Raw genomic sequence first — 115,343 nt, forward strand, 5'->3', positions numbered from 1 at the left:
GTGGTAGCTTATTCAGTGCAATGCACGGTTCTCTAGTGACCTCTTCCTTGGTTCGTGAAACAACCGAAACCGAATCTCAGAACTACGGTTACAAGTTCGGACAAGAAGAAGAGACCTACAACATCGTCGCTGCACACGGCTATTTCGGAAGGCTTATCTTCCAATACGCAAGCTTCAACAACAGCCGTTCCTTACACTTCTTCTTGGCAGCATGGCCAGTAGTCGGCATCTGGTTCACCGCACTGGGTATCAGCACCATGGCGTTCAACCTCAACGGCTTCAACTTCAACCAATCTGTAATTGACTCACAAGGTCGTGCGATTGGCACCTGGGCAGACATCCTCAACCGCGCTAACCTGGGTATGGAAGTCATGCACGAGCGCAACGCTCACAACTTCCCCCTCGACTTAGCTTCTGCTGAAGTTGCGCCTGTTGCTCTCAGCGCTCCTGCTATCAATGGCTAAGGTTAACGGAATGTAAGTTTTTCTTTCAATGTTATGAGTTCTTAACTAAGGATATGGACAGCGCTTCTGAGATGAAGCGCTGTTTTTGTTTGATTTTGGGAATACTGAGAAAAAAAGAATTTCATAAATCTGAAAATCATTTAAAGCATGAAAATCTTGTATTTTCTCGGTATTGCTGGACTGTTCATCAGTTGGTATCTAACAAATCCTTGTGTCGGCTACGCCCAGGTTGCAGCCGATGGCACTCTTCCTACAAATGTTGTCTCTCCTGATGGTCTCCAATTCACAATAACGGGTGGCAGTCAAGTCGGAAATAACCTTTTTCATAGCTTCAGCCAATTGTCATTACCAACAGGTGCTTCTGCCATCTTTAATAATGCTTTAGATGTCCAAAATATCATTAGTCGTGTCACTGGTGGCTTTCCTTCTAATATTGATGGAATGATTCAGGCTAATGGCAGTGCTAACCTGTTCTTAATAAATCCAAATGGAATTATATTTGGTCCCAATGCTCAACTGAATATTGGTGGTTCATTTTTTGCCACTACCGCCAACAGTCTCAAGTTTGCGGATGGGACGGAGTTAAACACGTCCTCGTCTCAAACTCCGCCTTTACTAACTGTCAGTGTTCCTGTAGGATTACAGTACGGTCAACCAGGAGCGATCGCAGTACAAGGATCACATCTCTCGGTACAGCCATCTCAAACCCTAGCGCTGATAGGAGGTGAGGTAGCTCTGAGCGGTGGTACACTCAGTGCTGAAAGCGGTCGTGTTGAATTGGGTGGAGTCGCAGGTGCTGGTACAGTTGGTCTAACAGCAACAGGTAGCCAGTATCAATTCATTTTTCCTAAGGATTTGGCTAAGGCTAATGTACTACTGACTAACAACGCTCTAGTCACCACAAGCGGTGATGGAGGCGGTAATATTCAACTTACGGGTCAGCAACTCACAATTCAAGACTCGCGTGTGGAAGCAAACACCCTTGGCTCTATTTCTGGAGCCAACCTGATTTTACACGCTTCAAATTCAGTCGTTATATCCAGCGCTAGCACGACTGGTACATTTGAGAGTGGTTTGTTTGCGGAAAACAGTGGTAATGGAGCTAGCGAGGGAATTGCGATCGCAACCAATAAACTCTTGGTTGAGGGTGAGGCTCGAATATCAACCGCAACTTCAGTAAATTCATCAGGAGCAGGGGGAAACATAACTGTTAATGCTTCTGATGCTACTGAACTATTTGGTGTTGATTCTCCAGATTTTTCTTTATTTACTGGCTTATTGACAGATACACAAGGTAGCGGCGTTGGTGGAGACTTAACTGTCAATACGGGACAACTAATTATCCACAATGGAGCGCAGTTAACCACTGCAACCTCCGGAAATGCACAAGGTGGCAATTTAATAGTTAATGCTCGGGACACTGTAGAACTCATTGGAGTCTCACCTTCCGATCTTCTAGCCAGTGGTTTGTTTAGCGCCGTTCAAACAGGTAGCGGAAATGCTGGAACCTTAACAGTGAATACAGGACGATTAATTATTCGCGAGGGCGCACAAATTTTTGCTGGTACTATTACTACATCAGAGGGCAATGGTGGCAATATTGTTATAAATGCTAGTGATTTTGTCAATATCGGTGGGGTTTCACCTATTTATAAAATCCCAAGTGGTGTGTTCAGCAATACCAATCCGGACACTTTAGGGAATGCTGGAAATTTAACAATTAATACCAAGCAGTTAATTATTAAAGATGGAGCAAATATTGCTGTTGACACCTTTGGTTTTGGTAAGGGAGGAGTTTTAGCAATCAATGCTACCGATTCTGTTCAATTATTGGGACAGGGTCCTCTGAGCGAGAATCCATTAGACCCAAACGAACTTATTCCAACATTTAGCAGTCTATCGGCAAGCGTGCTTAACCCCGATAATACTCAAGATGCCACAAGCATATCTATTAATACTGAAAAATTGTTAGTTCAGGAAGGAGCTAGAATCAGCGTTGACAATAGGGGATTAGGTAAAGGAGGAAACATTAATATTCAGGCACGCTCAATACTACTAAATAACGCAGGAAACTCTCAAGAGAATGCAGGTGGGATTCAAGCCACAACAGGATCGGGTGAGGGAGGAAATATTACATTACAAGTAAAAGACCTTTTACTCATGCTGAACGGCAGTAAAATTTCAACTGACGCGACAGGTGGTAGTAGTAATGGCGGTAATATAACTATCACAAGCAGTATATTAGGCGCTTTTAACAACAGCGATATTACTGCAAATGCCATTCTTGGGCGCGGTGGTAATGTTCAGATCGTCACTCAAGGAATCTTTGGAACTCAATTCCGGCCTGCATTAACTCCAGAAAGCGATATCACTGCAACTTCCGGATTTGGACTCAGTGGGGTTGTAGATATAAAAACTCCAAATATCGATCCCACAAAAGGGATTATTAACTTACCAGAGCAACTCACAGATGTATCTACATTAATTTCTCAAAGTTGTGGAGGGCGTGGAAAATCTGGCAGTTTTACTATTACTGGACGTGGTGGATTACGACAAAGTCCTGAAGGAGCGCTAAGTAGTGACATAGTCTTGCAAGATATTGACACAATGCCAGTTCAGCTAAGTAGCAGCCCAAAAATAACTTTGGCTTCTACAAAGATAGCACAATCTGCTCCCAATGAGATAATAGAAGCCCAAGGGCTTGCAGTCAATTCGCGAGGAGAGGTCTTTCTAATAGCACAAGCACCAGATATAACTCCACACAGTCGTTGGCTAACCTCTCCTAGCTGTCATTCACACTCTCGATAAAACCAAATAAAAAATTTTGATTTTAAAGATTCAATATACCTCTCATTGTCATTGCTCACTCTATCTAGAGATTTTTACGGAGATAACATAGAAATCATAAATCAATTGTGAAAAGATCTAGGCGTAGGGGCGCAAGGCATTGCGCCCCTACAAAATCTATATGTCGCACCATTATTTCACAATGAAATTATTTTAATTTCTGATGCTTTTATAAAAAATTAAAAAGATTAAACGGAAATTTGTAGAGCTTAAATAAAGAGACTAGATATAAAATCCCGTAGTACTGCTATTAATTCATGAAGATTTGATTAAATGGGTTAATTTACATGAAGACAAGTTTCAGGAGAAGATTTAAGCAACATTCTTCTGTTCTCTATTTAAAAGAAAAATGCAACACCAACCAGAAAATACCAACAAAAAACTTCTGAATTTTCTGCAAGTCAATCATTTTGAATCAATCAATCCTAACTCTCAAAACCTCATTGAAGATCTCACCGATGAAGAGCTAGCAGCTTGTGTTGGTGGTTGCGATCTTTCCGTAACGGCTGGTTCGCAAGAGGTTATAAATGTTCCACTAGTTGAAGGAATTCCTGTTCTTGGAGAATGCTCCGTTAGAATTAATAGTCTTGGCGTTGAATACGATCCTAATGGTTCACAACGCTCTGTAAGAAGCGATCGCAATATCAAAGAAGCGATCGCTGAAGTCAATCCCCAAGAAATTCTCAAAGGTATTGCCAATTTGCCCATTACCAGCTGGCAATATAAAAATGAGAATACCTCAATTCGCCATATTGGTCCAATGGCACAAGACTTTGCAGCAACCTTTCAAGTAGGAGAAAGCGATCGCACAATTAATATTGTAGATGGCATGGGAGTTTCACTAGCAGCAATCCAGGCACTTTACCAATTAATGCAACAAAAAGACTCGCAAATTAATGAATTGCGATCGGAATTACACCAACTCAAGCAACAAATGCATTAGGAATACAATAAGATAGTAATTCACTTCGTGTTCTTTGCGTCTTTGTGGTTAAAAAATATTTTTGAACCGCAAAGACACGAAGAGCGCAAAGGTAAAGATGTCGAAGATTGGGCATAATTTTTCTGATTTTTTCTTTTTACTGTAGCTCATAAAATTTTTATATATGTCTTAAAAACAATATAAATATGTTAATTCAACCTAAATTTAAAGAACACTTCCATGTTGAATTATCTCCGCCTAAGAATGTATACCTCTTAAGCGAGAAGGGACATTTTGTCTTAAGTGGACGCCTGTACTATTTGTTAGCACCTTTGTTAAACGGATATTACACAGTTGAAGAAATCAACAAACAGCTGCGAGGACAAGCATCTGTTGACGAGATTCTCTTTGGTTTAGAACAACTAGAAAAGAAAGGATACATTACCAGCGCAAGTAGTACACCGCCTCCCGAAGCCGCATTCTGGAATCTGCTCAATAGAGATGCAGACCTGACCACTCAACGCCTCCAAGAAGTTAAAATTGCGATCGCAACTTTTGGTAATGTCATAGCCGATCCGTTAAAAACTATTTTGGAATCCCTGAATATTCCTGTCAGTGATTCAGGTGAATTGACTGTTGTTCTCACAGATGATTATCTCCAACCGAGTTTAGCAGCTTTTAACCAAGAAGCTTTGCAAAGTCAACGCCCTTGGCTCCTCGTTAAGCCAGTTGGTGGTACAATTTGGATTGGACCAGTTTTTCAACCCGGTCATACGGGATGTTGGGAATGTCTAGCTCAACGGTTGCGGTTAAATCGGGAAATAGAATCTTTTCTTCAAGAACAAAAGCAAACTTTTGAGCCGTTTCCGATTTCTCGTGCTGCTTTGCCTTCAACTTTACAAACAGGGCTGAATCTTACAGCAACGGAAATTGCGAAATGGGTTAGCAATTCAGAAAAGCACTCTTTAGAAAATACTCTTCTCACCTTCGATCTCGTTAGCCTGAATTTAGAACGCCACATTTTAGTTCGTCGTCCTCAATGTCATTGTTGTGGCGAACCTGATTATTTTGTCAAAAAAGGGCTTCAACCATTGGAATTAACCAGCCATAACAAAAAGTTTACTGATGATGGCGGTTTTCGCAACTGTTTACCTGAAGAAGCTTTTCGATATTACGAACATCACATCAGCCCGATTACTGGGGTCATCAGAAGTCTATTTCAACCCTTTGAGACCAATCATCTCATTCATGCTTACGTTGTAGACCACAGTTTTCCCAGGGAAGGTAAGGAGTTAGAGCATATCAGGAATGCTGTTCGCCCGAAAAGCTTTGGTAAAGGAAAAACTGCAGCACAAGCAAAAATGAGCGCTTTGGGAGAAGCTATTGAGCGATACTCAGGAACTTATACGGGAGATGAATTAAGGGTGAAAGCCACTTATGCTGAATTGGGAGAATTGGCAATTCATCCTTATGAATGTATGCAATATAGCACAACTCAGTACCGCGATCGCCAAGTATGGAACCAGCAGCACCACATCAACCAATGGATACCCGAACCATTTGATGAAAGCCGAGAAATTGAATGGACTCCCATCTGGTCAATCACCCATCAAAAATTCAAGTATTTACCTACCGCCTACTGTTACTACGGCTATCCCCTACCTGAAGACTACAACTTTTGCTATGCAGATACAAATGGCACATCTGCTGGAAATTGTCAAGAAGAAGCTATCCTTCAGGGATTTCTGGAGTTAGTAGAACGCGATGCGGTAGCAATATGGTGGTACAACCGTTTAAATAGACCTGGGGTTGATATAAATAGCTTTGAAGATTCTTATCTGTGTAACCTGAAAACGTGTTATGCGTCTATAAAGCGAGAGTTTTGGGTTTTAGATCTGACAACCGATTTGAACATTCCCACCTTTGCAGCCATTTCCCGACGCATCAATCAACAATCAGAAGATATTTTATTCGGGTTTGGAACTCACTTTGACGCAAAACTTGCTCTACTACGCGCTGTTACGGAAATGAATCAGATGGTCTTTCTTTCCGGTGGTGCTAATCCTGATGCTCCAGCCAAATTCTCTCGTCAGGATATGCAGACTTGGTGCAGAACCGCAACTATAGAAAATCAACTCTACCTAGCTCCGAATGGCAATTTGTCTCCGAAGGTGCATGCAGATTATGCTCAATATACTAGTGATGACTTACGAGAGGATATTCTTGCGTGTATTGATTTAGCTGGTAAGCATGGACTAGAAGTGCTTGTGCTGAATCAAACACGTCCAGATATTGGTATGCATGTAGCTAAAGTGGTTGTTCTCGGTCTGCGTCACTTTTGGGCGCAGTTTGGTTCGGGTCGGCTTTATGATGTACCTCTCAAGTTGGGTTGGTTAAATGAAGCATTAACGGAGGGGGAGTTAAATCCAATTCCCATGTTTCTTTGAAATCTCCTGGCTTAATACGACTCGGTTTTGTTTATTCTCACCCGTAAAATATTGCGAATTAGATATTAACATTATCAGTCAAAGCAGTATTTTTCCGAGCAGTGTTAGCAATCAAGTCTTGGATTTCAACTTTTCCAGTGCTAGTATCTTTAACTTTCACGTACATTTTTTCGTCGCAGTATCCGCCAAAAGTCACGACGGGCTGCTATGAACGATCTCTACATGGTTTTCCAGTCAATTCGCAGACTATATGAAATTTTCTGACTTTGATTTAATGACACCCAAATGCTATTAAAATTGCACTTTTGAGCAATGGGCTTACCTCTTGTCTTCAAGCGATCGCTCACTCCAAGCTATAGATAGTCAAGCAACTTTCTTATAGAATATTAAATTTTAGATATAAATTATTACCAATATTGTACGAAATAGCGTGAATTTTTGGGATTAGATGCAAAATTTCAGGTTATGCGCGACTTGGTGCTTGAGGCTAAAACCCTTACCCCAAGGTCGCTTTTGTCTTTTGAAGTTAAGTATTGTTGCATCAGTAAATAATAGTAATGTACTATTGAACAATGTCAATCAATTCATAACAATGCGATCGTTAAAATGTGGAATCATACTTATAATGCAGCTTAGAAAACGGAATGTCACAGTCTGGACTACTTGAACTGGCACATGAAAAGCTTCACTGGCCGACTCCACAACAAATTTTGGAGCCATCTGGTGCTGGGCCTAGCGTTTATGCACGAATCGCTAGGGAAAAATTAGGCAGGACTATCAGCAAGCTGCCAGATGGTTATGGTGTGCGAATAGGAGTGCTGGCTGCAAATCCTCAAGGTGACTCAACAGAAGCACCCATTGCTCTGGTGTGCGACTTTCAAAAAGAAGTATCAGACGACACATTAAGAAAAACTTATAGACTTGCTTGGAGTTTTTCTCGTACACCATCATTAATTACAACAGAACCTAACCGATTAAGAATTTGGACGTGTTACGAAGAACCACCAACAGCAGAAGATATTATCAATCCGGTAATTGAAGTTACTAGACAGGAACTTCAATTATTCAATCAGCCTTCTCTTTCAGTACAAGCTGCTAAAACTCTGCGTTTACACTGGGCTGATTTGGTATCAGGCCAATTTTTCCAAGAACATAGCCAGCGATTTCAACGAAGTCAGGCCGCTGACCAGGTGCTATTGAGAAACCTGAAAACTGTTCGGCAGAAACTTCAACAAAATAAACTTGATGATGATACTATTCATGATTTATTAGCAAGAATTATTTTTATTCAATTCCTTTTTGATCGCCAATATTCTGAAGGAAATCCTGGTCTAAATACAAACTTACTTGCTCATTTACATAGAATTGGAGAATTATCAGCTAAATACTCTAATTTGCATGAGATCTTAAGAAATCATAGAGATATTTATAAATTTTTTCGTTGGCTCAATGGTAAGTTCAATGGTGATTTATTTCCAGGTAAAGGAGATACCAAAAAAAAACGTGAAGCTGAATGGCAGACAGAAGAAAACAAAGTTACACAGACTCACCTAAATATACTTGCTGATTTCGTCAGAGGTTATGTAGAGATGGAAAGTGGACAACTAAGTCTTTGGCCATACTATCACTTCGACGTTATACCTTTAGATTTTATTAGCAGTATATATGAAGAATTTGTGAGTAAAGAATCTGGTACAGGAATTCATTACACACCAGAACACATAGTTGATTTTGTATTAGATGGTGTTTTACCTTGGGATAGTCAAGAATGGGATATTAAGATTCTTGATCCTGCTTGTGGTTCAGGAATTTTTCTGGTAAAAGCATTCCAGCGGTTAATTTATAGATGGGAAAAAGCTCATCTTAATAGAACAATTCAGCCTAGTGATTTAAAGTCTTTACTAGAAAATAATTTATTTGGTGTTGATGTAGATACTCAAGCAGTAAGAGTAGCTTCTTTCAGCCTCTATTTAACTATGCTTGATAAAGTTAAACCTCAAGACTATTGGGAGAATGAGTTTTGCTTTCCAAGATTGCGTGAACACCAATTAGTAGCTGCTGATTTTTTTCAAGAAGACAAAAAAGGATTTAATTCTATTCAAGACGCAAAGAAATACGATTTAGTTGTTGGCAATGCACCGTGGGGAAAAAACACCGTCACTTCAGCAGCTAAATCTTGGGCTAGAGATGATTGGAAGATAACCTACGGTAATATTGGACCACTTTTTCTGCCAAAAGCTGTTGCTTTGACTAAGGAAGGTGGACAAGTAGCAATGATGCAGCCTGCACTTGCTTTAATTTTTAATCAGGTTAGTACTGCTCAAGAATTCCGAGTCAAGCTTTTTTCAGAGTTCAAAATTGATGAAATAGTTAACTTATCTGCATTGCGTTTTGGACTTTTTAAAGATGCTATTTCTCCAGCTTGTATTATCACAATTTCAGCAACACCTCCTGATGGGAAACCCTTGACATACATTTGTCCCAAGCCAGTGATGACTAATGAGGATGACTATCACATAGTCATAGAGCCACATGATATTAATAATATCTACCCACAAGAAGCAATAGCAGATCCTTTAATTTGGACAGCATTAATGTGGGGAGGTAGACGCGATCTGTCTTTAGTTCGTAGGTTGAGTAACTATAATAGCCTTGCAGAACTGGAGCTGTTAAATATTGTTGTATCGTCTCAAGGAATTATCCGAGGTAGCAGGAAAATATATCATAAAGGAATTTTAAGGAGACGTATTTTAGAGGCCAAACAATTTACTCAACTATTTCCTGAAGAAACTTGTACTCACTTTGTAGCAAAGCAGCTACCTATTAATGAAGATCCATATACACACCGTTTTACTAATTTGGCTGCATTTAAATTACCACAACTAATAATTAAACTTAGTTGGCCGAAAAAATCAAGTCGTTTCCAGGTTGCTATCACTGAACCAGATAATTTGAATAATCAAGGTATTATATGTTCTGGTAGCTATCTCAGTGTACATACTTCTGAAGAAAACAGTTTAATTTTAGAAGCAGCTTGTCTTGGCTATAAAAGTAAGTTAGCTGTGTATTATCTGCTTCTTTCAAATGGTCGTTTTGCGTCATATATTCCTGAAATAAAACCAAGCGATTTATTGCGTGTGCCAATACCTGAAGCCCAGGTTGGAGTATTGGAAAATATAAAAACAATTGATGATGTAGATGAGCGCATACGCCAAGCTTTTGAATTCAAAGATAGTGAATGGGTACTAATTAATGATCTCTTTAATTACACCCTACCAGATTTTAAAGGAGATAGTGCTTCCTCAGGAAGAAAAAGAACTCACCGTAGAGATAATGATTATTTAGAAGATAATAGTGAACCAGAAATTACCGCATATTGCGAGTATTTCTTGCGAGTTCTTAAGGCAGGATTTGGACAAGACAAACAAGTTTGCGCCACTATATTTCAGGAGCCAACTAACACTAAACTTCCTGTCCGCCTAGTTGCAATTTATCTCAACAGAGCCGACTATCAAGGCGTTCATATTGAGTCTATCGACTCCCCTGATTTACTAGAACTCTTGGAAAACTTAAATGATTTGTGTTTGAAAAAAGGGCAGACAGAAGATGGTGGAATATTTTATCAACGTGTTGCAAGGGTTTATGATTCTGTTCAATTGAATGGGTTAAAAATTCCTACTATTTATTTGATAAAACCGGACAAAATTCGTTACTGGACTCGCTCTATAGCTTTAAGAGATGCTGATGAAGTAGCCGCAGATATTATGATGTGGCGGACATCATTTGATAATAAATCAGCGGTTATACAGGAGTCATACAGTGGGTAGAAGAGGTAAAACAATTCCAGAATTGCGCTGGAAAGATACACCGGAGTTTGTTGAAGTAGCAAAAGCTTGGAACAATGATGCAATAACAATTCTCGTAAAACTTGTCTGGGAAGGATATGATTTGCTGGTTGCCGAGATTCTATCGCAAATTAATTGCGATGAAGCAGAGGAGCAGATAGAAAGGAGCATCACTCAATCTCTTGAGCGTAGAATTCGCAGAAATATGACGGGAAATGAGCCATTTGATGTTCAACATGAAGTCTACGAAATAGAAAGTAGTCAATCAGCACAAGCACAACCACCACAATATGATATTGCATTTTATCTAAGATCTAATGAGAGGATTATCTGGCCTTTAGAAGCTAAGGTTTTGAAATCAGATGGGGCGGTAGGTGAATATATAAAAGAGATAAATGAAAACTTTATAACTTGCCGATATGCGCCCTTTTCTAGTCAAGGAGGAATGCTAGGTTATCTTTTTTCTGGTGATTCAAACAAAGCCTTTACTAATATTGCAATAAAAGTACCATGTACATTAAGCGATCATCCATATTTTAAAGATCGCGATCACAAAACCTCGAAACACCAACGGGAAGTTCCATCAGGAAAATCATATCCTACTGAATTTATTTGTCACCATTTACTATTAAAAATAATTGCTTCAATTCCTACTAGTACATCTTCAGTATAAATCTAAAACTCGCAATGGCTTAATCAGCATCTGTCATTGGACAGTTTAGCAAATTTTTCTAATACTTAATAGCGTTTCATAGCAAAACAATCATTTTATAATTATTAAAAATTGGTAAAACTTGAGATAAAGCTAATATCTGGTCATCAAAATTACTACTCCCCATTTTTGGTAGCAAAGTAAAATAGATCGGAAATGCTCTTTTATCCCACACAACACTAACCATAAACAAATTTATACAAGCCCAATTAGTCCGATCAATTACCACATAAATTATATTTTCCGAAGGAAAATATGTTTCTAGCCAGAGCGTAATTATCGGAAACAAAATTTTTTCAATTGTTAGATTTGGTAATGACAAAAATATCTGTATTTTCTTTCTTCTACTTTCAAATGTAATGGGAAGTGGTAGATTAACTTAAATTTTTCTTGTGCAGCACTCACCCGATCGCTCTGCATTCACTTGAGGATGGGGGTTGATTGCGAGTTAGACCAATTTTCTAAAATTTTCACAATAATTTCAAATCTAAAATCATGGACAAGTTTCTGTAAAGCAGAAGTAATAGTCACAAATTGCTCTGGGATTTGTGCGAGCAGTCGCTCACTTTCTTTGTCGTCACACAACTGCGCTGCTTGATACAATTGAGTCACCCAACTCGACGGCATTTGAGATAACAAAGACTGAAGCTCGCTATCTGATAAAGACTTTTGTGAGATTTCTTTCTTTTGTTGTTCGTAGATATATTGCAACCCCAAGTAATCAGCCATCTTTGCATACAAAAATTCTTCCCGAACAGGCTTGGTGATATAATCATTACAACCCACGGCAATTGCTAGAGAGCGATCGCTCTGTGAAGCATGGGCTGAAAGCGCAATAATGATAGTTCTGTCACCTTCATTTTCTGCACGGATTTTTTGTGCTGTTTCGTAACCGTCCATCACTGGCATTTGAATGTCCATCCAGATAAGATGAGGTTGCCACTCTTGCCACAGCTTGAAAGCTTCTTGTCCATTACTGGCTTCGCGCACCTCTAAACCCAAATGAGTCATCAATTCTACCAAAAGTAACCGATTTTCTGGTTGGTCATCCACAACAAGAATGCGGTATTCTGATTTAGATATTAGCCCTATCACCTGACGGTGCGTTGACTCTTGTTGCACCAAAGCTGCTGGGACAATGCTGACTGGAATCTCAAATGTAAATGTGCTTCCCTCACCTAAAGTACTGTGAACAGAAATATCACCACCCATTAACTGTACAAATTTACGACTAATTGAAAGCCCCAAACCAGTGCCTTCTTTAGAGATTTTTCCCGATTGGGTTTGCATAAAAGCATCAAAAATTGTATCGAGTTCATCAGAAGCTATACCGACTCCAGTATCTTTTATCTCAAAACATAGAGATTGGGAAGGCTTTTCTCCACTGGCTTGTCCCCACTCCACCTTGACTCCCAACATTACACCACCCTCATTTGTAAACTTGATAGCGTTACCTAAAAGGTTGAGGAGTACTTGACGCAGTTTTTTGCCATCTGTAATAACATATTGAGGTACATCTGGGGCAATTTCTAAGCTGAAGGATAAGCCTTTGACCTCTGTTCGCTGTTTTAGCATTGCTGCTACAGATTCTACCAAATCAATCAAGTCAAAACTGCTTTCATCTAATGTAATGCGGTCTGCTTCTATTTTGGAAAAGTCCAGCACATCGTTAATGAGATTGAGTAAGTGATCCCCACTACGGCTGATAATTTTCAAATGTTCTTGCTGCTGCAAACTCAGGGATTTGTCGTGGCTCATGACTTGGGCAAATCCCAAAATCACATTCATAGGAGTACGCAATTCATGACTCATGGAAGCCAAAAAAGCACTTTTGGCTCGATTTGCCACTTCTGCAGCTTCTTTTGCTTGTTTGAGTTCCCTATCGGCTTGTTTGCGTTCAGTTATATTACGAGCAATTTTAGAAGCTCCAACTATTTTGCCCGTTGCATCCAGTACTGGAGAGATAGTGAGAGCTATATCTACTAGCTTTCCGTCCTTACGTTTTCTTATGGTTTCGTAATTTTCAACTGTTTCCCCACACCGAATTTTCTCGATATTTTGCAGTGCCTCGTCAGTGCGATCGCAAGGGAATAACAGGGAAATGGATTGCCCAATCGCTTCTGTTGCAGTGTAACCAAACAGTTTTTGAGCACCATCATTCCAACTCATAATTGTACCATCTAAGGTGTTACTGATAATGGCATCTTCACTAGACTTTACAATCGCTGCCAGTTGAAACAAATTTACTTCTGCTTGCTTGCGTACAGTAATATCACGCACAATAGCAGTAAAAATTTTTTCGTTATCAATTTCTAATTTCGAGATTGAAGCTTCTGCAGAAAACTCAGTACCATCTTTGCGGCGACCAAAAATTTCGCCACGTTCGCCCATGCGTCTTGCTTTACCATCAGATTGACTGAAGGAATTTACGTGGTGATGGTGAACTTTTGCATATCGAGAAGGCAATAGTAGCAAGAGATTTTGCCCTATTACTTCCCCTGCGGCATAACCAAAAATCTTTTCAGCACCTTGATTAAATAAAGTTATTTGTTGGTTACCATCAACCGCAATAATAGCATCGCTAGCAATATCCAAAATACTTGCAAACCGCGCTTGTTCGGCTTGCAGTGCTTCTTCGGCCCGTTGTCGCTCTTCTAATTCTAGTTGCAAACGCTGATTTGTACTGGTTAATTGCTTTTCTGCTTGAAGGCGATGATAGTCAGTTTTGTTAAGGGCATAAGTATTCCAAAGCACTCCCCCTGATAGCAAGAAAGTATCTAATATCTCTATCAAAGCCCTTTCCGTTTCTTTGGTGTATAAGAAAAAGTGAGAGCCTATGGCACACAAGCTCGCTACCATTGGGTAGATGACAAATACAAAAGGTAGTAACCTCCGCGCCGTTTGGCAACCCATCCCTTTCCCAGCCAACAAAGGCATTATTCCTTTATCTGGCAAAGCACATAGAATACTTGATGAAAGTAGCAAGAAAGAGAATGCTGTGTGTATAGCCATTCCCATTTCTCTAGGAATGCCAGCTGCATATAGATGAAAAATATTATACACGTAGCCCATTAACCCTAAGTAACTCATCAGCCATGCCAAGCCTGCAAAACCTTGTATTGCTCTATAGTTCGGACAACGTGTGTTTAATAGCACCAAGGCAGTTCCTGTATTGAAAAAATTTATTGCTGTGTTCGGAGACATACGTCCCGGAATTGCTTTGCTCAATAATGGTTCTGGTTGCTGCAATAACAATTCATCAATTCCCAAATTGACATGAAAGCTGTATTGAATTAAGGTCAGCAGACTGATAAGAATTGCGATCGCCGCTACCACCTGTGCGACTACTCCAATGTGGAATTTGCGAACTAACGAAGCCCCATGGTTTTGAGCCTGATGCCACAACCATAAAGATGCTCCTGTTAATATGAAGCAAACAGCAGTATTCACCTTCATGCTAGGCATTCCGGGCAAAATACTTTTGAGTAATGAGATGTTCAGCAACCAACCCAGAAAAACAATTCCACCTATGAAAATGACAGCAAGACTAATTCGCTTGGAAAACAACTGCAGCGATATTGCCATGCTTTGGGATAACAAATGATAATTTTTTTTACTTTTAATAACATTCATAATGTTTTCCTGTAATATTTTAAGTTGATGTCGTTAAGCCTAAATTTAAATGGGGCTTCTTGCTTATTAGTCAAAGTTTTTGTTAGTATATATAATGACAAAATACTATCCATATTAATATCGTAAAATTGCGGAAAATCTATATTGACATATTAGCTCTCTGATATCAATTTCTCATAACTCACGCAAAGACGCAAAGACGCACCAGATAGCTTTGCGTCTTTGCGTCTTTGCGTGAAATTTAAATAACACGAGATCTATAGTGTCCAAGGTTTGAAATTATGACTGACTCTCAATTTCCTCTTCCACAACCGCAATTAATACCTGGTGGTATCACTCGCGAACAATACGAACATTACATTCCAGAAAAATTAGAATTAAAAAATGGGTACTTGGGTGATGAAGAACAAGACCAGATAGGATTTCAGTTAGCGGTTCTGACTAATATGGGATTACTGAAAGCAATCTATAGTATAGAAACGTTACTGTGGATAGAAGCATTGGAACTTTATTTAAGGAAAAAGTTAGAAATCGTTGAGGCCGATCCAGATGTGTATGAGGTACTGCTCGAACGCCTGAATCGGGCAATTGAAGATTTGACTGTGGTAGCTCAATATCTAGAGGATTAATTTCAAGTGTGCTCTGGGACAATTGGGTGCCTTTTACCTAATCAGTCATTTGTCATTGTAAGCGTTATAACTATCTTTGATATTTCTTCACATATAGCAATGCTAAATCATTTGTAAAAGGAGAGAAACCCGGTATCTTTGAGATACCGGGTTTCTGGGGTTTCGTAATTTTTACAAATCTGTGGAGGATTGCTATAGTACCGTAGGTAGGGCTAAAGCCCACTAACTAAAGCTTGCGGTGGGCTTTAGCCCTACCTACTTTTCATGAATAATTTATGATTTCTAATATTCCTTGTTAATATCAACAAGGATTAAAAATTTAGTGACCTGAGTCAGGCAAATTTTTTATGAGCCAGGAAGATGCTATCCATCCGCGTCCGCAACCCCAACCAAAAAAAGAGTCAGAAGATTTTACTCGACCTCGTCCACGTCCCCGGTCAGAACGACCAGATTTTGATGAGCCAGAACTGGAACCTGTCTTTGGACAACACATCCGCCTATTAGATGTTGAGAAATCGGAAGGGCGTGTCATTTGCGAGTGCTGGTACTGCAAAGAAGGGGTGTTGATTCAGCATCAACGAGAACCACAACAGGAAGAAATCAGGGTCACTTGTCCCCATTGCGGTAGGGTAGCAATTAAGTTACAGATCGCCAAAATTATGTCGGTGATTGCTATTCCGTCACCGTGGAGTAGAAACCAGTGACCAGTGACCAGTGACCAGTGACAGGATGCTTGTACCATAAAATGGAAAAATAAGCGGGCAAGATGCCCGCACCACAAGATGGATGAAAAGACAAAAATTTTACGCAATTCTACGGTACATTCTTAGAGTAGAAATGTGAGACCTTATATTTGAGCAAGTTTTAACATAAATTGGAACTATTTTTCTTTTCAAGAACTAAATCAAAATATATTAAAAATTATTAAAAAACCTTGTATTGAGAAAAATATTATGCTAAAGAGCCAAGAAATTAATTCAGGTCATATTTTGCTAGTCGATGATACACCAGATAACTTACGCCTTCTATCTAAAATTTTAGAAACGCATGGGTTTAAGGTCAGAAAAACTATCAGTGGAAAAATGGCACTTCAATCAGCACAGATAGAACCGCCTGAACTGATTTTGCTAGATATTAATATGCCGGATTTAAATGGCTATGAAGTGTGTCAGCAATTAAAATCTAACGAACTAACTGCTAATATTCCTATTATTTTTATTAGCGCTTTAGACCAAACCACAGATAAAATTAAGGCATTTGAAAATGGAGGGATAGACTATATTACTAAACCTTTTCAAGAGTTAGAAGTTTTGGCGCGTGTCAAAAATCAATTTATTATCCATCATCAGCAGCAGCAACTGCTTGCTAAAAATCAGGAATTAGAGAAAGAAATCATAGAACGCCAACAGATAGAAGCAAGATTGCAACAGCTAAATAGTATTTTTGAAGAGCAAGTGGTAGAACGGACATTTCAACTTCAACGCTCGCTAGAGTTTGAAGAAAGGCTCAAACGCATCACCGATAAAGTTCGCGATCGCTTTGATGAGGAACAAATTTGGCAAGCATCTGTTAGGGAATTAGCAGTCGGTTTAGAACTTGAATTGTGCTGTTCTGCTATTGGCGATCGCGAGTTAAAAACTTATACTATTACCCACGAATATACTAGCGCTACTTCAACTCCTTTAGATAAGGATAGCATTATAAAATTAGTTCGTTTGCAGGAACTACATCAACAATTGCTTCAGGGTTTAAACGTTCAATTTTGTTGGTGTCAACCTAGTTCAATTTCACAGGAATATTGTAGATACACAATTTTAGCTTGCCCTATTTTCGATGATCAAAGTTTTTTAGGGAGTTTGTGGTTGTTCAAACCAGAGGACAAAAGTTTCGAGCAACTTGAAGTTCGATTGGTTCTACAGGTGACAAATCAATGTGCAATTGCTATCCGTCAGGCTAGACTTTATCAAGCTGCACTTGTGCAGCTTGAAGAATTACAAAGGCTCAATCAACTCAAAGACGATTTTTTGCGTACCATTTCTATTGAGTTACGATCTCCTATTGCTGATATCAAATCACTAAGCCAAGTTCTAGCAGTAGAAATTTCCAATAATGAAGCCCAAAGTAGCAAAGTGTCAGAGTACTTAATAAATTTGCAGCAGGAGTGCGATCGCCAACTTTACTTTATTGAGAATTTGCTAGACTTGCAATATTTAGAAGCTGGTATATGTCCCCTGGAACTGACAAGTATCGATCTACATAATTGGATTCCCTATATATTAGAAGCCTTTGTTGCACAAAACCAAGAACAACCGCCAACCTTAAAAGTTCAACTTGACCCCGAACTACCACTTTTAACAACGGATATATCCTGTTTTGAACGCGTCCTCCACGAGCTACTGCAAAATGCTTATAGGTATGCCTCTAATGGTGACATTACTGTTGCTGCTTGCTCAATCTCTGAAAAAATCCACTTGAGTGTGACTTACTCTGGGGCAGAAGTTTCGGAATCAGAACTGTCTCAAATATTTGACAAGTTCTACCGCATTCCCAATGATAAATCCTCAATACCAAGTAATAGTGGTTTGGAATTAGCAATAGTCAGAAAATTGGTGGAGTATTTGAGAGGTTCCATTCATGTAGAATCGCAAGCAGGACAAGTTTGCTTTACAGTTATATTCCATGTTTCTTAAACCATGCTTGAAGGCGTTGCCATCCGTCTTTTGCCTCTTTCTCTCGGTAAGAAGGACGATAATCGGCAAAAAAGGCATGTGGCGCATTAGGGTAAATGACAATTTCAGATTTGCTGCTGCTAGCTTTCAGTTGCTCGCGCATCTGATCTACTGTAGCCAGGGGAATACCCGTATCTTCTCCACCATAAAGTCCGAGTACGGGGACTTTCAGAGTTGATGCAACATCAACAGGATGCTTTGGTGTTAATTCGCTAGCATCGCCGACTAACCGCCCGTACCACGCCACACTTGCTTTGACTTTGGGATTGTGTGCTGCGTACAGCCAGGTAATACGACCCCCCCAGCAAAAACCTGTAATTCCCAGTTGCTCGGCATTGCCTTTAGCTGATTTTACAGCCCATTCTGCCGTGGCATCAAGATCGGAAATCACTTGAGCATCTGGCACTTTGACAACTATCTTACGAATTTCATCTATATCACTTAACTTTGAGACATCCCCCTGACGCACAAACAATTCAGGTGCAATTGCCAAGTACCCCAGCTTGGCAAAACGACGGCAAACATCCTGAATATGCTCGTGTACGCCAAAAATTTCCTGAATCACCAAAACAATTGGGAAATTTTTGCCAGTGGTAGGCATTGCTCTGTAGGCAGGAATTGTTCCATCTTTAACAGGAATTTTCACTGCACCAGCAACCAATCCTTGGGCATTGGTGGTGATGACTTTGGCTGAAATAGGTTGCACTGCAAGGGCAAAACCCGTCGCTAGGGAAGCAGTGACAATAAATTCGCGGCGCGTTATTTCGTTCATCCTCATGACCTTAACCTATCAAATCACGATCTTATTTTTACAAGAAAGTAGCATAAAGTATCAAGAATTCAGTAGATTTACACTTATATTCTCTCACTTTGGTTAAATAAAGGGAGTGGGGACTCAATACTACAAGGATAGAGTTGTTCGCGCTGTGAGAAACCCGGTTTTTTTGACAATACCTTTTATCACGTCGTAATCGTCGTGGTGAAGCATTGTTAAACTAAGTTTAATAGCAAACACACTATGCAGGTTCCCCAATTATGCTTAATCAAGCGCCAGTGATAGATACTGTTCCTACAGATACCTGGGTAGAGGCAGCCTGGGAAGATTTTCTGACCTTTGCAGATGACCCCACCTTGGAACGTGCTAGATTTTACTATGATGACGGTTACATGAACTGAAGATGATGGAGCTATTACTCGTTGGTTACTAGCAAAGTTTAATTAATGATAGCCTCATACTATAGGACTCCTATTTGATTTTTGAACTGTACGTAGGGTGGGCAATGCCCACCACATGATATTTTTGGTGGGCATTGCCCACCCTACAGTACTTAAAATTTTTCATAAATCATTTATGATTCATATAGCTCAATTTTTATCATTAATTATTTATTCTTCCAATTGCTTCTTTAATATCACCAACTAATTCATCCATTCTTGCTTGAGTTGTATTCCAAGAACACATAAATCGCACTCCTCCAACACCAATAAACGTGTAAAACTGCCAGTTCTTTTCTCGTAATTGTGCGATCGCTAGTTCGGGCAATTTGACAAAAACACTATTAGCTTCCCTGGGAAACATAATCTCAACGCCTTCTAGCTGTAGCAATTGGTTCTCTAAATATTCAGCACACTGATTTGCGTGAAGTGCATTCTTGAGCCAAGCACCCGTTTCTAACAAACCAAGCCAAGGTGCAGCAATAAAACGCATTTTTGATGCAAGTTGCCCTGCTTGTTTGCAACGATAGGCAAAATCTTCCGCTAAAGCTTGATTAAAAAAAATAATTGCTTCTCCCATCGCCATCCCATTCTTTGTGCCGCAAAAACACAAAACATCTACCCCACTTTTCCATGTCAATTCGGCAGGGCTTTTATTTATTGAAACCACAGCATTAGCGAAACGTGCTCCATCCATATGAATTTTTAAATTGCATTTTTTAGCCATAGACTTAATAGCAATTAATTCATCTATAGAATAGATCGTACCTAATTCTGTCGCTTGAGTTAAACTAATCACTTTCGGTTTTGGATAGTGTATGTCGGCTCGCTTGTTGATAATTTCTTCTATTGCATCTGGAGTTAACTTACCATTTTGTCCTTTTGCTAGTAACAGTTTAGAGCCATTAGAAGCAAATTCAGGAGCACCACATTCATCAGTTTCAATATGTGCAGTTTCGTGGCAGATAACGCTGTGGTAAGACTGGCATAATGAAGCCAATGCTAATGAATTAGCAGCAGTGCCATTAAAAACAAAAAATATCTCACAATCAATTTCAAACAACTCTCGAAAACTGTCTGTAGCTTTCTGAGTCCATATATCATTTCCATAAGCAGGAACGCTACCCTGGTTTGCTTTAATTGTGTATTCCAATGCTTCCGGACAAATACCGGAGGAATTATCACTGGCAAATTGCTCTAAATTAGAATCCATAAGCTATTTACTTTTTTACTTTTAGTCTAGAAAATACTCTATATTATCAAATCAGCTAGTTAATCACGGCAAAATCCCACAACGAGGTAATGAAAATTTCTTACACCCTACTTCCTACTCCCTACTCCCTATTTTAAATTGCCTCAAATACCATCTCCGGGATGAGCAACGGATTGTCAGTGGAATCCTGCACTTGACCAATTCCCAAAAAGCGTCCATCTTCATGATAAACCCTTACCATTCCTGAAATTTTTTGAATGACACCCATGCGCTGTCCCTGACACCATTTTTGGGCAAAAGTTGCTGCTAAAGTTACAGATGCAAGATGCTGTAATGGTGTATCAGAAGGAATGGGTTGAAAAGTCCCAGCTTGTAGTTGTGCTTCCAAATCGCTCAAGGTTACACTCTCGGCTAAATGGAACCCACTACTTGCAATACGTTCCAAAGCAGCAAGAGTGCCACCAGTTTGTAAAGCGGTTCCCAAATCTCTAGCTATTGACCGAATATAAGTACCAGCACCACAATGAATGGAGACATCTAATTCTGGAAATTCTCCTTCCCTCCAATCCAAAATTTCCAGATGGAAAATTTCGACTATACGAATGGGTACTTCGACAGTTTCGCCTTTGCGTGCTAAATCGTACAAGCGTTTTCCTTGAACTTGAATAGCGCTGTACATTGGCGGGATTTGTTCTATTTTGCCTACAAATTGTTGCAGTACAGGTTTCACTGTCTCCAAACGCAAATCCTGACAAGGTTGTGAGGTAACAATTTCGCCCTGCAAGTCATCAGTTGTAGTATGCAAACCCAAGCGAATTGTCGCTTTATATGCTTTTTCCCCAGGAAGGTATTGCAATAACCGAGTTGCTTTACCCAATGCCATAGGTAGCACCCCTGTTGCTGCTGGATCTAGAGTTCCACCGTGTCCTATACGTTTGAGATGTAAAAGTTTTCGTGTCTTCGCCACACAATCGTGGGAAGTCCAGCCAAATGGTTTGTTGAGATTGAGAAAGCCTTGCACGGTAGGTTTTTATAGTTTTTATTTGTTTGAATCCGATTTATTATAGCAATCTATCTAATTTGTAAGAATTGAAATCCTCAGATCCCCGACTTCTTAAAGAAGTCGGGGATCTTGTTTCTCACAAATGATTTAGGACTGCTATAACAATCCTATTTGATTTTTTTAAAATCTAAGTAGGTAGGGCTAAAGCCCACCAAAAGCTTTATGTGGTGGGCATTGCTGGCTTCCGACGGCAAGCGCATTCTAACCTTGAACAACGGACACCTGGCTAGAACAAAGCAGGGGAGACTAAATCACTTCTTAAACCCTCGTGCCAATTCATTTGTTGTCAAAGACTGTACAAAACTCAAACTGACAGATTGACCAGATATTGCTTTGGCATAAGCAGCATTGAGAAAGGTGGTATATTCTGGCATTCCTGCAACATAAGTTGCAAAGAATGGCAAACTCAAAACATTTAAATACCGACGTGCAAGGCTTGGATCTTCTCCAACAAGTTCTGATGGTAATGAAAATTGATTTGCACTTCTTTTACCTTCTCCAATTGCTGAAAAATGGCTTGTCTTTGAAATGACTGCTAGGTACTTTTGTGAATTTTCAATCCAAGAAAAAGGTAATATTTGTTCGTATAAAGCTGGAGCGATGGTATCATCACTACTAGCAGCAATCATGACTGGAGTTTGAATTTGGCTTAATCCTGCTTCTCCAAAAATACTACTGGTAATTGGATTGACTGCCATCACGGCTTTGACTCTTTTGTCTCGAAAATCATAGACTTTGCGTTCGCGAAGCGGCTGCCTTGCAGCATCGCTCCGGTGCCATTCGAGTGCATTACACTGAAGTAGTAGGGATAAATTCCAAGTATCTTTAATGGCATTTTCTCGACAATCTTTTGCAAGTTGCTCAAAATTAATCTTTGCACCTGCTAGGGCTAAAGCCGTGTAGCCTCCATAAGAGTGACCAAAAACTCCTACTTGTTGCAGATTGAGCCGCCCTTTATAACGAGAGTCAAATTTATTACGATCTTCTAGCTGATCTAATATATATTTGATATCCACAGGTCGGTTTAGAAACTCATCTGGTGGTGCAACCTCATTTGTTTTGCCGTTGAGAAGCGATCGCAATTGCTTGGTATCACTACCGGGATGATTGGGAACAACAACAGCAAAGCCGTGAGAAGCAAGGTGAGTTCCTACATAAGTAAAGTTACTACTGTCCGAACCCAACCCGTGAGAAACAACGATAATAGGAACCCGATTTTGAACGTTAGGAAGATAAATATCAGTCAGCAAAAATCGGTTGCGGGTAGCGTCGAAAAACTTTAGGGTTTGTTTTTGCCATCTATATTGTCCTCTTCTCCTTAAATCTTGCTTGAGAGAAAGGCCGAACGGTAGTTTGCTGGAAGCTGCTTCTATGCTTGACTTTTCTTCGACTGCGGCGACTGCGCGTTTGGTTTCATTGACGAGTTTTTCTAACTCCGATGCTATGCCCATAGTACGTGCCAAGTCAATATGCATACTACGGCTGGGATATTTACGCAATATGTTTAGTAAAGTTAAACCTTCCGGTTCAGTCGCCGCTAGAATCAGCGCCGAACGTAAAGCGTGTAACCCTGCTTTTGGTTGGCGAGATTCCGTTCTAATCACTTCTCCCAAACGATTGAGTAAAAATTCTCCTTGTGGAGTATAGAGAAATTGGGAAATGGCGACATGGCTAACTTTGATGGGGGTAAGTAATACTCGCCGCAACTGCTGGAGTTGCCCTTTTTTGAGATACTGCTTGTAAACGTCCAAATCATTATCAACAGCACCTGTTTTGGCGTAATCTTCTAACGCCTTAATGGAAATGGAACGCTCAAAAGCTGAATACGACCCATAAATTCGCTCGGCGGCAAAGGCAGAATTACCTATTCCAAATGTTGGCAGCAAAGCAGAGAGAACCAGCGGTAGGGAATTTCTTCTCAGGGCGCTAGTCCAATGACCAAATAAGTTGTTCATCGGTTTAACTGTGCAATCCGGTGATGTTTGAGGAGGCTTTATTGCGTGGTAGTTATGCACTCACCCTGGAAGTGATGGTTAGTTTTATGTGCCTCAAAATAACAAACTTAACAGGTAGCAGTTACTAAAGACTAGTATCTACAGGGGGTAATCTTTGTGAACAGTGACCAGTAAGCAGTGACCAGTGACTAGTGACCAATGAACAGGGACTAGAACACCAATTCAGTATTTAAAATGGAGGCGACAAAACTTAGTGTCTCGTAGAGACGCGCTGTTAGAAGCGTCTCTACAGGTAACAAAATTTATTTAACAAATAAAAAATAGCATACTTTTTTGATAAGTGATAACTATTTACTGATGGTCGATTGTCGAGAAATATTCACTTTGTAGTGGATTTCCCTAGAGCAATTGTAACTGAACCTAACACGACTAAACCCGCTCCTACTATTCCTAGTAAAGTCAAATATTCTGGTGTTATCAAGTTTGGTGATAGGACTGATACAACCCAAACTGCAATTAAAGTTACAATGGGTGCTAAAGCCAATACTGCACTGACACGTGATGCTTCCCAGTGTTCTAAAGACTCCGCGAAAGCACCATAAGCAATCAGAGTATTGAAGGCACAAAAAAGTAGAATGGTAAAATGCCAAAAACTCAGTGTAAAAATTGTTTTTGGGTTGGCAAATGGAGTGAAAAATAAACTACATCCTCCGTAAATAATGAGCATGATACTGGGAGAGGATAAAGATTGTAGCAACTGTTTTTGTGCTAAGGCATAAATTGACCAAGTTATGGCTCCTACAACAATCAAGCCGCTACCTACAAGGTAATTTCCCTGAGTGGTAATTAAGTTCTTCAATTGTTCGTGAAAAAATAAGATTAGCCCTACAATCAGAATACTTATGCCAATCCACTGAAGTAATTTATACCTTTCTTTGAAAAGCATTAAACCTCCAACACCCATAAGTAGAGGTGCTAACTGAATTATGACTTCAGCATTGGCTGGTGAAGTCATTGCTAAACCTTGCATGAAAAAAAGGTAATTCGCTGCTAGGAAAAGAGTTGCGATCGCTAATAGTACCCAAGAAGTTGAACGCAGGCGAGTTCGAGTAGGTAATTTCCCTCGCCATCCCAGATAAATAGCTAACAATACAAAGGACACCAAAAAGCGAAACCAAATTACCGTATAAACATCAAGAACTTGTAGAGCGATCGCTAAAGCAATAGGTAAAATTCCCCACAAGAGAACGGTCAGCAGTGATAATGCTAGCCCTAAACGCCAGTGACCAGAGGTAGTATGCATTTTGGTTGTTGGTTAGTGGTTAGTGGTTAGTGGTTAGTGGTTAATGGTTAGTGGTTATTAGTACCTCAACCACCAACGACTAACAACCAACTACTAACTACTAACTCTTTAAAAGTAATCAGACATACTTGGGGATGCACCAGCAAAGATTTGAGTTGCTGCTAAAAGGGCTGTTGCTGTTGCATCTAGATGTCCGGCTTGTTGCAATACAGGCCCGTGTAGAGGGGTGATAATCCTCTAATGTCTAGCTTCATCTCTCCTTTCCCACCAGTTCTGACTTCACCACGTCCGTTGGCGACAGATAGGGTAAATTTACCATTATTTTCTGGAAGCAGGTCATCTTTAATGTCTAGGTGCAGTTCTGCTTGAATTGCACTTAAGTAACCTCGCTTTTCGAGCGCCTTAGCAACATCTACTATACGTAACATCCAACGTGAGGTAGATTTTTGCTGGGCTGTTTGTTCTGGTAAAAGTAAAGTGAGGGAGTCAATCGCAGCCCCTTTCCAGCGCACAGACTCAATTTGAGAGCGATGATTGGCAAGAAAACTCCAAACAGTTTGTGCAGCTTCAGGTGTAAGAACTACCCAATCTCTAATTCTGATAAAAGAGCCATCCCGATCTTGGTGCTGACTGAAGATGATGTAACCTTGGGGTTGGTCTATCGTACCCATAAGATAGGCGTAAACGTCTTCTTTATCATCAGGTTTAATAATTTGCTGCCATATGGCTTGATGTCTGTCTAGGTATCCGTTGTTAAGTTTTGCTTTTTGTTGATAAAGGTTATGAAATGCTTCTTCTTCTGGAGAAACCGATCGCAAGGGAAGGGGCTGTTCTTTAATTTGAATACTATTGGTAGATATTTCCCAAGAACAAAAAAATCCTCCCTGTTCGTAGCCTACTTTTCGATAAAGACGCTGAGTCGCAGGATAAAGGCTGGAGATGGGAACTCCGTTGGTATGGCATTCTTTTAGGGTGTGCTGTAGTAATGCGATCGCAGATCCATCTCCGCGATGTTCTGGTGCAATACCCACAGCCGCGAGTCCGATCGTGGGGACACGGGAACTACCCCACCACTGATTCATGGGAATAGTTGCAAGCCCACCTGCAATCTGGCGATCGCGACGAATGAGACGAAAGTTTTCTAAGCCGATACGATTAAAATAGACATCAGTGTTTTCCTGAGGACTGATAAAACACTGGGCAATGATATTTCCTAGTTTTTGAGCGTCCTCTTGACCTGTCACTTGGCTAAATTCAAATTTTACTGTCATGAGTATGCGTCACCTAGCAGGACTAAATTACAAGCATACTACAATAATTGATGAGACTAGCACGTGAAAATTCACTGTGTCCAGATCCCCGACTTCTCAAAGAAGTCGGGGATCTAACTGTTCGCGAATAATTTAGGATTGTTATACTAGAAGTTAGAGGGATCGTAGCGAAACAGATTCAAGAGCTTGTGTTGCTTGAGAAGATTTACTATGGCAAAAACCAGAGGTAAAGAGTATGAACCGAACAACTCTATTCAAAATTAGCTTATCTTTAATAGTCGCTCCTTTGCTTTCTATTTTTACGGCTCCTGTCGCTATTGCATCACTGTCTAACACACAAACGGTTGGGTTAGAACAGGAAATTGTTGGTACTAGGAGTAACTCAATACTTATAGCAGATAGGGATGATGACTACCGAGACCGTCGCCGAGAAATTCGCGAACGCCGCCGAGAAATTCACCGAGAAATGCGCCGCTTAAGGAGAGAAGAAAGACAATTCAACCGCAGATACCCACGCGATCGCTATTATCGAGTTAGGGATTACGATCGCTATCGCGGTGGTAGGAATTACGATCGGCGCTACCGCGATCGAGACTATTACCGCTCTCCTTGGAGATAATAAGTTTAGTCACAGATTGCAGCCTTGCAATCTGTGACTTGATTTGTCGTAAAACATAGCAAAGGTTGGGCAGAGTTGGTGTTTCACCACTCTTCAAGTTAACCTTAGAGGATGTTTTAAAAGTCCTGGCCTCATATAATTCGCTACTATACAAACGCTCGTCCGCCTACGCGGACTAGTATTTTGAAACCCACGTAGGTGGGTTTTGCCTGTATAGACGCGAATTCCATTCGCCAAGACAATCATGAATTGAGACTTTACAAACATCCTCTAAGACCAGCAAGTATACTTTATAAGTGATGTCAAGCGCTTGTGTTGCTTTAACCATATTTTGCAAGCTTCTGTAGTCAGTTGTATCTCCTCACCAGTTAAAAGCTCATCTGGTTTTTCAGATGCTAAAATCTTAGCAACTCGTGCAGCGTCAGAGTAGCTTACTCCGTGTTTGACAAGCTCTGTGTGAAATAATCGTTCTTTCTCTTCAACTGAGATGGATAAGACTCGTTGCATGAACCTTCTCAAATATGGAATGGGTAAGACTATACTTTGAGGTTACTCGATTATCGGGAAACACTGGTACCTGTTTTAAGATACAAAAATATCTTTCTCACCTTACTACTTTAGATGAATTACAATCCTTCTCATGAAAGCCAAAATCGACAGCGGAGTTCTTTTGATTCACCATGAAGACGTGCCAGAGTATAAGAAGGGCGGGTCTGTAGTGAGGAATAGTTATTTCTGGGCATTGCGTTCTATTGCTGGTAAAGCTTCACGTTATCGAGATTGGGAATACGAGTCTGAAGTTTGGTTTGCACTGACGCGGATGCTGTTATCTTTTGCTGAATCCAGGTACTTAGGGTTGAGAGAAACTATTCTGGAATTTCCCGTGTCTCAAGGGGAAATTCCTGAGGTGCTACGTCCTGTCTCTACTTGGGAATAAAATTTGGGAAGATAGGCATTGGGTTCTTCCCTGACCCCGATTTTTTCCTACCTCTATCTACTCCTAATTCTCAACCTTAGAGGTATTCTTGGCATAGCAAAGGAAGAGGTTTGACGAAATTGCAGCCCTAAGTTGACGTGTTGCTTGTAAATATACCAAATTTCCTGCCTACCTTCATTTTGGCGATCGCGACACTTAACAGGCGGTTCTTGAAGAGTCACTTCCCAGTAATCTTCAGGTCGTTCAACATTACCTAAATAAGTAGAGTCTGCATTCGTAATTTTAACAGGGGTTAAATCATAAGGCTCTCTATAAGATAAAGCAATCAGTCTTTCATTGTAGCTAGCGTGGCACTTGGCACTCTGTGCGTAGATTTCAGGAGATTGCTTGTACCAATCCCTTCGCCTTTTTAAATAAGTCCCTTGATATGAAGTGACCCTAAAAGACGTTGAAGAGTTCCTTGGAGTCGTTTGAGATGACACACTGGTAGGGATTACAGCACCCATTACACCACATACTGCAATTAGACAAAAAAGCAATCTTTTAGGGTATAGCTTTGTATTTTTTATACTCATAAACGTATTTATTAAATATGTAAATTCTTTACTTACCAATCTTGTTTAGAATTGGTTATTACATTACTACAAACCCAAGCAATATCTTTTCGGAAAATGACCGAATCAGTAACCAGGTAACCTGTCACTGGTCACTGGTCACTGGGTACTGTTAAGAATCTTTACATATCCGATTGGGTAACATTTGGCTATAGCGGCGGAACTCTGCAAGATACTGCTCTAAAACGACAAATTGAGGTAGATTCAGACTGTAGTAAATCCAACGTCCTTCTTGACGCGAGCGAACTAAACCCGCTTCCCTAAGATTTTTCAGGTGAAAAGATAGTTTTGACTGGGTGACTCCCAATGTATCGCACAAGTCACATACACAAAGTTCTTTGTCTCGCAAGAGTTCCACTACATTAATCCGTAGTGGATCGGAAAGCGCATGGAAACCAGCGACAACAAGATCGGAAATAGCAACTGAGGAGCTTTGCATCAATTTATTTTGATAGAGATACCTGTTTCTATTGTGAACTAGAAATCGCGATCGCTTTCGCTTAATTGTTTGGCAATTCTACTTACAGTTTGAGTCCAAGGATGTTGTGGGTAGCACTAGCAAAAAATGTCACGATCGCTAAATGAAACATTTCTTCACAAACAGAGAGTATTCCTGCAACAGGGGCGTTGTAAGTTCTCTGAATCTGTTGCCGCAATCCCTCGGTATTGAGCGCAGGCAGTACCTTATCTGTCATTTACTTGACTTTCTTGCTTTTATGACTTTTCCTACTTTTTTTTAAATAACTATAGGAATACACAATCATTCATGAAAAATTTGAAGTCTTTTTACGGGATGTAGAAAAGTCAGGAAATCTGACATATTAGGATGATATTTCATAGATTCTTCATTAATAGTTTATCGTTCTTAAGTATGAACTCTGTTATAAATTATATGGCAGGCAACCTTCAGTTTGTTAAATCGTTACCGTAGATACAGTAACTGATGGAGTCAACTATCCAACTTTTCTTCGATACATTGGTTTCAGGGTGAAATTTAGAAACTACCTATATGGGGCAGAGAATTTGTCTACCCCACAAATTTATATTGAATGCAAGTGACGACCGCTATATCATCCCTCCTTGCCTAATGATGCAAAAATATTTTCTGTTAAGATTTATGCCCTTGAATATATCCATGCATATTCTTTTGGGCTTTAGTTTTGCTACTTGTGCTCAGGCAAAATTAGAACTTCAAAACAATAATTTGCAAAAGCATATCGTGTTTCAAGAGAGTTTTGAACCTCCTGGAGAGGGAGAACCAAGAGAGACCTCTGGTGCTGGTTCCCGCAAACTGCCTATGAAAGCGTTGATGTTTAAATGCTAATAGCTAATAGCAATTTTACAAATTCCGAAGAACTTTCTCAATCAGCGCTTGATTTTCTTTACTTTCTGCTCGCTTGAGATACTCCATAGCAATTTGTCCTTCGGCGGGTTGCTCCCTGGAGATCGCAACTAATAGCTTTACAGTTTCACGCAGTTGTATTTTCTCCAAGTACCTGCTAACACAAATCTGTACCGCAATGGCTGCAACAACAACTCCAATCAGTGGAGGGATAACAGGAATCCACCAACCTTTTAAAAAGGCGAGGAAACTTACTGCTATTATTCCTCCACCTGCGATCGCAAGGAAAAATATCATATTTCTAAGTCTTTTAACTTGCCAACTCAATACTGCTCCTATTCCAGACCACAAAAGAATCCAAAGCCACTCGATCGGTTCAGGCCAAACTGTTAGCATTGGTCGCCCATCCAAAGCAGCGCTCAGAATTTGACTGGCAACATTTGCGTGCAATGTAACTCCTGCCATAGGAGATGGGTAATCAAATATGCGACTGCTGTAAGGTGTTTGAAACATATCATTGATGCTTTCCGCTATTGAGCCAATAAGCACAACCCGATTGTAAATTTTATCTTGTGGAATACGCTTAGCTAATAAATCAGTCAAGGAAAAAATCTGAAACTGTTTTTCAGTTCCATGAAAGTTAAGTAAGATTTGATAGCCGCCTGCATCACTGCGGACGTAGCTACCATAATTTGGTCTAAAGGGAGCAAGCACAGTTTTTCCCAAGTGGATGTGATGGGATGATGTGGGAAGAGGTTTGGGCTCGATCCCTTCAGCTTCTAAATAGAGTAATGCCAGTCGCAAGCCCAGATTGAAGCGCAACTCAAATTCTTGAGAGCGAACTGAAAGTAAGGCGCGGCGCACTTTACCATCTCCATCCAACACTTGATCTGCCATTCCCACCTGACCTAACTTAGACAAAACAGTAGGTGGGGCAACTTTACTTCCTACGACTTTCTCAACACCAATTAGATTTGGAGTCGTTTTATACAGTTCTACTAATTCTTGATGACCCGGTTCCACGGGTAAATCTCTATACAAATCCAGTCCGATGGCTCTGGGTTTATAGCTTTTTAAAGTCTGGAGTGCTTGAGCGAGTATCCGATCTGAAATTGGATAATGACCCACTTTCTTGATATCTGACTCATCAATTGCGATAATCGCAATCCGGGGATCGATTGCTGCAGGAGAACGTGCTTGGAAAAAGTTATCTAGTGTTGCCCATTCCATACCCTGTAACAACCCAGTCAAACGCAAAACAATGAGTAAGCCTGCAACACCTGCGGCAATTCTTGTAATCCATGCTTTCCGTAAATTTATATTTTGGGCGGACTGTCTGGCAACTTTCCGCACATCAGCCAAGATATGATATGCTCGTCTTGCTGCTTGTAGTGCAAATTGCGCCTTTTCTCGCTCAATTTGTCTTGCGCGTTTCTCTAAAGCCAGAGATTTTTCAAGTTCTTGTTTTGCTAATTCTTGACTGGCGGCCAAAAAACGGTAGTCTATATCGCTGAGCTTTTTATCTTCAGACCAAGCCAGGGCTTTTTGTAATGCCTGACCTCGGAGAAGTTGCGACTCGTCTTGCTGTTCGGAAGCAATCCAAGCTTTCATATTTTGTGCGTAAGGACGCATACTCTCCAGTTGTTTGGCAACCCATTCTTCACTAAAAACAGCTTTGTAAATGGGATTTTTTACCTCTAGTTTTCCCTGTTTGCGGCTAACCAAACCCGACAGATGTAGTTCTACGTGTTCTCGGCTGTCCTCGATTGATACATTTTCTCCCGCAAGTATTTGTTGATATATACTCAACACGCGTCCTGCTGTTTTTTCATTAGTTAAGAGGCGATCGCGAATAGTCCTTAAATGCTGAGGTTCATCTTGAGATTCCCACTTGTCAATGAGACGCGACTTGACAATACTTTCTACCCAAAAAGCTTCTGTACCTCGCGGAATCGTTAAACCACCACTCACTGGCTCTTGGCTGGAAATTTGTATTAAATGACACAATTTTTGTGTAAGAAAGGGCTGTCCTCCTGTCCAAGCTAAAATTTCTTTCAGAATGACAGGCACTTGTGCAGACGCGCTAGATGTTGTCTCTACCAGCAATCCCTCTGCTAAAGGTTGAACTTGCTCTAGAGAAAGATCTTGCAGTTCTACAGCTTTACCAAGATTAAACGGAGTGCGCTTTTTATCTTGAATCAAATCCGAAGGTGTCGTCACTCCGAACAGAGCAAACGTAATGCGTTGATATTCTGGATCGATAGCTCGTTGGTTGTAGCAAAACCGAATCAGGGCAAAAAAGTCATCTACTGGAAAATCAAGACTAAGAATGCTATCCACTTCATCAATAAAGACAACAAGCCTTTCTGGTATATTGACAAGCAGAACATCAGAAATAAATTTACTCAGCCTTTGGGGTAAAGAAACACTTTCGTGCTCTTGCCACCAGGTCTTCAAATTGAGTTTTTTTGACAGTTTAAACCCAGACCATAACTCGGCGACAACTCCCTTGTACCATTGAGCAGGGGTCACTGTTTCGCTGCCAATATTTGTCATGTCAAGACTTGCACATTGGAACCCTTGTTGCTGCAAACGATGCTTGGTTCTTACTAATAGGGAAGACTTGCCCATTTGCCTCGTGTTGAGGACATAGCAAAATTCACCATTTCCGAGTGCTTCATAGAGTTCCTCATCAGCCGATCGCTCCACATAACTTGGAGCATCACTCCTCAGACTACCACCTACTTGATATACATAGACACTCATTACACAACTTAAGTAATATCAAATTTCCACTGTTTCACACCCAAGCCTACTGAGTCTCATTCCTCCTTTTCTAGATTAAAGAGTTCATTTCATTGTAGAAACTTTTTACAAAAAATAGAGATTTTATCAGTTGGCGATAAGCTGGGTACAGCTTGCGCTTCGCGATCGCATTCTTCGTCTTAGACTAAACCCTTCAATGGTAATAACCTAAGGGTTTAACTTACTCGAATGGACGCATACTTCCTTGAAAAAGGGAAAATGTCTTCTTTATATTTTATCATTTGATAACAACACCTTAATATCAAGCTACCAATCGAGTTAGAGCTTGACCTCACATTCCTACCAGCTTAGAAGAACCACTGTAAAAGCGTGGCTACTAAGACTGACACTTTAGGAGAAATGCAGCATACAACTAAAAAAAGAAGTTTATCTGAAATTATTGCAGGAGATGTTTAAAGCATCAGCATGACTCTACCTAGTATGACTGGGCTGTGAGTTGATAGTGTTATCTCTATTTATTAATATCATTTACAGTGAAATTAGTATACACTTTATAAAGTAGATTTAGTAAGGAATTTGATTGTAAGAAAAGAAGGAAAAGGCAGGAAACAAATAGAGCAAAGTTTGAAGAAAATAAATCTTGAAAGTAGTAATCGTTAGAAATGTGGTTAGTGGTGAGAGATACACTTGGCATTTTTGAGTAAAACGTGGTATTATATAACACAAATACTGTTTAGACACAATGACCCTCTACCAATACCAGATTGGTGGTAGCCTCACTACTGATGCACCGAGTTACGTAGAAAGAAAAGCAGATTCGGAATTGTACAACGCCTTGAAAGAGGGAGAGTTTTGTTACATTCTCAACTCAAGGCAGATGGGCAAATCCTCTTTGATGGTTAAAACGCGTCAGCGATTGCAGGAGCAAGGCTTTAAATGCGCCACGATAGATATGACCAATATCGGTAGTGAAAACATCACTCCATTACAGTGGTACAAGGGAGTTGTGGCTGAATTATGTTCTGGTTTCAAGCTGTATAAGAAAATCAACTTCAAGGCTTGGTGGAGCGAGCAGGAAGGCATCTCTCTACTGCAGAAATTGAGCCGCTTTATCTCTGAAGTTCTGTTAGTAGAATTTCCTAATGAAAGACTTTTTATCTTTATAGACGAGATTGATAGTATTCTCAGCCTAGACTTTTCAGTAGACGATTTCTTTGCCTTAATCCGCTACTGTTACAATCAACGGGCTACCAATCCTAACTATAATCGTGTTACTTTTGCAATTTTTGGAGTAGCAACCCCATCAGATTTAATTCAAGATAGAACTTGTACACCATTTAATATTGGAAAAGCTATAGAAATTCACGGGTTTCAATTAAAGGAAGCACAGCCATTAGTCAAAGGATTGGCAGATATACCAGTGAATCCACCCCAAGCAATTTTGAAAGAAATATTGGATTGGACTGGTGGACAGCCCTTTCTCACCCAAAAATTGTGTCAGCTAATTGTCACTTTTATTCAGAAATCCAAAACAACAGGTGTATCGATATTTCCTGGGACAGAAGCATTTTGGGTAGAAAGGGTTGTCAGAGAAAGGCTGATCGATCAATGGGAATCTCAAGACGATCCAGAACATTTGCGAACAATCCGCGATCGCATCCTAGCAAATTCGCACCGTGCAGGAAGACTGCTTGGCGTATATCAAAAAATTTTGCAGGGAGAGAAAGTTCCAACTGATGACAGTCGAGAGCAAATCGAATTGCTGTTATCAGGTTTGGTTGTCAGACAACAAGGTTATCTTCAAGTGAAGAACCGGATTTATCAAGAAGTTTTCAACTTAGCGTGGATAGAAAAGCAATTAGGATTTCTGCGTCCCTATTCTCAAGCTTTCGATGCTTGGATTGCGTCAAAGCAAACAGATTCTTCAAGGTTATTGCGCGGAAAAGCATTAATTGATGCTCAAATTTGGTCGCAAGGCAAAAGCTTAACCGACTTAGATTATCAGTTTTTAGCTGTTTCTAACGAATTAGATCGGCGAGAGATGCAACAAGTATTAGAAGCACAACGACTTAAAGAAGTTGAAGCTCGCCTTACAGAGGAGAGAAGAAGGTTAGCACAAGAAAAGAAAACTGCTAGAGCACAACGGTTACTGATTATGACTTTAAGCATCGCTTTTTTGAAAACTCTCATGTTGGGAGGAGTCATTGTCCATCAATATCAGCAAAAAGTGGTTAACAATCAAAAACAGACTACCAGTATAATCAGTGACCAGTGACCAGTGACCAGTGACCAGTAACCACGGGGCAAAAAACCCGGTTTCTCTCTGTGGTCAAGCTTGATATATCGTATGCTCAACGATAAAGTTACCGGGTTTTTGGGATTACGTGACCACTAACCACCAACCACTTGTTTAATAATAATTGAGTAATGATGATTATTGATTGAGAAATTCTACAATACCTAGAACCAACTCTATTGAGATTAGGAGGGTTTTATCGGATGCTAAGTACTCCGACTCTAATTGGGCTGATAATTGCAATAATTGGTGTAGTTGCTTGGATTGGTGGTAGTCTGAGAGTTGCTAACCTCGAACTAAATCTTAAAACAACAAAGGGGCGTATCACATTTATCTTTGCTGTGTTACACGTTTTGGGAGGATTGGCAATTATCATTATTGATTTGTTGCTCTAGTGACAATTGAGGGGGTCAGTGGTTAAAATACTACACACTTCATGCCTCCTTGGATGCTTCAGCCCTATGTTCCGGAAGAGAAAAGCACTTGCTACCATAGCCATTGGCTTTCCCGTTGCTCCTTTAATCGCATTAGTACCCGTGCAACAAGTGGCACAAAATCAACTGAGTCCACCGGAATGTAGGGTGGCAAAGTGGGAACTACCTGTAACCTCTCAAAATCAACCTCAAAATCCCACAAATCAAAAGCCTGTTATACCACCACTAGTACCCATCCAAAAGTCGCCTTTTCCTTGTTGCAAAGATGATATCTCTTGTCTGGATAAGCAATTATGGGGAGAAAACAATCAACTCCCAGACAAAAAAGCACTGATAACATCTGTCGATCGCAGCCTGCAATATTTGTCTTCCAATAACGCTGCCGCACCTTACCAAGGTTATCAAGTAGAGGGAATTACACAAGAACGTGTGATTAAAAGTTTACGAAGGTTCCGCGAACTTCTGCAAAAATCTAAATCTCCCATAGATCTTAATGCAGCGATCGCAAGAGAATTTGTCTTGTACCAATCTGTAGGAAGTGACAGCAAAGGCTCGGTTTTGTTTACTGCCTACTACGAGCCAGTTTATGCAGCCAGTCGCGTTCCCACAGTAGAATATCGCTATCCTGTTTACCGTTTACCTCAAGATTTACAATCTTGGTTAAGACCCCATCCTACACGCTTAGAATTAGAAGGTGCTGATGGATTGCAAGCCTCAAAAGGTCGATTGCGAGGACAGGAGTTGTTTTGGTTTCGCGATCGCTTGGAACCATATCTAGCACAAATACAGGGTTCGGCTCGATTGAAGTTTCCTGATGGCAAGCAAACAACTATCGGATACGCTGGCAATACTGCTTATAACTATAAAAGTATTGGGAAATCACTAGCAGAAGATGGCAAGCTTCCACTAGAAGGAATGACTATGCCAACTATTTTGGAATATTTCCAGAAATATCCACAAGACTTAAATATTTATATTCCTCGCGATCGCAGCTTTGTGTTTTTTCAAGAGAACCACGGCTCACCCGCACGAGGTTCTATTGGCGTACCACTCACAGCCGAGCGTTCAATAGCAACGGATAAATCTCTAATGCCTCCTGGTGCCTTGGCTTTGATTAGAGCATCTTTTCCCTTTGTGAACAAAGCTACTGGCAAAATGGAACACCGGATTGTGAGTCGTTACGTTCTCGATCAAGATACAGGAGGTGCAATCAAAGGCGCAGGTAGAGTAGATTATTTTCTAGGTACTGGTCAAGTCGCAGGCGATCGTGCTGGTGTCACAGTCAGTCGCGGTCAATTATACTATCTGTTGTTGAAGTTGTGATTGGGCATTGGGCATTAAGTTATTTTCCCTACTCCCTACTCCCTACTCCCTACTCCCAACATTTATCAATCGTTACAAATTGATAACCTTGTTCTATCAATCTGGGGATTAAAACTGCTGCTGTTTCGGCAACATCCTGTCCGCCACAAGCACCATCATGCAAAACAATCAGTGAACCATTACACACCTGCTTGAGAACTCGCTGTATCACAGTGGTTACACCCGGACGCACCCAGTCTTCTGGAACAACACTCCACATCACGGGGCGGTAATTCCACTGATGCAATAAGTTTAATGTTGCAGGTGTAAATAATCCATTTGGGGGACGGACATCACGTACTCTTTCGGGTTCTAGCTGACAAGCATCATAAATAGCTGCTTGGGTTTTCTCTAAACTTTGCTTGAGTTCAGTTGGAGATAGCATGGGAAAATTTCGATGATCGTAGCCATGCAATCCAATCCAGTGACCGCGATCGAAGATTTCTTGCGCTATTCGAGGCGATCGATTTACACAAGCACCCAACCAAAAAAAACTAGCTGTAATATTGTAACGATCCAAAACTTTCAACAGTTGCGGCGTGTACTGAGGATGAGGTCCATCATCGAACGTCAGGGCAACAAATTTGGAATTGGCATCCCCGCACCAAAGGCAATTAGGGAACGTGGGTTTGAGAATGCGGTAAAAGAGTGGGAAAAGCGGAGCAAGCTGCATACAGAGTTGTAAGTTCCTCTGCACATTATAACCAAAAGATATTGACCATCTATTAGCTCTATACCAGCGATCTACGCTGCTATAAGTAAATCAAAAATCATCGTTGTTACGATACACCAATTAACAAATTAGCAGATTGAGTATCTATCGTTGAATGCACGTAAGCCATGAATAAAGACCGTTCCTCTGGATACAAGCGTCTTGGACGCATTGTTTCTCTGTCTACAAACAATCCTTTTTGCCACCCCTCTGCAGCCAGCGTTTCCTGTTCTTTATAAAAGCGGAATTGCATGATAGCAGATGCGTTTTTTAGTTCAGAAATCCACGTCTCCACCCGCACGCGATCGCCCAAATAAAGCGGCGATTTATAGGTGATGTTGGTTTGAACTAGTACCGGGACAAACCCTTGCTGAGAGATTTCCTGTATTGGCATCCCAACGGCTTCGAGAAGTTTTGTCCGTCCAATTTCCATCCATTGGATATAGACAATGTTGTTTACATGTCCCATGAAATCAATGTGGAAAGAATACACCTCTAACTCAAAAAAAATCTTTTTCATCTTGCATCCTTTAAGTCACCATCTAGTGACAATGTAACATAGTCACTAAATGGTGACAAGTAGATGAGAACGATTCATGGCTCGCGATAAAGAAGAAACAAAGGCACGAATTCTGGCAGCAGTTGGTAAACTCTTGGCAGAATCAGGCTTTCAGCAATTGGGGGTGAATGCGATCGCCCGTGAAGCAGGCGTCGATAAAGTGTTGATTTATCGATATTTTGAGAACCTTCCCTCCCTGCTACAAACCTTTGGCAAAGAGGGTAACTACTGGATTACAGTTGAAGAATTAGTTGGGAATGAAACAGATGTCGATGCCGAATCGCTGGCTGACTGGATGATTTTGTTCTTAACGCACTTTTTAGATGACTTGCAAAAACGACCTGTTACGCAGGAAATTATGCGGTGGGAGTTACTTGAAGGTAATGAGTTAACCCATGAGTTGGCAACGGTGCGAGATCGGGTAGCAATTGATAGTGTGGAATTTTTGAGACAAAAGTGTTCCTTCCCGTCAGATAAAGATATTCCAGCGATCGCTGCAGTGTTGATTGCTGGAATTGTTTATCTAGTTCTGCGAACCAAAGTCAGCAATACGTTTTTGGGAATTGACTTTAGTTCACCAACTGGATGGCAACGGATCGAAAATGCGATCGCGTCTTTAGTTCAGGCAACTGTTGAGTAGTCAGTAAAATGCACCCAAATTAAATATAGAAAAGTTCGTAAAATGTTGTTACTTTGAGATTACAGGCACGCATTATCGACGTAGAATGGAAAACCCCTCAAGTATTGAACAAATCTGGCAGTCTCCCCCAGAACCGATCGCTCAAATTCTTAATGCACCATCTCCACCAACCATCCTGCTCTCTCCCAATCGTCAATGGATGGTAGAGTTAGAAAAACCATCATTACAGGCGATCGCTCACTTTGCAGAGCCAGAAATTCCATTGGCAGGGTTGCTCTTAAATCCCAAAACCAATGCACTCTCACGCCTGTCATTCTACCAGAATTTAAAAATTCGGGCAGTCAGTGTAGGAGATCGCGATCGAACAGTAGTCCTACCTGAAGGCGCTCAGATTGGCTATATTAGGTGGTCACCTAACAGTCAAAAACTAGCCTTTACCCTCACTCAAGACACGGGATTAGAACTGTGGGTTGTAGATGTCGATAATCTTACCTCGCAACAAATAACCGAGCCAACACTGAATGCAGCCTATGGAGAACCATACCGTTGGCTGTCTGATGAAGCACTGATTTGCAAATTCATTCCAACCCATCGAGGAGAACCCCCAGCTAAACCAAACGTTCCTTCGGGACCTATCATTCAAGAAAACTTTAGCGGTAAAAGTCCAAGTCGTACCTACACAAATCTCCTAAAAAACCCTCACGATGAGGCGTTATTTGAATACTACTTAACCGCAAACTTGGAAAAAGTGACTTTAGATGGTCAGCGCACACTACTAGTATCAGAAAGTCTTATTTATGAGGCTGTACCCTCCCCAAATAGCAAATATCTTCTACTGACTCAGCTGCACCGACCATTTTCTTATCAACTACCAGCCTCATTTTTTCCCAAAACCCTTCAAGTGATAGATGACACGGGCAAATTGATTTATGAAGTTGCTGACGTGCCACTTTTCATGCGCCATACAACAAAATTTGACGAAGTGCGGACAGGAAGAAGAGAAATATCTTGGCGGAATGATACTGAAGCGACATTGCATTGGGTAGAAGCTTTAGATGAAGGCGATCCTACCAATGATGTTGCCAAACGGGATGCTTTGTATGAATTAGAAGCACCTTTTACAGCTACACCAAAGCAACTTTGGCAATCTGAATATCGCTTTAATCATATTATTTGGGGCAAGGAAGATGTAGCCCTGGTGTGGGAAAGATGGTACGACACGCGTAAAGAGCGGGTTTGGCGCATCTACCCACAAGCGCCCGACTCACCTCCACAATTATTATTTGACCGCAGTTTTGAAGATAAGTACACCGATCCGGGGTCACCGATGACAACTTTAAGTCCTCATAGATACCGAGTTTTACGCTTTGCACCACAAAGTAATACCATTTATCTCAGTGGTCGTGGGGCATCTCCCAACGGTGTTCACCCATTTTTGGATAGTCTGGATTTAGAAACTGGGGACATACGACGCCTGTGGCAATGTCAAGACCCTTATTTTGAAGATATTTCCTATATGCTAGATGATGAAGCACAAACTTTGATCTCTCACCGCCAATCCAAAACTGAGCCACCCAATTATTTTTTGTTTAATCGGACTAACAACCAAATTCCTCAGGCGATCACTCATTACCAAGACCCTGCTCCTCAGTTAGCTGGATTGCAAAGTGAGTTAGTCAAATATCAACGGGCAGATGGCGTGCAATTATCTGCAAAACTCTACTTGCCTCCTAGTTATGATGCCACTCGTGATGGGACTCTGCCAATTTTATTTTGGGTGTATCCACAGGAATTTAAAGATAAGGAATTTGCAGGGCAAATTAATAGTTCTGAAAATACCTTCAGTCGTCCGAGTTATGCATCTGTTTTATTTTTGCTAACTCAAGGTTATGCAGTTCTTTCCGGTCCGACAATGCCAATTATTGGTGAAGATAATGTAGAGCCAAATGATTCTTATGTGGAACAATTGATTGCAGGAGCAAAAGCAGCAGTTGATTGTGTGGTTGATCGGGGTGTTGCCGATCCTCATCGTATTGGTATTAGCGGGCATTCCTATGGCGCATTTACTACGGTGAATTTATTAGCGCATACAGATTTATTCTGCATGGGAATAGCTAGGAGTGGGGCGTATAATCGCACTTTGACTCCTTTTGGTTTTCAACAAGAGCAGCGCCATTTTTGGGAAGCGACAGAGACTTACATTGATATGTCTCCCTTTACTCATGCTGCTAAAATCACAGCCCCACTTTTACTTATTCATGGAGAAAAAGATAGTAATGCCGGTACATATCCTCTCCAAACCGAAAGATTGTATGAAGCATTGAAAGGGTTGGGAGCAACTGTTCGCAGTGTGATATTACCATTAGAAGACCACGGCTATTACTCTCGGGAAGCAGTAGCTCATGTACTTTGGGAAATGGTGAACTGGTGTGATAAGTATCTGAAATGATTAATGCCACGTTGTATCATATTGGGTTTGGACGAGATGACCTTGGGGAGAATCCACCAAGCATTGCTCTTTTGTCTGGCGATCCGGAACGGGCAAAGTTAATTGCTCATTCTTACTTACATTCGGTGCGTCTTTTGTCGGAAAATCGCGGGCTGAATAGTTATATGGGTGTTTTACCCAATGGGCGATAAGCTGGGTACAGCTTGCGCTTCGCGATAAGCCGGGTACGGCTTGCGCTAAGAGCGATCGCTCTTGTGTGCAACGAGTGGTATGGGTGCATCATCTACAAGTATCGTTGTTCATGAGCTAGTACAAGTTGGTATTCGGCTCATTATACGCGTTGGCAGTTGTGGTTCTATACAAGAACACGTGACAGTTGGTAGCACGGTGATTACCAGTGCTGCTTTATGCCGTCAAGGTGCAGCTAATGACATTGCACCTGTAGAATATCCCGCCGCCGCAGATCCTTTTGTGACAGTTGCTCTAGTTAATGCAGCAAACACTCTGAATGTCAAGTACCATCTTGGTATTACGGCATCAGTTGATACTTTTTATGAGGGACAAGAGCGATCGCAGTCAGTTCAGAGACCTCTGTTACGCTCTTTAAGTGGAATTACGGAAGAATATCGTTCTTTAAATATACTGAACTATGAAATGGAGTGCGGCACTTTGTTAAAGATGGCAGGTGTTTACGGTGTTCGAGCAGGTTGTATATGTGGCGTTATTGCCCAACGCACAGTGAAGGAAGACATTGTGTTAGCAGAAAAAGACACTGCCATTGACAATGCCATTCGGATCGCTATAAAAGCAGCAGAACAATGGGAAGAACCAGTACGAGTCGTTGGCAACTGAATCAGGGTACCGCTTCTTGTTTAAAGTTTTAATGAAGAGTTGCTTATGCTCTCGAAATTCGTTAGCATCAAATTTTCATCATAATTTAGTGCAGACGTATTATGGATATTAGCCGCGACATTGATTCACTTTCCAACTTCAAACTGCATACGTCGAAGTTCTTGGAACAAATGAAAGAAACAAAGGAACCTGTGGTGTTGACCATTAACGGGAAGGCAGAGCTTGTGGTGCAGGAAGCACAAGCGTATCAGGCTCTTCTTGACCGTATCGAGTACCTGGAAACGGTCAAAGCGATAGAGCAGGGCTTACAGGATGCAAAAGACGGTAAAACCATTGCTATAGAAGAGTTTGAAGCGAGAATGCGGCAAAAACATGGCATTCAAGGTTGAAATCTCTTTACGCGCCAGTCAGCAGATAGAAGAAGCGTATCTTTGGTTAGAGGAGAGAAACCCTGTTGCCGCTAACAAGTGGTTCAATGGCTTGATGACAGCGATTCACTCGCTGGAAGATTCTCCCCGACGTTGTGCCAAAATACCAGAGCAGGACGACTTTCCCCAAGGGATTTACCAGCTAATTTACCAAAAAAAGTACCGCATCATTTTCTTGGTTCAGGATGAAGAAGAAACGGTGTATGTCTTGGCCGTTCGCCATACAGCGTACAAACCTTTAGAAAATGACGATTTCGAGATTCTATAAAATTCTCCCCCATCGACTCAACCAAAAATTCTTAACAGTTGACCAGTTATGTATACGGTACAAGGAGATTAACTGGTAACTGGTCACTGGTCACTGGTCACTGTTATTTCAAAGCGATCGCCTGGGGTTGGTTCAATCACCTGTACTGAAAGATGATTTTGTGCAAGCAACGAACGAAATTCCGCAATACTACCAGTAATTTGAAGGAAAGAATTTAGCAATCCTTCAAAAACCACATCACCGCCTGATGCTGTATGAATCATCACTTGCGGTTGCAACCATTGAGCAACTTCTAAAGCGTGTTTTCTGCCCCTAATAATAGGACCAACTAATGGCAACCCTAAATCATATTGTGGTGTAATAACAACATCTATGGGAGCAAATTGCTTAAGTGAGGGAGAATGATGCCCGTGCGGTTCGTAATATACACTGAAGCCAGTTTCCAACTCTTTGATGATGTAACCGTTCTCAACCAAAGTCGGACCGATTGAAGAACCGGGAGTTGCTGTGATTGCGACACTCCGATCCAGATTAAACGTCTCGCCATGAGCGAGTGCCGTGATTTCTGTGTAATTTAACTGCTTTACCACTTTAGCTGCATTGGGAGACGCCACAACAGGAATGTTGCGATCAATTTGCTTTAGTGTTGGTGTATGAGCATGGTCTTCCAAACCTTGAGACAGCACAATTAGGTCAATATTTTCTGGTATCGTGCGTTCTTTAGTCCGAAAACCTTTGAAGAACCAATCCAAATTGCCAAAGACGAGGGAACCTACCAGCCAAGGATCGATGAGTATTCGTTTTCCACCCATCTCAACCAACCATGAATTGCTGTCTAACCAAGTTAAGTACATAAAGTTTTGTAAAGATAAGACCTAACTATAATTATCTGTTATTGGGGAGACCGTGCCAATACGGACGTTTCGGTACGCTAAGGAAAAACTCGAAATGCGGAAATTCATGTTTATGAAGGGTTTCAGCGAGTGTCAAAAGAATGGAAAATTTTCGTATTCAGCGCAAAAAGTTGGTTTTGTATGCCTGTTTTGCGGTTATTGTGATAACCCACATTCCGTAGTTCAAAATGTAGTACAAAAGGCTACATAATGATGTCTGAGTATGAGTAAATAATAAGACACATAAAGGTTCAGTAAACCCGCATTTAGTTGCTATGAACTCCGAAGCCTTACGATATCCTCTATCAAAAAGTCGTTCTCTTTTCTCTATTTTTCGTTACATACTTATAAATTTTCACGCCTACCTACTTAATCGCTTTCGCCATATTTGTTGTAACGACCTTCGCCATATTTAGCTGCGTTGCCAGTAGCATTACTGCATCCGCAAATTAAATCGTGATAGCCGTTTGTATCTTCTGTGATAGATAAAAGAATGCGACCCATGTCAGAGTAAATCACCATACCCTTTTTGAGGAAGGCATTGAACTGAATTTTAGCGGTATCTGCTACGTTCAGCCGTTCTATTGGGCTATCTGCGTTGTAGCAAATCATCGAAACGCCTTGAGAGCCTTCCAAATCAGTTACACGGAGGGTATTTCCCCGTTTGATTACGCCATGCCAATAGGCACCGCCCGGTAGCTTTTCATCCACTAAGTGAAGGCTTGGATCGATTGTTGTGATCGGCGAAATAGATGCTTGCACCATAAAATTTTCCTAATGAGCAGTTTACGGGTTAACATTTCCTTCATTACGTAATATACTTGCCAGTCTATCCTTATATTCCTGAAATATGGGATGACGTTTGACTTGAGGATCGGATTTGCTTGGCAATTGGATTTGCAATTCTTGCTTAATTGTACCTGGTCGCACGCTTAATACGTAGATACGTTGAGATAGAAAAATTGCTTCTTCAACATCGTGAGTAATCAGAAAAATTGTCGTGTTTGTGCTACGCCAAATTTCTAGTAGAAATTGTTGCATGACTTCTTTCGTCTGTACATCCAACGCACCAAAGGGTTCATCCATGAGTAAAATTTTGGGTTTTGATGCTAAAGCACGAGCGATCGCTACCCGTTGCTTCATCCCACCGGAAAGTTCCTGCGGTAGCGCTTTAGCAAATCCCAATAACCCCACGACTTCTAAATAATAAGTGGCTTGTTGTCTTCTGAGTACTTTAGACACACCTTGCAGTTTTAAGCCAAATTCTACGTTTTCTATCACACTCATCCACGGATAGAGAGTATAACTTTGAAATATCATCCCCCGATCGGAGCCTGGTCCTGTCACGCGTACTCCATCAACTAAAATATCCCCCCCTGTCGGAGTATCTAACCCCGCAATTAACCGTAGCAATGTTGACTTACCACAACCACTGGCTCCTAGTGCACAGACAAACTCGCCCTCTTCTACGTACAAATTGATGTTTTTAAGTACAGTCAACAAACCGTGTCTAGTTTTGAATTGTTTGTGGAGTTGATTAACTTCTAAATGCATAAAGAACCTTAATCCTCAGCCCACTTACAAAAAACACGTAGTAACAACCGAAACAAAAGGTCAATTGTTAAACCAATCAAGCCAATAACAATCAACCCAGCAAAAATTTCATCAGTTTTGAGATATCTTTGGGCAACACTAATCCTACGACCTAAACCTTCTGTAGCCGCTACTAATTCAGAAACGATTACTAAGTTCCAAGATGCTGCCATATTAACCCGACAAGCATCAATGATATTAGGCAGAATAAATGGAAAAATGACTTGCAGTAAAACTTGTTTTCTGTGACCCCCTAAAGTATAAGTAGTTTCCAATAAGTGCTTGGGAACAAATTTCACTGCATCCATCACCATTAAGGTGTTAAAAAACAGTGTGCCGATAAAAATCAGCATAATTTTTGGAGTTTCTCCCAGTCCCAGATATAAAATTAGTAAAGGAATAAAAGCTGGGGCTGGCATATAGCGCACAATACCAATAATTGGTTCTAGCAATGCCCGAAAGCTGGCAAAACTCCCCATTAAAGTGCCTAAAGGAATAGAAAACATTGCCGCCAGTAAAAACCCAGCAACGACCCGAAACAAGCTAAAGGCAATATCTTTTTGCAAATCACCACTTGCTAAAAGCCTTTGAAATGCACCCCAGACCTGACTGGGAGTAGGAAGAAATAAAGATGGGATGAATCCAGTATTAGAAATAACCCACCACAGAAGTATAGGGACAGTAATGGATAAGAACATTAAAGTCCCAGCCAAGTTTTGAGGAATATCCTCAGCAATGCGCCAAAAAACGGTTTGTGATAATATTTTATGAGGACGATTAGAGTTAACTTCCTGCGAGTCTTCAGCGTATTGGTTCATGATTTTTGCTTTGCGGCATAGGCTTTGACAAAGCGATCGTCAAAGAGTTGGTTAAGATTAGGCGCTTGTTTTGATAAACCAGCTTCAACAAGAAATTTACTAATTTCTCCAGCAGCGTAACTAAGCGATGTCATGTCTTGACCGGGACTAAAAGCTTGTAAATTCTCTTTTATTGTAAAAATTTTAGTGCCTGCGTCGTATGCCTTATATTCTGAAATTGACACACCAGCACGTTTTGCCATAATTTCGTAAGCTTTGTCTCGATTTGCTTTGATAAAATCTAAAGTAGCAAACCAAGTGTTTACTAAAGCTTGTACATCTTGTGGACGTTCATTAATGAGTTGGCGGCTGACGACTAAGTGGTCAGGAATTGCACCAGGAAAGTCTTTGGAACTGAACAATTCCTTACTGCCAGAACGTGATAATGCCTTTGTGGTGAAAGGTGCAAAAACTCCGACTGCATCAACTTTACCAGCAACAAAAGCTGCTGCTGCTGCACCTGTTTCTAGTGGCTGAAACTGAATATCGGCTTGAGTTAAATCTGCTTTTTTCAAACCCAGCAACAATAGAAAATGGTCAACTGTTCCTTCTTCAGCAGCAACTGTTTTACCTTTAAGGTCAGCAATGCTGTTAATTCCTTCTCGGACAATAATTTTGTCATTACCAGTTGAATTATCGTTGACCAATACAATGACTTGATCCGAGCCTGCCGCTACTGAGCTAATCGTATCATTCAACGTTTGGGTATTGGCATTAAGTTGACCTGCTCGTAGGGCATTGATAGAATCTAAATAGCCATCAAACCACTTCAACTCTACATTAACTTTATTCGTCTCAAATAAGTTTTGCTCTTGAGAAACTTGCCAAGGAAACCAACCTGGCCAAGCACTAAAGCCAAACTGAATTGGTACAGTGCTAACTGGGGTAGTAGAATTTAGCGGCGTAGAAGTTTGCTGGTTGGGAGTACAACTGACTGCGATCGCAAGACTGAGTAAAAAAACTGCGAATAAAGACGATAACTTACGAATATTCATAGGTAGTTCCCGAATTGTACAGTACGTTGGCGATCGCAATGCCGTATTCACCAACTTTTCGCACATCTTCTGAATAGAGTGCTTTTAAGAAGGTATTAATTCCAGCAAAGTGAGTTTCCCACAAGAATAAGTTAGGAATCGAGCGATAGCGTATGCTGTGTGTTGCCTCTAAACCTAGAAGCTATTAATTTTTACCTAATTACTAGTATTCGTTTTTAGCATTTCTATATCTATCAAAAGGCATTACAAAAAAAAGTATCACAAGTTACAAATTTTAGAAATTTGTCTACAATAGCACATCGCGATCCCCTATTACGAAGTAGCGTATCTAGGTTTGTTTCGGAGGTGACTAGCCTCACTTAATTGAAAGCCATACAAACAGATCTCGCGAAAGCGGCTTTGTTTGTATGGCTGCGGTTGAATCCGCCTAGTTCTTATTAAATTGGCACAGATGGCAAGACGCCCACAACTCTTTATGATGCAACAGCAGTTGCAAGTGCTTCAGTTGCAGGTGCTTCAACTGCAGCAGCAGATGCGTAAACGCTTACTTTCTTGCGAGTTTTGCCCTTACGTTCAAAGGTAACTACGCCATCAATTAAGGCATACAGAGTATCATCACTACCGATACCAACATTGTTACCAGGATGAAACTTTGTGCCGCGCTGACGCACAAGGATATTTCCCGCGCGAACAGCTTGACCACCGTAGCGTTTGACACCTAGTCGTTGAGCATTAGAGTCACGACCGTTGCGTGTACTACCCGTTCCTTTCTTATGAGCCATGATTTCCTCTTGTGTCTCTTTTTCTTTCTATCTATTTATTAGGAGATGAGTTCCCAACAACGGGCTGTAGCTTTTTATGCTTCAGTTGTTGCAGACGCTTCTATAGTATCAACTGCAGCCTCTTCTGCATTAGTTTCTAGCGCTTCTGGAGGTGGAACAGTTCCAACTTCGCTATCAACTTCACTTACTTGAGCCGGAGCCGGAGCCTCTGTAGTTTCTCCTGTAGCCAGAACAGAACCGTTAAGACTGATAGAATCGATCATTAATCTGGTAATTTCCTGGCGGTGTCCCCGCTTTTTACGGGTTTTCTTTTTCGGCTGCATTTTATACACCAGGACTTTGCGACCTCTCAGATGTCGCAACACCGTTCCTTCTACCTTTGCTCCTGTCACAAGTGGCTGTCCAATAGTGACATCACCATTGTGCTGCACCAACAAAACCTTGTCTATTGTGACTTTTTCATCCGGTTGGGCAGAAAGCAATTCGATATCATAAAAGCGACCTGGTTCGACTTTTATTTGTTTGCCGCCAGTTTCAATAATTGCGTAGGTCATGGAATTGTCCTTGAAGTTGCCGTACAGGTAGCTGAACCACAGGCTTTTAACAAGCAGCCCAGCTTTTATATCGTCTTCCACCTGATCCGAGCAGGAATTAGACAGACAGTCTGTAATTTTAACCTACTAAATTGTTAATTGTCAATTAAATTAGGCTTTGCCAGTTACTAGCGCTAATTGTTCAACCGCTTGTTGATTTGTAGACGCAAAAGATGGAGCAGATAAAGAGCAAGCTTTCCACTCCGATCTTACTGATACATTCAGCAATTCACACGTACCCCCACGCAACCCTTGTGGTGTGTAATAACGACAGTACCGACAAGATGAAACACAAGATTTTAAGGTTGTCATGATTAAAAAATTAAATTGAAAAATTTGAGTTGCTAATTGAAATCTTCTCCATATAAGTATGGCTTCCCGATCTTAAAATTAGAATAGAAATTCGATAAGTTTCCGAAAAACTTTGTATTTCTCAATATTACTTCATTGAGAATTTTTACTTAAGTACAATTAATATAAAGTTATGTAGTAACACTGACATATTTAATTTTCTGTAATGTAATAGTAAATTTCAGCTTTGGTGGGCTATGCCGCACAACAGCTTTATGTAGTGGGCTTTAGCCCTACCTACATACATTTCTTATTTAGAAACTACCAAATTTTACTAACCTCTGTACGGGTGTAGAGCCTTGCACCACTACTTTATCCTCCTCACAAAATCCTCAATTTCTTTTTCTAAAACAGTAAATGCGGGAAAAAGGAAACAGTACTAATAACTAATGCCCGCTCCCTAATCCCTAATCCTTAATAACTATGTTTCACAAAATTTTAGTTGCAATTGATACTTCTGAAATTGGACAACATGTTTTTGACGAAGCAGTGACTTTGACAAAAGCAGTCAATGGAAATCTTATGTTACTGCACGTTCTCTCTCCCTTTGATGGAACAGGATATCTCAACCCTGTATTGCTACAACCTAGTAGCGTTTATCCAACCCTACATACGGAAGCTGTCAATAAATATATGCAGCAGTGGGAAGAACTCAAGCAAGAGAGACTAAATATGCTGTTTTCTTTTGCTCAAAAAGCAAACAAAATAGGTGTTCAAGCAGAAATTTCTCAGAATTTAGGCGATCCCGGTCGTACAATTTGTGAAGTTGCACAGAGCTGGAATGCTGACTTAATTTTAGTGGGTCGGCGCGGTCGTAGGGGGTTAAGTGAGTTTTTCCTTGGTAGTGTCAGTAACTATGTGTTACATAACGCTTCTTGCTCTGTTCTCGTAGTTCAAGGACCAGTTCACAATACTACAGAAGAGTCTGAAGTGACTAACGCAGTTTCTGCTTAATTGTAAGAAGAAAGTAAGGGGCAATGCTCAATGCCCCTCATAACTTCTAGTCTCGTCGAGCACTACGTATGCTACGAGTAAGTTGCTGTTCCATTCTTTCGAGTTGCTGTCTTTCTTGACGACTTAGTCTTCCATCTCGGAGAAAACGTCTTTTTGTGGCTTCAAGAGCTACTTGTTGACGTTGAATATCTCTCTGTGCTGAACGATTTATTGTGGTGTGTCTTCTGTTTTGAACTATGACATTGCGGTTATATTGTTGCGGATAAGAAGCTCTGCGATAATAAACTTCACCAGCAGAGGCTACTGTGGGAAAGAAAATTGTTGCAATACATAGAGCCGTGAAAGTCAATTGTTTCTTCATTGTGTTAATCCTCTTTATGGGCATTTGTCATTGAGTATCATTCTTTCCCTCACTCCTTAGACTGAGGACGTGGTGGAATTCCTAATGCGTTAGTTAATTCTTCCTCAGTCACTCCCAGCTTTGCAGCACCACCTTTGATGTCAAGGCGCGGGCGGCTTTGACGTTCATTTTCACTGGATGAATCTGTGGGATTGGTAGGCACTCCTACAGCTTCCTTCAAAGTTGCTTCAGTCACTCCCAATTTCTTGGCAGCTTCGGCAAAATTTGGACGCGGTGGCAGTCCCAATGCGTTAACCAACTGTTGTTCTGTGACACCTAACTTTGCCGCAGCACCTTTAATATCAAAACGGGGACGGCGTGGACGCTCATTTTCGTTTGCCTCAGTATTAGCAGGTACGCCTAAAGCTTCTTTTAACTTTGCTTCAGTCACTCCTAACTTTTGAGCAGCTTCAGCAAAATTTGGGCGGTATCGTCCTCTCCACCTTCGTTGTTCGTTCGGTTGTGATGCATCCTGTGCGATTCGATCGGAATTATTTGCTGTTGAACTATCAGCACCTGCCAAACTGCAAGCACCCATCAGAATAGGAATAACTGCTAAGGCTAACAAGCGATAAATTTTCATAAGATGTTTTTTAGTATGTAGAAGAAATAAACTTTGCTGTTGCCAGGTAATCGGGGAAGAGAAAAATTTCCCTTGCCCCGTTGCTCAAGTCCCTACTGGAGGTGTTGATGTTTTTTATTAAGCCAGCCTGAAATGACAGCTTGCCGTGCATCTAAATTACAGTTTTGTAATTTAGGTAGGGAATAAAAGTGTGCTAGAAGGTTAGGATGTCTATGAATATTTTGTTTGTTGAAGATGAGTCAAAAATTGCCAATTTTGTCCAAGCCGGGTTGAAAGAACAGGGATTTGTCGTTGATTACTGCGATAATGGTGATGAAGGATACATTCGAGCAATGGAGAATCAGTACGATGCTGTCGTACTTGATATTATGGTACCGGGTAAGGATGGGCTTTCTATCCTTAAACATTTGCGTCGGGCAGGGCGGAATGTGCCAGTGATTTTACTGACGGCTCGTAATGAATTAGATGACCGACTTGAAGGGTTCAACCTTGGGGCAGATGACTATATTGCCAAACCGTTTTTTGTTGAAGAGTTGGTTGCCCGCATTCATGCTGTTATCCGTCGAAGTACTGGCGATCGCCAAAACCTACTTTGCGTTGGTTCAATCAAATTGGATCGTATTACGCGAGAAGTCACTTGCAATCAACAGGTTGTGGAACTGACGACTCGCGAGTTCAATCTCTTAGAATACTTGATGCGTTCTCCCGGACGAGTTCTTACCCGCACGCAAATCCTAGAACACGTTTGGGGGTACGATTTTAACCCAAATACTAATGTAGTTGATGTGTGTATTCAAAGAATTCGTAAAAAAATAGACACGATTGGAGGATCGGATGGGATTGAAAGTGTGCGGGGAGTTGGGTATCGTTTTTGTAAGCCAGAGTCTTGATAGTGCAACTTCGTTCGTTTCGTCTCCGAATCGCTCTGTTATCTGCCGCACTTGCTGGTAGTGCCCTGATTGGATTTGGGGTAACTGCTTGGTGGCAAATTTCTGATGCCAAACTCAGTCGCCTTGATGCACAGTTGGAAAATCGTCTATTTCTAGTAGCTAGCCCACGATTTTACAATCGCTGGCAGTCCTATGAAACTTTAATAGAACGGGAATTGAAGACCGATACAGAAACACCCGTTGCACTTTTGGTGATGGACAGAAATGGTACTATTCTATACCAATCTAATTCCTGGTCAGTTGAGTTGAAAGCTAATAGCTTGTGGTCTCCACGTCCACATTTTTTTCGCATACCTACACCTCCCGATAGGCAAAGTCCTCTATCTTCATCAAGCGAACAACAGCCTCGAAAAAAATTGCGTTCGCGTTATCGTCGTTCTTTAGGTGAACCGCCTCCCCCTCCGCGATTTGTTACCCAACAAACTACAGAGGGAACCTGGCGTGTTGGTGCAGTGACTTTTCCTCAAGCCTTAGTTGCGATCGCAGTCAGCTTAAACGCTGTTGATCGAGAAATGGTTGCGATTCGCAATATCTTCCTCGTGTCGATACCTGGTGCGCTTCTTTTAGTCGCCGGAGGTGCGTGGGGAATTTCTGGCAGTGCTTTACGTCCAATTCGGAGATTAAACAAGGCAATTGAGCAAATAACTGTCAAAGGGCTAGATCAAAGGGTTCCTCTTGGTACAAGTGATGTTGAATTTGTCAAGTTAATTCAAGTGTTTAACCAGATGTTGGAACGTCTCGAACGCAGTTTCAAACAAGCGTCTCGTTTTAGTGCTGATGCTGCCCACGAACTGAAAACTCCACTTGCCATTCTACAAGGAGAATTAGAACAAACTTTGCAACAAGCGGAACCTGGTTCTCAAATACAACAAAATCTGAGTCATTTGCTAGATGAGGTGCAGCGTTTTAGTGGGATTGTGCGTAAACTGCTACTGCTATCTCTAGCCGATACTGGGCAAATGAGTTTGCATCAAGTAGAGGTAGATATATCTCAACTCTTAATCGAGATGACGGAAGATATAGAACTGCTTGCACCTCACTTAAATGTTCAAACGGAAATGACTTCTGAATTGCGTACTTGGGGCGATCGCGATCTACTCACTCAAATTTTACAAAACCTCCTCAGTAACGCGATTAAATACAATCTTCCAGAAGGTTGGATAAAAATTTACGGTTACCAGCAAGTAGGAACTGTGTTTGTCACTATTAGGAATTCCTCTCAAAATATTCCACCAAGCGATCGCGAACGAATTTTTGACCGTTTCTATCGCGGCGATCCTGCCAGAACGCGTAAAGTTGATGGTGTGGGATTGGGGCTGAGTCTAGCAAGGGAAATTGCGAGATATCATGGTGGCGACTTAACTCTTGACCCAACACCAGTCCGTCAGACTGCTTTTACTTTGCGTTTGCCAAAAAGATAAGCTTTGCTAATAGTTCTTCCATAACATAAGTTGACATTGAAGAAAGGTTTGATAAAATTTAGACAACCTTTGCAAATGAATGAGTATTTTTAACACTCCCATCTTCTGCGAGCTTAAGCTTTATTCTACGGGCATAATTTAAATACTCCCTTAAAAGCCAGAATTTGCGAGTCTTACTACATTAATTGTAAAATAGTAACAAAAGGAGGATGTACTACAATACAAAATTTTTTTAAGCAAATCTTAATTTTTTAAGAAAATATTTTGAATAAGTTGTTTAAAAGATTAAATTAAAAATAAGTGAAATGAAAATTATGACCTAGTAAAAAAACAAAATATAATCAAATTATTTACCAATGTTGAATCAAGTCCTGGCATTGAATACAGACAGATGTATTAGAGCGAACTTTTCAGTTGGCAAAAGCTTTAAGATGTAGCTTTTTGTTTTTGGAGTCTTTCTACAAAAAACTGTTGAGTGTAGTCTGTCACTTAGCGAAGAAAGGCAAAGTCAGCAGGAATTATTGTAAGCTCTTAATACAAAAACAAGTATAGGTGTGCTCTGCGATACGGTAAGGCAACCCCTCAAGTTGATTTAAGTCGAAAAATAAAATAAACGCGTAGCAACTCTATTAGCTCTTGTGCGACTCTCACGTGGAAACAGCACAAACATCTATCTTCTGACGTGCAGAATAGCTGATTTCTTAAAATAAAATTAAAGCAAGAGCGATCGTCAACAAGATTGGGTGACTGGGTAAGGTGCTTTCTACCAAAGCGGCTATCTATATAAAGCATAAAGGAAACCAAGGCAAACAAGAAAAAAGATGTAAAATATAGAAGAAGGATAAAATACTTTAAGTTTCATTCCTACTTAATTACTTTTACCTTTCACTCAAAATGAACATTTCTGATAAATTTATCAAATTTCTAATTAAGAGGTATAAATGAATATATCGGCTTTTAACAAAGAAAAAAATCAATACCGATTACTCAAAGAAAAAGACAAATCAAATTGGCAGAGTGATAATAAAGAAAATAACACAAATTTTTCCGACATGACATTTAATAAATACATTTTTGGTAATTCCGATCGAGGTCGAGTCGCTATTTTTATAGATGGAGCTAACTTATTTCATGCAGGTTTACAACTCAACATTGAAATTGATTATGCAAAATTACTTTGTTGTTTGACAGAGAATGCAAGGCTTTTGCGTGCTTTTTTTTATACGGGTGTCGATCGCAATAATGAGAAACAACAGGGTTTTTTGCTGTGGATGCGGCGAAATGGCTACCGTGTAGTCACTAAAGATCTTGTTTTACTTCCCGATGGTTCCAAAAAAGCCAATTTGGATGTAGAAATTGCTGTGGACATGATAAATTTAGCTCCTTATTATGATACTGCAGTATTGGTAAGTGGTGATGGAGACTTAGCATACGCTGTTAATGCTCTCACTTACCAGGGCGTTCGAGTTGAAGTTGTTAGCATCAGGGCCATGACAAGCGATAGTTTAATTGATGTTGCTGACTACTTTGTTGACATAGATTATCTCAAACAGTACATACAGAAAGACTCAAATTCGTGCTATAGCTATCGCCCATTGTCGAATTCTAATTTTTGATTTCTCATTTGCATTACTGTATCAGCGCTCTAGAGCACCAATACATTAATCTTAAAAACCCGGTTTCTTGAAGTTTAGCCAACGAGATATTAAGGTTTGGCTGGAGAGAGAAACCGGGTTTTCATATGTCATGATCAGTCATTAGTTATACTGCTGAAATCTTTATATTTAGCACACAATACCTTTACTGGAAGCGGACTTCTCAAGTCAGCTAATCATGGGAAAATCCCTTTTCTCCAACTCCCTAGTCCCCCCGCCCTATTTTCAAGCTAGACACCCACGGGCAATTGCTCACAACGCGGTAATGAAAATTTTCTTATCCCTACTCCCTACTCCCCACTCCCTACTCCCTATTTTCAAGACAGGTAGTTTGTATCTACTTAACTTACGATATATGAATTTTTTTGAGAAATTTTTAAAAATTTGGACAATAACATAAGTAGGATTGTTACGATTAACAATAATATCCCTTAAATAAAGGAAAATACAAAAATAGGGTAGTTATGATTAATCAGTAAAATTCCGGAAAGCAAGGAAAAGACTGAAAAATAAGTGTAACTACGGTTTTAAATGTTTCAATCGATATATTAATATTTATATACATACTAAGTAAATAATTAGCATTTAATTTAGACGTATAGCCTTCCTAACTTCCAGCAACGAATCCATGTCTCCAATAACAGAGTTAATGTCTTTATTTCTGAATCTTAGATAACGAAAGGAGTGCCTACAGTGAACAAGATGCAACTTGCGTTGGTTATTAGTTACCTTTTAATGACCGCCTATTTTTTTATCAATTGGCTAAGATTTAGTATTCGCCATCCCCATTCTTCTCCAGAAGATAAATTCTTATCTTTCATTATGTTTATCATTACAACTGCTCTCTGGCCTTTTGTGATTCCTCTGTCTTGCCTTGAAATGGTAAAGACCAGAAAAGTAGAGTTTAGTACGGTCATTCCCATTCTTGTTATGGTTTCTGCGTTTAGTCTTGCATTCTACATGAGCTAAGTCGTATATATGTATAAATTCTAACACGTGTAATCGGTATTTTGCACGCACAACTACATGGGAATAATTTTATAGACTGCAAGAAAAATTAACTTTAAACAAAGTTCCTATTTTTTGACTCGGCTTATCGGATGTGTTCATGCAAAGATTATCCTCTTACGCTAAACGTGCCAAAGCAATGTCCCGAATTAAAGGAACTCTAGAACTTAAGTAAGCGTTTATCGTGTTGAGTTCTTCTCCAGTCAAAAGTTTTTGGTTTTGGAGTTGCCTAAGTAACTGCTGGATGAGTTCCGTATCGCTAAAGTTCAAAAGAATACTGGTTTGAGTTTCCTCAATTACAGACCATAGCTGACGTAGTGTAGAAGAGCTCATAAGACTAATCCTATTACAACTGAATGTGTTTTAACCATCAGCATAAGGGTGCTGCTGGATACATAAAAATAATACTAACCTGAGATTTTTAAGAAAATCTTAAGATTCACAAAGCTTTATAGGTTGTTACTTATTGAAGAGAAAGCTTAATATCTGTTCAAATTATGGACTGGGAACCAGTGACCAGTGACCAGTGTCCAATCCCCCACTCCCTACTCCCCACTCCCTACTCCCTAACTAAGCGGTGCCTGTACAAGCCCTGCACCAATATCCAAAGGATCGACACCAGTTGCTATTCGAGCTTTTGTTGCTTGACCAATTAATCGAGCACTTAACTCAGTTAAACTGACAGTCCTGGTCTCAGTCAAGATTTTTTCTGCCCAAAGTGCTGCAACTCCAGCAACATGAGGAGTTGCCATGCTCGTTCCGCTCATGTCAATATAACCACCACCTACTGCGGCAGAATAAATGTCAACACCAGGAGCAGAAATATTCACACCCGTATTGGAAAAATCGGCTACTGTTAAAGCATTGTGTGGAGCGCCAGCAGTGCGGAGTGCTCCTACAGAAATGATTCCATCTGCAGCAGCAGGTGGAGTGACAGCCAATTCATAGTCAGGCTTAATGTCTCGCTTACTTTCGTTACCTGCTGCTGCAATAACCACCGCACCTTGTTGAAACACTGTACCTCTCGCACGAGTTAATTCTGCTAAACTTTCAAATAAACGAATATTTGCTCGATAAGCCTCCAACGCTTTCGATGTTGCTAAGTCCATAGGATACTCTTTTTCACTAACCAATTTGTCTACATATCCTGGAAAATCCAAGCCAAGCGATAAGGAAATGACATGGGCGCTTTCGTTAATAGCCCATAACAATGCTTGATATATTCCTGCAGTTGTACCGCCGCCCACACCATTTAAGACTTTACCAATTAATGCACATTGAATATCAGGTGCTATGCTATAACGCAAGCCGTTGATTGGCTGACCGAATAGAGTTCCAGCACAGTGCGTACCATGACCGTAATTGTCACCATTGCCTTCACCAGTAAAATCGCGCTGTACGAGTTGAACTCCTCGGAAAGCTTCATGTTCGGCATCAATTCCACTATCGAGAACTGCAACTGTTACGCCTTTGCCAGTAAAAGGGCTTTCTGCTGCTCTAGTGACGCTCACCCCCCAAGTCACACCAGTTTCAGGAGAAGCTTCCCTTTGTTGGCAAGCAACTGGTTTGACAAGTGCAATTGGCATAGGTGGTGCAATACTCACAACCTCAGGATCTCGTCGCACTTCAAAGATATCTCGCTTGTCGAGTGATTCCACATCAAGGCGAAGGCTAATTCCTTCCGATGCTCGCATCGATTGTAGAGAACGTGATCGCCCTGAAAACAGATCGCTTAAATCTACACGACTGGTGTTACGGAGAATAATAAGTTGCTCTTGTTCCATGATAACGACCTTGACATAATTGTGTTTGGCTCAAGATTACACCAATAGAGGTAAAATATGTACCCAACCCGCATCTATCAAAATTATTAACGCCCATGCTCTGCGACTACCTGCAACTCATTCTGACTGCCCGCGTGTACGATGTTGCCCAAGAAACTCCACTGGAGTCTGCTCCGAATCTATCCGCAAGATTAAACAACAAAGTTTTACTTAAGCGGGAAGATCTGCAGTCAGTATTTTCCTTTAAGTTGCGAGGGGCTTACAATAAGATGGCCAATCTGCCACCAGATATGTTAGCACAAGGTGTCATTGCTGCATCTGCAGGAAATCATGCCCAAGGTGTCGCCCTTGGTGCGCGGAGGCTGGGTACACGGGCTACGATCGTTATGCCAGTCACCACACCCCAGGTGAAAGTAGATGCAGTCAAAGCCCGTGGGGGAGAAGTGGTGTTGCATGGAGACACCTACGATGATGCTTATGCTTTTGCTCGTCAATTAGAAGCAGAAAAAGGGCTAACTTTTATTCACCCTTTTGACGATCCGTATGTGATAGCAGGACAGGGTACGATTGGAATGGAAATTTTGCGGCAATGCCAACAACCCATCCATGCTATTTTTGTGGCAATTGGAGGGGGTGGATTAATTTCTGGGATTGCAGCATACGTAAAACGGATACGTCCGGAAATTAAGATTATTGGTGTTGAACCAGTTGATGCCGATGCTATGCATCAATCGCTGAAAGCCGGAAATCGGGTGCGCTTGCCTCAAGTGGGTTTATTTGCAGACGGTGTTGCAGTGCGACAAGTGGGTGAAGAAACTTTTAGTCTGTGTCAGCAGTATGTGGATGACATTATTTTGGTTGATACAGATGATACTTGTGCGGCAATTAAAGATGTGTTTGAAGATACGCGATCTATTCTAGAACCAGCAGGGGCGTTGGCGATCGCAGGTGCTAAAGCCTATGTAGAACGGGAACAAATCCAGGGACAAACATTAATTCCTGTTGCATGCGGTGCTAACATGAACTTCGATCGCCTCCGCTTTGTAGCAGAACGAGCAGAGTTAGGCGAACGTCGCGAAGCTATCTTTGCCGTTACAATTCCTGAAGAACGAGGCAGCCTCCGCAAGTTTTGTGAATGCATGGGAAGACGCAATCTCACAGAATTTAATTATCGCATTGCTGATGACAAAGAGGCGCACATTTTTGTAGGCGTGCAAATTGAAAACCGTGCTGATGCAGCAAAGATGCTTGCCACTTTTAACGATTGTGGGTTTAAAACCATCGACTTAACGGATGACGAACTCACCAAATTGCACTTGCGGCATATGGTAGGTGGGCGATCTTCCCTCGCTCAGAATGAATTACTCTACCGTTTTGAGTTTCCCGAACGTCCCGGTGCGTTGATGAAATTTGTAAGTTCCATGAGTCCCGACTGGAATATTAGCCTATTTCATTACCGCAATAATGGAGCAGATTACGGGCGAATTGTTGTAGGGATGCAAGTACCTCCTCATGAAATGGAAGAGTGGCAAGCGTTTCTTGATACTCTCGGCTATTGTTATTGGGATGAAAGTCAGAATCCTGCTTATAAACTGTTTTTGGGGTAGGGCTTTCAAGCGTATTTACATTTTATAATGTAGTTCTGTTTATTTCCTTCTAGTACAGCTTGGCATAAGTAAATATACTTGCTAGCATAACGCTTCACTAAAAAACTTGAAGCTATCAGCTTGTGAGTCTCCATCAATCAACAGGACTCGGTTTCCATGAGAAGTACGCAAAACGGAGTAATTCGTAGTAAATCCGAGCAATTGGGTTAACTGACTTCACCATGACTCAATGTAGAACTGTTTATTCTACATTATCCTTTTGGATTTAAGTCCGCTTTTAAATCATGACTTAATGGGATTTGCCAGTCCCAAGCGTCGAGGGAGGAACATGGCTACATTGCGTTAGTGCAACACCGAACCTTATCGATAAGTTTAAAAGCAGTGTCGAGGCAAACAATACCCCTATTGGGAGCTAATCAAATGATGACTAATTCCGTATTTGTTTTAAGCAAGAACGGGAAAATATTAAAACCAACGACACCAGTCAGAGCCAGGATTTTACAATCTCAAGGTCGAGCGAAAAAACAGAAATTATTCCCATTCACCTTAATTTTAGACAAAGATGTTGATGAAAATGTAGAACCGTATTTGGAGTTAAGAATTGATCCAGGCAGCCGATTTACAGGAATTGCACTTGTAGATTTCCAGAAAAATGAAGTCATCTGGGCAATGGAATTAGAACACCGGGGATTAGCCATTAAAATGGAATTAATTAAAAGAGCAGGTGTTCGTCACTCTAGAAGGTCAAGAAGACTTCGTTATCGTCAAAAGCGATTTGACCGCCAAAAACCACAAGGTTGGCTAGCACCGAGTTTACGACATCGATTATTAACTACCACTACTTGGATCAAACGATTATTAAAGGTTGCTCCTATTAAATCAATAGCAATTGAATCTGTAAAATTCGATCTGCAAAAGTTGGAGAAATCTGACATAGAAGGAGTCGAATATCAACAGGGGACTTTATGGGGCTACACTCTACGCGAAGCTCTACTAGAACACTGGGGAAGAGAGTGTGCTTACTGTAGGAAAACGGATGTTCCTCTACAAATAGAACACATTCATTGTCGTTCAAAGGGAGGTAGCGAGCGCTTTTCAAATCTCACATTATCCTGTGAAAAATGTAACCAGAAAAAAGGGAATAAACCAGTAGAACAATTTCTCAAAGATAGGCCAGAAATCCTGAAAAAAATTCAAGCACATCAGAAAAAATCGTTGAGTCATGCGGCTGCAGTTAATTCTACTCGTCAAGCCATATTTCAAATGGCACATCAATTTGGGTTACAAGTCATCAGTGGGGATGGTGCATCTACTAAGATGATTCGGATTCAAAGCCAATTGCCAAAAGCCCACTACATTGATGCTGCATGCGTTGGCACTGACCAAATTGTTAAATTACGTATTTGCCAACCATTGCGCGTCACTTGCAAAGGTCATGGCACAAGACAAGTCCAAAGAGTCAACGCTCTTGGCTTTCCTGCTATAGCCAGCATCAAAAAGAATTCCATCACTGGTAAAAAAGAAGTTAAGTTAGTCGCTAAAAATCAGAAATATACTCATGCGACAGCAGGTGAGTATGTGATTTGCAATTTTCTGAAAGACCGCAAGCACATTCAAGCAGGAACTTATCGCGCCAGAGTTAAAACACCTACTCCTAAAGGAGTAGAAGTCTTAATCAGCGGTCATCGGATTTCTCTAGGTCAACAATACGTTAAACTAATTCATCGTGCTGACGGCTATGAATACAGTTTTACTACGATTGACTCTAGTTTACTACGTTTTAACGCTATTTAATCACACGACCAAGAAAAACTCCTGTAATGTGAATCGCAGTTGTCGTCTTACCTACGCCACCCTTATGATGAACACATAAAACTTTCATAAACAATCAGAAAAGAGGTAGGGCATCTTGCTTAAACTTTGGCAAATTTAAGCAAGATACGAGGAAAGCTTGCAGCGCAGGAGCTACAGGGATTAGAATGGATACAGCTTAAGTTACGTCGTACACCGAACACAGTGGCAACAGATCAATCCTTCCCAAATCGAACTAGCGAACGGATCGCTCATGACTCAAGCGGGTGAAAACAAAGCAGCATGGCTAGTCGGTGGGGGCGAAATGGGCGATCGCATTCGCTCGTTTGATTGGTCAAAAACGTCATTGGGTGCAGTCGAAACCTGGTCGCAAAGTCTGAAAACTGCTGTCCGCATCATGCTCACCTCCAGCCAACCGATGTGGGTATGGTGGGGTGAAGAATTGCTGAACCTGTACAACGACGCTTACAGACCGATTCTGGGCGGCAAGCATCCGGCAATGTTTGCTCGTCCCGCTTCTGAAGTATGGCGGGAAATTTGGGATGTAGTCGGACCGAGAGCAGAATCAACGATGCTCAACAATGAGGGGACTTACGACGAATCGCTGTTGCTGATCATGGAGCGTAACGGCTACCCCGAAGAAACTTACTATACATTTTCCTATAGCCCCATTCCTGACGATCGGGGGAATCCGGGCGGCATTATCTGTGCCAATACGGACGACACAAAGCGCATTATTGGAGAGCGCCAACTTGCACTCTTGCAAGAACTGGCAGCCCGGACTGCGGACGCACGGACATTCGAGGAAGCCTGTATACTGAGTGCAAGATGCTTGGAAACCAATCTGTATGACCTGCCCTTTGCGATGATTTATTTGGTTGAGCCAGAGCAGCAGCGCGTTGTTTTAGCCGGAACCAGTGGTATTGACCGCGACCACCCTGCAGTTCCGGAAACAGTTAATCTCAATTCTGATTCAGCCTGGTCGTTTGCAGAAGTCATCCAAACGCAGAAGCAGATCGTAATTGCCGATTTAGTCTCGGTGTTTGGCAATTTACCCACAGGAGCTTGGGATCGATCGCCGCATCAAGCCGCGATTGTCCCAATTGCACCTTCTGGTCAAACGGGGCGAGCGGGCTTATTAGTGGCTGGTTTGAACCCACTGAGACTCTTTGATGATACCTACCGCAGCTTTATTAATTTAGTCGCAGGGCAAATCTCAGCGAGTATCGCCAATGCCAATGCCTATGAAGAAGAACGAAAACGCGCCGAAGCACTAGCAGAACTCGATCGCGCCAAAACTACATTTTTCAGTAACGTCAGCCACGAATTTCGCACCCCCTTAACACTGATGCTGAGTCCGTTGGAAGAACTCTCCAACACGCTCGATGAACGCCTACAACCCGATGAGCGGGAACAGCTACAACTCATCCAGCGTAATGGCTTACGCTTACAAAAGTTAGTTAATACGCTGCTAGATTTCTCTCGCATTGAAGCCGGACGCATTCAAGCCGTGTACGAACCAACCGATCTGGCAGCGTTCACCGCAGAATTAGCGAGTGTGTTTCGCTCGTTGATTGAACGGGCGGGAATGAAGTTGGAGATCGATTGTCCACCTTTGTTGGAACCCGTGTATGTCGATCGCGAAATGTGGGAGAAGATTTTGTTCAATCTGATTTCCAATGCGTTTAAGTTTACGTTTTCTGGCAGTATCACTGTTCGATTACAGCCTGTTGGTTCTTCCGTTGAATTGAGCGTTACAGATACAGGTGTTGGCATTCCTGAAGCTGAATTACCTCGATTATTTGAACGATTTCATCGAGTGAGTGGAACGCGATCGCGCACCTACGAAGGGTCTGGAATTGGACTTGCTTTAGTGCAACAACTCGTCAAACTCCATGGCGGAACGATTCACGTTACAAGTCGGGTGGACTGCGGTACGACGTTTACAATCGCCCTTCCCTTTGGCTCGGCTCATTTACCCAGCGAACGAATTGGAGCTACTCGCACCCTCACATCAACGGCATTAGGGGCAGAGCCCTATGTGCTCGAAGCATCGCGCTGGCTACCAGAAAGCAATTTTGAAATGCCAATTTTAGATTTTGCATTAGAAGACAACCTCGCTGAATTAAACCCTGTATTGTTAAACCAAGCCCATCAATCTAAAATCCAAAATCCAAAATCTAAAATCCTTTTGGTTGACGACAATGCCGATATGCGGGATTATGTGAAGCGATTATTGAGCCAGTACTGGGACGTAGAAACCGTTAGTGATGGCTTAGAAGCCTTGGACGCCATTGCTCAGCGTCTTCCCGACCTGGTACTGAGTGATGTGATGATGCCCAGACTCGATGGATTCGGGTTGCTCCGCGAACTCCGTACCAATTCACGCACCAAAGAAATCTCGATTATTCTGCTATCGGCTCGTGCTGGAGAAGAGTCACGCATTGAAGGGTTGGAAGCGGGAGCCGATGATTATTTGATCAAGCCCTTTTCTGCCCGTGAATTGTTGGCACGGGTTGAGTCAAATTTGAAACTGGCGCAATTACGTCAAGCTGCAGCCCAGCAAGAACAGGCATTGCGGGTGGAAGTGCAAGCGGCAAAAGACAGATTGGAAAGCGTTTTAACTCGGATTGCTGACCAATTTTTGGCATTTGATCGTGAATGGCGTTACACTTATGTCAATGAACAGGTGACGAAGGTTACTGGAATACCTAAGGAAAATCTCTTAGGCAAGAGGATTTGGGAAGTGTTCCCCGATACTATAGATAGCCATTTTTACACAGAGGTACATCGCGCTTTAGCGGAGCAAACTCCTGTCCAGTTTGAGTACTTCTACCCCAGATGGAATCGCTGGTTTGAGAACCACGTTTATCCATCTGCCAATGGTGTTTCTATGATTGTAACTGAAATTACTGTTCGCAAACAAGCTGAAGCAGCCTTACGCAAAAGTGAGGAGCGCTTAAAAGTCGCTCAATTGGCTGCCAAAATTGGAGCCTGGGATTGGGACGTAGCGACAGGGAGCGTATTTTGGTCAGAAGAATACTATACCCTCTATGGAATCGATCTGGCAATTCCATCCACCTATGAGAACTGGTTAGCCAGCGTCTTAGAAGCGGATCGAGCAACTGCCGCTCGCGCCGTGCGGGAAGCTTTGCAGCAGCGGCGCACATACCTGAGCTTTGAGTTTCGCATCTGTCATCCCACCCAGGGAATCCGATGGTTTGGTTCTCTCAGTCAAATCTTTTACGATTCCAATGGGAAGCCTAAACGGGCGATTGGGATCTCAATTGATATCACCGATCGCAAAGCAGCAGAAAACGAACGCGAACAATTGCTTGCTCGCGAAAAAAATGCCCGTCAGCAAGCGGAAACTGCCAACCGGATTAAAGATGAATTCTTGGCAGTATTGTCTCATGAGTTGCGCTCTCCCCTCAACCCCATTCTCGGCTGGTCAAAGCTTCTACAAACCGGCAATCTGAACGCAACCAAGACGGCTCAAGCATTAGCAACGATTGAACGCAACGCCAAACTGCAATCGGAATTAATCGAAGATTTGCTGGATGTTTCGCGGATTCTGCAAGGCAAACTTAGCCTCAACGTCAGCTCGGTCAACTTAATGGCAATTGTTAGAGATGCGATCGAGACGGTGCGACTGGCAGCAGAAGCCAAATCAATTGAGATAAAGACACACTTTAGTGCTAAAGTAGGACAGATATTGGGGGACGCGACTCGCTTACAGCAAATAATTTGGAATCTGCTCTCGAACGCCGTTAAATTTACACCTGAAGGCGGTTGCGTTACGGTCCAATTAGAACCAGTTGACAACCAAGCGCAAATCACCATTGTGGATACGGGTAAGGGGATTCCTACTGATTTTTTACCCTATGTATTTGACTATTTTCGCCAAGCAGACGGTTCAACAACGCGCAAGTTTGGCGGGTTAGGGTTGGGGCTGGCGATTGTGCGTCACCTTGTCGAACTGCATGGTGGTACGGTTTTGGCAGAGAGCCGGGGTGAAGGACAAGGAGCCACTTTCACAGTTAGACTTCCACTCATGCCGATTCAGCCAATGGTCAAACCAGACCTTAATTCATCAGAGCGATCACTCGATTTGAGTGGGGTTAAAGTTTTGGTTGTGGACGACGAAGCCGACTCAAGGGACTTTATCGTCTTTGTACTGGAGCAAGCCGGTGCAAAAGTGATGACAGCCACAACCGCAGGAGAAGCCTTTGCTGCCTTCACTCAATCTCCACCGGACGCGATCTTCAGCGATATTGGTATGCCTGATATGGATGGATATACGTTAATCCAAAAGATTCGAGCGTTGCCGATAGAACAAGGTGGGCAAATTCCGGCGATCGCCCTGACTGCTTACGCTGGAGATTTTAATCAGCAACAAGCCCTACAAGCTGGATTTCAACAGCATTTAGCGAAACCTGTGGAGCCGGAGGTATTGGTGAGGGCGCTGCGAAAAATTATACCAAAGTTATCTATTAACGCCAGTTTTTAGCTTGCTTGTTGACGTTTCAACTCTTGTATCAATACTTGGCAGCGCTTCATAGCAACTCTAGCCTGTTGTCGGTACTGTTTGGCTTGCTCTCGATCGGTCAGACATAGTTCTGTTGCTTTATGCATCAATTCAACTGCTTGCCTACTGAGTTCTTTAGCACGAGTCCTTAAGTCTTCAACTGTTTTCATTTTTCCTCCAGTTCGGAAATCACAAATTCCAAATTTTCAGTTTCTTGATAAAGTTTATCTGCTCTACTCTCTAATAAGCTAGCATCTTCAAGATCGTTGTTTTCTAAAGCTTTTTCTGATGCCTCGTATAAATCTTCAATGATTTGATGTAATTGTAAGCTTTTAGCAATGCGTCAAGTGTTATTTTTTTCAACTCGGTACTACCTCACATTCTACATTCCTGGCGGGCGGGGACGCCCGCACCACAAGAAATTTTGGGACATTTTTTTATTTGGCAGTCCTAAGAATAAAACTTACCTGATATTGTAAATGCAGCCCAGTAGAAGGGGTGCTCGTAAAGCTTACTATCGGGTGGCAATTTACCGCTTCTATATAACTCAGTTGCTAAATTTGCTCTAATTGTAGTTCCTTCCCGATCCAATGTATTCAGTGTTTCTTCATACCACTTTTTCAGTTCTCCAGCTGTCACATTTCTAAGCCATTGTGTTGCTTCTAATAATGCCGTTGCGACTGGTAAATCCCGCATGAGTCTTCGATAAAACTCGATCATCACTAAAGCACTGGCTGATGATTCTACAGTCCAAAGAGTGCTGACTACATAATCAACTCCCTGGTTTAACAAAGTACTGACTAAACCCACATACTCAGTCGTAATCATTGAATTCCCAGTCATTGCTATTTCACAAGCAGAAAGGGTCAACAAATTATATTTTGCAATATTTTTTTGACAAATTTCTTCTATCGTTAACCTGTCTTCACCTGCTAAGAAGAATTCTGACTCTTGAGGCTGACTGAAATTATCGGTGACATACCCAGTAAAATGAAATATATTATAATCACCTGTTAAGGCTTTTTCTACTTGTTTTTTAGTCGCTTGCGAACCTTGAATGCGTTTGCACCAATGAAACATTTGACCGATCGCTTCCGATTCAAGCTTGGCAAATGCGAGGGCAAAATGATTTGTGCTATCTGAATTTTCAACGCTTAAGATTGGTAGATTTTGAACCCGCCATAGAGGTTGGGATTTCAAAGACAATCCTACTTGTACGCTGGGCAAATATGTTAGTGTAAAATTAGCTTGTGTTGGCTGTTGAAACTTTTCTAAAGGAGAATAAATCTGAAAAAGAGCATGAAGGGGAAATCTGTGTAAGTCGCGATGAGGAATGAGTATAAGATGGGTAATGTCTTCCAATTCATCAATAACTGCAGAGATGTTTAGGATGCTTTTTAGTTTTAATAATCTCTGTTCCATACTCGCAAGCCAAGAGTGATGGCTTTCATTGCGTGCATCAGGATTTGAATGACGATATGCACGCTCGTGTTGATTCCAATCTTCCAACCAATCCTCAAACTCAACTAAACGTTTTATTGCTTCGGGTAAAGGCATTTCTTCAGTCGCCTCTATATTGAGTATGGGTGTAAAAACGGGTATTGGCTCTGGGGATTTATATTTAATGATAAAAGTTCGTAGGGTACAAGGGCTAATATGCCAGTAAATAATAGCAGTTGTTGAGTTGAGAAGGTCGTGAATCGAACGGTAAGTCGGTGAAACAATGTCATCTTTCCAGCCAGAAATAAGCCAAGTTATACAAGCATTTTTGTGGTATTCTGCAAGTTCTAGGGCTTGTGCAATCTCACCAAACTGTATAGCTATATCAATTGCCAATTGCCAAAAACCTACATTTCTAAGACCTAGCTGTTTTTTATTATCATCTGAACGAGTCGGTTCATTTAAAAATTCTTGTAGTAAAGCTATAGCGTATTGATTAAATTCTTGTGCTTCAGATGGTTGTTCTAGTGCTATGTATGTTTTAACTATGTTTTGCACAACTTCTAAATGCAATTGAGGAAAATCATCTGCTGTTAAGGTTTTTAGGGAGCGATCGTACTCAATAATAGCTTCTTGCCAGTCAGAACGGGGTACGGTATCTCTTCGCCCTTTCTCATAATAAGCGTTACCCAGTGCTAAATGTAGTCTACCCCAGCCTTCGGCATGGGTGTATTGTAAAACATATTTCAGCCCTTCTTGATAGCTTGCTAATTTCCCTTCATATCCACGTGCGTACAAAGAAGGATTTGCTTCTGCTATGTTAGTGGCAATTGTGTGAGAATCATTATGTACTGCACTTCCCGCAGCTGCACCACGACCAATCCAAGCTTCCCAATAATCAATTTTGATTTCTAACGCACGATCGTAGGAGGCGATCGCTTCTTCAAATTTGCTTATATAAAATAGTGCGCCAGCGCGGTTATACCAAGCCAGATAAAAGCTGGGGTTAATTTCTACAGCCTTATCATAGGATGCTATGGCATCTTCACGGAGTTCCAAGTTTTCCAAAGCGACAGCACGGTTAAACCAAGCCAAGTAAAAGTCGGGTTTAATTTCTAGGGCTTGTTCCCAAGATGAAATAGCTTCATCCCAGTTTCCTATACTTGCTAGGACGACTCCTCTGTCTATCCAAACTTCGTATGCATCGGGTTTCAGTTCTGCTGCTTGGTCATAAGATACAATTGCTTGTTCTTTTTCCCCTAATTTTTCCCATGCACTTCCTAAGGCATACCATGCATCATAAAAATCTGGTTGAATGACAGTTGCTTGCTCTAAACTGGCAACTGCATCTTGATATCGCTCTAAATTAGACAGTTCTATACCCCTGTTGTACCAAGCTTCATAAAAATCTGGTTGAATTTCTATAGCTCTATCGTAAGAAGCGATCGCATCATTTCTTCGTTCCCCTTGAGCGAGTGCAATTCCTCGATAATACCAATGTCCTTGGTCTTCTGGCTGCAACATTAGGGCTTGATCGAAACTTGCAACGGCTTCTGTTTGATATCCTAACTTTAGCAATGCAGCGCCTCGGCTCGACCAAGCTTCAGGATAATCGAACTTAATTTCTATAGCTTTGTCGAAGCAAGCGATGGCATCCTCATATTGTCCTATCTCACCGAAAATTCCACCTCGGTAGTACCAGCATTTATAAAAGTCCGGTTTCAATGCGATGGCGCGATCATAAGATGCGAGTGCTTCAGTAAAATATTCTAGGTAAAAAAGAGTCAACCCCCTGTTAAACCAATATTCATGGGAGGTCGGGTTAATTTCAATCGCCTGGTTGTAATATGTAATTGCTTCTGATAAATTGCCCGCTTTGGCTGCAGCCAGACCCTGGTAAAACAATGCTTGTGCGCGTTCCTCAGTTAAATACAATTGTTCGTTCTGTAAATTTGTATTAACTGATGATTCAGTGGACTGAATTCCCAGATCGGTAGCCAGTTGCTGTACTAAACCTGTACTTTGCTCCAACCTTACCAACAACTCATCCAGCGTCACCGCTACAGTTGGCTGCGAAGAATCGTCTTCTGATTTCTCTATCGAAGCTGCTTGTTGGTTTTGCTCCAACCATGCTTGTTCCCCAACGTTGGGGATAGCTTGATAATTAGTAGTTGTAATTTTTGTATCCGGTCTGGTGAACTCCCACACCAAATCATTTACATTGCTTGTTGGTTTTTGCTGTGTAAAATTTGATGTATCTACCGGGATTCTTGTTTCCGCGTGTTGTGTAGAATTATTGTCTAAATGTTTTTCTTGCGAATTGTGTAGGAATTCTTCTATAGGAGTCAGACGAGCTGTGGCGATCGCAGTTTCGGTATCTTGTCTATCCGTATTCCAGTACGGATTCCCCAAGTTGCGTGTTAATACCCGTATTCCAATATCGTAAGAAAGCTCTCCAATTGTGCCAATCCCAAGTTCTCCGAGTTGCACCATCCGTTCTGCTACCTGATTGTTTGGTGCGCTCGAGGTTAAAAGCCGCTCTCCGAAGTCCAACAGCCAATCTATCCAGCGTTCTAGAGAAATCCGATTTTCCATCCTTTGGAGATACTTGATCGCCCATTGCTGTCCTCTTGCTTGATAGACACCTTCTAGAAGCTGGGTAAACAAAAATTCCAAATCCGTATCAGTAAGTTCGGGTAGTGGTTGCAGTACTGTCCTCTCCCCTGTTGGTTGAGTAGAACGAATCTGCTTTTCTCCAAAGGGATATTTGAAAATTTTGTTAAACCATCTTATTAGCCACTTGAGCATTTCGGGGACTCTTGGATGTTGTTCATTATAAACTTATAGCGGTGTTAACAGAGTTTTGAGTTAAGTGAAAAATCATTGAACTTCCATAAATTTTTAGTGTTTTTTTTGCGTGCTAACCAGTATTAGCAGTCTAATACTTCCAGTTACAGCACCACCACGAGCATACAACATTACGTCATTAAGGGCATAATTCTTGTTAAGAAAGCAACAATTATGTTGTTTTTGTACGATATTGGTGTTGCTCTCTGTCGGATAATGCATCAGTTGCTGCCAGGAGGTTTGGTATGAAATTATGCTTCTGCTTGATTTGGATTAGATTGACCCGATGCCTGAAATTGATTTAATAGTTCTTGGATAAGAATCTCTGGATCGTCTGTTTGAGTTCCTAATTGCTGGGCAATTTGTTGGCGTAGATTTTCATCCTGTTGTAACATTTCTAGTAGTTGGTCTAGCGTAACAGATTGATATTCACCTTCAGGTAAATTTTCTCCTTCCTCAGAAACTTCCTCTTGTTCGCTTAAGGTTTGAGTAGATCCTGCAAAATCTTGGCTAACCGCATCAAATCCGTCATATTCCCATATTGGCTCGCCGGAGTTGCGCGTTAACAACTTCATGCCAATATCATAAGCAGCATCTCCAACGGCTCCAACTTCTAACTCTCCTAGTTGTATCATTCGGGAAGCCAATTCGTTGTTAGGTGAAGATGATGCCAGCAATTTCTCCCCAAAGCGTTGTAACCACTCCACCCAACGTTCAGTTGAAACCCGGTGTTCAATATTATGCAGCCATTTCTGCGCCCACACTTGCCCTCGTGCTTGATGGACACCTTCAATTAGCTGAGTAAAGAGAAATTCCAAGTCTGTATCTGTTAGGGGTGGAGGTGGCTGTTGTTGAGCATGAGTCTCTACTTCGGCTGGTGTGTGTCTCCCGCCAAATAAGCGTTGAAATAACTTTTTGAGGAATTGAACTAGCCGATTGAACATCTCCCGCACCCATAAGTGTTGGTGGTTACCCTAAGATTGTAGCGATGTATGGAGAAAGCAGCTACGCATTTATGAACTGAACTCCTTACGCTGACTCGTTTAATAACGATATCTCATTTAATAACCACTCTTCCATTTACTCAATGCCCATTTGCCAACTAGGGGGTAGGGAGTAGGGAGTAGGGGGTAGGGGGTAGAGAAAAGAAAATTGACAATTGCTTAACAACCTTCTGCTCAACATACTCCACACATCAAACCTTTCCTAGTGTTGTTATCTAATGAAAAAGATTTACAGGTTTTTTCTTTTCTGTTTCACAATAATCTGGTATAATTGTACTAATATAAGTAAAACTTTTGTGTCCTAACTTGAGTTTATACATTTAAAATGTTGTGACGGCGTCACGAACCAATCTCCATTGAGAGTGCGGGATAAAGTGGTGCTGTAAATAAATTTGTCCATCCCAAACTCTATTGGGTGTTATTCGTCTTCATCACAAACAAGACACAGACATTGCAAATTCATGTCCTACGAACCGCTTCACCATAAGTATCGCCCAAAGAGTTTTGCTGAATTGGTAGGGCAAGAAGCAATCACCACCACCCTTACCAACGCCATTCGTGCAGCTAAAATTGCCCCTGCTTACTTGTTTACTGGTCCTAGAGGTACTGGAAAAACTTCTAGCGCCCGTATTTTAGCAAAATCTCTCAATTGTCTCAAAAGTGACAAACCTACAGCCGAACCTTGCGGGGTCTGCGATGTTTGTCAAGGCATCACCAAAGGTTACTCTTTGGACGTAATTGAAATCGACGCTGCCAGTAACACTGGTGTCGAAAATGTCAGAGATATGATAGAAAAGGCACAATTCGCTCCAGTTCAGTGCCGCTATAAGGTTTATTCGATCGATGAATGTTTAACTGGAGATTCTTTAGTTTTAACTAGTGAGGGTTATGTTAGAATTGGGGATCGCAACATCAAAGGCAAGCAGGTTCTAAGTTACAACGAATCATTAGGAAACTGGGAATTTAAGAAAGTTCTCAGGTGGTTAGATCGGGGTGAACGCCAAACGTTAGTTATAAAAACAACAAAGAGTGAAATTAGATGCACTGGCAATCACTTAATTAGGACTGACCAAGGATGGGTAGCAGCAAGAGACGTAAAAGAAGGAATGAAGATACTATCCCCTGTGAATGTGGATGCGGTACTCTCATTTACAAATTTGGAACGGATGGACGTATACGCCGATTTGCCAGTGGACACCAATTTAAGGGAAATAAGTACGGGCAAAAATCATACGACCTGGAATCCATCCTTAAACAAGCTGAATTACTACGTCCCTTCTGTGGCTGTGGATGTGGAAAAAAGCTTGATATTCCCGCCTTTTTACAAACAAAAGGTAAAGGACTTGTTAGTATACAGTCCCATTGGCACAGACACCCATACAAAAAGGGACACGGGATTTGGGAACTTAGAACGGAACATTTCCTTGCTGAGGCTGAAGTTTTGTCATCAGAAACGCTCGGACTTATTTACGGAACACTCCTTGGCGATTGCTCCATCACTTACCCAAATAAAAACAGCCGATTTCCCAGATTGGCTTGGACTCACGCTCAAAAGCAACAAGAATGGTTGGAATATAAAGCCCATCGCCTTCAAGTACTACGACCAAAGCTACGATTTACACCTAACCAAGGATACGGAACTCAATCAGTCACCTGCAACACGTTCTGCCATCCCCAACTCAAAGACGTTTTTGACACCGTTAAACCTAATGGGGATAAAAAACTTGTCTCAACAGAGTGGCTCAAGCAAATTTCTTCAGAAGGGCTTGCTTGGTGGTTTTGTGATGACGGTTCCCTTAGCATCAGCCCAGAAGGATACCCACAGATTCAATTGCATACAGAGGGATTTTCTCCCAAAGAAAATCAAATTCTTGCCAGTTGGCTTACAGAAATGGGCTACCCAACAAAAACAAAGTTTTACAACAGGAGCAGTACAGGTAAAACATACCACTACATATGGATGGGCGCAGACACTAGTAGAAAATAGTTGGCAGACCTCAAACAGTATTCTATTCCAGCAATGGATTACAAGTTTGGAAACGGTCAAATATGTCCGCCTCGCTGGGGTTGAGCGCGTTTATGACATAGAAGTGGCCGACAATCACAACTTCATAGCTAATGGATTGACCGTTCATAACTGCCATATGCTCAGTACGCAAGCGTTTAATGCGTTACTGAAGACTCTAGAAGAACCACCTAAATATGTTGTCTTTGTCCTCGCAACAACTGACCCGCAACGGGTACTACCAACAATCATTTCCCGATGTCAACGGTTTGACTTTCGGAGAATCAATTTAGAGGCGATGGAAAAGCATTTAAGTCATATCGCCTATCAAGAAAAAATTAATATTTCTCCAGAATCTGTCACTTTAATAGCTCAAATTTCTCAAGGAGGGCTTCGGGACGCAGAAAGTCTCCTCGATCAGTTAAGCTTGTTAACTGGTGAAATCACCCCAGAACGAGTTTGGGATTTGGTCGGTTCAGTGAGTGAATGGGATTTGCTGTATTTACTGAATGCGATCGCATCTAACAACCCCGAAGCCGTTCTAGATTATATACGTAAAATTTTAGATCGAGGTCGAGAACCGTTAATTGTTCTCCAAAACTTTGCCGCATTTTACCGAGATTTACTGATTGCCAAAACAGCACCAAATCGTGACGATCTAGTGACTTGTACCCCTCAAACTTGGGAAGCACTGATTGATTTCGCCCAAGAATTTGAAATAGGAACAATTTTGGCAGGACAACAACTGTTGCGAACCACTGAAGCACAACTAAAAAACACCACCCAGCCACGTTTGTGGTTAGAGATAACATTATTGGGACTGTTACCCTCAGCAAATCTTGGAACTCAACAAACACCTCAGCAAAATGGCAAATTATACACTCCCACCGCCAGAATTACAACCCCACCCCCTGCATCGCCTCCAATCTCCCCCCCTCCCTCACTCCCTCACTCCCCCTCCCTCCCCCCTTCCCCCACTCCCTCACTCTCCCCTCCGCCCCCTGCGTCCCCCACTCCCTCACTCCCCCCATCTCCCCCTCCCTCTTCCTATGAACCTCAAACAGCAGGAGAGACAGGGTATGACCTCAATCAAGTTTGGCAGCAAGTTCTTGCGAATCTTCAACCCATTTCAAGAAGAGAGATCTTGCGTCAAATGTGCCATTTAATTGAATTTGATGGAAGTTTGGCACGTGTTGCAATTAAACAGGCATGGTATAAAAAAATGCAAGCAGATCAGCCTAAAATTGCAGCAGCATTTAAAGTAACTTTTAATACAGATATTCAAGTTAACCTAGAGCTAGCAACTTCCTCAACTTCTACTTCCTCTCAAACTTCCTCGACTCAAAAGAAGTCAACGGCATCCCCTCGTCCCCCTATCAGTCACGAAGCACACCCCACTCCTGCACCTCCTTTACCCACCCCTTCTGCACCGAGTGCGCCACCCCCCGAAACCATTCAACCAAACAAAACACCGACTCCAAAAACGGAATCGGTGACAAATACTAAAACATCACAAAATACGGCTCCACCTCAAACGCCAAATCCACCCGCAATTCCTACAACAAATTGGGAAACTGACGAAGGAGCAATTGCTGCTCAACGATTAGCTCAATTTTTTGATGGAGAAGTTATTCGATTGACAGATGATACTGAATTACGCGATTCTGGCACTTCATCTAATTGGGATGATGAATCAGAAACTGATGATGAGTTTTAGGAATTGGTCACTGGTCACTAACTCTTCCCTTGATGTACCGTTTTCACCCATTTCAAACGCTTTGGTCGTACTGACATGCGGGCAGTGGCAGTACTCATGACTACTAGCCAATGGAACATATACAATGTCCCGCGTAGGGTCTGAAGCATTAGTAGAAGAGTTGTAGAAATTTTAAACTCCTTGTCTTTACGTATGCGCCTTAAACCCGCAAACATTCCTGTTATTGACATCGTTACTGTTAAGCCTGTTACGGGGCTTAAAATTGGTGGACGATGTCGTACTATTGCCATCAATAAATCTGGTACTGCGGCTGTAGGTAAGATGTACTGTAACAGCATATACATCAATAAATCCCAGGTTTTACGAGTCCCCATACGGTTTTTGAGAATGAGATCCCAATAATCCAAATACCGTTGGTATCCACCTTCTGCCCAACGATTGCGTTGATGCCAAAGTGCGATCGCATTTGTGACACCCTCTTCTTCTACCGTTGGATTGAAAACGCACTCAATGTTCCAGTCATCAAGATGCAAGCGAAACGTCAAATCTAAGTCATCGGTAATTGTTTCCTCACCCCCCCCGCCACAACGCAGTAGGGCTTCTCTCCGAACAAATTGACCGTTTCCCCGCAATTCACCAATGCCACCCGTAGCAATTCTTTGCTGCTGCATATGAGCATCAAGTGCCATTTCTGCTGCTTGACCTTTTGTCCAGAAATTCTCTGCGGCATTGGCAATAACTTTTCTTACCTGTACCGCACCTAGATTTTCTTTTTGAAATAAAGGTATGACGCGCAGTAGTAGGTCTGATGACACTTGGGCATCCGCATCAAACACTGCCACAATTTCCCCCTTGGTCAGAGGTAAAACCTGATTTAAGGCACCCGATTTGCCTCCACCCGCATCTGGTTCTCGCCGCAAAACCTTCAGTTTTTGGTACTCTTGAGATAAGACTGCGAGTACATTGGGTGTTTTGTCAGTACTGTTATCGTCAATAATCCAGACTTCGTAACGTTCTTCTGGATATTCTAAACTACAAAGGTTTTTGACTAATCGGTCTATAACCGCTTCTTCATTTTTAGCTGCTACTAAAACAGAGACTAAAGGCCAATCCCCTTGCATTTCTTCCAAATGTTTTTTGGGTCTAGCAAATACTGCTACTAGGGTATGAATGCCTAAGATTGTCGTCAATCCCAATACAAACAAAGTACCCCAAGAAACTAAATGCAGGGCGATCGTACCACTCCAGACTATTGTCAAAACCAGAGCAGCTTTGCGTCTGCGACCTCGAAACCGGGATGGAAGAGACATAGAACGCGATGTCTCCTCCTCTGACTCTTCTGATACTGATAGGTCAGTAAGCAAGGAGAAGTTTGAATAGCGCAAATCGCCGCTCAAATCTTCCGAGGAGTCAAGGGGATCGAGTTCTTTATAAGGATCGTTTTCGGGCCAGGGATTCGCTGGCATAGGTAACTTGGTTTAAGCAACAGTATTTATTTACACCCGTCAAGAAGTTGGGCATCAAGTAACACCAAAATGTGCAACCTCTACATACATTGAGCTTACCTTGAGATTGGTGGTATTTTTCAATCTTTTAAAAACTCATTAAAATTCTAAGGTACGTCCGCCCTTGGCGTCTCCCCTTGGGAGACGCCCCGTTACGAAGCGTGCGGGGTGCTGACGGTAAATCTCGTAGAATTGTCCCATTTTAACACTGGTCACTGGTCACTGGTCACTGATTTTTGGGAATACTATTGACAGCCGTTAATGTATCTAGTTGTCAACTTAACATTAGGAATATTCAGAGTATGTCTATCGATCAACTCCAGCCCGCCACTCAACAACAAGCAAGTGTTTACCTGCCTTACATTCAAGGTAATAACAAGCGTAATTTCTTGCCCTTTGCAATTGGTCTCTACCAAAAGGGTGTTTTGGAAGGTCACCGCAAGATAGAAGGCAGTGACAATATTCCCTTTGTTGCGACTTGGAATGTTGCTACTTTGCCATCAGACTTGACTCGCTGTCGAGTCCAGTTTGACGGTAATGCCGAATTGAGCTACGAAGTGATGATGGCAAGCTTCGAGTTTATTGTTTTTTTAATCGAACTTTTAGAAAACTGTAAACGCCACCGCACGACAGATTTTTCCCAAACCTTCTACCGGAAGTTGCTGCGTATAGAAGATTGAAAGCCCCTAACCCCTGACCCCTGACCCCTGACCCTTATGTTCAAGGCACTTCCGCAAAGGATGTGGCAGAATGCAAGAGTGCTGAAAGCTAATTAACGTTTGAAACTAGGAGTGCATGAGTGCCAAAGTTCACTAAATATTTGTTGATTGGATCTACAGAGGCTTACTGCGGTAAATCTGCAACAATTCTTGGTTTATCTCATCAACTTCAGCAAAAAGGGCTTGATATTGCTTACGGTAAACCATTAGGGACGTGTTGGAACAAGTCCTTGGACAGTTTGGTTGAAGAAGATGTTCAGTTCATTACAACTAGCCTTAATTTACCGGAAAACCGGATTGCGCCTACCATGCTGAACTTAGATGAAATTACCGTGCAAAAGTGCTTGCAAGGGTTAGACCAAACTGATTATCAAAAATCTTTGGAGCAGCAATATTCGCGGATGCAACTCGGCGATTTGGTGTTACTCGAAGGACCGGGAAATTTGGACGAAGGGAGTTTGTTTAATTTGTCCTTGCTACAAGTAGCAGAAGTCGTAAATGCATCTGTCCTGTTAGTAGCTCGTTATAAGTCGCTACTTTCCGTTGAACCATTAATCTCTGCCAAGCAGCTGATCGGCGATCGCTTGATTGGTGTTGTCATTAACGATATTCCTACAGAACATCTGTCCACCGCTAACACTACCATGCGCTCTTTTTTGGAACAACAAAGTATTCCCGTACTGGGTCTGTTGCCAAAAAGTGATTTATTACGCAGTGTGAGCGTACACGAACTGGCAAAGCAGTTAAACGCAGAAGTTTTGTGCTGTAGCGATCGCTTGGATTTAATGGTAGAAAGCCTTGCTATCGGCGCGATGAATGTCAATGCTGCCGTAAAGTATTTTAATATGCGCCGGAATATGGCAGTTGTGACAGGGGGCGATCGCGTGGAAATTCAACAAGCTGCTTTAGAAACTTCCACCCATTGCCTCATTCTTACCGGACAGCTACCACCTCCTTCCTTCATTCTCAGCCGCGCTGAAGAATTAGAAATCCCAATTTTATCCGTTGACTTGGATACCCTCACCACCGTGGAAATTATTAATCGCGCCTTTGGTAATGTGCGCCTTCACGAACCAATCAAAGTTCAGTGTATTCGCCATTTTATGGCAGAGCATTTTGACATCGATCGTTTGCTTTCCCTACTGGATTTTAATCCAGCAGCAGCACTACAGTAAATTGGGGAATAGGGAGTAGGGAGTAGGGAGTAGGGAATAGGGAATGGGGAATGGGGAAATGCCCAATGCCCAATACCCAATCTAGATATTCATCCGAAAACGCCCTGTGTCTGCTAAAATATCTTGGTCGTTTAATCTACTATTTGTCCATCTTTGAGCCAGTCAATAGACCTTATTAACGTCGATACATTAGCGCTAGAACTGGCGACAATCCAGCAAACAGGTTCCAAAAGAATCGCGTTGCTGGGATCTCGTCATGTCCCGATTACCCATCAGAATCTTATTGAAATGATGAGCTATGCCTTAGTTCTGACGGGCAATCGGCTCATAACTTCTGGTGCTACTGGTACCAATTCAGCTGCTATTAAGGGAGCAATGCGGGCTGATCCCAATTTGTTAACGGTGATTCTACCTCAAAGCTTAGAACGCCAACCCTTAGAATCACGTCAGCAACTCGAACAGGTGATGCATCTGGTTGAAAATCCTACCAATAATCATCTGTCTCTTGCAGAAGCGAGTTATCTGTGTAACAAGGAGATTGTCTCCCGTTGTCAGCAACTCATCTGCTTTGCATTTCACGACAGTCGAACTCTACTGCAAACTTGTAAGGATGCAGAAGAACAAAGAAAACTAGTAACCCTATTCTACTTTGATTAGTCATGAGTCATTTGTCCTTTGTCCTTTGTGCTTTGTGTTGGACTAATGACCAATGACTCATGACTAATGACCAATGACTCACGATCGATAACTAATGACTATTTTTTTGTACTCTATTGCGGCAGCTGCCGTTCTCATTTACGTGCCATTTTTAGTGGTAGGTTATGGTCGCATGCAAGTTGGATATGATATATCCGCGCCTCGCGCTATGTTTGATAAACTACCACCACTAGCTCAAAGAGCAACTTGGGCGCACCAAAACTCGTTTGAAGCGTTTATGATTTTCACGGCAGCCGCATTAATGGCATACGTAACAGGTGTGAATTCTCCCATAGCAGCAGGCGCTGCTGTCACCTTTATTGTAGCTAGATTGCTATACTCAGCTTTTTATATTTTTAATGTTCCCATTTTGAGATCCCTTATGTTTGTCGTTGGCTCTCTTGGGTCTGCCACTCTCATGGCCTTCAGTATAATGGAAGTAACTAACAAATAAGTACAGTGACCAGTGACCAGTGACCAGTGACCAGTGACCAGTGAGTAGTTAGTAGAACAATTAACCACTAACTACTAACCATTAACGAGTAGCAATTTAAAAATTTCCTATGGCTTCTACCTTTTCCTTTGATATTGTCAGCGACTTTGACAGACAAGAATTGGTCAATGCAGTCGATCAAACTGTGCGCGAGATTAAAGGTCGTTACGACCTTAAAGATACTCAAACAACTGTTGAATTAGGAGAAGACAGGATTACCGTTAATACTGATAGTGAGTTTACGTTGGAAGCAATACACGGCATACTGCGAGATAAAGCTGCTAAACGCAATCTCTCACAAAAAATATTTGATTTTGGCAAAGTTGACTCTGCTAGTGGTAATCGCGTGCGTCAAGAAATTACCCTAAAAAAGGGCATCAGTCAGGAAAATGCCAAGCAAATTTCCAAGCTTATTCGTGATGAATTCAAAAAAATCCAAGCATCAATTCAAGGAGATGCTGTACGTGTTACAGCTAAAAGTAAAGATGATTTGCAAGCTGTGATTCAAAGGTTGCGGGAAGAAGATTTTCCCGTTGCTCTGCAATTTACAAATTATCGGTAGGGTTAGTTGTTGGTTGTTGGTAGTTAGTTGTTCTACTAACCACTAACTACTAACTACTAACCACTAACCACTAACCACTTAAAGAACTTTGTGGGTATTGGGATGCTGTTTAATGTTGTCTTCTTTGGTGACGTTTCTTGACGCATTTAATACTCGTTTGCGGTCAGTAGAGTATTGAAAATCTTTATAGGTTTTACCTAGAGGAATCAGAGTTTTTGCTACTTCGCGACGCTTGTAGGTACGAGCAGCTGCGATCGCCCGTTCCATAAAATCATGACCAAGTTGGGCAGATTCAGGAAATTCAGAGGGAATTTTAAGCTTCTCCCCATCCACTAAGCTGCCTAAAGTGGTAGCATAAGCAAGCTTATATGAGGTATTAATACCTTTAAAGAGCGTTTCTAGGGAAGCAGAGGGAATTGGTTCTACAATATCGACTTGATGAACTTCTCCGTCTTCTTTTACAAAACAGGTTGCTAAACCGATGACGATGTAGTCATCTGCCGTTAGGTCGGGTGCATTGGAAGAGAAAATTACTGTTGCCATAACAAATTTTGTCAAAACTTTACAAAGTTTACAAGAAGGTTTAATTCAAGCTTTTCAGGTGCGGAACTACCCAAATTTCTGTGAAAGTCCGGAGTTCTGAGTAATGAGTCCTTCGTAATTTCCGCAATCCTACTCATTCTTTATCAGTCAGACCTCTGTACTATCAAAGCACTGAACTAGGGAGTAGGGAGTGGGGAATGGGGAATGGGGAGTAGGAAGCAGGTAATTTCTAACCCCTTATCTCTACTCTCTACTCCCTACGCCCTACTCCCTATTCCCTAACTCCATTGGTCATTTTATCAAGTTGAAGCTCCCTCTACTTGAATAATCTAGTGGATTGATAACTGCTGTATCTGGAATTGAACTTGGGGATGAAGTATCCATTATTAGATTGAAGCATCAATTATGTAAGGTGCTTCGATCTGGTGGAGAACCCCAAGAGCCATATGGCTCCTCTAAGCATAAATTCTCACTTGTTAGGACAACTCAAGTCCGGCTTGGATGCTTGCGCCCAAGTACTCGCAGACACCTTAACAAGTGACACAGGGGCAAAACCACAACAACGGTGAAACCTATAAGTTGATCTCAGAGAGCAAGCAGCTCAGGCAGGAAACTATGAACAGTCACTCATTTTTAGCTTCTGGTGACCAGCAAAATCACCTCCTCCCATTTGCACTAAATATAAACGCACCACGACAGCAAGAGGCTAACGGTAGAGACGAATCCGCTGTAGGAGATGGCTACTTGCGCTCTCGTGCTCTGACAATGGCTCAACAAGGACAGTACATTGCAGCAATTGAGTTGTTGAATCAGTTGATCGAGCGCCATCCTCTGAATGCTGTTGATTACAACAACCGAGGGCTGATTTATTTTCAAAGTGGTGAAACGGAAAAAGCTTTTTGTGATTACAATACAGCGTTAGAACTCAATCCTAAATTGGCAAGTGCTTACAATAACCGAGCCAATTATTATGCCGCTTGTGGAGAATTAGAAGCAGCACTAGAGGATTACGATCGGGCGTTGGATTTAAATCCGGGTCATGTGAGAGCATGGATTAACCGAGGTATTACCTTCCGCGACTTGGGGCAATATGAAGAAGCAGTAGAAGATTTTGAGGCGGCTCTACTTTTTGGTGAATTAGAAGGACATATTATAGCAGAGAGAGGCAGAACATATCATCTCTGGGGCGATTGGAATTGCGCGATCGCTGATTACCGTCGAGCTTTAACTTATCTACCTTCTTGTGGTTCAAAAAAAGGAGAACCAAGCTTCCGCTTGCGCTTACAAGTTGAAAATTGGTTGGATGAGTTGTTGCACCCGCAGTACTTAAGATGGTAGTTCTCACCTACTAAGAGTGACAAGAAGCAGTGTTTTGCCATGAACCATGAGGATTTGCCTTGGGTGGTTGAGCAACGAGAGTGACTTTACCATTCCGATCGACAACCCATCCTTGCGCTTCCACAATGTGACTGGGTGACGGGGAGATATTTTCACTTTTGAACTTTGAATTTTGAATTTTAAATTGATTAGTATTCCTGGGTTTTTGAGTAGAAACTACATTTATCTCTGGGTTTGAAAGTGACACCCACCCCACCTGCACATCATCAGATGCCAACATCTGATAAGGGCTGGGTGAAATTCCTCCACGTCCGGTAATCACAAATTCACTCTGCTGTCCATCTGTATCATCCTCACAAGCTTGGGCTACTTGAGTATCTGGTGGTGGAGCTTGTGGTAACTTGGTGAACCCACGATTAGGGTCAATTTCAGGAGTATTAATTTCAACGACACCATCTATACCAAATTCAGAACTGGCGGTAATGTCACTCTCAGGAGATAGCAAGATTCCCTGAGTATTGATGCTTATATTACCTCCTCTCCCTTTAGCCGCATTGGCAGTAATATGACTGTTCTCTAAAGAAACTAAGGTCTCTGTGTTAATATTTATATTGCCTCCATTCCCATCAGCTTGGGCAGTGCCAGCAGTGGCAGTTATGCTGCTATTACGTAATAAAATATCTCTGGCTGTGAGAGTGATGTTTCCACCTTCACCTGAGTTTGTTTCCGTTGAGATAGTACCTTGATTATCAAGATGGATAGAGCGAGCATTCACTTCTACTTTGCCTGCATTTGCAGTTGCTTCACCTCGAACACGGGCAAATAAACCACTGTTAGAACCATCGTTATCAACTGTCTCACCACCAAATTGTTGGCGTCGAGCATCGAAAGTACGATCGCTTTCAGAAATATGGACGCTATCCGTGGCATTTATAGTTATGTTACCTGCACTGCCACTACTAAAACTACTGGTTAAAATTTGTCCGCCGTCTGTTAACTTAAGAGTACCGATGTTAACAGTGATATTACCGCCACTTTTTCCACTCCTCGTTCTCGCACTGAGAACTGCTCCATTGGATATACGTAAAGCATTTGTAGTTACAGTAATATCACCGCCTTGTCCGGTTGCTCCTTGTTCGGTGGAACTTATTAACCCACTGGAGAATCCTTTTGTAGAAAAGCCGGAAAGATTCACAGAGTCTGAAGCATTGACGCGAATATTACCTGCTTTCCCATTTCCACGAGTTAGGGATTGAATCTCTGCTCCATCAGACAAAGAAAGAGTGCGCGAATAAATTTCAAGATCGCCTGCATTCCCAACAGCGCCTTTTTCTACCGTGCTGAAGATGCCAGTACTATCCCCAAGTCTTGCGATCGCGACTTTACTGGGTGCTGAAGTCTTGTCTTCAAGAGATGAAGAAGGACTGGGATTAACAATCGATATAAAGTCACCTACCCAAATATAGATATTTCCTGCATCTCCTTTTCCAAATGTACTGGCAACGACTTCAGTACCATTGCTGAGGAGCAGGGATTTCGCTTTGATAAAAATACTACCACTATTGCCTACTGCTTCAGATTCCACCGCGTTGGAGATGGAGCTTCTAGATATCTCGATCTCATCTGTAGCATTGAGTATAAGATTTCCAGCTTGGCTGTAGTTTGTCCCCAACCCTTGGGCAATACCAGCATTGAGACGGCTATCTGATATTTTGAGCGATTGCGCGTTAATAGCGATACTCCCGCCGTTGGAAGCGCGGACATCTATACTAGAGAAATTGCTGAGGGCTACATTAGCTTGTGCTACACTTTTTGGAAAACTTAAGTTTAGCAGGTCTCCGTTCATATTTAACCCTACAGTCCCTGCTTCTGCCAATCCACCCAATTCGACTCTTCCACCAGGAGCACTGAGAGATCCACCATCCAAAATGATGCTCCCACCAATGAATAACAAACTCTTACCATCTGCAGCACGCAAACCAGTTGAATTCGATTCAGGTATCTTTGGTGGTGGTGCTATGGATGGTGGTGGTGCGACGGGTGGTTTAGTAACTGGTGATAGTACTATCAGTTCTATTGGTGTTATGACTGAAGAAAAATATGATAGATCTGTTAATGATAGTGGTGCAATTGCTTCAGTAGCATCCTGAGTGGTAATTGTTACTGGTGTCGTTCCGACTGAGCGATCGACGACTATTGGTGCAGGATTTATTTGATTGAATAGAAAGGCTGATGGATTGACTGTAAGTAACGGCGGATGATCGGGATTGGAAGCACTGAAAAAACCGCGCTCGCCAAATTTAATGGCATTTGCAGTTGTTGCAACAAATGAACCTCCAACATCTAAACTGGCATTTTTACCAAAAATAATTCCGTTGGGATTCATAATAAACAAGTTGGCATTACCTTCAACACCAAGCTTCCCAAAAATTTTGGAGGCGTCAATCCCTGTGACTCGACTCAAAATGTTCTCAATACCGGATGGGTTAGCAAAGTAGACTTGTTGTCCTTCACCAATATGAAATTGTGAAAAGCTGTGAAATAGATTGGCTCCGCGAGTTGCTCCGCCTTCAATTCTATGGGTTTGGGAGTCGATCTGCGTGACTGTAGAACTTTCAGCACCTAAGGTATTATCTGGCACGGGCTTGAGTTCTTGAGCAGGAGCACAAGTTGTACTTAATGAGTACGTAGACAAGCCAATTGTTCCCACTTTTGTAAAAAAGCTCAAGTACTCTTGATGCTTACTTTTTTTGGACATTGTGTTTGTCACAGAAACAGCAGTGACTGAATAACAATTTTGCTACACGTCTCTTAATTACTGGTAGTTAAAGTTACTTTTAACAAACTTCTTTAATAGATTGCATATATTTTCAGTATAATCCGTTATTTTTTTACAAAACTTAAAGACAATACCATTTTAGATTTTGGATTTTAGATTTTGGATTGAGAAAGCCTTACCTAGACGCAATCATTCAGTAAAAATACTTAGACAAACAATCATACTTTTTATGACCTTTTCTAACTGTCAAAGCCTAGTGAATGATTTAAAGTAAAAACATCACGAGATTCAACCTCAAGCTTCCGCACTCAGAGTTTTCTCTGAGTGCTTTTAGTTTTTTATAGGAAGCAAGCGAAAACCCCGAAGTGAAAACTACAAATTGATGATATCCATTTTAAATACCTCGTTGAGAAGAAATTGTAGTCTATAGCTGTCACTAGCTGCGTATAGTATGTATAAAATAGTAGGTATTGCTCGCGAAAATTAAATGGTGGGTATTGCCCACCCTACTTAGAGGTGATGCGTGAGAGTAGTAATTGATACATAAAAATTGTTCAATATCACCCGATCGGATGACCCAGTTGGATGAAGTCGAGCGATCGCTCTTCACTATATTCTTATTTTGTAACCAAAGACGAACGACTAACAAGGAATTCGGACTGCAAATCTTAAGAATCATCTTTGTTTCTGGACGAGTCGTCCCGGATTTCTGTACTCTTTGCGAGGTTCTGATGAGCGAGCAAGAAAAAGCAAATATTCACTCAGCGTATCAAATAGCAGCAGAAATGACCTATCTTGTAGCGGTTGGTTTGAGCAAGGCAAAAGAAAAATCAGAAGCCAGAAAAATGCATCGCCATCGGAACAATAGGACACCGTTTTCAAATTAAACAAAACTCTCTAGAATCATTAGATAGCATCACATAAAAAAGAGAGACGTTATAAGTAACGCCTCTCTTTTTTATTGACTACATCTACCGCACAACATATCGAGTTGCTTCAGCATCTATTGGTTTGGTGAAGTACAACCGCAAGATTTGCCAAGCGTTTGAAACGTAATAGGGTAGCTTTTGGAAGAACTGCAAGAATTTGGGAGTGTTGGAGTTAGCGATCGCGCTCAACTTCTCGTTGTTCTTGACACAAACTTCCAAACGCTCGTAGAACTCCGGATTCTCAACATCCAGCATGACGGGGAAGACTCGCCCTGCTGTTTCATTGGTTTTTTCAATGACGTACTTATCATATTCCCGTGCATCTAAACCAATTGACGCATAAAAGTCTTTGCGCTGCACATCATTTAGATACATAGTGGCAAAGACTGATAGCAGGAAGAACCGACACCATAACCGCGCCTTCCAATCGTTCAGCATTTGTGGCTGAGATTTCATGATGGCATCAAAGAAATCACCGTGACGATTTTCATCTTGACACCAGTTCTCAAACCAACGGAAAATCGGATAAATCCGGTCTTCTGGGTGCGCTTCTAAGTGACGGTAAATTGTGATATACCGCCAATAACCAATCTTTTCTGAAAGATAGGTGGCGTAGAAGATAAATTTTGGTTTAAAGAAAGTGTACTTGCGGCTCTTAGTTAAAAACCCTAAATCTAGTGACAGATTAAAATCTGACAGTGCTTTGTTGAGGAAGCCAGCATGACGTGCTTCATCCCGAGACATGAGATTAAAGCATTCTGCCAAAACGGGGCTTTTATCCTTTAAACGACGACCGAGTTCTTTGTAAAGCAAAAATCCAGAAAATTCTGCTGTACAGGAACGTTCCAAAAATTCAACGAACAACCGACGAGTTTCCCCATCAATACGATCCCAGGATTGTTCAAACTCGGAATCCCGAACAAAGTGATGGCGGTTGTAGTCCGCACGAAACTCTTCTAAGATGGCTCGCAACTCATCTTCGTTGACGGAAATGTCCATCCGTGACATCTCATCAAAGTCAGTTGTGTAGAATCGGGGGGTCAGCAGGGTTTCCTGGGCTGGGACTTTAATCCCTGGCCGTATTTCTTCAAAGCCTGGTTTTTTTAGGGAATCTACCATGTCCTGATTGCCATGAATGTCTTATTATTCCGTGGTTTCTGGCACAGTAATGAGAAGTACTCTCACATACTTTGACAGACGACAGTATTTTATTTGTATAGTTCAGTCTACCAAGGCTAGGGGTAATAACAGACGCCTAAAACGTTAAGACTTGCAACAATACTTCGATGAACGATCCTATCGGGTGAAGTGCAATTTTATTTTCCCGAACTATCCTAGAGATAGGACATCAAGCATATTTGTGTTATGTATGGGAATTTTATTGGAATTATGAATATTTTTATGAACCGCAGAGTCGCAGAGCGCGCAGAGAGAAAAAGAGGATTCTAAAATCAGTCCCAATCTTTATGTATATAATGTAACAATTATAAGATTTTTATTACTGATTTTCTTGATTGCTAAAATTTTGAACAAAACAGTATGGGAACGCCGTCTGGGAAAACAAGCACGAAGGTTGAGGGGTTGGCACAGGATGAATGCAGGCAATAATAACACAAATAAAGAACATCAAGATCGTCTTCTGGTCTCTTACATCTTAAATGTCGTTGGATTTTTAGGGCTAATGAGTGGGTTGCACCGCTTGTATAATGGCAAGATCGGGACTGGTTTGTTGTGGATGTGTACTTTTGGTTTGCTGGGGATTGGGCAGTTTGCCGATTTGTTCCTTATCCCTAATATGGTTAACGAACATGAAATGAGGCTCAAGCTCAAAGCTGGTGTGTCTCCTTTTGGCGTACCTTTAAATCAACCTCCTGCAGCAACTCAGGTTGACAAATCGCCTCAAGAAAAACTGATGATAAAGCTGCTGAAAGTGGCGGAGAAAAGAAGTGGCAGAATCACTGTGACTCAAGGAGTCATGGAAACTGAGGCTAGCTTTACGGAAGTGGAAGCAACGCTCAAGCAAATGATGAAATCGGGTTATGTAACGGTAGATAACGATCCCATTACAGGAGCCGTTACCTACCACTTTCACGAGCTTGGCTAGTTTCTTCCCAACCACTTTTGACCGTTTAAACGCTGCACAATACCAAACACTAAAAGATCTAGTGTGATTTTGCGCTCATCTATGAGGAATGACTCAAGAGTGCTGGGCTTTTTTCCTTCGTTACAGGAAAAAGCTTTTTTCCCTTGAATATCTTCTTCAGGAAAATACAGGTTAAACTGGCGCAGCCCGTTTTGCCAACTACCTGCTATTTGCCAACAGTCTTCAGCTTTTTCATAGCCAGAGATGGGAAGTTTCTGCTTGGCAAAAGATATTTGTAAATCTTGAACTCCTTCTTTTGCGATCGCTTTTTGTAAAGCTGGCAAGTAGTCTTGCTGTATAAACTCTACAAATGGTTTATCTTCAACACCAGGTGCTTTTTCTTTTTTTGCCCCAGCCTTAGCGGCGGCGGCTGGTTTTTCATCCGCATCTCCTGTAGCTTTACCTGCTGGCTTTTCCCGTTTGGGTGGCGCAGTTTTGGTTGTTGCTGCATTGGGATTCGTTTCTGGGTTTGCCGTTTTGGGGTCTGGAGCGTTGGCAGTTGGAATGCTTGTTGCTTCAGAGGAATCTGTGCTGGGAGCGTTTTCTTCAGCAACACTGGGGGCTTGCTTATCAACAGTGCTGGGAGCAACTTCTCCTGCTTGATTGTGATTTGTTTCTTCTGCCATTGCTTGGAGTCAATCCTTCCGACTTGACTGTGTCACTTTCATTTTGACATAGCTTCATGAGTTATCAACGCACCTTCAGATCCCCGACTTCTTTGAGCAGTCGGGGATCTTTATGAAAATCCCTCTTCCCAACTCCCAACTCCCTACTCCCTACTCCGATAACTGACTGAACAACTCTGCTAGCACCACATTAGAGAACAAAAAACCTTCGGGATCGGTTAGCCGCAACCTTCCAAGAGCAACTTCTACCCAGCCTTTCTCATAATAGGTTGCACAACACCGCTCGATCTCTTTTACCTTGTCTTCGCCGAACTGTGCTGCCAAAACAGCTAAGCTGACTCCTTCTGCCAAACGCAGCCCTAACATTAAAGTTTCTAATAAAACTTCATCTGGTGGTGTAACATCACAATCAACGATCGCTCCATTTTGCACCCACCGATAATATTCCTTGGTTGTACGCGGGCGGTTGAAGCGTTTTCCTTCAACATAACTTGCCGCACCCATGCCAAAGCCATAATAAGGACGGTTTTCCCAGTAAACTCGATTGTGGCGGCATTGATGTCCTGGTTGGGCGTAGTTAGAAATTTCATAATGTTCGTAGCCTGCATTTTTTAAAAATTTCTGTGCTAACCGATACATTTCAACTGTAATTTCATCGGTTGGTAAAGGTCGATCCCCTGGTTTGTAATACCGCCCAAAAGGAGTTTGTGGCTCAATTGTCAAGTCATAAATAGAGATATGTGTAGGTGATAGAGCGATCGCTTTTTCTAAAGATTCTTCCCACCTATCTAAAGTTTGATGCGGTAATCCGGATATTAAATCTATGCTGAATTCGGGAACTGCGACTATCCGGATTAAATCTACAGCTGCGAAAATGTCAGATACAGCGTGCGATCGCCCACTCACCTTTAATAAATCATCCTGAAAAGCTTGCACGCCCAAACTAATCCGGTTTGTGCCTGCTGCACGGTAGCCTTGTATATGGGCTAAGTCAAATGTGCCTGGATCCATTTCCATGGAAATTTCAGCTTCAGGCGATATACCAAACTGCCTATCTAACGCTGTCAATATCGTTTGTAACTGTTCTACAGAGAGGAGGGAGGGAGTACCGCCACCAAAAAAAATGGTCTGCAATGGTTGACCGAGAGTAGGTGTGATGGTGATTTCTTGACACAAAGCGCTAACGTACTGAGAAATAGTGCCTGATGTTTCACCCCGCAAGCGATCTCCTACAACTGATACAGGAAAATCGCAGTAGAAGCATCGCCGCCTGCAGAAGGGAATGTGAACATAAGCAGAGGAAGGAGCGCTGGAAACATTGACTGGATGAACCATTTTGATAAAGATTTAAATTATTAATCGAAGAGTTACAAATCATGAAAATTACTATGTTATTTAGATTTTTTTATCGTTTTACAACAAAAAGATGAAAAAGATAAAGCATAAAACTCTTTGGTTATAATGAGTGCAGATCTTGTCAGACAAAACTCTTAGAAAGTATGTAAGGATGAGGGATATAAGATGAAAAAATTTTATACACATTCTAGAAAGGGGACAATCTCCTGGATAAATTCATAAAGGGATTTCACTTTATACTTCATTCTCCACACTTTATCCTTATGTCTAAATCTATCTTACCGAGGAAATAAAACATACCTTATTTGCTCGGTAAACACAGTTCCAAAAAAACAACACAATCATGGTTGACGCAATTATTATTTTCTCATTCGTCCTAGCCGCAACGGGCATAGGTTACTACAGTATAGACCTACTACCAAGTGGGGCGATCGCTAACGTTAGCAACCAAGAAGCTTTACGCTTAGTCTTTGCTGCTTTCACCGCTATCATTGGCGGTGCAGTCGGATTAAGATTTCAGACAGGATACCGTCGCTTGGAATCACAAGTCCGGGAATTACCATTCGATGTAATTCTCACTCGTGCCATTGGCTTGGTCGTTGGGCTACTGATAGCTAACTTGATGCTTGCTCCGTTGTTTTTGCTACCAATTCCAGCAGATTTTAGCTTTATTAAACCCTTGGTAGCTGTTGTGGGTAGCATAGTTCTATCGTATACGGGCATGAATTTAGCTGATTCTCACGGACGGGGATTGCTACGACTAATTAACCCCAGTACCGTAGAGTCAATGGTGGCGGAAGGCACTTTAAAACCTGCCACTACCAAAGTTTTAGACACTAGCTGTATTATAGATGGTCGTATTGAATCTTTGTTGGAAACTGGGTTTCTAGAAGGGCAACTGCTTGTACCCCAGTTTGTCTTACAAGAATTGCAACAAGTTGCTGATGCCAGTAAAGACCAAAAACGAGTCAGGGGAAGACGCGGACTGGAAATTCTTAACAGAATTAAAGGTTCTTACCCAGATCGTATTGTGATTAACCCCACCGACTATGAGGACATCGCGACTGTTGATGCTAAGTTGGTGCGGTTTGCTCAAGAAATTAGCGGTACGTTACTGACCAATGATTACAACTTATCAAAAGTTGCGAGCGTACAGAAAGTTCCCGTACTGAATGTTAATGACTTAGTAAACGCAGTGCGTCCCAGTTACTTACCAGGTGACAATATTGACATCAAGGTACTTAAAGAGGGTAAAGAACCAAGTCAAGGCATTGGCTATCTTGACGATGGCACAATGGTTGTGGTTGAAGAAGGGAGTGGTTACGTAGGAGGCGAAATCCGGGTTGTTGTCACGAGTGCTTTGCAAACTTCTGCAGGAAGGATGATTTTTGCCAAACCACAAGCTTCTGCGATCGCATGACATCAAAATGACAAGAATTAGGGTTAAACTTTGCAACCGATGTGGGTAAGAAACTGTCACTTAATTCCTACCCATTTCTACCTATAGCTCCTCCTGATTGGGTAGGTCTGATATAAGTTGGTCAACAAATTCCCTAAGCCGTTCTTTCCAGTCAGGAACGGCTTTTAATTTTTCCCGCACACCCTCTCGGACGTTGAAACAGACAGGTTAACCGCATCGGTTCTTTGTCGAGTTAAATATGAAGAAGATGGGCAATGGGTTTTTGTTTGCGTTAATTGTTGGGAACAAGTGAGTCAAGATAACCCATTTTATGTTTACGGAGGAACGTGGAAAGCAAAGAAGAAAGATTGAACAAAATTTTTGATTTTTGATTTTTGATTGAGAAAGCCTTGCCTAGATTTTATATCATCCAACTATCTGTGGCATTCTTTTTTCAAATTAGTATAAATTATGAAAAAAACAATTGGTGTTGTAGCTAGAGAGTACAATGGAAACACTGCTCGGTTTGGAGCACAAACCACTTTCTTGGAAGATATGGTAAGAGAATCTCAAAATCTTCCCATCGAATTGGTAGTATTTTCTCCATATACTTGGCAGCCAGGAGGATTCGAGATTAATGGGTATAGCTTTCGTGACGGCGATTGGATTGCTAACAGACAAACCATGCCTAACCTTCTCTATTATAGATTTATTTCTCGTACTAATGAGAAGAGATATATCAAAGATTTCCAGTGTTTTTTGAGACAGAACAACTTTGACTTATTATCTCCTTTTGAGCTAGTTTATTTATTGCAAAATAAAATCAGATTTTATAATTTTTTAATTGAGAATCATATTCCTACAATTCAGTCTGTTCTCATCAAAGATGCTTCTGAAGAAGTGGTAGAAAGTTTTCTAACCTACAGTAACTGTATATATATAAAGCCAATTTGGGGTCAGAGAGGAAAGGGCATTGCGATCGTTAAGCAGAGAGAATGCAATCAAGACTCTTTAGACTTAATGACAGAAAGTTGTACTAAAATTCCTCGTAAAGATTTACTAGAAACTTTAAAAACAAAATTCAATTTAAACTATTTTTTACTACAGCCAAAAGCAAAGGTTGTTGAGTTAGATAGTTCGCATTTTGACGTAAGAATAATTGTTCAAAACTCTGGAAACGCAAATTATCAAGTTACAGGTATGGGGGTGAGAATTGGTAGCAAAAAGTCTTGGATTACAAATATAAGCGGTGATGCCAAAGCTGTATCTATTTATGAATTGAGGGAATTTTATCAAAAAAATTATGGTAAGAGTATTGATTCAGAGATTGTTATAATCACAGATATTTGTCTTGAATGCTGCCACAAACTTCATGCCAAATTTGGGAATTTTGCAGAAATCGGTTTTGATATTTTATTGACTTTGGATAAAGGTCCTGTCGTTTTAGAAGCCAATTCTCAACCTGGGCGGAAGATATTTAAAGCGATCGCGAGTTTGTATGAAGAAAATTCTGCTGAATTTCTCAGATATAAAGAGCTTAGACGCACAAGTATTAGACTTCCTCTCATTTTTGCCTTGAATAATCGCTAATAGTTCACCGCATTAATTTTGAGAAGTTGCAAGATCCCCGACTTCCAATACGGTTCGGATAAGCACGCACCTCAGAAACCCGGTATCTCAAAGATACCGGGTTTCCCTGGTCGCCATTACCGTTAACCGAACCGTATTGCTGTACCTCTTACTTTGTCTCCTTGTGCTTTGTTCGTTTCATCTCCATTTGTTTAAGCAATTGTAAATATAAGGAATAACTTGTTTCTGTGTCCGTGCGGTTCTTGTATGAATCCGTTAATCGAGTTTCCTCTGTTTCTATACCGATAACTTTACGGGCAACAAACTTAACAACTTTCTTTCTTTTTCTCGCTTGCTTTTCTTCTGTTCCTGTGCCAAGGACTCTACGAAGAATCGATTTAATTTTTCTTTTGATTTTTTCTCTTTTTTTCATCAATGGTTAACACTAAGAATAAAGTCTACAAAATTTATTTTTCATGCTTCAGACTTTAATAATATTAATTCTCATAAATTTCTAGGGGTAAATTATCTGGATCTTTGAAAAAAGTAAACTTCTTTCCTGTTATTTCATCAATTCTGATATTTTCTGCTTCTATTCCTTGGGAGCTTAAATCACTGACAGTTTGTTCAATATTATCTACTTGAAAAGCTAAATGTCTTAAACCACAAGCTTCAGGGGTGCTGACTCTTTTTGGAGGCGATAGAAAAGAAAACAACTCAATTTGGTGATTTTCCCCCACTCGTAAATCTAATTTATAAGAATTTCTATGAGCGCGAAAGGTTTCTTGAATAATAGAAAAACCTAAAACTTCTACATAAAACTTTTTTGAGCGCTCGTAATCAGAACAGATAATCGCCACATGATGAATACCAGTTATTTTCATAATTTTTTCCAAGTTCACTCCCGTTCAATTGCCCCTTAATTCTCTCATTGTTAAGAGGATGTTTGCAAAGTTTTGGCGAATATAATTCGCCACTATACAAACGTAGTTCGCAAGGCAAGGACTCACCAAAAACCAAGGTTTTGAAACCCACGTAGGTGGGTTTCGCCTGTATAGCCGCGATTTTTAATCGCCAAGGCAGGTATTAAATAGAACTTCTCAGACATCCTCTAAGACGGCATTCCCAGGCGGAGCCTGGGAACGAGGCGATCCCTACTCCCCACTCCCTACTTCCTACTCCCTTTTTCAAACTAAGAATCTTGCAAAATAGTCTTAGAAACAATCCGGGTTTTCTTACGATCGCTCTCGGATAACTCTTCTCCTGCTTGCAGCCGAGTGGCAGAGGTTTGCAAGACAGTCGCAGCGCCAGTATCTCCCATTTGCAGAGCAGTTTTAGCGGCGGTTTGCAACATTGTAGCAGCACCAGCGCGATCGCCTTGTTGCAATTTTGCCTCTGCCAGTTGTGTTTGTCGGTACTTAGCGAGTGCCAAAATATGTTGCTGCACTTGAGCATCAGCCGCAGGTTGGTAGGAACGAACAACATTTGCCTCAACAGGAATTGTTTCTGAGAGTAATCCTGTCTTGTCTTGAGATGGATCGTCGTAGCGAACCTGCACTTTGGCGATCGTTTGCCTACCTTCTGCTAACTGTCCCAAATAAATATTGGTAAGCACAACACGTTTTGCATCCTTCATCAAATCACCCAAACGAACGGAGAACCGTCCATCAACTTCCAGTTGTACTGGCAATTCAATTGTGTCTGGGGCGACTTGGGCGACAGGTTTTAGTTCTGCTAACCGCACATTCGGTACAAATGAGAAAAGCAAGTAAGCATTGGTTAATCCCACCGTTTGAATGCGGGTAAACAAACGACCAAACTCATCCACCACCTGTTCTGGTTGCTGAACATAAGACAAAGTCCCACCACCAGCATCAGCAATTTTTTCCAGAACATCTTGGTTCCAATTGTCACCGAATCCTAAGGTGTTTAAAGTTAAACTATAGCCTGCAGCCAATTGGGCAAATTTTAAACAACGGTTGTTGTCACCGTGTTCATTTTCACCGTCAGTCAATAAGAAGGCTTGAGAAATAGTTTCTTTTTTTCCTTTTGCCAGTTCCTCTATACCCAAACGCAACCCCTCATCAATTGCAGTTCCGCCGTCAGCCGCAAGACGGTTTATTTGTTGCTTAATGCGTTCTGGATTTTCAAGCAATTGATTGGAAACCAGAACTTTGGCGCGGTGATCGAAAACAACAATACTAAGGCGATCGCCAGGACTGAGTCTGTCAACCAAGCGGATTGCTGCTTTTTTGACAATTTCTAGTGGTCGTCCACTCATAGAACCACTATGGTCGAGAATGAGGCATAGATTGAGAGGGACGTTACGATCCATCATTTCTGGCATTGCAGAAATAGAAATTGCCAACTGACGTTGACTATTAGATTGATTTGGATCTAAATTGCCATCATTGAGAGCTGGCTGCAAGCTAACCTTCATAATCCCCCAAGTTTCACACGGGCTATACTTATTTATAGATAACTTCAAACCGTCATTTCTGTTCTTCGGAAAATCTTTGTGACAAGAACTTTAAGAATCGCTTCATAAGTTCTTGGACATTTGTCATTGGTCACTGGTCACTGGTCACTGGTCACTGGTCACTGGTCACTGACCTAGAGAGAAATCCACACCTCCAACAGAGCTGGCATCGCGCTAGGATGTAGTACAGTTAACGGAATTAATTGAGCAACAGTTGCTATGGAAACCTCCCCCATCAAGGCTGTTCAAGCCCCATATTATGGCGATAGCTTCTACCGATCTCCACCGCCTGATTTGCCTTCTCTCATGCTGAAGGAACGAATCATTTACTTGGGACTGCCTTTGGTTTCACCGGATGAGTATAAACAGCAACTGGGCGTAGACGTAACAGAACTGATTATTGCTCAGCTTCTCTACCTACAGTACGACGATCCGGAAAAGCCAATTTACATTTACATCAACTCTACGGGTACTTCTTGGTACACGGGAGATGCTATTGGCGCTGAAACGGAAGCGTTTGCTATTTGCGATACCCTGAACTACATTAAGCCACCAGTCCATACTATTTGTATTGGTCAGGCAATGGGTACGGCAGCTATGATCTTATCTGCGGGAACGAAAGGTTACCGTGCCAGTCTCCCCAATGCCTCAATTGTGTTGCACCAGGCAAAACGCCGCACCGGCTACGGTCAAGCAACAGACATTCAAATTCAAGCACAAGAGGTGCTAACAAACAAGCAAATGATCCTGTCAATTTTGTCTCGGAATACGGGACAAACTCCAGAGAAAATTTCTAAAGATATGGATCGAATGTACTATATGACACCTCAAGAAGCTAAAGAATATGGCTTGATTGACCGGGTATTAGAAAGTGCAAAAGAACTTCCTCAAGTTGTGTCGGCGGCTCTTCCTGTTAAATCTTAATAGGTAAGTAAGTCGCGATCCGGCTTTACTCCGATAAGCAGGAGGCTTATCGCAGTTTTTCTTCTAGCTTAAACTTTGAATACAAAAATTTTGAACTATTATGCCGATTGGTGTTCCTAGAGTCCCTTATCGTTTTCCTGGGGAACCTTATACCCAGTGGATTAATATTTACGAACGCCTTGCTTTGGAACGAATCATTTTCCTGAGTGGAGAAGTCACCGATGGTATGGCTAATGCCATCATTGCTAGACTGCTTTACATGGATTCTGACGATCCAACCAAGGATATCAGTATTTACATCAACTCCCCTGGTGGTTCAGTGACAGCAGGTCTTGCAATCTATGACACAATGCACCATATCAAAGCAAATATCGTGACAATTTGCGTAGGTATGGCAGCTTCCATGGGGTCGTTCCTCCTAGCCGCAGGAACAAAGGGCAAACGTTTGGCTTTGCCCAACACTCGAATTCTTATTCACCAACCTCTTGGCGGTGCTCAGGGTCAAGCTACTGATATTCAAATTGAAGCTAAGCAAATTTTAAGAATGCGGCAGCAACTCAATGAAATGTTAGCAGCTCGCACGGGTCAACCTATAGAGAAAATTCAAAAAGATACTGACCGTGACTACTGGATGTCAGCTCAAGAGGCGAAGGAGTACGGTTTGATTGACCGTGTGATTGAGGAGAGGTAGGGAGTAGGGAGTAGGGAGTAGGGGGACAAGGACGAATGGCTCGTGTCTAATCCAAAATCTAAAATCCAAAATCCAAAATCCAAAATCTCCACTCCCCACTCCCCACTCCCTATAAAAATGTAAATTATGGACTTTAAAGCAAAAATTGAGTCATTATCATCATAAAAACTTCACGCTTAGGCTTTAAGCTAATAGCTGATATTCGTCTCACGCTGATAGCTCAGATGGATCTAGGAGATTGCTACCGTTTATTAGGTCTCAGGTCGGGAGCCTCGTTTTCCGACATTAAATTGTCATACCGTCGTTTGGCGCAGCAGTATCATCCTGATATCAACCCAGATGACAAAAAAGCGAAAGAAAAGTTTATTGCCGTAACTGAGGCATATAAACTACTGTTGCAGGTGGTTCCCCCGGAAAATACATTCCGCCAAGGAACTCAGTCACAAACAGTTGAACGTCAGGAAACTTCCCCGCGCCCGGAACCTCCAAAGAAGGAAAAACCAAAACCAAAACCGCCTAATGTTGTGGAAATAGAAAGGCGGCTAAAGTGGCGTACTTACGAGCAATTGCAACAGTTCTTGAAGCAAAAGCGCTTTCCGCAAGCAACTGCCTTGGCGGAAGCATTGGCACAGCGTCTCCCAGATGATGCGGAAGTACGTCAATGGCAGGCTATTGCATATCAACTTTGGGGGCGATCGCTCATAGCAGACAACCAGCCCTTAAAAGCTAGAATTTATCTTAAAAAAGCTCTGAAGACCGATCCCAATAACAAAACTTTGGGGATTGAGGTGCAGCGAGATTTTGAGCGTTTAGAGCAGAAGATTTTTTAAGCCCTGCACTCAAGAAAGGTATCAACGCATACTGTTAAGAAGTACGTCGGTTTTGCTGTTGCAAAATGTTTAAGTTCTAAGGTCAAGTACAGTTTGGGAATGAGCATTATTCCATTTCTCGACAAGCTCTATAACTGTATGCCTATCAACTGGTGAACGTTGCTTTTCAATTCTTCGGACTCGACCTACTAATTCGGGTGGATACGCTTCATAGGAATTTGGGTTACGCTCTACAGCTTGCACGTGGTACTTTGAGGTGTGAGTAAAGGCGTTTTTCCCAACCACTGGTCTGAGTTCATCTGGTTGGTAGTTGGTTACTAGCTGTACGGCATGGGCTAATTTAGGAATTTGTTCTAGGGGAAAGCGTTTTTCTCCTCTCTTTTGGTGAAGAATAACGGCCAGTTGAAGTAAATCTGTGATACCCGTTCTTTCTCCAATTCCTAAAATAGATGTATCTACAACAGAAGCTCCAGCATCAATAGCTACAAGTGCATTTGCTACTGCTAAACCAAAGTCATTGTGTAAATGCACCTCAAGCTCGCAATCAAAAGTGTTGACAAATCGCGATACCAATGACTGACAAGTAGATGGTTCCAAAATCCCGACTGTATCAGCTAAACTTATACGTTCTGCGCCTGCTATCAGCGCTATCTCAGTTACCCATTCAATATCATCCCAAACTGTTCGAGAGGCATCTTCAATCGTAAAACGTACTTTTAAATCTAATTTTTTTGCCTCTGCGATCGCAGCTTGTATTTTCTGGCTAATATATTCTTTGTTACGGTTAACAAATTTGGTTTCCGTTGCTAAATGATTAACTGAAGCCCAAATTCCTACCCAATCAGCTTTGGCTCGTTTAGCTGCTTGTATTTCTTCAACGTTTGCTCTCGCATGCATTAAGATTTGTGTAGAACGGGCTGCTTGAGCGACTTCCAAACAAATCTGTTCATCTTCTGGTGAAATCCCTGGATGACCTACTTCCACACAGTCTATTTGAAATTCTTCCAAAAGATGAAGAATTTTGATTTTATCTTGACTGCTAAAACGAACTCCTGCTTGTTGTTCGCCTTCGCGCAAAGTTGCATCCAAAATTTGGGGACTAGACTTATTACCGCAATCAGTTTTGTTTGACATGAGTTGCTTTTTTACATTGTTACACAAATAGCGGAAACATTCTCTGTAAAGGTTAACAAATGTTCGCGTGGCAAAACTATCATTCAATGACTTTTAAAGATAAAATCTTTATTAAGATTTGCTATCTGTATCGGATACAATGTTGCTATTTCTGTAGGGATATCATGGAGGAGCGAGGCTAAAGAAAAATATGTCATCTCTAATTATTCTAATCGCTGCAATAATTGTAGCTTTGTTAGTTTTCAGGGCGTTGTTCGGTGTATTTAAAATAGCGATTAGTACTGCGATCGCCGTCTTTCTCATTGTTGTTATCTTGAATGTTTTTGGCGTTAGTCCTGAAGCCCTGCTCCAAGAAGTAACAAAATTACCAGAAACTTTACAGAAACTGTTAAGGGGGGGTTCGTGAAAGTTTTATAGTCAACACGGTTTATTGAAGAGGAATAAATTGGAGTTGTCCGGTACTGGGATGAGACTTGACTGTAACTAATTGTTGAATGTTTTGTTCTTTGCGATCGCCGTTATAGAGAAAAGAAATTTCTCCTGTAGCACCTCTTGCTGTAAAATTAGGGTCTGCCATTATCTGTTCTAAATTCACGCGATTCGCAAATGAAAGCTTTTCAGTTGCAGCCACAAACACGCGAGTGGCATCATAAGATAATGCTGTACGCCAATTGACTGGTTCCCCCCATAGCTTAATGGCGGCTTGTGTATATTGTCGGTTGGGACTGCTCAAGTGATGCCAAGGTATCCCTACCACCATTCCCTCTACATTATTGCCAGCACCTTCTAAAATATTAGGCATCAAAAGACTATCTCCACCCACAATAGGGTAACGTAACCGATTGGCACGAATTAAGCGAAACACAGTCTCAGAAATAAGACCATCATTATTGGGGAGCATAACAAGTATGTCAGCACCATGTGCTTGAACTTCACTCATAGCTTGAGTTGAATTAAAGTTTGGTGTTGATAAATCAAACTCTTTCACAACTGTCCCGCCACCTGCAGTAAAGCTTCTTTCTAATGTGTCTCGCATAGAAAGACTGTAGTTGCTTGTTTCATTAAAAAAGACGGCGGCTTTCCGTTTCTTAGCGTTTGTAAGCATATAGCTTGCTAAGTTTTGAGCAATATCCCTGTCAGTGTATGCTATTCTACGAAAATAACAATGCGATTGCCGACACACAGTTGATAAATCTTTTGAGGTAGCAGTGGAAGAAATCAATGGTAACTTGTGCTTTTGATAAATACCGACAGCGCTGATAGTGGTATCGCTGGTAAAATGACCTACAACACCTAAAACATCAAGTTTCTTTACTAAAGCTTCTGCTATTTTCTTGGCTTGGTAAGGGTTATTGTTGTCAGTGGCAATAAGAATTTTAACTTTGTGATTTGTCTTGGGATTTTTATTAAATTCATCTTGAGCTTGAGCCACTCCCCGTAACATTTCTTTACTGACGTTGATACTATCGTTATTGTTTGTCATTGGAACAACAACAGCAAAAGTATAACTTTTCGGCGCTTGTTGAAAAATGCGAGCATTATTTAAGTAGATTAAAGTTTCGGGATCGGGGTTCTTTTTCCATGACTTCTCTAGCAAACCGATAGCAGCTTCATACCTTCCTGCTGCAAATGCTTTAACCCCTTCTTCTTTTTCCAGATTTATGCTTTGAGTAATAATAATTTGTTCTCCGCAACTTATGTTGTCATCGGTTGGGAATTTACTAAAGATACTCTTTGAACACCCATCCACTCGATTGACAAAAGATAAAGCGATTCCTCCAACCAAAACAGCAGCAAATACGGATGTAGCTGTTAACAGCTTTTTTATTGAAATTTTTTTCTGAGTTTTATTAATAGTCTGATGATGGATTTCTCCCAATTTGGAGTCAACTAAAGTATCAACAAGATTCAAATTAAGACTGCGAGAGAAACTTTGAGCCTGACCGTTATTTTCATAATAAGTAGATTGAACGTATGTTGGCTCAGATAAAACTTTTTTTAAACTTTCTGTTGACTGATATCTAATGTTGATTTCGCCTCTTTCTTCCAAATGAAGCTCATAAATTGTTTGTATTTCTCTTAATTTTTGTAAAATTTTTTTTGTATCTTGTGGACGTTTTATGGGCAACGGTTCCATCAAATCATCGATAAAATTTGCTAACAATTCAGAAATCTCTACCCGATCTCGCCAAACTTTTCTTTCCCTATCTTTAGGATCGGGAGAAAGCTCATAAGGTTCTTTACCTGTCAGCAAATAGACAAATGTACGACCTAAAGCAAAAAAATCTGATTGAGGAACAGCTTGACCTTGACATTGTTCTGGATCTGTGTACCCTTGGGAAGAAATTGTTGTGACTTCTTCTTGAGCTAAAGCTTCAGAGTAAGTATCTGTTAGTTCTCTAACTGCGCCAAAGTCTATCAGCACAAGTTCTCCATCAGATCTCAACATAATATTGGATGGTTTAATATCTCTATGAAACAGTCTTTTTTCATGAACTGTATCTACGATATTTACCAACTTAAACAACCACTCAACTGCTAATTCTTCCTGAATAGGACGGTTGTCTCTTTGTTGTAAATACTCTTGTAAATTTAATCCCTCGATTTTCTCCATCACGAAGCAAGGGAATAAAGTTAAGCTGTCTTTTACTTTGAATTGAAAGTAGCTATATCCTTTAGGAATGCCAGGATGGTTGATAGACTGTAAAACTTTTGCTTCTTTCTCAAATAACTCTACCAATTTGTTCTGTGGCTGTTCCAGAACTTTGAGGATTTTAACTCTTCCTTTTTCTAAAACTTCATAGACTGCTGTATACGGTCGTTTTTCCAGAACTTCAACGACTCTATAGCGACCCTCTAAAAGCAATTCTGAACCACAGGTAAAGCAAAACAGCCTACCATCAGGGTTATAAGGATTTCTACATCTGGGATTGATACAATAAGTCATACACTCGTAAACGACCCCACTCCTAGAAGGAGGGGGCTTTTAGTAGCCCTGAAGAGTCTGTACTGAGGGTACAATACAAACCATTCGAGCCTCCAGGCTGGTTTACAGACAGCCCCAAAGCTGCAATCATCCGCGATCCATTCAAGTCCGCATCACCTGACCAATTGCAATCGGGATTGATGCACTTGAACTTCTTATCAGATCGCTGTCCAATGTGCAAACAGTAGTGGCAAGTTTGCGAGGTATAGGCAGGTGGAACGGTGATAACTTCAACACCATCCCTCAATCCTTTATACTCCAAGAACATCCGCAACTGGTAGAAAGCCCATGAGTTGCTCCTACGACGCTCTGTTTTGTTGCGAGGTTTTTGGTTGGTACGTTCGCGGATACCTGTTAAATCCTCAATTGCCACAAATGCTTGTGTATGCTTGGCTTGTTGGATGATTGTTTTGCTAATTTTATGGTTAACCCATGTTTGAAACCGTCTCTCTCGCCCCGATAGCCGTGCCAAGATTTGCCGACAACGACGCCGACTCGACCTTGTGCGTGTGGAAGCTTTTTTCTGGAGAGACGCTCTGACCTTTGAATACTTGTCTCTGGTTTTTGTTAACTTTTCACCACTCCATGTGTCACCGTCGCTGGTCACTGCGATATCGCGACGCCCAAAATCAACACCAATCACTGTTTTAGTGGTTTGTGGATCGGGAACCTCATCTTTTAATTGGATGTGGATATAGTATTGCCCATCTCGGTGTTTACATAATTGAGCAGAAGTCGGTTTTCTACCTTTGAGCTTACCCCGTTGATAGTTTCCCGCGTCAATTTTGATATGTTCCCGACCTTGAGTAGTGGTTAAACTAACTGTCCAATCTTTTTCTCTAAATGCGAAAATCCGGGCATCATAATCAACCGAAGTAGGCTTAAATAGCTTGACGGGCTTCCCTTTTTTCTTCGCCGTCAAGCGATTAGCCCCTACTCTAGCGCAAGCCCTAACCGCCAAATTAGCGGACATTCCAAATTTAGCCCGCAGGTCTTCATAAACTATGTTTTGAATAGTAGCCTTGCTGGTTATCTGCGGTTTAACAACTTCGTTGGTGTAGTTGCAAGCATCTGCAAATGCATGGAGCACCCCTTCAAATTTCATCACTTGATTGGGGGTGGGTTGTAGCTTGCAAACTAGCGTTAGAACTTGTTCCATGAGTTCGACCCTCTCACATATGACTACTATTATAGACTACAAGTCCTCATCACGTGTTCCAAAAAAACTTGACAGCGATTGAAATCGCCTGCGCCTTACCCCCATGCATGAATGCAGGGGCTTCCACGGCGCGAAGACTTCGGTGAAGATGAATGGTAGTTAACGTGTTTGTACCCATATACCACTACCATCATTTTCCCTTATAACCTTTTTCTTTGAAAATTTCTTACCCCCTACTCCCCACCCCCTACTCCCCACTCCCTTTTTCAAGACAGGTTGGCAAGAAAAAACACAACTATATAACGAAATGTAACATCTCTAGAATTCGGTTCGTAGTTGCGCTAAGCGCGAAGACAGCGCAACGACAAACCAGTAATGATTATTTGCGCTGACTGACTTTTACTCATATAACAATCCTATTTGATTTGTGACAATTCACAGCGGTCAGATCCCCGACTTGTCAAAGAAGTCGGTGAGCTAAATTTTTCACGAATGATTTAGGATTGCTATATTATTTTAAGACTTAAAATAAATCATATAAAATAAAGGTGCTTTTAAGACTTGTAAAAATTTATAAATTCTTAGTAAAAACTGAGTAGTTTTCCAGAAGCTTTACTTATTAAGCGAAAATTCAATATGTTTTAATTAAATCAATCACTATTAAGAACAAATCCATTAAAATGGCTGAAATATCTTAAAAAATAAACGATAATATTTGTCAGAATTTCTCTTAAAGAAATTTTTTACTAGTATTGAAAGCGATGGAACGACCTCAAGGACAAACAGTTACTTTAGACCACGTTGTGATTACAGAGGAGCTATCTCGACGATTGCCTCGTTCACCAAACTTACAATCAGAAAATCAAGCGATGCATACGTTGGCACGGCAGATGGTGAATCAGTCAGAAACGATGCTCAAAAGCCTGGTTGAAATAGCACTCTCCTTATGTCAGGCAGGAACCGCAGGCGTCAGCTTGCTTGACGTAACGCCTAGTGGTGAGGAAGTCTTTCGCTGGGATGTGTTAGCTGGAACCTTGGAACAGTACGTTGGCGGAACCACACCCCGTAACTTTAGCCCCTGTGGCACTTGCCTCGATCGCGGCAAACCACAGCTTTATTCCCATCCCGAAAGGTATTTTACCTATTTCCAAGCAACAAAAACTCCCTTCGTTGAAGGGTTAGTTTTACCCCTCATCGCTGATAACCATGCCCTCGGCACTATTTGGATCGTGTCTCATGATGAGCAGCGACACTTTGACCCAGAAGATGTACGGGTAATGACAAGCTTAGCAGACTTTACCGCTGCTGCCTTACTGTTAAATCAACGACAGACTAAGGAATTGTTGGCGAAGAATGCCCAACTAGAGGCTGAGGTTGTCGAGCGCCAACGAGCAGAAACGCAATTGCTCCATATTGCTTTTCATGATGGATTGACAGGACTGCCGAACCGAAACTTATTCATGAAGCGGTTGGCACAGACACTCGAACGTGCCGAAGAGCATGAGGATTTATTTGCCGTCCTTTTTCTGGATTTAGATCGCTTCAAGGTTGTTAACGATAGTCTGGGACACACCATTGGAGATCGATTGCTAATTGCGATCGCAGGCCGACTCCAAACCTGTCTGCGGTCTGGAGATCTATTGGCGCGTCTCGGAGGAGATGAGTTTGCCATCCTCATAGAGGAGATGAAGTCTATCAACGATGCCATCCATCTTGCCGAGCGACTCCAACAGGAGTTAACACTACCTTTCCATATTCATGGATACGAAGTGTTTACCACTTTAAGCATTGGCATTGTCTTCAGTACTGTAGGATACGAGCAACCAGAGAATCTTTTGCGCGACGCTGATATTGCAATGTACCGTGCCAAAGCTTTAGGTAAAGCGCGTTACAAGATATTTGACACAGCCATGTACACTGAAAGTAGAAAGCTGTTGCAGTTAGAAACAGACCTGCGGCGTGCTGTTGAGCGTCAGGAATTTCGGATTCATTACCAACCAATTGTTTTGTTGTCAACCAACAAAATTATTGGGTTCGAGGCCCTCCTACGCTGGCAGCACCCAGAACGGGGTCTGGTTTTGCCAACGGAGTTTATTTCAGTGACGGAAGAAACTGGACTGCTCGTACCTATTGGTTATTGGGTACTTCGAGAGGCTTGCCGCCAGGTGTATTTATGGCAGCAGCAATTTCAGGACAACAGTTTGACAATCAGCGTCAATCTTTCTAGCAAACAATTTTCACAACCCAATCTCAACGAACATATATATCAAATTTTACAAGAAACTCACTTAGCTCCACGAAGTTTAAAGCTGGAGATTACTGAAAGTATGATGATGGAAAACACTGTTAGAGCAACAGCAATGCTTTGGCAACTGAAAGAATTAGGTATTGAATTACATATGGATGATTTTGGGACTGGCTATTCATCCCTAAGTTATCTGCACCGCTTTCCAGTGAGTGTTTTAAAAATCGATCGCTCCTTCATTCATAGTAGCGAGAAGTCAGAAATTGTGCGGGCGATCGTTACACTAGCTCATAATTTAGGCATGGATGTCATAGCAGAAGGTATAGAAACGTTGGAGCAAAAGGAAAAACTTAGAGCACTGGAATGCAAATACGGGCAGGGGTATTTCTTCTCCGAGCCACAAGAAGCATCAGCAGTCGAAGCCTTGATTGCTCAACGAGTACAGAAGGCGGCTTATCGCAAACTCATGCCTAGTCACAAGTTTGTCAACAAAAATTGACAAAGAAAACATTCCCTAAGATAGATGCGTTAATCTAAATTCAGATCTAGCATAGAATCAGTAAATAACCAACACTCATTGGAGATGAGTTTTTCGGTTCGATGCACCAAAACTGTGTAGTTCGCTACTGGTGAGGTGACAGTTGATTGCAGATGCCGATAGAAAATTTTCTATCTTTGTCTGAAAACAGCCCAAATTGCTGGGCTTATAACTGGTGAACCATAAATATTATGAAAATCGCACAAATCGCCCCCTTGTGGGAACAAGTTCCGCCTACCACCTATGGAGGCACTGAGCTAGTTGTGAGTCGTTTGACTGATGAATTAGTATGTAGAGGTCACGATGTCACGTTGTTTGCTTCAGGCGATTCCAAAACCCTAGCTCGTTTAGAAGCGGGTAGTCCCCATGCATTGCGCTTGGATACAAGCATAAAAGAACCCGTAATGTATGATATTCTACACGCTAGCCAAGCTTACGAACATGCAGCTGAATTCGATATTATCCACTCCCATATAGGAGTTTGGTCATTGCCTTGGGCTAGTACGGTGTCAACACCAACAGTACATACCCTGCATGGTATCTTTACTCGTGACAACAGCAAAGTATTTAGGCGTTACCATACGCAACCATACATCAGCATTAGTGACGCCCAGCGTCTGTTAAACATAAATTACGTTGGCACAGTTTACAACGGTATTAACGTCTCTGCGTTTCCATTTTTTGCCAAACCCCAAGAACCATCTTATCTGGCATTTTTAGGCCGCTTCTCGCCAGAAAAAGGACCGCAACACGCCATTAATATTGCTAAGCAAACAGGCTGGCACTTGAAAATGGCTGGGAAAGTGGATGCTGTAGACAAGAAGTTTTTTGAAGAAGAAATTGCTCCCCACATAGATGGTAAGCAAATCGAATTTTTGGGTGAGGTTAATCACACACAAAAAGCTGAACTTTTAGGAAATGCAGCGGTGACTCTATTCCCCATTACCTGGTGTGAACCTTTTGGGTTGGTGATGGCTGAATCTATGGCAACTGGTACACCAGTCATTGCAATGAATATGGGATCTGTATCTGAAGTCATTGTCAATGAAAAGACAGGTTTTGTCTGCCAAAGCTACGAAGAAATGGCGGCGATGATACCAAAAGCTTTGGAGATCGATCGCCAAAAGTGCCGAGAACACGTGGAGAACAAATTTAGTGTTACCCAAATGGTTGATGGCTATGAGGCAATTTATGAAAAAATCGTTGGGGAACGCAACTTTAGAAGTTGGTTCAATTCTGCTTTGAGAAATTCGTTGGAATCAATTACAGCATTTAGACGTTAACGATATTTTGTTTGATTAATCACAATGCTCCCTTGATATGGGAGCATTTGCTTTTTTTGTCTTAATGGTATAAGGCGCGTCAGGATTGTCGCACACCCGCTAGGATTAGCGCGATCGCTTCATTGGTGTGTTGATCGAGCATTGCTTTGCTCAAAAGCCCCTTACCCTGAGGAAACTGCTGAATGTTTCCCGCACCGATAAAATAGAACAAGCAAGTTCCCATAATGTTAATTGCAGACTGAAACGGATCGAGTGGACGAAATATCCCCTTAGCCACGCCTTGTTGCAGAATTGCGATCAAGGCAGTATCAATACTCACAGAGCTACTGCATTTATAATACTTTCCTTGGTTTTGCACTGCTTCGTGAAACATGATAGTCGGGAGTTTTGGGTTACGCGATACACAACTGAGCAATGCTCTCAAAAATCTTTCCAACGCGACTTCAGGAGACAAATGCTCCAACTGTAATTTCTGAATCGTTTGCCTCAGATCGGCATGCGATTGCTCTAAGACCGCTTGATACAAACCTTCTTTATCTTTAAAGTAGTAATAAATCATTGACTTTGCAAAACCTGTTTTGGCTGCGATCGCTTCTGTTCGTGCCGCAGTAAAACCATGTTGAGCAAACTCTTCTTCTGCTGCTGCCAAAATCACAGCTTGAGTCGCCTCAGCATCTCTCTCTTGCTTGGCATTCTTTACTTTTTCAGATTTTGTACGCGCCACAGTTGTTACAGGATTCAAAGAACTTATGAATCAGTATACCTCTTACCAACTGAACAGTCAGTTGACAAGAGAGCGTCAAACCTGTTTGATGAAAATTAACCAACTGACAAGTCTGTCGATAAAGGGGAAAATCATGATAATATGAAGGCAATGGGTTCAGCGATCGGCAACAGTTTCAAGTCTTTTCATGCTTACCGAGCTTAGTCACTCAGAGAACGAATAAAATTAAGCCTACGACAAACTCAACATACTAAATCTCGGTAAACCTAAGTCGAGTCAACCCGACAGAACTAGTTATTGTATTGAATCAACTGTGCTCGCGGTGTCGCGCCCGAATTTGAGGGCTTCCGCCGAAGCCCAACTCATGAATCATAACTTAAGCTAATATTTCAAATCACTTCTACTCATCTGATATGTATTGTAAAGTTAAGTAAACAGGTGTAAATTAAGTTCATAAGCAAAAAAGCTTATACACATTCGCAAAAAATCATTGCAATCATAAAACCATGACAGCAACCTTACAACGCCGCGAAAGCGCAAGCGTGTGGGAGCAGTTTTGTAATTGGATCACTTCTACCGAAAACCGCCTTTATGTAGGCTGGTTCGGCGTAATCATGATCCCCACACTGCTTTCCGCAGCGATCTGCTTCATCATTGCTTTCATCGCTGCTCCTCCAGTAGACATTGATGGTATCCGCGAACCTGTAGCAGGTTCCTTGCTCTACGGTAACAACATCATCTCTGGTGCAGTTGTTCCAAGTTCCAACGCAATTGGTCTTCACTTCTACCCCATCTGGGAAGCGGCTTCCTTAGATGAGTGGTTGTACAACGGTGGTCCATACCAGTTGGTGGTTTTCCACTTCCTGATTGGCGTTTTCTGCTACTTGGGTCGTGAGTGGGAATTGTCCTACCGCTTGGGAATGCGTCCTTGGATCTGTGTAGCATTCAGCGCACCTGTAGCAGCAGCAACCGCAGTCTTCTTGATCTACCCCATCGGACAAGGTTCTTTCTCCGACGGTATGCCCTTGGGAATTTCTGGAACTTTCAACTTCATGTTGGTGTTCCAAGCAGAGCACAACATCCTCATGCACCCCTTCCATCAGTTAGGTGTAGCAGGTGTATTCGGTGGTAGCTTATTCAGTGCAATGCACGGAAGCTTGGTAACCTCTTCCTTAGTTCGTGAAACAACTGAAACCGAATCTCAGAACTACGGTTATAAGTTCGGACAAGAAGAAGAGACCTACAACATCGTCGCTGCACACGGCTACTTCGGAAGGCTTATCTTCCAATACGCAAGCTTCAACAACAGCCGTTCCTTGCACTTCTTCTTGGCAGCATGGCCAGTAGTCGGCATCTGGTTTACTGCACTGGGCATCAGCACCATGGCGTTCAACCTCAACGGTTTCAACTTCAACCAATCTGTAATCGACTCACAAGGTCGTGCGATTGGCACCTGGGCAGACATCCTCAACCGCGCTAACCTCGGCATGGAAGTGATGCACGAGCGCAACGCTCACAACTTCCCCCTCGACTTAGCATCTGCTGAAGTTGCTCCTGTCGCAATCAGCGCTCCTGCTATCAACGGTTAATCATAGCAGTACGCGACTAAAAAGCATCAATAGCTAAATACAAGGCGCTCTCCTATTCGGAGGGCGCTTTGTGCGTTTGGAGTTAACGTTCTTATTAGGAATAGGTGCGGTCTTAAATGCACATCAGTTGAGATAATATTTGTATATAACAATCAAATTTTTCTTTTTCATTTCATCACCTATATGATTTTCATGCATTGGTTAGTCTTGATGACTCTCTCTACAGGATTAATTACATTAGTGTTTCAGTTGATTTTATCTCTTAAGCAACTGGTTCAAAGACAGTAACCTATAGGTAATGGTGGCATCAATGCCGCTCAAATCCAATCTACGTGTGGCTGCTTGTAGGGAATAGCCAGCAGCTGCTGTAACGGCATATACATAAGCATAGCTGAAATCTTCTTTTTGAGTGTTGAGGCTCATTATCTGCGATCGGGGGAATATTAAATAAGATATTCCAAATAAGGACGTATTTCGCCGTATATCGCGATTTGAGAGCGAAAGGATAAATATAATTTTTTACTTTCATTATAGAATTTAGAACAGAAACCGTGTGGTAATAAATAGTATGATAAAACTTTATCGATAATATAGTAGAATATAGTCATGTAGTACCAAGTCAAGGCTAAACATGACATGAAACTTGCGGATTACGCAAAGGCAATAGGTATATCTTATCAAACAGCATGGAGACACTTTAAAGCAGGTAAGATTCCATACCCCACAAAGCAACTAGACACAGGGACATACAGCAGTATAGCCGTTAAGCGGAGCTTATCGCCTCCCTTGGGCGCTCTGCACCATCGCTCCCAGACGGGCGATGAAAGCGCCATCGCGTGGAACGCACTGCTATGTGGAACAATCGCTCGGACCGCTTTCAGAAACGCTTTTCAAACATAAGCTGTTCCATATCTATTTTGCATATTGAACCGCAACAGACGCAGAGGGCGCAGAGTAAGAGAGAGAAGAGTTTGGTACTTTTTATCAAATTTAAAAAATATGCAAATTAAATGTGTTTTAGCTTACTACTGGTTCGCTTCTCGTATTTTGTGGGATTGACACGCAAGTGATTGAGGCAGCATAAATGAATTTTTGAAGGGTAGTAGCTTATGGAAGTCTGGGTGAATTTGGAATTTGGTGATGGTGATTTTCAGCAGGGATTTAGTCAAATCAAAATTCAAATAGATGCTTTTTCAACTCAGAGTTCTTCTATACAATTAGAAACCCAATTACCTCCAGCCCAGGAAATTCCAAATAGCTATGAACGCTGGAAAAAAATCTATGACTCGTTAGTTCAACCTAACAGCAGAGGTTTTAAAAAAAAGCAATTGACAAATGTCTCCGCAGATGCTGGGTTTGAATATGCTAAGTCTTTAAGGTCAAAATTAAATCAATGGCTACTACCAATTAAGTCACAGTTAGAACCAGTCATTCCTTCAAGCGATCGCGCTGATATTCGTTTAGTTGTCAACACCTGTGGCGTAACATCAGAACCTACAAAGGACATCTTACATCGCATACCTTGGCAGGAGTTCCATTTATTTGGGGAACATTCTTTATTGGAAGCAGCACTTTGTTTTAAGGATTCTCTGCTTTCCCAGGATGTCCGAGCAACAAAACCCAATTCGGAAACTTTCAGAAGAATTAAAATTATCAGTATCTTTGGAGATAGTAGCCATCTCGATACCTCCACCGATGAAGAATTAATTACCCAGTTAGAAAAACGCGGTGCGGAAACTCTTTTTTTGAAAGAACCAAAGCGGGAAACACTTCATAAACTTTGGGATGAACCTTGTGATATTTTGTTTTTTGCAGGACACAGTGAATCTCAAGATTATGGTCAGAAAGGTATAATTGCCATTAATCCCAATGAGACTTTAGATTTAGAAGAAATTCCGCGTACTTAACTTCAGCAATTCGTAAAGGTTTAAAATTAGCCATTTTTAATTCCTGTGATGGTTTGGGTTTAGCACAACGATTGGCTGATTTAAATTTACCCTATGTTATCGTTTGGCGGGAACCAGTACCGGATAAAATCGCGCACAAGTTTCTCAACTTTTTTCTTTCTTCTTATGCTGGTGGAGATTCTTTATTTACTGCTGTTTTGAAAGCCAGGGGGAAATTACTTGAACTGACAGGGAAGTCTTTGGGAGAAAAGCCCCTACCAGGAGTGAGTTGGTTACCCATTATTTGCAAAAATACATTAGAACTTCCTCCTAGTTGGTCAGATTTGGGCGGATTATCTGGTAAGTTACCTGAGTGTCCATATCAAGGTTTATCTGCGTTTGGGGAAGAGGAGGCAGATTTTTTCTTTGGTCGGGAGACGTTTGTTGATGCGTTAGTAGCCGCAGTTCAAAGTAAATCTTTGGTTCCTGTGGTTGGTGCTTCTGGAAGTGGGAAGTCTTCTGTGGTGTTTGCAGGGTTGGTTCCTCGTTTGCGAAAAGTTGGGAATTTCGAGATGATTTCTTTTCGTCCGGGGAATAATCCCCTTGGTAATTTAGCGATCGCATTAAATCATCATTGTCATTCCCCAGTGTCACTGCAAGAAGAAAATACAACTCCCATACAACGCAGATTAGACCAAATGATTTTAGAGGTGGACTTGCGGCATGATGAGAAAAAGTTAGCCCAGATTACAAATGATATTATCACCCACACACAGAGAAGGCAAGATGCCTACTCCACAAATGCATCAAATTCTTGTGAGATGGGCATCCCGCCCGTCCATTTAGTCTTAATCGCAGACCAATTTGAAGAACTTTACACCCTCACACCGCAAGAGGAACGTCAACCTTTTTTAGATGCATTAATCTACGCTATCAACTACGCTCCTCGATTTACTCTGGTTCTGACACTGCGGGCGGATTTTTATGGCTATGCCTTATCTTACCGTCCTTTTAGCGATGCTTTGCAAAAGGGAATTTATAATCTCGGTCCGATGAACCAGGAGGAGTTGCGTTGTGCGGTTGAAAAACCGGCGCAAAAAATGAAGGTGGAACTTGAGGAGGGGTTGACTGATACTTTAATGAGAGATTTGGGTGATGAACCGGGACGTTTACCTTTACTTGAGTTCACCCTAATGCAGCTTTGGTTCAAACCGAGAAAATGGTTTCTCACCCACGAAGCTTATCAAGAAATTGGTGGTTTGGAGAAGGCTTTGGCTAACTACGCCGATACAGTATTAGATAAGCTGAGTCAGGGTGATAAGAAACGGGCGGAAAAAATATTTATTCAGTTAGTGCGTCCTGGGGAAGGTACGGAGGATACCCGACGTGTGGCGACTCGCCCGGAAGTGGGGGAAGCAAATTGGGATTTAGTTCAACAATTAGCTGATGCGCGTTTGCTGGTGACGGGTTGTGATGAGACGAGCGAAAACAACGAAGAGACGGTAGAGATAATTGCCTCTGGTAGTACTGACGATACCATAAAACTCTGGAGTCGAGAAGGTAAGCTACTAAAAACCCTCGACACAAATCTCAGTGGTACTATTAGTATAAGTTTTAGCCCGGATAGTAAGCTTTTTGTTACTGCAAGTTTTGACAATGTTATCAGACTGTGGAGTCGCGATGGTCAGTTACTTAAAACTCTCTCGGAACATAAAGCAGAGGTCAACAGCGTTAGTTTTAGTCCTGATGGCAAAATGTTAGCTTCCGGTAGTAATGACAAAACCATAAAACTTTGGCATCGTGAAGGTCACCAACAGCCGAGCGCATGCCCCTGGTCGATTTTCCACCCACAACTGGCATACCCCTTCACCGAAGACCGATCGCACACCCCTGGTCGATTCTTTACCCACAACTGGCATACCCCTTAGTCAAAGTCTCGTTGTAGTACTAAACTTCTTACATTCTTTAACTTCACTTCACTACCACCACCTCTCTTCACAATTGGCAAAGGTATTGTTGGAGAAACCGGGTTTCTGAAGCTATGAAACCGGGTTTCTGAAGCCGATCTATGGAATTTCAGCTAAAAACTGCCAGCAATCATCCCAGAAAGTAAGATAAAACCAATCCAAACATTCTGTCGGAACATTTCACCATAGCCCGAGTTAGGCAAGTCTTTCTGTCCCAAGCGGATGCACTGCCAAATCCATCCAACAGACGCGATCGCAAGACTTATCCAAAAACTCAGGTGAAGTGGCACAATCAACCCCAGCCAACCCAGTAAAATGACAGTGCCGATAAAGAAAACTCCAATCGCCACAGAGGCGTACTCACCAAAAAATAAAGCGCTAGAATTTACACCAATTCTGCGGTCATCTTCGCGATCGCTCATAGCATAGACAGTATCAAATCCCAATGTCCACAGTACCGTTGCACCCCAAAGTATCCAAGTTGGGAGTGAAAGGTTGTGTGTGACTGCACTCCAGCTAATTAAAACAGCAAAACCCCAAGCAATGGAAAGTACCAGTTGTGGAACGGGAAAAACTCGTTTTGCTCCAGGATAAAGCAAAATAACAGGAACGGCTGCCACACACAACCAAAATGTGAGCGCGTTAAGATAGAAAGCGAGAACAGCGGCACATCCCATCGCGACTGTGGCGATCGCAATACCGACTTTTACGGAAAGCGCACGGTTCGCGAGAGGGCGATCGCGAGTTCTTTCAACCTGTGGATCTATATCTCTATCCCATAAATCATTGACAACACAACCCGCAGCGCTCGTAGCGAGAGTTCCCAGAACGATAACGCCAACGAGTGGTAAAGGCGGTTTTCCAGAAGCCGCTAAAAACACAGCCCAAAGGGCAGGAATCATTAAAATTAATCGTCCTTCTGGTTTATGCCACCGCAAAAGCCGGACGATCGCAAGCCATGTTGGTTCAGTGTTTCGTTCTGGCGTAGTTAGCATAGATAAATATAGATATAGACAGAGAGCTTTATTAAGCTTTACATCTATAGAATATCGTTATTTGATATTTGTAAAAACACAACTACAAAGTGGCAACTTTGTATGTGGCAAAGAAGTCACGTGAGGTTGTAGGTAACAGGGTCAATCTCTGCTTCTCAGGTAAAGCCCATAAAAAGCAAACTTGAGAACAAATTATATTCCACATTACAAATAATTATGCCGATCGGATCGGCAGTACCAACTTGTTCCATGCCAAACAGAGAGAAAACATAGATGGTAAATTTAGTTTCGGCAAACTGGGCGAGTCTACCCACTCAACCAGTCGATCAACATCGGATTATAGCGGCTATTGATTTGGGGACAAATTCACTCCACATGGTGATCGTGAGAATTGAACCCTCACTCCCAGCTTTTAGCATTATTGCTAGAGAAAAAGAAACTGTAAGGTTGGGCGATCGCGACCTCATAACAGGTGATTTGAAACCAGAAGTGATGGAACGGGCGATCGCGACTTTGGGACGTTTCCAAAAAATGGCAAACACCCTGAATGCTGAAACAGTCATTGCTGTTGCTACAAGTGCAGTCAGAGAAGCCCCTAACGGAAAAGATTTTCTCAAACAGGTAAAAGACGAATTGGGCTTATGCGTTGACCTCATATCGGGTCAGGAAGAAGCACGGCGAATTTACTTGGGCGTTCTATCAGGAATGGAACTCAACAACCAACCTCATATCATTATTGATATAGGTGGTGGTTCCACAGAATTGATTCTGGGCGATAGTCATGAAGAACGCACTCTCACCAGTACCAAAGTAGGTGCAGTGAGACTCACAGGTGAATTCATTAAAACCGATCCCATCAGCAATATTGAATTTCAGTACTTACAATCTTATGCACGCGGAATGTTGGAACGGGCTGTAGAAGAAGTACAAGCAAACATCAAGTTTGGCGAACATGCACGCTTGGTTGGGACTTCCGGTACGGCTGAAACTTTAGCAGCGATTGATGCGCGGGAAAAGTTGGGTTATCTTCCCTCCACTCTCAATGGTCATGAGGTGAGTCTGAGAGATTTACGCGAGTGGGTCAATCGCTTGCGAAAAATGAGTCATGTAGAACGAGCGACTATTCCCGAAATGCCAGAAAAACGGGCGGAAGTGATATTGGCAGGTGCGATTATATTGCAGGAAGCCATGACTCTTTTGGGAGTTGAGTCATTTGTTGTGTGCGAACGTTCTCTGAGAGAGGGTGTGATTGTAGACTGGATGCTTGCTCACGGTTTAATTGAAGACCGTTTGCGCTACCAGAGTACGGTACGCCAACGGAGCGTTCTTAAAACAGCAAAGAAATTCCACGTGAATATAGAGCATGGCGATCGGGTGGCTGTGTTTGCCCTGAGTATATTTGACCAAACTAAAGGAATACTTCACAATTGGGGCGCAGAAGAACGGCAATTACTTTGGGCTGCTGCAATATTACACAATTGCGGTCATTATGTCAGTCACTCCTCACACCACAAGCACTCATATTATCTCATTCGTAATAGTGAATTGCTAGGTTATAACGAAACAGAGATAGAAATTATTGCTAATGTGGCACGCTATCATCGTAAATCCGCACCTAAGAAAAAGCATGATAGTTATGGGAGTTTGACAAGTAAAACTCACAGACAAATTGTTAACCAGTTAAGTGCTATTTTAAGATTGGGAGTGGCTTTAGATAGGCGACAAATTGGAGCTATTACACGATTACAATGTAAATATTTGTCTAAAGAGAAGGAA

96 protein-coding genes and 1 pseudogene (1 of these 97 cut by a window edge) are annotated in these 115,343 nt (G+C 41.7%); 52 read left to right on the forward strand and 45 right to left on the reverse strand.

Annotated elements, in window-relative coordinates:
* The 6 genes from WA1_RS59785 to WA1_RS14815 form a co-directional block, all read left to right on the forward strand.
* Positions 1–464 (forward strand): photosynthetic reaction center family protein (locus WA1_RS59785; protein WP_473163456.1); only part of this gene is annotated, 464 nt, incomplete at its 5' end.
* A 147-nt stretch (positions 465–611) separates the two neighbouring features.
* Entirely contained in the window at positions 612–3,272 is a 2,661-nt protein-coding gene (locus WA1_RS14795) for a two-partner secretion domain-containing protein (RefSeq protein WP_017742523.1), read from the forward strand.
* A gap of 388 nt (positions 3,273–3,660) precedes the next feature.
* A complete protein-coding gene (locus WA1_RS14800) occupies positions 3,661–4,254 on the forward strand; it encodes a tail fiber domain-containing protein (RefSeq protein ID WP_017742524.1) in 594 nt (197 codons plus the stop codon).
* Between the two features lie 185 nt (positions 4,255–4,439).
* Positions 4,440–6,680 carry a TOMM precursor leader peptide-binding protein gene (locus WA1_RS14805; RefSeq protein ID WP_017742525.1) on the forward strand — a complete coding sequence of 747 codons (2,241 nt, stop codon included), beginning with the start codon at positions 4,440–4,442 and terminating at the stop codon, positions 6,678–6,680.
* A 644-nt stretch (positions 6,681–7,324) separates the two neighbouring features.
* The gene (locus WA1_RS14810; RefSeq protein WP_017742527.1) at positions 7,325–10,507 is read left to right on the forward strand and encodes an HsdM family class I SAM-dependent methyltransferase; all 3,183 of its coding nucleotides are present in this window, start codon (positions 7,325–7,327) and stop codon (positions 10,505–10,507) included.
* The gene (locus tag WA1_RS14815) at positions 10,500–11,198 is read left to right on the forward strand and encodes a hypothetical protein (RefSeq protein WP_017742528.1); all 699 of its coding nucleotides are present in this window, start codon (positions 10,500–10,502) and stop codon (positions 11,196–11,198) included. The genes WA1_RS14810 and WA1_RS14815 overlap by 8 nt, the downstream gene beginning before the upstream one ends.
* A gap of 91 nt (positions 11,199–11,289) precedes the next feature.
* Here WA1_RS14815 and WA1_RS59790 read toward each other — a convergent pair.
* Positions 11,290–11,610: pseudogene (locus WA1_RS59790) on the reverse strand (IS4 family transposase); the annotation flags it as partial.
* A 47-nt stretch (positions 11,611–11,657) separates the two neighbouring features.
* Positions 11,658–14,870 carry a PAS domain S-box protein gene (locus tag WA1_RS14825; RefSeq protein ID WP_017742530.1) on the reverse strand — a complete coding sequence of 1,071 codons (3,213 nt, stop codon included), beginning with the start codon at positions 14,868–14,870 and terminating at the stop codon, positions 11,658–11,660.
* A gap of 281 nt (positions 14,871–15,151) precedes the next feature.
* Between WA1_RS14825 and WA1_RS14830 the strand changes: the two genes are divergently transcribed.
* The 3 genes from WA1_RS14830 (at position 15,152) to WA1_RS14840 (ending at position 18,189) form a co-directional block, all read left to right on the forward strand.
* Positions 15,152–15,499: a hypothetical protein gene (locus tag WA1_RS14830; RefSeq protein WP_017742531.1), complete on the forward strand. Its 348-nt coding sequence runs from the start codon at positions 15,152–15,154 to the stop codon at positions 15,497–15,499.
* Positions 15,500–15,846: 347 nt separating this feature from the next.
* A complete protein-coding gene (locus WA1_RS14835) occupies positions 15,847–16,203 on the forward strand; it encodes a hypothetical protein (protein WP_017742532.1) in 357 nt (118 codons plus the stop codon).
* Positions 16,204–16,452: 249 nt separating this feature from the next.
* A complete protein-coding gene (locus tag WA1_RS14840) occupies positions 16,453–18,189 on the forward strand; it encodes a hybrid sensor histidine kinase/response regulator (RefSeq protein ID WP_017742533.1) in 1,737 nt (578 codons plus the stop codon).
* On the opposite strand, the gene WA1_RS14845 is transcribed toward WA1_RS14840, so the two are convergent.
* A complete protein-coding gene (locus tag WA1_RS14845; RefSeq protein ID WP_017742534.1) occupies positions 18,170–19,000 on the reverse strand; it encodes a dienelactone hydrolase family protein in 831 nt (276 codons plus the stop codon). The two genes, WA1_RS14840 and WA1_RS14845, sit on opposite strands and share 20 nt — an antisense overlap.
* 263 nt (positions 19,001–19,263) lie before the next feature.
* Between WA1_RS14845 and WA1_RS54975 the strand changes: the two genes are divergently transcribed.
* Positions 19,264–19,404, forward strand: coding sequence for a hypothetical protein (locus WA1_RS54975; protein ID WP_017742535.1), 141 nt, complete (start codon positions 19,264–19,266; stop codon positions 19,402–19,404).
* Between the two features lie 202 nt (positions 19,405–19,606).
* Here WA1_RS54975 and WA1_RS14850 read toward each other — a convergent pair whose 3' ends face one another.
* From WA1_RS14850 to WA1_RS14870, 5 genes are all read right to left on the reverse strand, one after another.
* Positions 19,607–20,656: a threonine aldolase family protein gene (locus tag WA1_RS14850; RefSeq protein WP_017742536.1), complete on the reverse strand. Its 1,050-nt coding sequence runs from the start codon at positions 20,654–20,656 to the stop codon at positions 19,607–19,609.
* Positions 20,657–20,789: 133 nt separating this feature from the next.
* A complete protein-coding gene (gene truB / locus WA1_RS14855; protein WP_017742537.1) occupies positions 20,790–21,677 on the reverse strand; it encodes a tRNA pseudouridine(55) synthase TruB in 888 nt (295 codons plus the stop codon).
* Between the two features lie 293 nt (positions 21,678–21,970).
* Positions 21,971–23,674, reverse strand: coding sequence for an alpha/beta hydrolase (locus tag WA1_RS14860; protein ID WP_017742538.1), 1,704 nt, complete (start codon positions 23,672–23,674; stop codon positions 21,971–21,973).
* A gap of 379 nt (positions 23,675–24,053) precedes the next feature.
* Positions 24,054–24,977 carry a DMT family transporter gene (locus tag WA1_RS14865; RefSeq protein ID WP_017742539.1) on the reverse strand — a complete coding sequence of 308 codons (924 nt, stop codon included), beginning with the start codon at positions 24,975–24,977 and terminating at the stop codon, positions 24,054–24,056.
* A gap of 185 nt (positions 24,978–25,162) precedes the next feature.
* Complete coding sequence (locus tag WA1_RS14870; RefSeq protein WP_017742540.1) at positions 25,163–26,248, reverse strand: GNAT family N-acetyltransferase; 1,086 nt, start codon at positions 26,246–26,248, stop codon at positions 25,163–25,165.
* Between the two features lie 235 nt (positions 26,249–26,483).
* Here WA1_RS14870 and WA1_RS14875 point away from each other — a divergent pair, with 235 nt between their 5' ends.
* Positions 26,484–26,867 (forward strand): hypothetical protein, encoded by a 384-nt coding sequence (locus WA1_RS14875; protein WP_017742541.1) that lies wholly within the window; start codon positions 26,484–26,486, stop codon positions 26,865–26,867.
* Between the two features lie 270 nt (positions 26,868–27,137).
* Here the strand turns inward: WA1_RS14875 and WA1_RS14880 are convergent, their stop codons facing one another.
* Positions 27,138–27,374, reverse strand: a complete 237-nt coding sequence (locus tag WA1_RS14880) for a hypothetical protein (RefSeq protein ID WP_017742542.1) — start codon at positions 27,372–27,374, stop codon at positions 27,138–27,140.
* A gap of 133 nt (positions 27,375–27,507) precedes the next feature.
* Between WA1_RS14880 and WA1_RS14885 the strand changes: the two genes are divergently transcribed.
* A complete protein-coding gene (locus WA1_RS14885; RefSeq protein ID WP_017742543.1) occupies positions 27,508–27,804 on the forward strand; it encodes a hypothetical protein in 297 nt (98 codons plus the stop codon).
* A 53-nt stretch (positions 27,805–27,857) separates the two neighbouring features.
* Here the strand turns inward: WA1_RS14885 and WA1_RS14890 are convergent, their stop codons facing one another.
* The 3 genes from WA1_RS14890 to WA1_RS56950 form a co-directional block, all read right to left on the reverse strand.
* The gene (locus tag WA1_RS14890) at positions 27,858–28,310 is read right to left on the reverse strand and encodes a hypothetical protein (RefSeq protein ID WP_017742544.1); all 453 of its coding nucleotides are present in this window, start codon (positions 28,308–28,310) and stop codon (positions 27,858–27,860) included.
* A 220-nt stretch (positions 28,311–28,530) separates the two neighbouring features.
* The gene (locus WA1_RS14895) at positions 28,531–28,857 is read right to left on the reverse strand and encodes an ArsR/SmtB family transcription factor (protein WP_017742545.1); all 327 of its coding nucleotides are present in this window, start codon (positions 28,855–28,857) and stop codon (positions 28,531–28,533) included.
* 82 nt (positions 28,858–28,939) lie between these two features.
* Positions 28,940–29,113 carry a hypothetical protein gene (locus WA1_RS56950; protein WP_017742546.1) on the reverse strand — a complete coding sequence of 58 codons (174 nt, stop codon included), beginning with the start codon at positions 29,111–29,113 and terminating at the stop codon, positions 28,940–28,942.
* Between the two features lie 422 nt (positions 29,114–29,535).
* Here WA1_RS56950 and WA1_RS14900 point away from each other — a divergent pair, with 422 nt between their 5' ends.
* Complete coding sequence (locus tag WA1_RS14900) at positions 29,536–29,742, forward strand: hypothetical protein (RefSeq protein WP_017742547.1); 207 nt, start codon at positions 29,536–29,538, stop codon at positions 29,740–29,742.
* Positions 29,743–29,757: 15 nt separating this feature from the next.
* On the opposite strand, the gene WA1_RS14905 is transcribed toward WA1_RS14900, so the two are convergent.
* On the reverse strand, positions 29,758–32,526 hold the full coding sequence (locus WA1_RS14905) for a CHASE2 domain-containing protein (protein ID WP_017742548.1): 2,769 nt from the start codon (positions 32,524–32,526) through the stop codon (positions 29,758–29,760).
* Between the two features lie 742 nt (positions 32,527–33,268).
* Here WA1_RS14905 and WA1_RS14910 point away from each other — a divergent pair.
* The 3 genes from WA1_RS14910 (at position 33,269) to mltA (ending at position 36,579) form a co-directional block, all read left to right on the forward strand.
* Positions 33,269–34,801: an AAA-like domain-containing protein gene (locus WA1_RS14910; protein ID WP_017742549.1), complete on the forward strand. Its 1,533-nt coding sequence runs from the start codon at positions 33,269–33,271 to the stop codon at positions 34,799–34,801.
* Between the two features lie 224 nt (positions 34,802–35,025).
* Positions 35,026–35,217 (forward strand): hypothetical protein, encoded by a 192-nt coding sequence (locus WA1_RS14915; RefSeq protein WP_017742550.1) that lies wholly within the window; start codon positions 35,026–35,028, stop codon positions 35,215–35,217.
* A gap of 66 nt (positions 35,218–35,283) precedes the next feature.
* Positions 35,284–36,579 carry a murein transglycosylase A gene (mltA, locus tag WA1_RS14920; protein WP_017742551.1) on the forward strand — a complete coding sequence of 432 codons (1,296 nt, stop codon included), beginning with the start codon at positions 35,284–35,286 and terminating at the stop codon, positions 36,577–36,579.
* 49 nt (positions 36,580–36,628) lie between these two features.
* Here the strand turns inward: mltA and WA1_RS14925 are convergent, their stop codons facing one another.
* Both WA1_RS14925 and WA1_RS14930 read right to left on the reverse strand, forming a co-directional pair.
* A complete protein-coding gene (locus WA1_RS14925) occupies positions 36,629–37,291 on the reverse strand; it encodes a polysaccharide deacetylase family protein (RefSeq protein WP_017742552.1) in 663 nt (220 codons plus the stop codon).
* A 106-nt stretch (positions 37,292–37,397) separates the two neighbouring features.
* Positions 37,398–37,850 (reverse strand): acyl-CoA thioesterase, encoded by a 453-nt coding sequence (locus WA1_RS14930; RefSeq protein WP_017742553.1) that lies wholly within the window; start codon positions 37,848–37,850, stop codon positions 37,398–37,400.
* Positions 37,851–37,926: 76 nt separating this feature from the next.
* Between WA1_RS14930 and WA1_RS14935 the strand changes: the two genes are divergently transcribed.
* The 6 genes from WA1_RS14935 (at position 37,927) to WA1_RS14955 (ending at position 42,526) form a co-directional block, all read left to right on the forward strand.
* Positions 37,927–38,529: a TetR/AcrR family transcriptional regulator gene (locus WA1_RS14935; RefSeq protein WP_017742554.1), complete on the forward strand. Its 603-nt coding sequence runs from the start codon at positions 37,927–37,929 to the stop codon at positions 38,527–38,529.
* Between the two features lie 85 nt (positions 38,530–38,614).
* On the forward strand, positions 38,615–40,978 hold the full coding sequence (locus WA1_RS14940; RefSeq protein WP_017742555.1) for a S9 family peptidase: 2,364 nt from the start codon (positions 38,615–38,617) through the stop codon (positions 40,976–40,978).
* Entirely contained in the window at positions 40,975–41,169 is a 195-nt protein-coding gene (locus tag WA1_RS59795) for a nucleoside phosphorylase-I family protein (protein ID WP_272819140.1), read from the forward strand. Before WA1_RS14940 ends, WA1_RS59795 begins: the two co-directional genes overlap by 4 nt.
* Before the next feature lie 79 nt (positions 41,170–41,248).
* Positions 41,249–41,830: a phosphorylase family protein gene (locus WA1_RS14945; protein WP_272819141.1), complete on the forward strand. Its 582-nt coding sequence runs from the start codon at positions 41,249–41,251 to the stop codon at positions 41,828–41,830.
* 101 nt (positions 41,831–41,931) lie between these two features.
* A complete protein-coding gene (locus WA1_RS14950) occupies positions 41,932–42,219 on the forward strand; it encodes a type II toxin-antitoxin system Phd/YefM family antitoxin (protein WP_017742556.1) in 288 nt (95 codons plus the stop codon).
* Positions 42,203–42,526, forward strand: a complete 324-nt coding sequence (locus WA1_RS14955) for a type II toxin-antitoxin system RelE/ParE family toxin (RefSeq protein ID WP_017742557.1) — start codon at positions 42,203–42,205, stop codon at positions 42,524–42,526. Before WA1_RS14950 ends, WA1_RS14955 begins: the two co-directional genes overlap by 17 nt.
* Before the next feature lie 83 nt (positions 42,527–42,609).
* On the opposite strand, the gene WA1_RS14960 is transcribed toward WA1_RS14955, so the two are convergent.
* The 8 genes from WA1_RS14960 to WA1_RS56955 form a co-directional block, all read right to left on the reverse strand.
* Positions 42,610–43,380: an MBL fold metallo-hydrolase gene (locus WA1_RS14960; RefSeq protein WP_017742558.1), complete on the reverse strand. Its 771-nt coding sequence runs from the start codon at positions 43,378–43,380 to the stop codon at positions 42,610–42,612.
* A 408-nt stretch (positions 43,381–43,788) separates the two neighbouring features.
* Entirely contained in the window at positions 43,789–44,184 is a 396-nt protein-coding gene (locus tag WA1_RS14965; protein ID WP_017742559.1) for a DUF1989 domain-containing protein, read from the reverse strand.
* Positions 44,185–44,205: 21 nt separating this feature from the next.
* The gene (locus WA1_RS14970; RefSeq protein ID WP_017742560.1) at positions 44,206–44,973 is read right to left on the reverse strand and encodes an ABC transporter ATP-binding protein; all 768 of its coding nucleotides are present in this window, start codon (positions 44,971–44,973) and stop codon (positions 44,206–44,208) included.
* An 8-nt stretch (positions 44,974–44,981) separates the two neighbouring features.
* On the reverse strand, positions 44,982–45,830 hold the full coding sequence (locus WA1_RS14975; RefSeq protein WP_017742561.1) for an ABC transporter permease: 849 nt from the start codon (positions 45,828–45,830) through the stop codon (positions 44,982–44,984).
* Positions 45,827–46,864 (reverse strand): ABC transporter substrate-binding protein, encoded by a 1,038-nt coding sequence (locus tag WA1_RS14980; protein WP_017742562.1) that lies wholly within the window; start codon positions 46,862–46,864, stop codon positions 45,827–45,829. The genes WA1_RS14975 and WA1_RS14980 overlap by 4 nt, the downstream gene beginning before the upstream one ends.
* A gap of 473 nt (positions 46,865–47,337) precedes the next feature.
* Positions 47,338–47,646 (reverse strand): 50S ribosomal protein L27, encoded by a 309-nt coding sequence (gene rpmA / locus WA1_RS14985; RefSeq protein WP_017742563.1) that lies wholly within the window; start codon positions 47,644–47,646, stop codon positions 47,338–47,340.
* 74 nt (positions 47,647–47,720) lie between these two features.
* Positions 47,721–48,200 (reverse strand): 50S ribosomal protein L21, encoded by a 480-nt coding sequence (rplU, locus tag WA1_RS14990; protein ID WP_026134556.1) that lies wholly within the window; start codon positions 48,198–48,200, stop codon positions 47,721–47,723.
* Positions 48,201–48,350: 150 nt separating this feature from the next.
* Positions 48,351–48,551: a hypothetical protein gene (locus tag WA1_RS56955; protein WP_158516640.1), complete on the reverse strand. Its 201-nt coding sequence runs from the start codon at positions 48,549–48,551 to the stop codon at positions 48,351–48,353.
* A 462-nt stretch (positions 48,552–49,013) separates the two neighbouring features.
* Here WA1_RS56955 and WA1_RS14995 point away from each other — a divergent pair, with 462 nt between their 5' ends.
* A complete protein-coding gene (locus tag WA1_RS14995) occupies positions 49,014–49,544 on the forward strand; it encodes a universal stress protein (RefSeq protein ID WP_017742565.1) in 531 nt (176 codons plus the stop codon).
* Positions 49,545–49,590: 46 nt separating this feature from the next.
* On the opposite strand, the gene WA1_RS15000 is transcribed toward WA1_RS14995, so the two are convergent.
* Together WA1_RS15000 and WA1_RS15005 are read right to left on the reverse strand one after the other, a co-directional pair.
* Positions 49,591–49,905, reverse strand: a complete 315-nt coding sequence (locus tag WA1_RS15000; protein WP_017742566.1) for a hypothetical protein — start codon at positions 49,903–49,905, stop codon at positions 49,591–49,593.
* Between the two features lie 49 nt (positions 49,906–49,954).
* A complete protein-coding gene (locus tag WA1_RS15005; RefSeq protein WP_017742567.1) occupies positions 49,955–50,527 on the reverse strand; it encodes a hypothetical protein in 573 nt (190 codons plus the stop codon).
* 212 nt (positions 50,528–50,739) lie between these two features.
* Here WA1_RS15005 and WA1_RS15010 point away from each other — a divergent pair, with 212 nt between their 5' ends.
* The 3 genes from WA1_RS15010 (at position 50,740) to WA1_RS15020 (ending at position 54,514) form a co-directional block, all read left to right on the forward strand.
* Positions 50,740–51,417 (forward strand): response regulator transcription factor, encoded by a 678-nt coding sequence (locus WA1_RS15010; protein WP_026134557.1) that lies wholly within the window; start codon positions 50,740–50,742, stop codon positions 51,415–51,417.
* A gap of 2 nt (positions 51,418–51,419) precedes the next feature.
* Positions 51,420–52,898 (forward strand): ATP-binding protein, encoded by a 1,479-nt coding sequence (locus WA1_RS15015; RefSeq protein ID WP_201789095.1) that lies wholly within the window; start codon positions 51,420–51,422, stop codon positions 52,896–52,898.
* Between the two features lie 941 nt (positions 52,899–53,839).
* A complete protein-coding gene (locus tag WA1_RS15020) occupies positions 53,840–54,514 on the forward strand; it encodes a LabA-like NYN domain-containing protein (RefSeq protein WP_017742570.1) in 675 nt (224 codons plus the stop codon).
* Between the two features lie 1,164 nt (positions 54,515–55,678).
* On the opposite strand, the gene WA1_RS15030 is transcribed toward WA1_RS15020, so the two are convergent.
* Positions 55,679–55,894, reverse strand: a complete 216-nt coding sequence (locus tag WA1_RS15030) for a hypothetical protein (protein ID WP_017742572.1) — start codon at positions 55,892–55,894, stop codon at positions 55,679–55,681.
* 233 nt (positions 55,895–56,127) lie between these two features.
* The gene (locus tag WA1_RS15035; RefSeq protein ID WP_017742573.1) at positions 56,128–57,345 is read right to left on the reverse strand and encodes a S8 family peptidase; all 1,218 of its coding nucleotides are present in this window, start codon (positions 57,343–57,345) and stop codon (positions 56,128–56,130) included.
* Between the two features lie 95 nt (positions 57,346–57,440).
* Between WA1_RS15035 and ilvA the strand changes: the two genes are divergently transcribed.
* The 4 genes from ilvA (at position 57,441) to WA1_RS15050 (ending at position 65,274) form a co-directional block, all read left to right on the forward strand.
* On the forward strand, positions 57,441–58,952 hold the full coding sequence (gene ilvA, locus WA1_RS15040; protein ID WP_017742574.1) for a threonine ammonia-lyase, biosynthetic: 1,512 nt from the start codon (positions 57,441–57,443) through the stop codon (positions 58,950–58,952).
* 423 nt (positions 58,953–59,375) lie between these two features.
* Positions 59,376–60,746 (forward strand): RNA-guided endonuclease IscB, encoded by a 1,371-nt coding sequence (gene iscB / locus WA1_RS15045; RefSeq protein ID WP_017742575.1) that lies wholly within the window; start codon positions 59,376–59,378, stop codon positions 60,744–60,746.
* A 126-nt stretch (positions 60,747–60,872) separates the two neighbouring features.
* The gene (locus WA1_RS56960) at positions 60,873–61,034 is read left to right on the forward strand and encodes a hypothetical protein (RefSeq protein ID WP_158516641.1); all 162 of its coding nucleotides are present in this window, start codon (positions 60,873–60,875) and stop codon (positions 61,032–61,034) included.
* On the forward strand, positions 61,018–65,274 hold the full coding sequence (locus WA1_RS15050) for an ATP-binding protein (RefSeq protein WP_017742576.1): 4,257 nt from the start codon (positions 61,018–61,020) through the stop codon (positions 65,272–65,274). Before WA1_RS56960 ends, WA1_RS15050 begins: the two co-directional genes overlap by 17 nt.
* On the opposite strand, the gene WA1_RS15055 is transcribed toward WA1_RS15050, so the two are convergent.
* The 3 genes from WA1_RS15055 to WA1_RS15065 form a co-directional block, all read right to left on the reverse strand.
* Complete coding sequence (locus WA1_RS15055) at positions 65,271–65,462, reverse strand: hypothetical protein (RefSeq protein WP_017742577.1); 192 nt, start codon at positions 65,460–65,462, stop codon at positions 65,271–65,273. The two genes, WA1_RS15050 and WA1_RS15055, sit on opposite strands and share 4 nt — an antisense overlap.
* Before the next feature lie 280 nt (positions 65,463–65,742).
* Positions 65,743–69,540: a CHAT domain-containing protein gene (locus tag WA1_RS15060; protein WP_017742578.1), complete on the reverse strand. Its 3,798-nt coding sequence runs from the start codon at positions 69,538–69,540 to the stop codon at positions 65,743–65,745.
* A 290-nt stretch (positions 69,541–69,830) separates the two neighbouring features.
* The gene (locus WA1_RS15065; protein WP_017742579.1) at positions 69,831–70,523 is read right to left on the reverse strand and encodes a hypothetical protein; all 693 of its coding nucleotides are present in this window, start codon (positions 70,521–70,523) and stop codon (positions 69,831–69,833) included.
* Between the two features lie 521 nt (positions 70,524–71,044).
* Between WA1_RS15065 and dnaX the strand changes: the two genes are divergently transcribed.
* Positions 71,045–74,305 carry a DNA polymerase III subunit gamma/tau gene (gene dnaX, locus WA1_RS15070; protein ID WP_066612884.1) on the forward strand — a complete coding sequence of 1,087 codons (3,261 nt, stop codon included), beginning with the start codon at positions 71,045–71,047 and terminating at the stop codon, positions 74,303–74,305.
* A gap of 17 nt (positions 74,306–74,322) precedes the next feature.
* On the opposite strand, the gene WA1_RS15075 is transcribed toward dnaX, so the two are convergent.
* Entirely contained in the window at positions 74,323–75,771 is a 1,449-nt protein-coding gene (locus WA1_RS15075; RefSeq protein ID WP_066612887.1) for a glycosyltransferase family 2 protein, read from the reverse strand.
* Positions 75,772–76,112: 341 nt separating this feature from the next.
* On the opposite strand from WA1_RS15075, the gene ebsA reads away from it, so the two are divergent.
* The 5 genes from ebsA to WA1_RS15100 all read left to right on the forward strand — a co-directional run bounded on the left by ebsA (position 76,113) and on the right by WA1_RS15100 (position 79,455).
* On the forward strand, positions 76,113–76,490 hold the full coding sequence (gene ebsA / locus WA1_RS15080; protein ID WP_017742581.1) for a type IV pilus biogenesis protein EbsA: 378 nt from the start codon (positions 76,113–76,115) through the stop codon (positions 76,488–76,490).
* 119 nt (positions 76,491–76,609) lie between these two features.
* Positions 76,610–77,704: a phosphotransacetylase family protein gene (locus tag WA1_RS15085; RefSeq protein ID WP_017742582.1), complete on the forward strand. Its 1,095-nt coding sequence runs from the start codon at positions 76,610–76,612 to the stop codon at positions 77,702–77,704.
* A 153-nt stretch (positions 77,705–77,857) separates the two neighbouring features.
* Positions 77,858–78,361 (forward strand): hypothetical protein, encoded by a 504-nt coding sequence (locus tag WA1_RS15090; RefSeq protein ID WP_026134558.1) that lies wholly within the window; start codon positions 77,858–77,860, stop codon positions 78,359–78,361.
* A gap of 94 nt (positions 78,362–78,455) precedes the next feature.
* Positions 78,456–78,854: an MAPEG family protein gene (locus WA1_RS15095; protein ID WP_017742584.1), complete on the forward strand. Its 399-nt coding sequence runs from the start codon at positions 78,456–78,458 to the stop codon at positions 78,852–78,854.
* Between the two features lie 109 nt (positions 78,855–78,963).
* Positions 78,964–79,455, forward strand: a complete 492-nt coding sequence (locus tag WA1_RS15100) for a YajQ family cyclic di-GMP-binding protein (protein ID WP_017742585.1) — start codon at positions 78,964–78,966, stop codon at positions 79,453–79,455.
* Positions 79,456–79,533: 78 nt separating this feature from the next.
* On the opposite strand, the gene WA1_RS15105 is transcribed toward WA1_RS15100, so the two are convergent.
* Positions 79,534–79,998, reverse strand: coding sequence for a hypothetical protein (locus WA1_RS15105; protein ID WP_017742586.1), 465 nt, complete (start codon positions 79,996–79,998; stop codon positions 79,534–79,536).
* 446 nt (positions 79,999–80,444) lie between these two features.
* Here WA1_RS15105 and WA1_RS59805 point away from each other — a divergent pair, with 446 nt between their 5' ends.
* The gene (locus WA1_RS59805; protein WP_272819142.1) at positions 80,445–80,567 is read left to right on the forward strand and encodes a hypothetical protein; all 123 of its coding nucleotides are present in this window, start codon (positions 80,445–80,447) and stop codon (positions 80,565–80,567) included.
* A 46-nt stretch (positions 80,568–80,613) separates the two neighbouring features.
* Positions 80,614–81,336 carry a tetratricopeptide repeat protein gene (locus WA1_RS15110; RefSeq protein WP_026134559.1) on the forward strand — a complete coding sequence of 241 codons (723 nt, stop codon included), beginning with the start codon at positions 80,614–80,616 and terminating at the stop codon, positions 81,334–81,336.
* Positions 81,337–81,346: 10 nt separating this feature from the next.
* Here WA1_RS15110 and WA1_RS15115 read toward each other — a convergent pair whose 3' ends face one another.
* Positions 81,347–84,094 (reverse strand): two-partner secretion domain-containing protein, encoded by a 2,748-nt coding sequence (locus WA1_RS15115; RefSeq protein WP_017742588.1) that lies wholly within the window; start codon positions 84,092–84,094, stop codon positions 81,347–81,349.
* Between the two features lie 557 nt (positions 84,095–84,651).
* On the opposite strand from WA1_RS15115, the gene WA1_RS54990 reads away from it, so the two are divergent.
* Positions 84,652–85,002, forward strand: a complete 351-nt coding sequence (locus WA1_RS54990) for a hypothetical protein (protein WP_148662693.1) — start codon at positions 84,652–84,654, stop codon at positions 85,000–85,002.
* 84 nt (positions 85,003–85,086) lie between these two features.
* Here WA1_RS54990 and acsF read toward each other — a convergent pair whose 3' ends face one another.
* Positions 85,087–86,163, reverse strand: a complete 1,077-nt coding sequence (gene acsF / locus WA1_RS15120) for a magnesium-protoporphyrin IX monomethyl ester (oxidative) cyclase (protein ID WP_017742590.1) — start codon at positions 86,161–86,163, stop codon at positions 85,087–85,089.
* A gap of 472 nt (positions 86,164–86,635) precedes the next feature.
* On the opposite strand from acsF, the gene WA1_RS15125 reads away from it, so the two are divergent.
* Positions 86,636–87,148: a TM2 domain-containing protein gene (locus WA1_RS15125; protein WP_017742591.1), complete on the forward strand. Its 513-nt coding sequence runs from the start codon at positions 86,636–86,638 to the stop codon at positions 87,146–87,148.
* On the opposite strand, the gene WA1_RS15130 is transcribed toward WA1_RS15125, so the two are convergent.
* Together WA1_RS15130 and hemW are read right to left on the reverse strand one after the other, a co-directional pair.
* Positions 87,145–87,813, reverse strand: coding sequence for a DUF2996 domain-containing protein (locus WA1_RS15130; protein ID WP_017742592.1), 669 nt, complete (start codon positions 87,811–87,813; stop codon positions 87,145–87,147). The genes WA1_RS15125 and WA1_RS15130 overlap by 4 nt on opposite strands.
* A gap of 150 nt (positions 87,814–87,963) precedes the next feature.
* Entirely contained in the window at positions 87,964–89,148 is a 1,185-nt protein-coding gene (gene hemW, locus WA1_RS15135; RefSeq protein ID WP_017742593.1) for a radical SAM family heme chaperone HemW, read from the reverse strand.
* A 364-nt stretch (positions 89,149–89,512) separates the two neighbouring features.
* Between hemW and WA1_RS15140 the strand changes: the two genes are divergently transcribed.
* On the forward strand, positions 89,513–90,589 hold the full coding sequence (locus WA1_RS15140; protein ID WP_017742594.1) for a PIN/TRAM domain-containing protein: 1,077 nt from the start codon (positions 89,513–89,515) through the stop codon (positions 90,587–90,589).
* A 450-nt stretch (positions 90,590–91,039) separates the two neighbouring features.
* Complete coding sequence (locus WA1_RS15145; protein ID WP_017742595.1) at positions 91,040–92,158, forward strand: YheC/YheD family protein; 1,119 nt, start codon at positions 91,040–91,042, stop codon at positions 92,156–92,158.
* 148 nt (positions 92,159–92,306) lie between these two features.
* Here the strand turns inward: WA1_RS15145 and WA1_RS15150 are convergent, their stop codons facing one another.
* The 3 genes from WA1_RS15150 to WA1_RS15160 form a co-directional block, all read right to left on the reverse strand.
* A complete protein-coding gene (locus WA1_RS15150) occupies positions 92,307–92,570 on the reverse strand; it encodes a hypothetical protein (protein ID WP_017742596.1) in 264 nt (87 codons plus the stop codon).
* A gap of 64 nt (positions 92,571–92,634) precedes the next feature.
* Positions 92,635–93,021: an SMU1112c/YaeR family gloxylase I-like metalloprotein gene (gloA2, locus tag WA1_RS15155; protein ID WP_017742597.1), complete on the reverse strand. Its 387-nt coding sequence runs from the start codon at positions 93,019–93,021 to the stop codon at positions 92,635–92,637.
* A gap of 308 nt (positions 93,022–93,329) precedes the next feature.
* Entirely contained in the window at positions 93,330–94,577 is a 1,248-nt protein-coding gene (locus tag WA1_RS15160; protein ID WP_017742598.1) for a vWA domain-containing protein, read from the reverse strand.
* A 258-nt stretch (positions 94,578–94,835) separates the two neighbouring features.
* Between WA1_RS15160 and WA1_RS15165 the strand changes: the two genes are divergently transcribed.
* From WA1_RS15165 to WA1_RS15175, 3 genes are all read left to right on the forward strand, one after another.
* Complete coding sequence (locus tag WA1_RS15165) at positions 94,836–95,540, forward strand: ATP-dependent Clp protease proteolytic subunit (RefSeq protein WP_017742599.1); 705 nt, start codon at positions 94,836–94,838, stop codon at positions 95,538–95,540.
* A 100-nt stretch (positions 95,541–95,640) separates the two neighbouring features.
* A complete protein-coding gene (locus WA1_RS15170) occupies positions 95,641–96,231 on the forward strand; it encodes an ATP-dependent Clp protease proteolytic subunit (protein ID WP_017742600.1) in 591 nt (196 codons plus the stop codon).
* A 224-nt stretch (positions 96,232–96,455) separates the two neighbouring features.
* Positions 96,456–97,061: a J domain-containing protein gene (locus WA1_RS15175; RefSeq protein WP_017742601.1), complete on the forward strand. Its 606-nt coding sequence runs from the start codon at positions 96,456–96,458 to the stop codon at positions 97,059–97,061.
* A 69-nt stretch (positions 97,062–97,130) separates the two neighbouring features.
* On the opposite strand, the gene WA1_RS15180 is transcribed toward WA1_RS15175, so the two are convergent.
* A complete protein-coding gene (locus WA1_RS15180) occupies positions 97,131–98,195 on the reverse strand; it encodes a LeuA family protein (protein ID WP_017742602.1) in 1,065 nt (354 codons plus the stop codon).
* A 190-nt stretch (positions 98,196–98,385) separates the two neighbouring features.
* On the opposite strand from WA1_RS15180, the gene WA1_RS15185 reads away from it, so the two are divergent.
* Positions 98,386–98,601 carry a hypothetical protein gene (locus WA1_RS15185; protein ID WP_017742603.1) on the forward strand — a complete coding sequence of 72 codons (216 nt, stop codon included), beginning with the start codon at positions 98,386–98,388 and terminating at the stop codon, positions 98,599–98,601.
* A 21-nt stretch (positions 98,602–98,622) separates the two neighbouring features.
* Here WA1_RS15185 and WA1_RS15190 read toward each other — a convergent pair whose 3' ends face one another.
* Entirely contained in the window at positions 98,623–101,142 is a 2,520-nt protein-coding gene (locus tag WA1_RS15190; RefSeq protein WP_017742604.1) for a bifunctional serine/threonine-protein kinase/ABC transporter substrate-binding protein, read from the reverse strand.
* A gap of 22 nt (positions 101,143–101,164) precedes the next feature.
* The gene (locus tag WA1_RS15195; protein WP_017742605.1) at positions 101,165–102,340 is read right to left on the reverse strand and encodes an RNA-guided endonuclease InsQ/TnpB family protein; all 1,176 of its coding nucleotides are present in this window, start codon (positions 102,338–102,340) and stop codon (positions 101,165–101,167) included.
* A gap of 761 nt (positions 102,341–103,101) precedes the next feature.
* Here WA1_RS15195 and WA1_RS15200 point away from each other — a divergent pair.
* Positions 103,102–105,084, forward strand: coding sequence for a bifunctional diguanylate cyclase/phosphodiesterase (locus WA1_RS15200; RefSeq protein WP_017742606.1), 1,983 nt, complete (start codon positions 103,102–103,104; stop codon positions 105,082–105,084).
* A 230-nt stretch (positions 105,085–105,314) separates the two neighbouring features.
* A complete protein-coding gene (locus tag WA1_RS15205; RefSeq protein ID WP_017742607.1) occupies positions 105,315–106,406 on the forward strand; it encodes a glycosyltransferase family 4 protein in 1,092 nt (363 codons plus the stop codon).
* Positions 106,407–106,485: 79 nt separating this feature from the next.
* Here WA1_RS15205 and WA1_RS15210 read toward each other — a convergent pair whose 3' ends face one another.
* The gene (locus WA1_RS15210) at positions 106,486–107,130 is read right to left on the reverse strand and encodes a TetR/AcrR family transcriptional regulator (RefSeq protein ID WP_272819143.1); all 645 of its coding nucleotides are present in this window, start codon (positions 107,128–107,130) and stop codon (positions 106,486–106,488) included.
* A 506-nt stretch (positions 107,131–107,636) separates the two neighbouring features.
* Between WA1_RS15210 and psbA the strand changes: the two genes are divergently transcribed.
* On the forward strand, positions 107,637–108,719 hold the full coding sequence (gene psbA / locus WA1_RS15215) for a photosystem II q(b) protein (RefSeq protein ID WP_017742609.1): 1,083 nt from the start codon (positions 107,637–107,639) through the stop codon (positions 108,717–108,719).
* Between the two features lie 255 nt (positions 108,720–108,974).
* Here the strand turns inward: psbA and WA1_RS54995 are convergent, their stop codons facing one another.
* Complete coding sequence (locus WA1_RS54995) at positions 108,975–109,142, reverse strand: DUF4365 domain-containing protein (protein ID WP_017742610.1); 168 nt, start codon at positions 109,140–109,142, stop codon at positions 108,975–108,977.
* A gap of 686 nt (positions 109,143–109,828) precedes the next feature.
* Between WA1_RS54995 and WA1_RS15225 the strand changes: the two genes are divergently transcribed.
* The gene (locus WA1_RS15225) at positions 109,829–110,626 is read left to right on the forward strand and encodes a hypothetical protein (RefSeq protein ID WP_017742612.1); all 798 of its coding nucleotides are present in this window, start codon (positions 109,829–109,831) and stop codon (positions 110,624–110,626) included.
* Between the two features lie 53 nt (positions 110,627–110,679).
* On the forward strand, positions 110,680–112,533 hold the full coding sequence (locus WA1_RS15230; RefSeq protein WP_017742613.1) for a WD40 repeat domain-containing protein: 1,854 nt from the start codon (positions 110,680–110,682) through the stop codon (positions 112,531–112,533).
* Positions 112,534–112,685: 152 nt separating this feature from the next.
* Here the strand turns inward: WA1_RS15230 and WA1_RS15235 are convergent, their stop codons facing one another.
* Positions 112,686–113,567 carry a 4-hydroxybenzoate solanesyltransferase gene (locus WA1_RS15235; protein ID WP_017742614.1) on the reverse strand — a complete coding sequence of 294 codons (882 nt, stop codon included), beginning with the start codon at positions 113,565–113,567 and terminating at the stop codon, positions 112,686–112,688.
* Between the two features lie 273 nt (positions 113,568–113,840).
* Between WA1_RS15235 and WA1_RS15240 the strand changes: the two genes are divergently transcribed.
* Positions 113,841–115,343: the 5' portion of a Ppx/GppA phosphatase family protein gene (locus tag WA1_RS15240; RefSeq protein ID WP_017742615.1), read on the forward strand. 150 nt of this gene lie beyond the right edge of the window; the window shows 1,503 of its 1,653 coding nt (coding positions 1–1,503); the start codon lies at positions 113,841–113,843; the stop codon falls past the right edge of the window.

It is taken from the genome of Scytonema hofmannii PCC 7110 (genome assembly GCF_000346485.2).
GTDB lineage: Bacteria > Cyanobacteriota > Cyanobacteriia > Cyanobacteriales > Nostocaceae > Scytonema > Scytonema hofmannii.

Bases quoted from the DNA above. Each gene is read 5' to 3' on its own strand.
- WA1_RS14795 (WP_017742523.1), top strand. From the start codon at position 612: ATGAAAATCTTGTATTTTCTCGGTATTGCTGGACTGTTCATCAGTTGG.
- WA1_RS14800 (WP_017742524.1), top strand. From the start codon at position 3,661: ATGCAACACCAACCAGAAAATACCAACAAAAAACTTCTGAATTTTCTG.
- WA1_RS14805 (WP_017742525.1), top strand. From the start codon at position 4,440: ATGTTAATTCAACCTAAATTTAAAGAACACTTCCATGTTGAATTATCT.
- WA1_RS14810 (WP_017742527.1), top strand. From the start codon at position 7,325: ATGTCACAGTCTGGACTACTTGAACTGGCACATGAAAAGCTTCACTGG.
- WA1_RS14825 (WP_017742530.1), bottom strand. From the start codon at position 14,870: ATGAATGTTATTAAAAGTAAAAAAAATTATCATTTGTTATCCCAAAGC.
- WA1_RS14830 (WP_017742531.1), top strand. From the start codon at position 15,152: ATGACTGACTCTCAATTTCCTCTTCCACAACCGCAATTAATACCTGGT.
- WA1_RS14835 (WP_017742532.1), top strand. From the start codon at position 15,847: ATGAGCCAGGAAGATGCTATCCATCCGCGTCCGCAACCCCAACCAAAA.
- WA1_RS14840 (WP_017742533.1), top strand. From the start codon at position 16,453: ATGCTAAAGAGCCAAGAAATTAATTCAGGTCATATTTTGCTAGTCGAT.
- WA1_RS14845 (WP_017742534.1), bottom strand. From the start codon at position 19,000: ATGAACGAAATAACGCGCCGCGAATTTATTGTCACTGCTTCCCTAGCG.
- WA1_RS54975 (WP_017742535.1), top strand. From the start codon at position 19,264: ATGCTTAATCAAGCGCCAGTGATAGATACTGTTCCTACAGATACCTGG.
- WA1_RS14850 (WP_017742536.1), bottom strand. From the start codon at position 20,656: ATGGATTCTAATTTAGAGCAATTTGCCAGTGATAATTCCTCCGGTATT.
- WA1_RS14860 (WP_017742538.1), bottom strand. From the start codon at position 23,674: ATGAACAACTTATTTGGTCATTGGACTAGCGCCCTGAGAAGAAATTCC.
- WA1_RS14865 (WP_017742539.1), bottom strand. From the start codon at position 24,977: ATGCATACTACCTCTGGTCACTGGCGTTTAGGGCTAGCATTATCACTG.
- WA1_RS14870 (WP_017742540.1), bottom strand. From the start codon at position 26,248: ATGACAGTAAAATTTGAATTTAGCCAAGTGACAGGTCAAGAGGACGCT.
- WA1_RS14875 (WP_017742541.1), top strand. From the start codon at position 26,484: ATGAACCGAACAACTCTATTCAAAATTAGCTTATCTTTAATAGTCGCT.
- WA1_RS14880 (WP_017742542.1), bottom strand. From the start codon at position 27,374: ATGCAACGAGTCTTATCCATCTCAGTTGAAGAGAAAGAACGATTATTT.
- WA1_RS14885 (WP_017742543.1), top strand. From the start codon at position 27,508: ATGAAAGCCAAAATCGACAGCGGAGTTCTTTTGATTCACCATGAAGAC.
- WA1_RS14890 (WP_017742544.1), bottom strand. From the start codon at position 28,310: ATGGGTGCTGTAATCCCTACCAGTGTGTCATCTCAAACGACTCCAAGG.
- WA1_RS14895 (WP_017742545.1), bottom strand. From the start codon at position 28,857: ATGCAAAGCTCCTCAGTTGCTATTTCCGATCTTGTTGTCGCTGGTTTC.
- WA1_RS56950 (WP_017742546.1), bottom strand. From the start codon at position 29,113: ATGACAGATAAGGTACTGCCTGCGCTCAATACCGAGGGATTGCGGCAA.
- WA1_RS14900 (WP_017742547.1), top strand. From the start codon at position 29,536: ATGCCCTTGAATATATCCATGCATATTCTTTTGGGCTTTAGTTTTGCT.
- WA1_RS14905 (WP_017742548.1), bottom strand. From the start codon at position 32,526: ATGAGTGTCTATGTATATCAAGTAGGTGGTAGTCTGAGGAGTGATGCT.
- WA1_RS14910 (WP_017742549.1), top strand. From the start codon at position 33,269: ATGACCCTCTACCAATACCAGATTGGTGGTAGCCTCACTACTGATGCA.
- WA1_RS14915 (WP_017742550.1), top strand. From the start codon at position 35,026: ATGCTAAGTACTCCGACTCTAATTGGGCTGATAATTGCAATAATTGGT.
- mltA (WP_017742551.1), top strand. From the start codon at position 35,284: ATGTTCCGGAAGAGAAAAGCACTTGCTACCATAGCCATTGGCTTTCCC.
- WA1_RS14925 (WP_017742552.1), bottom strand. From the start codon at position 37,291: ATGCAGCTTGCTCCGCTTTTCCCACTCTTTTACCGCATTCTCAAACCC.
- WA1_RS14930 (WP_017742553.1), bottom strand. From the start codon at position 37,850: ATGAAAAAGATTTTTTTTGAGTTAGAGGTGTATTCTTTCCACATTGAT.
- WA1_RS14935 (WP_017742554.1), top strand. From the start codon at position 37,927: ATGGCTCGCGATAAAGAAGAAACAAAGGCACGAATTCTGGCAGCAGTT.
- WA1_RS14940 (WP_017742555.1), top strand. From the start codon at position 38,615: ATGGAAAACCCCTCAAGTATTGAACAAATCTGGCAGTCTCCCCCAGAA.
- WA1_RS59795 (WP_272819140.1), top strand. From the start codon at position 40,975: ATGATTAATGCCACGTTGTATCATATTGGGTTTGGACGAGATGACCTT.
- WA1_RS14945 (WP_272819141.1), top strand. From the start codon at position 41,249: ATGGGTGCATCATCTACAAGTATCGTTGTTCATGAGCTAGTACAAGTT.
- WA1_RS14950 (WP_017742556.1), top strand. From the start codon at position 41,932: ATGGATATTAGCCGCGACATTGATTCACTTTCCAACTTCAAACTGCAT.
- WA1_RS14955 (WP_017742557.1), top strand. From the start codon at position 42,203: ATGGCATTCAAGGTTGAAATCTCTTTACGCGCCAGTCAGCAGATAGAA.
- WA1_RS14960 (WP_017742558.1), bottom strand. From the start codon at position 43,380: ATGTACTTAACTTGGTTAGACAGCAATTCATGGTTGGTTGAGATGGGT.
- WA1_RS14965 (WP_017742559.1), bottom strand. From the start codon at position 44,184: ATGGTGCAAGCATCTATTTCGCCGATCACAACAATCGATCCAAGCCTT.
- WA1_RS14970 (WP_017742560.1), bottom strand. From the start codon at position 44,973: ATGCATTTAGAAGTTAATCAACTCCACAAACAATTCAAAACTAGACAC.
- WA1_RS14975 (WP_017742561.1), bottom strand. From the start codon at position 45,830: ATGAACCAATACGCTGAAGACTCGCAGGAAGTTAACTCTAATCGTCCT.
- WA1_RS14980 (WP_017742562.1), bottom strand. From the start codon at position 46,864: ATGAATATTCGTAAGTTATCGTCTTTATTCGCAGTTTTTTTACTCAGT.
- rpmA (WP_017742563.1), bottom strand. From the start codon at position 47,646: ATGGCTCATAAGAAAGGAACGGGTAGTACACGCAACGGTCGTGACTCT.
- rplU (WP_026134556.1), bottom strand. From the start codon at position 48,200: ATGACCTACGCAATTATTGAAACTGGCGGCAAACAAATAAAAGTCGAA.
- WA1_RS56955 (WP_158516640.1), bottom strand. From the start codon at position 48,551: ATGACAACCTTAAAATCTTGTGTTTCATCTTGTCGGTACTGTCGTTAT.
- WA1_RS14995 (WP_017742565.1), top strand. From the start codon at position 49,014: ATGTTTCACAAAATTTTAGTTGCAATTGATACTTCTGAAATTGGACAA.
- WA1_RS15000 (WP_017742566.1), bottom strand. From the start codon at position 49,905: ATGAAGAAACAATTGACTTTCACGGCTCTATGTATTGCAACAATTTTC.
- WA1_RS15005 (WP_017742567.1), bottom strand. From the start codon at position 50,527: ATGAAAATTTATCGCTTGTTAGCCTTAGCAGTTATTCCTATTCTGATG.
- WA1_RS15010 (WP_026134557.1), top strand. From the start codon at position 50,740: ATGAATATTTTGTTTGTTGAAGATGAGTCAAAAATTGCCAATTTTGTC.
- WA1_RS15020 (WP_017742570.1), top strand. From the start codon at position 53,840: ATGAATATATCGGCTTTTAACAAAGAAAAAAATCAATACCGATTACTC.
- WA1_RS15030 (WP_017742572.1), bottom strand. From the start codon at position 55,894: ATGAGCTCTTCTACACTACGTCAGCTATGGTCTGTAATTGAGGAAACT.
- WA1_RS15035 (WP_017742573.1), bottom strand. From the start codon at position 57,345: ATGGAACAAGAGCAACTTATTATTCTCCGTAACACCAGTCGTGTAGAT.
- ilvA (WP_017742574.1), top strand. From the start codon at position 57,441: ATGCTCTGCGACTACCTGCAACTCATTCTGACTGCCCGCGTGTACGAT.
- iscB (WP_017742575.1), top strand. From the start codon at position 59,376: ATGACTAATTCCGTATTTGTTTTAAGCAAGAACGGGAAAATATTAAAA.
- WA1_RS15050 (WP_017742576.1), top strand. From the start codon at position 61,018: ATGACTCAAGCGGGTGAAAACAAAGCAGCATGGCTAGTCGGTGGGGGC.
- WA1_RS15055 (WP_017742577.1), bottom strand. From the start codon at position 65,462: ATGAAAACAGTTGAAGACTTAAGGACTCGTGCTAAAGAACTCAGTAGG.
- WA1_RS15060 (WP_017742578.1), bottom strand. From the start codon at position 69,540: ATGCTCAAGTGGCTAATAAGATGGTTTAACAAAATTTTCAAATATCCC.
- WA1_RS15065 (WP_017742579.1), bottom strand. From the start codon at position 70,523: ATGTTCAATCGGCTAGTTCAATTCCTCAAAAAGTTATTTCAACGCTTA.
- dnaX (WP_066612884.1), top strand. From the start codon at position 71,045: ATGTCCTACGAACCGCTTCACCATAAGTATCGCCCAAAGAGTTTTGCT.
- WA1_RS15075 (WP_066612887.1), bottom strand. From the start codon at position 75,771: ATGCCAGCGAATCCCTGGCCCGAAAACGATCCTTATAAAGAACTCGAT.
- ebsA (WP_017742581.1), top strand. From the start codon at position 76,113: ATGTCTATCGATCAACTCCAGCCCGCCACTCAACAACAAGCAAGTGTT.
- WA1_RS15095 (WP_017742584.1), top strand. From the start codon at position 78,456: ATGACTATTTTTTTGTACTCTATTGCGGCAGCTGCCGTTCTCATTTAC.
- WA1_RS15100 (WP_017742585.1), top strand. From the start codon at position 78,964: ATGGCTTCTACCTTTTCCTTTGATATTGTCAGCGACTTTGACAGACAA.
- WA1_RS15105 (WP_017742586.1), bottom strand. From the start codon at position 79,998: ATGGCAACAGTAATTTTCTCTTCCAATGCACCCGACCTAACGGCAGAT.
- WA1_RS59805 (WP_272819142.1), top strand. From the start codon at position 80,445: ATGGCTCCTCTAAGCATAAATTCTCACTTGTTAGGACAACTCAAGTCC.
- WA1_RS15110 (WP_026134559.1), top strand. From the start codon at position 80,614: ATGAACAGTCACTCATTTTTAGCTTCTGGTGACCAGCAAAATCACCTC.
- WA1_RS15115 (WP_017742588.1), bottom strand. From the start codon at position 84,094: ATGTCCAAAAAAAGTAAGCATCAAGAGTACTTGAGCTTTTTTACAAAA.
- acsF (WP_017742590.1), bottom strand. From the start codon at position 86,163: ATGGTAGATTCCCTAAAAAAACCAGGCTTTGAAGAAATACGGCCAGGG.
- WA1_RS15125 (WP_017742591.1), top strand. From the start codon at position 86,636: ATGAATGCAGGCAATAATAACACAAATAAAGAACATCAAGATCGTCTT.
- WA1_RS15130 (WP_017742592.1), bottom strand. From the start codon at position 87,813: ATGGCAGAAGAAACAAATCACAATCAAGCAGGAGAAGTTGCTCCCAGC.
- hemW (WP_017742593.1), bottom strand. From the start codon at position 89,148: ATGGTTCATCCAGTCAATGTTTCCAGCGCTCCTTCCTCTGCTTATGTT.
- WA1_RS15140 (WP_017742594.1), top strand. From the start codon at position 89,513: ATGGTTGACGCAATTATTATTTTCTCATTCGTCCTAGCCGCAACGGGC.
- WA1_RS15145 (WP_017742595.1), top strand. From the start codon at position 91,040: ATGAAAAAAACAATTGGTGTTGTAGCTAGAGAGTACAATGGAAACACT.
- WA1_RS15150 (WP_017742596.1), bottom strand. From the start codon at position 92,570: ATGAAAAAAAGAGAAAAAATCAAAAGAAAAATTAAATCGATTCTTCGT.
- gloA2 (WP_017742597.1), bottom strand. From the start codon at position 93,021: ATGAAAATAACTGGTATTCATCATGTGGCGATTATCTGTTCTGATTAC.
- WA1_RS15160 (WP_017742598.1), bottom strand. From the start codon at position 94,577: ATGAAGGTTAGCTTGCAGCCAGCTCTCAATGATGGCAATTTAGATCCA.
- WA1_RS15165 (WP_017742599.1), top strand. From the start codon at position 94,836: ATGGAAACCTCCCCCATCAAGGCTGTTCAAGCCCCATATTATGGCGAT.
- WA1_RS15170 (WP_017742600.1), top strand. From the start codon at position 95,641: ATGCCGATTGGTGTTCCTAGAGTCCCTTATCGTTTTCCTGGGGAACCT.
- WA1_RS15175 (WP_017742601.1), top strand. From the start codon at position 96,456: ATGGATCTAGGAGATTGCTACCGTTTATTAGGTCTCAGGTCGGGAGCC.
- WA1_RS15180 (WP_017742602.1), bottom strand. From the start codon at position 98,195: ATGTCAAACAAAACTGATTGCGGTAATAAGTCTAGTCCCCAAATTTTG.
- WA1_RS15185 (WP_017742603.1), top strand. From the start codon at position 98,386: ATGTCATCTCTAATTATTCTAATCGCTGCAATAATTGTAGCTTTGTTA.
- WA1_RS15190 (WP_017742604.1), bottom strand. From the start codon at position 101,142: ATGACTTATTGTATCAATCCCAGATGTAGAAATCCTTATAACCCTGAT.
- WA1_RS15195 (WP_017742605.1), bottom strand. From the start codon at position 102,340: ATGGAACAAGTTCTAACGCTAGTTTGCAAGCTACAACCCACCCCCAAT.
- WA1_RS15200 (WP_017742606.1), top strand. From the start codon at position 103,102: ATGGAACGACCTCAAGGACAAACAGTTACTTTAGACCACGTTGTGATT.
- WA1_RS15205 (WP_017742607.1), top strand. From the start codon at position 105,315: ATGAAAATCGCACAAATCGCCCCCTTGTGGGAACAAGTTCCGCCTACC.
- psbA (WP_017742609.1), top strand. From the start codon at position 107,637: ATGACAGCAACCTTACAACGCCGCGAAAGCGCAAGCGTGTGGGAGCAG.
- WA1_RS54995 (WP_017742610.1), bottom strand. From the start codon at position 109,142: ATGAGCCTCAACACTCAAAAAGAAGATTTCAGCTATGCTTATGTATAT.
- WA1_RS15225 (WP_017742612.1), top strand. From the start codon at position 109,829: ATGGAAGTCTGGGTGAATTTGGAATTTGGTGATGGTGATTTTCAGCAG.
- WA1_RS15235 (WP_017742614.1), bottom strand. From the start codon at position 113,567: ATGCTAACTACGCCAGAACGAAACACTGAACCAACATGGCTTGCGATC.